Origin of the sequence: Streptomyces sp. NPDC090119, assembly GCF_044747085.1 — a bacterium.
GTDB lineage: Bacteria > Actinomycetota > Actinomycetes > Streptomycetales > Streptomycetaceae > Streptomyces.
The window spans coordinates 269,679-382,674 of sequence record NZ_JBIVDK010000007.1; the positions used below are offsets into that span (position 1 = coordinate 269,679).

Sequence of the window (112,996 nt, forward strand, 5' to 3'; positions counted from 1 at the left end):
CGGGACCACCGGTCGCCGAGTCGTCGTCGGCCGCGTCGTACAGCGCCTGCACCACCAGGGTGGTGGCCTCCTCCTCGGTCAGGTCGCCGCGGAACAGCTTCTTCATCGCACCGCGCGCGAACACCGAGCCCGAGCCGGTCGCCGCGAAGTTGTGCTCCTCGCTACGGCCGCCCGTCACGTCGTACGAGAAGATGCGGCCCTTCTCGCGGTCCAGGTCGTACCCCGCGAACAGCGGCACCACGGCCAGGCCCTGCATGGCCATGCCGAGGTTGGAGCGGATCATCGTCGACAGGCGGTTCGCCTTGCCCTCCAGGGACAGCTGGGCGCCCTCGACCTTCTCGAAGTGCTCCAGCTCCAGCTGGAAGAGCTTCACCATCTCCACGGCCAGACCCGCCGTGCCGGCGATGCCGACCGCGGAGTACTCGTCCGTCGGGAACACCTTCTCGATGTCCCGCTGCGCGATGACGTTGCCCATGGTGGCGCGGCGGTCACCGGCGAGCACCACACCACCGGGGAAGGTGACGGCCACGATCGTCGTCCCGTGCGGGGCCTCGATCACACCCTGCACCGGCGGCAGCGTCCGCTTGCCCGGCAGCAGCTCCGGCTGGTGGTCCGACAGGAAGTCCATGAAGGAGGACGACCCAGGCGTCAGGAAGGCAGCTGGTAGACGCCCGGTGCTACGAGTGTTGGCTTCCACGCGTTTCCTTCCACGTATGCAGCAGCCCGCCTTATGGCATCGGGCCGATCCCTCAACTGCCCCAGCGCGGCATTGCAGCTGAAGCACAGTACGCCTCGGACCCTACCCGTCTCATGGCAGTGATCCACATGTGCGGGCGGAGCAGAAAGACAGATGCAGCAGACACCGCCCTGCGAGGCGATCAGGGCGTCCCGCTCGGACTCGCTGAGGCCGTAATTGCGCTTGAGGTGGTCCTGCCGACCGTAGGCCGCCCGGCAGGCTCGGCATCGGGTGGACAGGCCGTCCGAAGCGCTCGCGTTGCGATGCCATTCGCTGTGCGGCTTGACCTCGCCGCACGCCCGGCAGAGCTTGTGCCCGGACGGCACGTCCACGCTCTCCCGGACCGACTTCCCCATGGCCTCACGGCGGCGCCGGTAATGCGAGGCACTGTATTTCGCCACGCATTCCCGGCAGTACGGCTGGAGGCCGTCGCCTCGGTTCCGGTCCCGCGCGAACGCCGCGGGAGCCAGCTCCCGCTCGCACTTCCCGCAGCGTTTCGCGGTCGATCCCTCAGCCACCCGATTCCCCCGCACCCTTCACTTCGAAGGCGACTTCGCCAACCGGCCTTTACTCGCCGCCTTTTTGCACGAAGGAGCGCACGAAATCCTCGGCGTTTTCCTCGAGTACGTCATCGATTTCGTCCAGTACCGAGTCGACGTCGTCGGTCAGTTTTTCCTGTCGTTCCTTGAGGTCTTCGGAGCCCTGTGCTTCCTGGGTCTGCTCCTCGACCTCTTCGGTGGAGCGTGTGGCCTTCTGCTGGCCGCCGCCGGTGTCCTTGGTCGCCATAACCCTCACCCCGCTCAGTTCGCCGTTCGCTGATGATCAGACCCTACAAGCCGGGTCCGACATCGGCCCCGTAGTTCCAGGAACGTACGGGGGCCATCTCGATGATTCCCTGACGCCGGGATTTCCACCCTGCGAAGGGAGCCGAATCAATGCCCCGGGCCGGGGTTTCAATTGCCGGAGAGCACCCTGACCAGCTCGTCGGCGGTCCGGCACCGGTCCAGCAGCTCCTTGACGTGATTTCGCGTTCCGCGAAGCGGTTCCAGGGTTGGCACCCGCTGGAGCGAATCGCGGCCGGGGAGGTCGAAGATGACCGAGTCCCAGGAGGCCGCGGCCACGTCGTCCGCGTACTGCTCCAGGCACCGGCCGCGGAAGTAGGCCCGGGTGTCCTCCGGCGGCTTGGTACGCGCCCGCTCGACCTCCGCCTCGTCCAGCAGCCGCTTCATGCGGCCCTTGGCGACCAGGCGGTTGTAGAGGCCCTTCTCGGGGCGTACGTCGGCGTACTGGAGGTCGACCAGGTGCAGCCGGGGCGCGTCCCAGTCGAGGTCGTCGCGGCGGCGGTAGCCCTCCATGAGCTGCCGTTTGGCGACCCAGTCGAGTTCGGCGGCCAGACTCATGGGGTCGCTCTCCAGCCGGGTGAGGGTGTCCTCCCAGCGGACGAGGACGTCCTTGGTCTGGTCGTCGGCGTCGGCGCCGTAGCGCTCCTCGACGTATTTGCGGGCCAGCTCGAAGTACTCCATCTGGAGTTGCACGGCGGTGAGCGTGCGCCCGCTGCGCAGCGTGACGAGGTGCTGGAGGGAGGGGTCGTGGGAGACCTGGTGGAGGGTGCGGACGGGCTGGTCGACCGCGAGGTCCACCGCGATGAAGTTGTCCTCGATCATGGAGAGGACCAGTGCGGTGGTGCCCAGCTTGAGGTAGGTGGAGATCTCCGAGAGGTTGGCGTCGCCGATGATCACGTGCAGGCGGCGGTACTTCTCGGCGTCCGCGTGGGGTTCGTCGCGGGTGTTGATGATGGGCCGTTTGAGGGTGGTCTCCAGGCCCACCTCGACCTCGAAGTAGTCGGCGCGCTGGCTGAGCTGGAAGCCGTGTTCGTGGCCGTCCTGCCCGATGCCGACGCGGCCGGCGCCCGCGAAGACCTGGCGGGAGACGAAGAAGGGCGTCAGGTGGCGCACGATGTCCGAGAAGGCGGTCTCCCGCTTCATCAGGTAGTTCTCGTGCGTGCCGTAGGAGGCGCCCTTGTTGTCGGTGTTGTTCTTGTAGAGGTGGATGGGCTGGGCGCCGGGCAGCGCGGCGGCGCGTTCGGCGGCCTCGGCCATGATGCGTTCGCCCGCCTTGTCCCAGAGGACGGCGTCGCGCGGGTTGGTGACCTCGGGGGCGCTGTATTCGGGGTGGGCGTGGTCGACGTAGAGCCGGGCGCCGTTGGTGAGGATGACGTTGGCGAGGCCGATGTCCTCGTCGGTGAGCTGGCTGGAGTCGGCGGCCTCCCGGGTGAGGTCGAAGCCTCGCGCGTCGCGCAGCGGGTTCTCCTCCTCGAAGTCCCAGCGGGCCCGGCGGGCCCGGTGCATCGCCGCCGCGTAGGCGTTGACGATCTGGGACGAGGTGAGCATGGCATTGGCGTTGGGGTGGCCGGGGACGGAGATGCCGTACTCCGTCTCGATGCCCATTACTCGCCGTACGGTCATGCGGCCCTCCTTGCCCGGCGGCACCCTCTGTCTTGGGTGTCGCTCGCGTACCGCTGGCGCTCCGGTGCGTGTGCGGTGCCCGTCCCCGCACTGCGCGACTCGGCGGTAGGAATGAGCCTAGAACGCCTTTGCACTGGTGGGGAGATCATTTGCGTCATTGACTGCTCCGGTCGTGGCCTGAAAAGCGAGCGGCTGCGGATGCCCGAGGCGGGCATCCGCAGCCGCTCGGCCTTTTACAGGTACTGACCGGTGTTCGCCACCGTGTCGATGGACCGTCCGGTGTCCGCGCCCTGCTTTCCGGTGATGAGGGTGCGGATGTAGACGATCCGCTCGCCCTTCTTTCCGGAGATCCGGGCCCAGTCGTCGGGGTTGGTGGTGTTGGGCAGGTCCTCGTTCTCCTTGAACTCGTCCACGCACGCCTGGAGGAGGTGGGAGACGCGGAGGCCCTTCTGGCTCTTGTCGAGGAAGTCCTTGATCGCCATCTTCTTGGCGCGGCCCACGATGTTCTCGATCATGGCGCCGGAGTTGAAGTCCTTGAAGTAGAGGACTTCCTTGTCGCCGTTGGCGTAGGTGACTTCCAGGAAGCGGTTGTCCTCGGATTCGGCGTACATCTGCTCGACCGCCGTCTGGATCATGCTCTGGACGGTGATCTCCTTGTCGCCGCCGTGCTCGCCGAGGTCGTCGGAGTGCAGCGGGAGGCGCTCGGTGAGGTACTTGCCGAAGATGTCCTTGGCCGCTTCGGCATCCGGACGCTCGATCTTGATCTTCACGTCGAGTCGGCCGGGCCGCAGGATGGCGGGGTCGATCATGTCCTCGCGGTTGGAGGCGCCGATGACGACCACGTTCTGCAGGCCCTCGACGCCGTCGATCTCGGCGAGGAGCTGGGGGACGATGGTGTTCTCCACGTCCGAGCTGACGCCGGAGCCGCGGGTGCGGAAGAGGGATTCCATCTCGTCGAAGAAGACGATGACGGGGGTGCCTTCGCTGGCCTTCTCCCGGGCACGCTGGAAGACGAGGCGGATCTGCCGCTCGGTCTCGCCGACGTACTTGTTGAGCAGTTCGGGGCCCTTGATGTTGAGGAAGAAGCTCTTGCCCGATGCCTGTCCGGTCACTTCGGCGACCTTCTTGGCGAGCGAGTTGGCGACGGCCTTGGCGATCAGGGTCTTACCGCATCCGGGAGGTCCGTAGAGGAGGACGCCCTTGGGCGGGCGCAGCTCGTGCTCCTTGAAGAGGTCGGGGTAGAGGTAAGGGAGCTCGACGGCGTCGCGGATGGCCTCGATCTGGCCGCCGAGTCCGCCGATCTGTTCGTAGCCGATGTCGGGGACTTCTTCGAGGACGAGTTCTTCGACCTCGCTCTTGGGCACGACTTCGTAGACGTAGCCGGAGCGGGGTTCGAGGAGGAGGGCGTCGCCGGGGCGGATGGTGACGCCCCGGAGCGGTTCGGCGAGCCGGACCACGCGTTCCTCGTCGGTGTGTCCCAGTACTAGGGCTCGTTCGCCGTCCTCGAGGATCTCCTTGAGGGTGACGATGTCGCCGACGCTCTCGTAGTCCATGGCCTCGACCACGTTGAGCGCCTCGTTGAGCATGACTTCCTGGCCGCGCCTGAGGGTGTCGAGTTCGACGCTCGGGCTGACGTTGACGCGGAGCTTGCGGCCGCCGGTGAAGATGTCGGCGGTGCCGTCCTCGTTGGCCTGCAGGAAGGCTCCGAAGCCGGCCGGCGGCTGGGCGAGCCGGTCGACTTCCTCCTTGAGGGCCACGATCTGGTCGCGGGCTTCGCGGAGTGTGTTGGCCAGGCGCTCGTTCTGTGCGGAGACGCCGGCCAGGTTGGTCTGAAGCTCGACGATCCGCTCCTCGAGAATCCTCGTGTGCCGCGGAGAGTCGGCGAGCTTGCGGCGCAGGACGGCGATCTCCTGCTCAAGATAGGCGATCTGCCCGGCAGGGTCGTCGGACCCTCGTCCCGAGCGGATGCCGCGGTTGATGTCGTCGTCGTGGGCTGCCACGGTCCTCACCTCCTCCAAGGGGAGCTGGACGCTTCCAGACCCTACCTGGGTGGGTGTCGATTGAAACCCCTAGATCAAAAAGACTGTCAAGGTGTGTCGTCGGTCACCCGGTGCGCTCCCTCTCGCACGGAGGGGATACCCACTGAACGTGATGCGGAAGCCGCTTGTTCCGGGTCGGCCGCTGTCAAGACCCTTCAGGAGTGGCCGGAGTTGTCCTGGGCGGGGTGGTGGGGCGCGTCGAGGGGGGTCGTGGGGGTTCATGGGGTTGTCACACTGAGTGACGACGCGGTCCGTTGGGTGTCATGTCCGGGGCGGCCGGATGTCGTCGTTCCGGAGCAGGCTCCCCGCCTGGTCGCGCAGGGCGGGAGTGCGGGCGGCGGAGGTAGGGTCGTGATGTTAGACAGCCGCCGGGCGCATCCGCCCGGCGAATCCAGGTCAGGAGAGATGAGCGTGCAGCAGGAGGCCCCGGACGGCGAGGCGCTGGAGGTCTGGATCGACCAGGACCTGTGTACCGGTGACGGGATCTGCGCCCAGTACGCGCCGGAGGTGTTCGAGCTGGACATCGACGGGCTGGCCTATGTGAAGGACGCGGACGACGAGCTGCTCCAGGGTGTGGGCGCGACGACGCCGGTGCCGTTGCCGCTGCTCGCGGACGTGGTGGACTCGGCGAAGGAGTGTCCGGGGGCGTGCATCCATGTACGCCGCGTTTCGGACAGGGTCGAGGTGTTCGGGCCCGAGGCGGACTGAGGGCCGCCCGGCACGGTTTTCCCGAGGGCGCGCGCATGTGGTGGCATGCGGGCGCCCTCGTGCGTTTCGGCCCGGAGGCGCGCGAGGGGTTCAGACGCCTCGGGTGTCGCCGGGGGTGGAGCGCAGGAAGGCGTGGCCGTTCCAGTGCCAGGCGGCGGGTTTCCTGACGTCGGGGCAGCAGCTGGGTACGTCGTCGGTGGAGTAGCCGAGCAGAGTGGCCGTCACGGTCCGGGCGGTCAGGTGGAGGTCGGTGACGGTGAGGCGGTCGGCGGGCTGGACGAGGGTGGCGACGACGCGTGGCCTGCCGTCGGCGAGGTCGCGGGTGAGGACGTAGAGGGCGTCGGGCGGGGTGCCCATGGCGGCGTCGCAGTGGACGGCGGCGACGGTTTCGGGTCTGCCGTCGCCGTCGAGGTCGCCGGTGGCCTGGTGGGCGACGACGGCTTTGACGGGGCCGCAGTCCAGGGGGAAGGCGACGCCGGTGGTGCCGGGCGGGGTGGTGGCGGTGGGCGCGGGGGCGGGCCTGGCCTCGGTGGCGGTGGTCGGCTGGGCCGCGGTGGCCGGGCCGGGCTGTACGAGGGAGGTCAGTGCGATCACGCCGGCGACCGCGGTGGCCGTGGCGACCCAGTGGATGGGCCGGGTGTCCGTGCGGGCGAGCTCCGGGACGGCGGATTGCTGCACTAGGAGGGTCTCCTGTGGGGCTGTGCCGGTGAAGGGGTGGCCAGCATGGTGTCACACGTCACGGTGGGTGGGAACGGCGGGGCGGGTGCGGATCGGACGCGGGCGGGGGGGGTGCCGGGTCGGGGGTAATGCGAGGGCGCCGTGCCCGAGTTCCCGCGAGTGGTGGGGAACTGGGGCACGGCGCCCTCGTGTTGTGCCGGGTGGGTGCGGGTCAGCGGCCCGCGCCGCCGTCGGCGTTGGGTCCGGCGTAGTCGTCGCCGTAGGCGCCCTTGGCGGGGCGGCGGCGGCGCATGGGGGGTTCGACGCCGTCGGCGAGGCGACGGGCGGTGAGGAGGAAGCCGGTGTGGCCGATCATGCGGTGATCGGGGCGGACGGCGAGGCCCTCGATGTGCCAGTTGCGGATCATGCTTTCCCAGGCGGTCGGCTCGTTGAAGCAGCCGATCTCGCGGATGGACTCGACGGTCCGGGCGAGCTGGGTGGTGGTGGCGACGTAGGCGCAGAGGATGCCGCCGGGGACGAGGGCCTTGGAGACGGCCTCGAGGCATTCCCAGGGGGCGAGCATGTCGAGGATGACGCGGTCGACGTCGGTGTCGGACAGGTTGTCCTGGAGGTCGCCGACGGTGAGCTGCCAGGCGGGGTGTTCGCCGCCGAAGTAGCGCTCGACGTTCTGCTTGGCGATCTCGGCGAAGTCCTCGCGGCGCTCGTAGGAGTGCAGCATGCCCTGGTCGCCGATGGCGCGGAGCAGGAAGCTGCTGAGGGAGCCGGAGCCCACGCCCGCTTCGACGACGCGGGCGCCGGGGAAGATGTCGGCGAAGGCCAGGATCTGCCCCGCGTCCTTGGGGTAGACCACGGCGGCGCCGCGGGGCATGGACAGGACGTAGTCGGGGAGCAGGGGGCGCAGCGCGAGGTAGGCCACGTTGCCGGTGGTGCGGACAACGCTGCCCTCGGGAGCACCGATCAGTTCGTCGTGCGGGAAGGAGCCCTTGTGGGTGTGGAAGTTCTTCCCGGCTTCGAGCGTGAACGTGTAGTGGCGGCCCTTGGGGTCGGTCAGCTGAACCTGGTCCCCGACCTTGAAGGGCCCGCGCCTGCGGGCGGCACCGGTCGGTTCGGACATGTGACCAGCTTACCGGCAGCCGCGGGGGGTGCGGACCATGGTCCGGGTGCGGTCAGGAGGGGCGGGCCATGGCCTTGACGAAGGCGCGTTCGACGTCGGCGGCGGAGAGGACGCCGTAGATCTCGCCGGTGTTCTCGATCACGAGGTACTCGGTGGCGGGGGTGGCGCGGAGGGTGTCGAGGAGTTCCTCGCCGGAGAGCTCGGCGGAGACGCGCATGCCGTCGGTGAGGTCCTGGGCGAGTTCGCTGACGGCGACCCAGGGTCGGCGGTGTTCGGGGACTCCGACGATGGCGGCTTCGCGGACGAGGGAGAGGGGGGTGCCGTCGGTGTCGACGACGACGAGGGCGCGGGCTCCGGCGGCGTTGGCGCGGCGCAGGCCCTCGGAGAGGGGGGTGTCGCTCTGTACGGGGACGGCGCGGCGGGTGAGGGTGCGGGCGCGGAGGTCGGGGAGGTGTTCGCGCAGGCGGGCCATGCGGAGGCTGTTTCCGGCGCCGGTCCAGATGATGGCGGCGAGGATGGCGGCGAGCAGGGCGTCGGTGACGGTGTCCATGCCGCTGAGGTCCTGGTCGCCGCCGAAGGTGCCGGACTGGTTGAGCAGGGGCAGTCCGATGAGGACGGAGACGGCGAGGGCGCGGCCGACCCAGGCGGCGGCGACGGTGCCGGTCATGGGTTTGCCGGTGATCTTCCAGACGACGGCGCGGAGCATGCGGCCGCCGTCGAGGGGGAGGCCGGGCAGCAGGTTGAAGATGGCGACGATGAGGTTGGAGATCATCAGTCCGGCGAGGAGGACGCCGGGGACGGTGCCGGGCTGGACGGGTTTGAGGGCGAGGTAGAAGAGTCCGGCGAGGACGAGGGAGAGCAGGGGGCCGACGAAGGCGAGGACGAATTCGCGGCCGGGTGTCTCGGCTTCCTTCTCGATCTCGGAGACGCCGCCGAAGAACTGGAGCTGGATGCGGCGGACGGGGAGTTTGAAGCGGAGCGCGGCGATGACGTGGGCGAGTTCGTGGACGAGTACGGAGGCGTAGAAGACGACCGCGAAGAAGAGGGAGACGAGGTAGCGCAGGGCGCCGAGTTCGGGCAGGACGCGGTCGAGCTGGCCGCCGAAGACCCAGGTGATGAGGGCGGCGACGAGGAACCAGCTGGGGGCGACGTAGACGGGTACGCCGAAGGGGCGGCCCATGAGGATGCCGCCGCCGGGTTCCTTGGGGCGCTCGGGGGGCGGGTCGGTGCGGGCGATCCCGGCGTGGGCGAGGGAGCGGTGTTCGTGCTCGTGCCCGGCGTGGTCGGCGGTGTCGCCGGGTTCGGGCCGTTCGGGCTTGCCCTTGTCGTGTTCGGGGTCGTGTTCCGGGTTCGGGGTCGGAGGCACTGGGGGGTGCTCGGCCGGGTGGTTCTCGTCCGGCCGCGGCTGCCCGTTCCCGCCGCTCACGTCCACGGTGTCCCCTCGTTCGAAGCGTCTTCCGCGCGTGGCCGGGCGGAAGGGTCTCGGGTCGATGGTATGCGGCCGGGGTGGCGCGGTCCGCTCCGGCACCCTGGTGTTCCCGGGGCGGGGGGTGCGCGGGCTGGGTCGCTGTCGGTGCCGGGCCGTATGGTCTGGGGTCATGGAGAGCAGTGGTGCGGACAGGGGCCCTGAGGGCGTTTGCGGTGGCGAGGGCGGCGCGGAGGGTGTCGCGCGGGTCGTCGTGGCGCCGTCGTCGCTGTCTCCGTCGCGGGCGAGTGATTTCATGCGGTGTCCGTTGTTGTACCGGTTCCGGGTGATCGACCGGCTGCCGGAGAAGCCGAGTGAGGCGGCGACGCGGGGCACGCTGGTGCACGCGGTGCTTGAGCGGTTGTTCGACGTGCCGGCGGCGGAGCGTACGGCGCCGTGGGCGAAGTCGTTGATCCCGGCGCAGTGGGACCGGTTGCGGGAGAGCCGTCCGGAGGTCTCGGAGCTGTTCGAGGGTGATCCGGAGGGTGAGCGGCTGGCGCGCTGGCTGGGTGAGGCGGAGCGGCTGGTGGAGCGCTGGTTCGCGCTGGAGGACCCGACGCGGCTGGAGCCCGCGGAGCGTGAGCTGTTCGTGGAGACGGAGCTGGATTCGGGGCTGCGGCTGCGCGGGATCATCGACCGGGTGGATGTGGCGCCGACGGGTGAGGTGCGCATCGTCGACTACAAGACGGGCAAGGCGCCGCGGCCGGAGTACGCGGAGGACGCGCTGTTCCAGATGAAGTTCTACGCGCTGGTGGTGTGGCGGCTGAAGCGGGTGGTGCCGAGGCGGTTGCAGCTGGTGTATCTCGGCAGTGGGGATGTGCTGACGTACGACCCGGTGCCCGCGGATCTGGAGCGGGTGGAGCGGAAGCTGCTGGCGTTGTGGGCGGCGATCCGGGAGGCGACGGAGTCGGGGGTGTGGCGGCCGCGGCCGACGAAGCTGTGCGGCTGGTGCGATCACCAGGCGGTGTGTCCGGAGTTCGGGGGTACTCCCCCGCCGTATCCGCTCGGTGTGAGGGCGGCGGAGTCCGGTGCGGAGGATGTGGGCAGAATGGGGCCGGTCTAGCGAAGGAGTTGTCACGTGGCCATCCGTGTCCTTTTGGTCGATGACCAGCCGCTGTTGCGCACCGGGTTCCGGATGATCCTGGAGGCGGAGGCGGGCATCGCGGTCGTCGGTGAGGCCGGTGACGGTCTGCAGGCGCTCGATCAGGTGCGTGCGCTGCAGCCGGATGTGGTGCTGATGGACATCCGGATGCCCCGGATGGACGGGGTGGAGGCGACCCGGCAGATCACGGGTCCGGAGCGGGACGGTCCGGCGAAGGTGCTGGTGCTGACGACGTTCGATCTGGACGAGTACGTGGTGGAGGCGCTGCGGGCGGGGGCGAGCGGTTTTCTGCTGAAGGACGCTCCGGCGGACGAGCTGGTGCAGGCGATCCGGGTGGTGGCGGCGGGTGAGGCGATGCTGGCGCCGAGCATCACGCGTCGCCTGCTGGACAAGTACGCGACGCATCTGCCGTCGGGTGAGGAGCCCGCGCCGAGCACGCTGCACACGCTGACGGACCGTGAGGTGGAGGTGCTGAAGCTGGTGGCGCGGGGGTTGTCGAACGCGGAGATCGCGGCGGATCTGTTCGTGAGCGAGACGACGGTGAAGACGCATGTGGGGCATGTGCTGACGAAGCTGGGCCTGAGGGACCGGGTGCAGGCGGCGGTGTACGCGTACGAGAGTGGTCTGGTGCGGCCGGGCGCGCAGTAGCCGGTACGACTGAGGGCGCCCCTTCCTGGTGGGAGGGGCGCCCTCGGTGTTTTCGCGGGGGGGTCAGCTCTTGCTGAGTTCCCAGAAGCGGAACACGGTGGAGGCGTCGAGGCAGTACTCGAGGCCGTAGACCCCGTCCCGGACGACGGCGTACTGCTTGGCCTGCCAGACGGGCAGGATGGGCAGTTCGTCGGCGACGATGTCCTGGACCTGGGCGAAGTCCTTGTCGGTGGCGGCGCGGTCGCTCTGGGCGGCGGTGGCCGGGAGCAGGGTGCCGGTCAGGCGGCTGTTGTCGTAGCCGTTGGACAGGACGTTGCCCTTGCCGAAGAAGGGGGCGGTGAAGTTGTCGGCGTCGGGGTAGTCGGGCACCCAGCCCTTGACGTAGACGCCGTACTTGCCCGCGGCGATGTCCTTCTCGTACTGGCCGAAGTCGACGGACTTGACGTCGGCGTCGAAGAGGCCGCTGGCGTTGAGCTGTGCGGCGACGGCGCGGAGTTCGGCGTCGGTGGCGGGGCCGTAGCGGGCGGGGGTGGACCAGAGGGTGAGCTTGACCTTGCCGGTGATGCCGTCGGCGCGCAGGGCCTGGGCGGCCTTGGCCCGAGAGGGGCGGGCGCCGTAGGTGTCGAAGAAGGCGGTGTTGTGGCCGATGATGCCGGCCGGGATGATCGAGTACAGCGGGGTGGCGGTGCCCTGGTAGACGTTGTGGATGAGGGCGTCGCGGTCGAGCAGGTGGGCGATGGCCTTGCGGACGCCGAGCTTTCCGGCGACGGGGTCCTTCATGTTGAAGACGAGGTGCTGGACCTCGGCGCTGCTGCCCTCGATGACGTCGATGCCCTTGGTGCCTTCCTGGGCGTCGATGCCGGTGATGTCGGTGGCGCTCAGGCCGCGGTAGGCGATGTCGACGTCGCCGCCGAGGAGGGCCTTCTTCAGGGCCTTCTGGTCGCCGTGGAAGAACTTGAGGGTGACGCCGGAGTTCTTGATGTCGGCGGTGCCCCGGTAGTGGGAGTTGACCGAGAAGACGGCCTGGCCCTTGTCGAAGGAGTCGAGCGTGTAGGGGCCGGAGCCGATGGCCTTGTGGTCGGTGCGCAGGGCACCGGCGTCGTACTGGCGGTGGTCGACGATGGAGCCCGCACCGGAGGCGATCTTGCTGGGGAAGGTCGCGTCGGGGGCGTTGAGGTGGAAGACGACGGTCTTCTCGTCGGGCGTCTCGATCTGCTCCAGCGTCGGGAACATGACAGCCGGACCGGCGGCGTCGTTGATCTTCAGCAGGCGGTCGAAGGAGAACTTGACGTCCTCGGAGGTGAGGGAGTCGCCGTTGCTGAACTTCAGATCGGGCTTCAGCTCGCACTTGAAGACGGTGGCCCGCGCGTCACCGAACGCGCAGGACTTCGCCAGTTCCGGTTCCGGCTGGGTGCCGCCGTTGGGGAAGCTGAGGAGCGACTGGAAGACGTTGTTGAACAGCAGCCAGGAGCCGGGGTCGTAGCCGGATGCCGGGTCGGTGGCCAGGACGTCGTCGGACATCCCCATCACCATGGCCTGGCCGGTGCCCTTGGCATCGTCGGTGCCGGAGCCGCAGCCGGTCAACAGGCCGCAGGCCAGCCCCGCCACCACGGGCAGGACCGGCCACTGGTTGCGCATGTTCACAGCAGTGCCTTGTCGTCGGTTCGTGGCCCGGAGCCGCCAGCGCGGCTCCGGGTACGGGAGACGTCAGCCGCTCACACCGCGGCCGAGCTCCCACAGCTGAAGCGTCGAGGAGGAGTTCAGGGCGTACGAGGTGCCCGTGATGTCGTCCCGTGCGGCGACGTACTGCTTGCCCTGCCACAGCGGCAGTACGGGGACGTCCTCGGCGACGGTGTCCTGGATGTCGGTGAGGCTCTTGGCGGCGTCGAGGCGGTCCGCCTCACGGCGGGACTCGGGGATCAGCGTCCGCTCGATGTCGCTGTTGCGGTACGGCGAACCGAGGAAGTTGTCCTTGTCGAGGAACGGCGCCAGGAAGTTGTCGGCGTCGGGGAAGTCGGGGAACCAGCCCATGCCGTAGACGTCGTACTGGCCCTTCTGCTCCGCGGGGCGGAAGGTGGCCCAGGGGTGGCCCTGGATGGTGACGTCGAAGAGACCGCTGTCGTTGAGCTGCTTCTGGAGGACCTCGAACTCCTGCTTGGTGGCGGAGCCGTAGTGGTCGGTGGTGTAGTGCAGCGTCACCTTGAGCGGGGCGGTGACGCCGGCCTTGGCCAGCAACAGCTTGGCCTTGGCGGCGCTCGGGTCCCCGTACTTGTTGAAGAACGAGTTGGAGTGGCCGGTCAGGGTGGCGGGCACCAGGGAGTAGAGCGGCTCGGCCTGGGTGCCGTAGACCTTGGAGACCAGCTCGCCGCGGTTGATGACCTGGGCCATGGCCTGACGGACGGCCTTGTCCTTGACGGTCGGCGAGGAGGTGTTGAAGGCGAGGTAGCGGATCTCGAGACCCGGCATGTCGACGAGGTCGGCGTTCGCGTCGGAGCCGCCGTCGAGCTTCTGGATCTGACCCGGCGACATGGTGCGGCTCATGACGTCGATGTCGCCGCGGTCCAGGGCGGTGCCCATCGCGTCGGCGTCGTCGAAGGAGCGGATCTCCACCTTGTCGTTGTTCAGCTCGGAACTGCCCTTGTACGAGGGGTTCTTGGTGAACGTGGCGCTGGTCATGGCGTCGCCCTTGACCTGTGCCTTGAAGGTGTACGGGCCGGAGCCGTCGACCTCGAAGCCGTCGCGCAGCTTGCCCTTGGCGTAAACCTTGGGGTTGACGATGCCCGCGACCGGGGTGGACAGCTTGAAGGGGAAGGTGGCGTCGGCCGTCTTCAGGTGGAAGATGACCTCGCGGTCGCCCTGCGTCTCGACGGTGTCGACGGTGTTGAGCAGGGCGGCGACACCGCTGTCGGCCTGGAGCTTGATGGCGCGGTCGATGGAGAACTTCACATCGGCGGCGGTGACGGGGTCGCCGGAGGCGAACTTCAGGCCGCTGCGCAGCTTGCAGGCGAAGCGCTCGTTGCCGGTGTCGGTGAAGCTGCAGCTCTCGGCGGCCTCCGGGACGGGGTTGCCCTCGCCCTTGGGCTGGGTCATCAGCGTCTGCACGGTCTGACGCAGGATGTTCCAGGTGCCGACGTCGTACGCGTAGGCGGGGTCGAGGGGCGCGGGGGCGTCACTCGTGGCCGTGAACCGGTCCGTGGTGCCGACGACGATGGGGTCGCCGTTCTTGGCCCCACTGTCGGTTCCGCCGCACGCGGCGAGAACCGGCGTGAGGAGGCCGGCCACTGCCGGCAGCACCAGAGTCTTGCGGTTCATGCGGGACTTTCTCCAGAGCTGTTCGATTCCGTGAACCCGGCAGGCGGGGTGACGCGGCGGATCACGGGGGTTGGTGCGATGTTGTCGCGTCGACATTAGTCCGCGCCCGCGGGGCGGTTCGCGGCCGCCCGAGTTGAGGGTTCATCACGCAGTGAAACCGGGTGTGGACGCACCGAAAAACCGACAGTGGCAGGTTTCGTACAACGGTCCATCAATCAGGACACAAGGGCTGGCGCGCCCCGCACCCGACGGGGATTTCTGCACACGGGGGCAGCCTTGTCGAGGCCACCGGGAGTGGCGAACGTCACAGTGTCAACTGCGGTCCGGTATACCGGAATTCAACCGGTCCGGCGGTTCGGAATTCTCTCCGGGGGCGCCGCTGGAAGGAATTGCGCCCCTGGTCACCATTGTTTTCGCACGCTGGGTGAACGGCTAGTGCGTGAGCGTCATCAGACCGCGCAGAAAAGACAGGTCGACCTGTTCCAGCGAGGGTACGACGGTGCGTCGTTCGGCGGGGACGATGGAGGCGATGGAGGGGACGGCGACCACATGGCAGCCCGCGGCCTCGGCGGCGGCGACTCCGGTGGCGGTGTCCTCGATGACGGCGCACCGGGCCGGGTCGGCGCCGAGTCCGGCGGCGGCGAGGAGGTAGGGGTCGGGGTGCGGCTTGGTGCGGGAGACCTCGTCGCCGCCGATGGAGAGGGTGAAGTGGTGCGGGCCGAGGGTGGCCAGCACGCGGTCGATGATGCGCCGGTGGGAGGCGGAGACCAGGGCGGTGGGGATGGAGTGCTCGTGGAGTTCGGCGAGCAGCCGGGCGGCGCCGGGCATCAGCGGGAGGTGGCTGCCGATGCGGGCCTCGAAGCCGTCGTTGAGGAGGACGGAGAGTTCGGCGAGGGTGATGGCGGCGCCGGTGGCCTCGATGAGGAACCCGGCGCTGCGGGTCATGGGGCCGCCGACGACGACGTGCCGCCAGGACTCGTCGAGGGCGTGGCCGAGGGCGGCGAACACCTCGACCTCGACGTCCCACCAGAAGCCCTCGGTGTCCACCAGGGTGCCGTCCATGTCGAGGAGGACCGCTTGAAGGGCGGAGCCTTCGGCCGTTCGGGTTCCGAGCGCGGGGACCGTGCTGGTCATCCGGGCGCACCTCCTTGAGGGACGATCAGGCCGGTTCCCGGAGAGGGAACCGGCCTGCGGTGGACCGACCAGCATACGTCGCCCGCGCACGATGCGCCTGTCGTGTGCGCGTGTCCGCCGATCGGCCTGGTCAGCGCGGTCAGCGGGCGTTGAAGTACTTCGCCTCGGGGTGGTGGATGACGATGGCGTCGGTGGACTGCTCGGGGTGGAGCTGGAACTCCTCGGAGAGGTGGACGCCGATCCGCTCGGGCTGGAGCAGGTCGGCGATCTTGGCGCGGTCCTCCAGGTTGGGGCAGGCGCCGTAGCCGAGGGAGAAGCGGGCACCCCGGTACTTCAGGGCGAACATGTCCTCGATGTCGGCGGGGTCCTCCCCGGCGAAGCCGAGTTCGGCGCGGACCCGGGCGTGCCAGTACTCGGCGAGGGCTTCGGCCAACTGGACGGAGAGGCCGTGCAGTTCGAGGTAGTCGCGGTAGGCGTTGGCCTCGAAGAGCTTGGCGGTCTCCTCGCCGATGCGGGAGCCGACGGTGACGACCTGGAGGCCGACCACGTCCCGCTCGCCGGACTCCTCCGGGCGGAAGTAGTCGGCGAGGCAGAGGCGGCGGCCGCGGCGCTGGCGGGGGAAGGTGAAGCGGGTCCGTTCGTTGCCGTCCTCGTCCAGGATGATCAGGTCGTCGTCCTTGGAGACGCAGGGGAAGTAGCCGTGGACGACGGCGGCTTCCAGCAGGTTGTCGGTCTGGAGGCGGTCGAGGAGGCCGCGCAGCCGGGGGCGGCCCTCGGTCTCGGCGAGTTCCTCGTAGGTGGGGCCGTCGCCGGTGCGGGCCTGCTTCAGCCCCCACTGGCCCTTGAAGAGGGCGCCCTCGTCCAGCCAGGAGGCGTACTCCTTGAGCTGGATGCCCTTGACGACACGGGTGCCCCAGAAGGGCGGGGCGGGCACCGGGTTGTCGGTGCGCACGTCGGAGCGGACGCTGCCCTCCTGCACGGGCTCCTCGGGGAGGTCGGCGGCGGGGGTGGCGCGGACGCGGCGCTGCTTGAGTTCGGGGAGCTGGACGCCGGGGCGGCCGCGCTTGACGCCGATGAGGGCGTCCATCAGGCGCAGGCCCTCGAAGGCGTCGCGGGCGTAGCGGACCTCGCCGTCGTAGATCTCGTGGAGGTCCTGTTCGACGTAGGCGCGGGTGAGGGCGGCGCCGCCGAGGATGACCGGGTAGTCGGCTGCCAGGCCGCGCTGGTTCAGCTCCTCCAGGTTCTCCTTCATGATCACGGTGGACTTGACGAGGAGGCCGGACATGCCGATGACGTCGGCGCGGTGTTCCTCGGCGGCGTCCAGGATCGCGGAGACGGGCTGCTTGATGCCGAGGTTGACGACGTTGTAGCCGTTGTTGGACAGGATGATGTCGACGAGGTTCTTGCCGATGTCGTGGACGTCGCCGCGCACGGTGGCGAGCACGATGGTGCCCTTGCCCTCGGCGTCGGACTTCTCCATGTGGGGTTCCAGGTGCGCGACGGCCGTCTTCATGACCTCGGCGGACTGGAGCACGAACGGCAGCTGCATCTGGCCGGAGCCGAAGAGCTCACCGACGGTCTTCATGCCGTCGAGGAGGGTCTCGTTGACGATGTCGAGGGCGGGGCGGTCCTGGAGGGCTTCGTCCAGGTCGGCCTCCAGGCCGTTGCGCTCGCCGTCGATGACGCGCCGCTTGAGGCGTTCGTCCAGGGGCAGCGCGGCGAGTTCCTCGGCCTTTCCGGCGCGCAGGGACTTGGCGGTGGCGCCCTCGAAGAGCGCCATCAGCTTCTGCAGCGGGTCGTAGCCCTCGGCGCGGCGGTCGTGGATCAGGTCCAGGGCGGTCTGGACCTCTTCCTCGCTGAAGCGGGCGATGGGGAGGATCTTGGAGGCGTGCACGATGGCCGAGTCCAGGCCGGCCTTGACGCATTCGTCGAGGAAGACGGAGTTCAGCAGGATGCGGGCGGCCGGGTTGAGGCCGAAGGAGATGTTGGACAGGCCCAGGGTGGTCTGGACGTCCGGGTGGCGGCGCTTCAGCTCGCGGATGGCCTCGATGGTGGCGACGCCGTCCCCGCGGGACTCCTCCTGACCGGTGCAGATGGTGAAGGTCAGGGTGTCGATGAGGATGTCCTCCTCGCGGATGCCCCAGTTCCCGGTGAGGTCGTCGATGAGCCGTTCGGCGATCTCGACCTTCTTCTCGGGGGTGCGGGCCTGGCCCTCCTCGTCGATGGTGAGCGCGATCAGGGCGGCGCCGTGCTCCTGGGCGAGGCGGGTGACCTTGGCGAAGCGGGAGTCGGGGCCGTCGCCGTCCTCGTAGTTCACCGAGTTGATCACCGCGCGGCCGCCGAGCTTCTCCAGCCCGGCCTGGATGACGTCGACCTCGGTGGAGTCGAGCACGATCGGCAGGGTGGAGGCGGTGGCGAGGCGGCCGGCTAGTTCGGCCATGTCGCTGACGCCGTCGCGGCCGACGTAGTCCACGCACAGGTCGAGCAGGTGGGCGCCCTCGCGGATCTGCTCGCGGGCCAGCTCCACGCAGTCGTCCCAGCGGGCCTCCAGCATGGCCTCGCGGAACTTCTTGGAGCCGTTGGCGTTGGTGCGCTCGCCGATGGCGAGGTAGGAGGTGTCCTGGCGGAACGGGACGGACTGGTAGAGGGAGGCGGCGCCCGCCTCGGGGCGGGGCTGCCGCTCGGCCGGGGTGAGGTCGCGGACGCGCTCGACGACCTGGCGCAGATGCTCGGGGGTGGTGCCGCAGCAGCCGCCGACCAGGGAGAGGCCGTACTCGTGGACGAAGGTCTCCTGGGCGTCGGCCAGCTCGGGGGCGGTCAGCGGGTAGTGCGCGCCGTTCTTGCCGAGGACGGGGAGGCCCGCGTTGGGCATGCAGGCCAGCGGGATGCGGGCGTTGCGGGCGAGGTGGCGCAGGTGCTCGCTCATCTCGGCGGGGCCGGTGGCGCAGTTCAGGCCGATCATGTCGATGCCGAGGGGTTCCAGCGCGGTGAGCGCGGCGCCGATCTCGGAGCCGAGCAGCATGGTGCCGGTGGTCTCGACGGTCACGGAGACGATGACGGGCAGGTCGAGGCCGAGGGCGTCCAGGCCGCGCCGGGCGCCGAGGACGGCGGCCTTGGTCTGCAGCAGGTCCTGGGTGGTCTCGATCAGCAGCGCGTCGGCGCCGCCGGCGACCAGTCCCTCGGCGTTGCGCTGGTAGGCGTCGCGCAGGGTGGTGTACGGGGCGTGGCCGAGGGTGGGCAGCTTGGTGCCGGGGCCCATGGAGCCGAGCACCCAGCGGGGGCGGCCGTCGCGGGCGGTGAAGGCGTCGGCGGCCTCGCGGGCGACGCGGGCGCCGGACTCGGAGAGTTCGTGGACGCGCTCGGGGATGTCGTACTCGCCGAGCGCGGAGTGGTTGGCGCCGAAGGTGTTGGTCTCGACGCAGTCGACGCCGACCTCGAAGTACGCCTCGTGGACGGAGCGCACGATGTCGGGCCGGGTGAGGTTGAGGATCTCGTTGCAGCCCTCGAGCTGCTGGAAGTCGTCGAGGCTCGGTTCCTGGGCCTGGAGCATGGTGCCCATGGCTCCGTCGGCGACCACCACACGGGTGGCGAGTGCCTGACGGAGCGCGGACGCACGGGTCCGGCTGTCGGCGGAAGGGGACGTCGGCGACGAGGCCATGAAGGGGCTCCCTTGGATGCGACGGCTGTCGGCTATGCGCCTGGCCAGGACGGACCTGGCGTGGGGCACGGCGCCAGAGTAACCGCCAGTGGGCTTGGATGGGCACAGGCGTCCACGACACGGACGCGGATGGCGGAGTCCGGCCGGTCGGGTGCCGTGGCCGGAATCCGACGGGTGTTCCGGCGCGGCCCTGTTCGTTGGCGGGAGATCGGCATGGACAGGTAATGTTCGGCATTGCCGAACGCACGTGGGATGGCTCGGCGGTGGCCGATGCGGACGGAGGCAGGACGTCGATGGCACGGAACATCCAGTCGCTCGAACGGGCGGCCGCGATGCTGCGTCTGCTCGCGGGCGGCGAACGGCGGCTCGGCCTCTCCGACATCGCCTCGTCGCTGGGCCTGGCCAAGGGCACCGCGCACGGCATCCTGCGCACCCTGCAGCACGAGGGTTTCGTGGAGCAGGACGAGGCGTCGGGCCGCTATCAGCTGGGCGCGGAACTGCTGCGGCTGGGCACCACGTACCTGGACGTGCACGAGCTGCGCGCGCGGGCGCTGGTGTGGACCGACGACCTGGCCCGCTCCAGCGGGGAGAGCGTGTACCTCGGGGTGCTGCACCAGCAGGGCGTGCTGATCGTGCACCACGTCTTCCGCCCGGACGACAGCCGTCAGGTGCTGGAGATCGGGGCGATGCAGCCCCTGCACTCCACGGCGCTCGGCAAGGTGCTCTCCGCCTACGACCCGGTGGCGCACAGCGAGGCGCTGGACTCCTCCCGCAAGGCCTTCACCGACCGTACGGTGTGCGCGCCGGAGGACTTCGAACAGGTCCTGGACCTCACCCGGGCGCGCGGCTACGCGGCCGACCTGGAGGAGACCTGGGAGGGCGTGGCGTCGATCGCCGCGCCGATCCACGACCGGCGCCGGATGCCGGTGGGCGCGGTGGGGATCGCGGGCGCGGTCGAGCGGCTGTGCCGGGACGGCGAGCCGCGTCCGGAGCTGGTCGCGGCGGTGCGGGACTGCGCCCGCGCGGTGTCCCGGGACCTGGGCGCGGCCCGCTTCTGAGCACACCCTTGTCCGGCGGGCGGGTCTGCTGTGCCCCCGTCCGTAACGATCCTGCCTTCTGTGCTTTTTTTCGCCCTCGGAACCCTTGACGCGTGCGCGAGCCGAAAGCGAGACTCCCGTCCATCGGTCGGCATTGTCGAACACCTATCGGTATTACGCGTTAGGGTGGGGCAGCGCCAAGGGCCGGGTTTCCCTGGACCAATGACAAAGGAGTCGCGGGTGTCCAGCTCCGACATCTTCATCGGCGAGACCATAGGTACCGCCGTACTCATCCTGCTCGGTGGCGGTGTGTGTGCCGCCGTGACGCTGAAGGCGTCCAAGGCGCGCGGCGCCGGATGGCTGGCCATCGCCTTCGGGTGGGGTTTCGCCGTTCTGACGGCCGTCTACACCTCGGCGCCCCTCTCCGGCGCGCATCTCAACCCGGCCGTGACCCTCGCGCTGGCGATCAAGGACCACGACTACAGCACGCTGCCCGCCTACTGGGGCGGCCAGTTGCTGGGCGCGATGATCGGCGCGACGCTGGTCTGGGTGGCCTATCTGGGCCAGTTCCACGCGCACCTCACCGACCGGGAGATCGTCGGCGGGCCCGGCGCGCAGGACACGGCCAAGGCGGTCGAGGCCCAGGAGGCGGCCGCAGGCCCGGTGCTGGGCATCTTCTCCACCGGCCCGGAGATCCGGAACGCGGTGCAGAACCTTCTCACCGAGATCATCGGCACGATCGTGCTGGTGCTGGCGGTCCTCACGCAGGGCCTGAACAACGAGGGCAACGGTCTGGGCCCGGTGGGCGCGCTGATCACGGCCCTGGTGGTCGTCTCGATCGGTCTGTCGCTCGGCGGTCCGACGGGGTACGCGATCAACCCGGCCCGTGACCTGGGGCCGCGCATCGTGCACGCCCTGCTGCCGCTGCCCAACAAGGGCGGCTCCGACTGGGGCTACGCATGGGTGCCGGTCGTCGGTCCACTGATCGGCGGCGCGATCGCTGCGGGCATCTACAACGTCGCTTTTGCTTGATGAGTAACGATTTGCGCCAAAAGCACCGATCATTCGAGTAAGCGCCGTACACACCGCCACCCTCACCTCGGATCTCCCAGGAGCACACAGTGACCGACGCCCACACCGCAGGCCCGTTCATCGCCGCGATCGACCAGGGCACGACCTCCTCGCGCTGCATCGTCTTCGACCGGGACGGCCGCATCGTCTCCGTCGACCAGAAGGAGCACGAGCAGATCTTCCCCAAGCCGGGCTGGGTCGAACACGACGCGAACGAGATCTGGACGAACGTCCAGGAGGTCGTCGCCTCCGCCATCGACAAGGCAGGCATCACCCGCGACGACATCAAGGCCATCGGCATCACCAACCAGCGCGAGACGACCGTGCTGTGGGACAAGAACACCGGTGAGCCCGTCCACAACGCCATCGTCTGGCAGGACACCCGTACCGACGCCCTCTGCCGCGAGCTGGGCCGCAACGTCGGCCAGGACCGCTTCCGCCGCGAGACCGGTCTGCCGCTGGCGTCCTACTTCGCCGGACCCAAGGCCCGCTGGCTGCTGGACAACGTCGAGGGGCTGCGGGAGCGCGCCGAGGCCGGGGACATCCTCTTCGGCACCATGGACAGCTGGGTCATCTGGAACCTGACCGGCGGTGTCGACGGCGGCAAGCACGTCACCGACGTCACCAACGCCTCGCGCACCATGCTGATGAACCTGCACACCATGCAGTGGGACAAGAAGATCTGCGAGTCCATCGGTGTGCCCCCGCAGATGCTCCCCGAGATCCGCTCCTCCGCCGAGGTCTACGGCGACATCACCGGCGGCAGCCTCGGCGAACTGCTCGGCGGCATCCCCGTCGCCTCCGCGCTCGGCGACCAGCAGGCGGCCCTGTTCGGCCAGACCTGCTTCTCCGAGGGCGAGACCAAGTCGACCTACGGCACCGGCACCTTCATGGTGATGAACACCGGCGAGCAGATCATCAACTCGTACGCCGGTCTGCTGACCACGGTCGGCTACAAGATCGGGGACCAGCCGACGGTCTACGCCCTGGAGGGCTCGATCGCCGTCACCGGCTCGCTGGTGCAGTGGATGCGCGACCAGATGGGCCTGATCTCCACCGCCGCCGAGATCGAGACGCTCGCCCTCTCGGTCGAGGACAACGGCGGCGCCTACTTCGTACCGGCCTTCTCCGGCCTGTTCGCCCCGCACTGGCGCTCCGACGCGCGCGGTGTGATCGCGGGCCTGACCCGGTACGTCACCAAGGCGCACCTCGCGCGCGCCGTCCTGGAGGCCACCGCCTGGCAGACGCGGGAGATCGCGGACGCCATGACCAAGGACTCCGGGGTCGAGCTGACCACCCTCAAGGTGGACGGCGGCATGACCGCGAACAACCTGCTGATGCAGCAGCTCGCGGACGTGCTGGACGCCCCCGTGGTCCGACCGATGGTCGCCGAGACCACCTGTCTCGGTGCCGCCTACGCCGCCGGTCTCGCCGTCGGCTTCTGGTCCAACACCGACGAGCTGCGCGCCAACTGGCGCCGGGCCGCCGAGTGGACCCCCCGCATGGACGCGGAGACCCGCGACCGTGAGTACAAGAGCTGGCTCAAGGCCGTCGAGCGGACCATGGGCTGGCTCGAGGACGAGAGCTGACCGGGCCGGCGCAGCCGCCAGGTCCGGCTCCGACGAGGAGTTAGTACCCGACATGACCAGTCCCACCACCCTGCAGTCCGTACCTGCCCTCGGCGCGCACCCGGCCTCCGGCTCCCTCCCGAGCCGGGCCGAGACCAGGGAGCAGCTCGCCCGGGCGTCGTACGACCTTCTTGTCATCGGCGGCGGCATCCTGGGCATCTCCACCGCCTGGCACGCCGCGCAGTCCGGGCTCAGGGTGGCGCTGGTCGACGCCGGTGACTTCGCCGGTGCCACCTCCTCCGCCTCGTCCAAGCTGCTCCACGGCGGCTTGCGCTACCTGCAGACCGGCGCGGTGAAGCTGGTGGCGGAGAACCACTTCGAACGGCGTGCGGTCTCCCGCCAGGTGGCCCCCCACCTGGCGAACCCGCTCACCTTCTACCTCCCGGTGTACAAGGGCGGCCCGCACGGCGCGGCCAAGCTCGGCGCGGGCGTCTTCGCCTACTCCGCGCTGTCCGCGTTCGGCGACGGCGTGGGGCATCTGCTCTCGCCGTCGAAGGCCGCGCAGGACGTGCCCGAGCTGCGCACCGACAACCTGAAGGCCGTGGCCGTGTACGGCGACGACCAGATGAACGACGCCCGCATGGCGCTGATGACGGTCCGCGCTGCCGTCGAAGCGGGCGCGGTCGTCCTCAACCACGCCGAGGTCACCGGGCTGCGCACCACGCGCGGCCGGGTCACCGGCGCCGAGCTGAAGGACCGGCTGACCGGCGAGGAGTTCGGCGTGAACGCCCGCCTGGTGCTGAACGCGACCGGTCCCTGGGTGGACCACCTGCGCCGGATGGAGGACCCGCACGCGGCCCCCTCGATCCGGCTGTCCAAGGGCGCGCACCTGGTCCTGAAGCGCACCGCCCCCTGGAAGGCGGCGCTGGCCACCCCGATCGACAAGTACCGCATCACGTTCGCCCTGCCCTGGGAGGACATGCTGCTGCTCGGCACCACCGACGAGGTGTACGAGGGTGACCCGGCCGATGTGTCCGTGACCGAGGCGGACATCTCCCAGATCCTGGACGAGGCCGCGTTCTCCGTCCGGGACCAGCAGCTCCAGCGGGATCTCATCACCTACTCCTTCGCCGGGCTGCGGGTGCTGCCGGGTGGTCCCGGCGACACCTCGAAGGCCAAGCGGGAGACGGTGGTCACCGAGGGTCCGGGCGGGATGCTGTCGGTGGCGGGCGGCAAGTGGACGACGTTCCGGCACATCGGGCGGACCGTGCTGAAGAAGCTGGAGGAGCTGCCGGGACGGCCGCTCGGCGACGACTTCGAGCCGGTCTCCGAGCTGCCCAAGCGGCTGCCGCTGCCCGGTGTCGCCAACCCGCGCGCGGTCGAGCACCGGCTGCTGGTGGACCATCCGGCGCCCGGCCCGCGCATGGGCGCCGACACCGCCCGCCATCTGGCCACCCACTACGGCTCGCTCGCCTTCGACATCGCCCGGCTGGCCAACGAGCACCCCGAGCTGGCCGAGCGGGTGCACCCCGACGCCCCGGAGATCTGGGCACAGGTCGTCTGGGCCCGCGACCAGGAGTGGGCCGAGACGGCGGACGACGTACTGCGCCGCCGCACCACACTCACCATCCGCGGCCTGGCCACGGACGAGATACGCGCGCAGGTGCGTGAGGTGCTCGACAAGAAGCGGTAGCGACAGGCAGTAGCCACCGGCAGTGGCAGGCGTGCTCAGGGGCGGTTCCGGATCGACGGGACCGCCCCGCACGCGTATGCGCACTTCCATCCGCCCCCGAACACTTCCGCGCGCTCCCTCGAACGTGTTTCAAAGCGTGCGTTTACCACCCACTCTCCGGCTAAAACGGATCTTTCAGACAGCGATGGAACCGGCGACGGCGGAGTGGGGCGAGGCCCAGGTGCGGGGAGCGGTCATATGCGAGGCGGTTGGCACACTCCGCGGGCGCGGCGGCGTCTCGGTTTCGCCGCGTGCGGCGCGGCGCTCGCCGCGCTCGCCGCGGTCCTGCGGTTCTGGTGGCTGGACGCGGCGGTCGCGGGCGTCCTGATCTCGGCGATCGGCGCGTTCGTGTCGGTGGTGGCCCTGGTGGCCGACATCCTGCGCGGCGACGGGGACCCGCCGCTCCGGTCGGCGGCCGAGGACCGGTGCCGGGCCGCGGACGCGCTGGCCGAGGCCGTCCGGGACCAGTGGGCGGCGGAGGCCCGGTTCCGGCGGCTGCGGGACCCGTTGCCGATCGAGGTGGGCTGGGCACCGGCCGACCGGCGGCTGGCGGACCATCCGGAGAACATCCGCCGCGCCCAGCCGCTGCCCGCTCCGCGTGACGCGGTGGTGGAGCACGTACCGGACTCCGCCGCGCTGCCGTCCGGCCGTCGCCTGGTGGTGCTGGGCGGCCCGGGGTCCGGCAAGAGCGTGCTGGCCCTGCGATTCGTACTCGGCCGGCTGGCCGTCCGCCCCTCGGGCGGGCCGGTCCCGGTGATCGTCCCGCTGGCCGGGTGGGACCCCTGGCGTACGGGGCTGCGCGACTGGCTAGCCGAGCGGCTGGCCGCCGACTATCCCCCGCTGTCCGCCCCCGACGGGCAGCGCACCCTGGCCCGCGCCCTGCTGGACTCGGGCCTGGTCATGCCGGTCCTGGACGGCTTCGACGAACTGGCCCGCCCCGGCTGGGCGGAGGCCGTACGCCGGGTCAACGCCGAGCTGGACGACGATCTGCCGCTGCTGCTCACCAGCCGCGAGGAGGCGTGGGCGACGGCGGTGGCCGAGGGCGACGTGCTCACCGCGGCCGAGGTGATCGAGCTGCGGCCGCTGGACCTGGCGCAGGCCGGGTCCCACCTGGAACGCACCGCCCGCCCCCGGCCCACGGCGGACGGCGAACGGGCCACGGTATGGACGCCCGTGCTGCGGGAGCTGGCCGAGCGGCCCGGGTCGGCTCCGGCGCGGGCGCTCACCACTCCCCTGATGGTCTCGCTGGCCCGTGCCGTCTACGGCGACACCTCCGGCGACCCCTCGGAGCTGCTGGACACCGGGCGCTTCCCGACGGTGGCCTCGGTCGAGGAGCATCTGCTCGGGGCGTTCGTCCCGGCCGCGTTCGCCGCTTCCGGGCCGCGGGCCACCGCGGACGCGGAGCGCAGGCTCACCGTGCTGGCGCGGGCGTTGCAGCACCGCGACACGGGGCGGCTGGCGTGGTGGGAGCTGGAGTCGATGCTGCCCGCCGCGCTGCGGGTGTACACGCCGGGGCTGCTGGCGCTGGCGGTGCAGGCGCTGCTGGTGCTCCCGGTGATGGTGGCGCGGGTGGTGAGCGGGCAGGCGCGGACGGAGGACGTCGTCTCGGTGGGGGCGACGCTGTTCGGCCAGACGCTGGGGTTCGCGTTCGGCGCCGCCTGTCTGCTGCCGCGTGACGGGGGGCTGCCGAGCAGACGGTTCATCCTGCGGCAGACGCTGCTGACCGCGCTGGTGAGCGGCCTGTTGTGGGCGGCGTTCGCCTGCACCGACGATCTCCGGTTCGGCTTCCGCTACGGCACGCTGACCGACGGCTGGATGCCGGACCTGCTGGGCGGCTGCCTGTTCTCGCTGCTGTTCACCCTGTTCTTCGGCATCGCGGGGCTCCCCCGGCGCCCGGTGCCGCTCAGCCTGCCGTGGAGCGGTGCGGCGGGCCGGGCGGTGGCCCGCGTGCTGGGGGCGGGGCTGCTGGTGGGCGGGGCGGGTTCGGCGGGGTCGGTGCTGCTGGACTCCTCGCGCGATCCGTGGACCGCGCTGATCGGCACCACCTGCATGGCGGCGGGCACGTCGCTGCTGGTGAGCGGCACCCACCGGCAGGACGGCCAGCATCCGCACCGCGCGGGCCGGATCAGCCGGCGTTTCGCGGCCGGTGCGGTACGGGGCACCGCGGCTGCCCTGCTGATCGGGATCACCGCGTGCACGGCCGCAGGGCTGGCGGCGGTCGGGGTGACGGTGCTGAAGTCCGGCGGTACGGAGGACCTGGCGGGCCGCCGCATCGACGGCTGGCGGTTCGCCGAACGGGACGGGGTGCGCACGGCGGTCACCTCGCGGCCGCTGCACGGCAGCATGCTGATCCCCGGCGACGGCGCCCGGCCCATCGCCTACCCCGGCGACGGCGAGCCGCCCGACTGCACGATCCCGCTGCTGAAGGACCGCAAGTGCCGGCCCTTCACGTCCCGGCGGACGGTGTTCGAGTCGCGGGAGGGCGTCGTCGTGGTGCGGCTGGCGCTCACCGGCGGCACGGCGGGCGCGGACGGCCCGGCGGGCGCGGACGGCCCGGCGACGGTGGCGTATCCGGCGAATCTGCGGTCCGTGCTGCCCGCGCCCGCCCGTGGCTGGCTCACCCGGGGTCCGGCGACGGGGCTGCTGGCGCGGTGTCTGCCGCCGTTCGTGGCCAGTGGCGTGCTGATCGGGCTGGTGGGCGGGTGTGTGTGCGGGGTGTACCGGGCGCTGAGCGTGCCGTCGGACATCATGCGGGCGACCGGCCCCGGTTCGTCGCTGCGGACGGACCGGACGGCGTCGTTCACGCGGGCCGGGGTGGTGGCGCTGCTGGTGGCGCTGGTGTGTGTGCCGGTGATGGTGCTGCCCGGTGACTGGGGCGGGCTCGCGCATGTCGGGACCCGGCTGTGGCTGCCGCTGGGCGCGGCGGCGCTGGCGCTGAGCGCGTGGGGGCGGTTCGCGGTGGCCCGGGTGTGGCTGGCGGCGACCGGGCGGCTGCCGTGGCGGCTGATGGCGTTCCTGGAGGACGCCCACCGGCGGGGTGTGCTGCGCAGGTCGGGCGCGTGCTTCGAGTTCCGGCATCTGCGGCTCCAGTCCCACCTGGCGGGCGGCGCGGCCGGGGTGCGGGGCCAGGGCGGGCCGGTGGACGGTGCCTGGGAGCGGGCTCCGCTGCGGGGTGTTCCGGGCCGGGGTTCGGGGCAGTGATCCGTTCAGCCCCTATCGAGGGGGCTGCGGAGGCTCCCGTCGGACGCCGTAAGGTTGGGTGGTCAGGCGAGAGCACGTCGGAAGGAGGCACTGGGTGATCGAGCTGGAGGGTGTTCCCGAGCTGATCGACCCAGTCATGGTGGCCGCGTTCGAGGGCTGGAACGATGCCGGTGACGCCGCCTCCACGGCGGTCGCGCATCTGGAACGCGAGTGGAAGGGCCAGGTGTTCGCGGCGCTGGACGCCGAGGACTACTACGACTTCCAGGTGAACCGCCCCACGGTCTTCATGGAGGGCGGCGTACGCAAGATCACCTGGCCGACGACCCGGCTGTCGGTGGTCCGCGTCGGCGGGGACAAGCCCCGTGACCTGGTGCTGGTGCGCGGTATCGAGCCGTCGATGCGCTGGCGCTCGTTCTGCAACGAACTGCTGGGCTTCGCCCATGAGCTGGGCGTGGAGCTGGTGGTGATCCTGGGCGCGCTGCTCGGCGACACCCCGCACACGCGTCCGGTACCGGTCAGCGGGGTCACCTCGGACGCCGACCTGGCCCGCCGGATGAACCTGGAGGAGACCAAGTACGAGGGCCCGACGGGCATCGTCGGCGTGCTCCAGGAGGCGTGCACGCACGCCGGTGTCCCGACGGTGTCGCTGTGGGCGGCGGTGCCGCACTACGTCTCCCAGCCGCCCAACCCCAAGGCCACGCTGGCGCTGCTGAACCGTCTCGAGGACCTGCTCGACCTGCGGATGCCGCAGGGCGAGCTGCCCGAGGACGCGCGTGCCTGGCAGACGGGCGTGGACCAGCTGGCCTCGGAGGACAGCGAGGTCGCGGAGTACGTGCAGACGCTGGAGGAGGCCCGCGACACCGCCGAGCTGCCGGAGGCGTCCGGCGAGGCCATCGCGCGGGAGTTCGAGCGGTATCTGCGGCGCCGGGACGTGGGCGGCCCGGGCGGCCACGCCACGGCAGACGGCTCGGACAGCGGGCCCTACCGCCGGGACACGCCGAGCGGCCGTACCCGCCCGCCCAAGCCCCAGAAGCCGGAGGCGCCGGGCGTCTCCGACGGGGACGAGGCGGACGGCTCGGAGGACTGAGCGAGCTGAGAGAAGTGGGGCGGTACCCGGCCGGGTACCGCCCCACTTCGTGTGTCAGGTCAGAGCGCCACGCCGAGCAGCGCGTCGACGGTGCGGCTGACCACGCCGGGGGCGCCGATGTCGGTGCCGCCCTCGCTCTCCTGGCGGGCCGCCCAGCGGTCCACGGCGGCGAGCGCGGCGGGCGCGTCCAGGTCGTTCGCGAGCGCCTCGCGGACCTCTTCCACCAGCGCGTCGGCGGACGGGCCGTCCGGCCGGGAGACGGCCGCGCGCCAGCGGCCGAGCCGGTCCACGGCGTCCTGGAGCACCTGGTCGGTCCACTCCCAGTCGGAGCGGTAGTGCCGGGAGTGCAGGGCGAGCCGGATGGCGGCCGGGTCGACGCCGTCGCGGCGCAGCGCGGAGACGAAGACGAGGTTGCCCTTCGACTTGGACATCTTCTCGCCGTCCAGGCCGACCATGCCCGCGTGGACGTACGCCTTGGCCATGGGGAACTCGCCGGTGAGCACCTGGGCGTGGGAGGCGCCCATCTCGTGGTGCGGGAAGGCGAGGTCGGAGCCGCCGCCCTGGACGTCGAAGGTCATGCCGAGGTGGTCCAGGGCGATGGCGACGCACTCGATGTGCCAGCCGGGGCGGCCCCGGCCGAGCGTGCCGCCGTCCCAGCTGGGCTCGCCCTCGCGGGCCGCCAGCCAGAGCATCGGGTCGAGCGGGTTCTTCTTGCCGGGCCGGTCCGGGTCGCCGCCGCGCTCGGCGGACAGCACGCGCATGGCGGCCGCGTCCAGGTGGGAGACCTGGCCGAAGTGCGGGTCGGCGTCGACGGAGAAGTAGATGTCGCCGTCCAGGTCGTAGGCCGCGCCGAGTTCCCGGAGCCGTTCCACGAGCGGGACGATGCCGGGTATGGCCTCGACGGCGCCTATGTAGTGCTGGGGCGGCAGCATCCTGAGGGCGGTCATGTCCTCGCGGAACAGGGTGGTCTCCTGCTCGGCGAGCGCGGTCCAGTCGACGCCGTCGCGGGTCGCGCGCTCCAGCAGCGGGTCGTCGACGTCGGTGACGTTCTGGACGTAGTGGACCTGCCGCTTGGTGTCGAGCCACACGCGCTGGACGAGGTCGAACGCGTTGTAGGTCGCCGCGTGACCCATGTGGGTCGCGTCGTACGGCGTGATGCCGCAGACGTAGATCCGGGCGACGGGACCGGGATCGAGGGTGACCGGACCGTCGGTCGCGGTGTCGTGAATCCTCAGGTCGCGGCCCTGACCAGGCAGGGCGGGGACCTCGGAAGCGGGCCAGGCATGCATGTACATGAGCGTAACCGGCCATGAGCTGGGGCTACGAACCGGATCGGGCCGGAGGCCGCCGGATGGCCGGATGGGCGCTCTTGCGGCCACCCGGCTCGCTGTGCCTGCCGGGGTCAGACCGGGGGCCAGGGGATGGCGGGCCAGTCGCCGGTGGGTTCGGGGTGGCGGCCGGTGGCGAGGAGGTCGTCGACGCGGGCACGGGTGGCGTCGATCTCGGCCGGGGTGAGCAGCGGGGCCAGCTTCGCGGCCAGGGGGCCGTCGAAGGCTTCACGGAGGCTGCCCAGGACCGTGACGGCGTCCTCGGTGAGGGGTTCGCCCGCCCAGCCCCACAGCAGGGTGCGCAGCTTGTTCTCGGCGTTGAAGGAGACGCCGTGGTCGATGCCGTAGAGGCGCCCGGCGGCGGTGGGCAGGAGGTGGCCGCCCTTGCGGTCGGCGTTGTTGATCACGGCGTCGAGGACGGCGAGGCGGCGCAGCCGTTCGTCGTCGGCGTGCACGAGCAGCGCGGTCTGTCCCTCGCCGACCTCGGCGAGGCCGATGGCCTTCCAGCCGGGCCCGGCCTCCTCGCCCTCGGCGAGCGCGAGGAGTTCGGCGTCGGTGCTCACCTCGATCCAGAGCTGGCACATGCCCTCGCCGAAGGGGCCGTCGCGCAGCACGGTCGGCGGGATCAGGCCCCATCCGGTCGCCTCGGACACCTCGTAGGCGGCGACCTCGCGGCCGGCCAGGGTGCCGTCGGGGAAGTCCCACAGCGGGCGCTCCCCGGCGACGGGCTTGTAGATACAGGTGGCCTCCTGGCCGTCGAGGGCGACGGTGCAGAAGAGGGCGGCGTTGGAGGCGTCCCGGATGCGGCCGCGTACGGTCAGCTCGCCGTGGGCGAGCAGTTCGGCGGCGTCCGCGTCGGTCCCCGTCCCGGCGGCGCTCACGCTCCCCGGCGGTATCCGTTCTGGCGCGGACATACGTGTCCTTCCGGGTCGAGCGGGAGGCTGCACAGCGGGCACGGCGGCCGCCCGGCGTTGACGACGTCGAGGGCACGCTTGGCGAAGGCCCTGGCCTGCGCGCCGGTCAGGCGGACCCGCAGCATCGGGGGGCCGTTCTCCTCGTCCTGGAGGAGGCGTTCCTCGGCCTCGGCCAGGTCCTCGGCGGTCTCGGCGTCCAGCTCCACCAGGGCCTGGGCCTCGACGACCATGCGCTGTTCCTCGCCGTCCCAGGCCAGGGCCATGGTGCCGACGCGGAACTCCTCCTCGACGGGACTCTCCAGCGGGGCGGTGTCGGCGATCTCGACGGGGGCGACGGCGGGCACCGCGGCGTTTCCGCCGCTGCGGCGTACGACCTCGTCAAGAAGTTCGTCCATGCGTTCGGCGAGCGCGGCGACCTGGGCCTTCTCCAGGGCCACGCTGGTCGCCCGCGGGCCCGCGGTGGCCTGGAGGAAGAACGTACGGCGTCCGGGCAGCCCGACCGTGCCGGCCACGAAGCGGTCCGGCGGGTCGTAGAGGAACACCTGACGGGACACGTCCTGTCTCCATGGGTTCGGGATCGTTCGAGCGGTTCAAGCGGTCGGTGCGGGAGTGCGGACACGCCGCGCGGCCGACCGCCTCACCCTACTGCGGGCGGCGATCACGGTGCGCCCGCACCGCCCCCGACCGGTGCGTCGTCGTCCGGGGGCGTCTCGCGGGGGGCGAGGGAGGCGAGGTCGCCGGTCTCGCCGAGGCGGACGAGGTAGGGCCGCAGCCGGGTGTAGCGGATGGCGGTGACGGAGCAGGGCTCCACGGAGACGCGCTGGAAGAGGTCGAGGTGGAGTCCGAGGGCGTCGGCGACGATCGACTTGATGATGTCGCCGTGGGAGCACATCAGGTAGACGGCGTCGGCGCCGTGCTCGCTCTCCACGCGCGCGTTCCAGTCGCGTACGGCGGAGACGGCGCGGGCCTGCATGTCGCGCATGGACTCGCCGCCCGGGAAGGCGGCGGCGGAGGGGTGGCTCTGGACGACCTCCATCAGGGGTTCGTCCTTCAGCTCGGCGAGCTTGCGGCCCGACCAGTCGCCGTAGTGGCACTCCCCGATCCGGTCGTCGGTGTGCGGGCGCAAGCCGGGGCGGGCGTCCAGCAGGGGCCGTACGGTCTCCTGGCAGCGCTGCAGGGGGCTGAGGACGATCTCGCTCAGGGGCAGGCCGTCGAGGCGGGCGGGAAGCGCGGCGGCCTGCTCGGTGCCGCGTTCGTCGAGGGCGACGCCGGGTGTCCAGCCGGCGAGGAGCCCCGCGGTGTTGGCGGTGGAGCGGCCGTGCCTAACGAGGATCAGGGTGGGCATGCGGCCCAGCGTAGACCGGCGCCGCCGGGTGGTGATCCGGGGCGCACAATCATGGGGCCCCGAGTGCGTGCGGGGCGGGACAACGGGAGAATGCACTCCGTGATCTTCGACTGTGCCATCTACCGGGACGGGCATCGGACCGATTCGTCCGACGACCCCGCGAAAGCCCTGCGGGAGGCGCGTGCGGCGGACGACGCGTTCGTGTGGATCGCGCTGCACGATCCGACCGCGGACGAGTTCGAGCAGGTCCGCAGGGTGTTCGGCCTGCACCCGCTGGCGGTCGAGGACGCCCTGAAGGCCCACCAGCGCCCGAAGCTGGAGGTGTACGACGACTCGCTGTTCGTGGTGCTGAAGCCGGTGTTCTACGAGTCCTCGCGCGACACGGTGACCACGGGCGAGGTCATGCTCTTCCTCGGTGACTCGTTCGTGGTGACGGTGCGGCACGGCGAGTCCTCCCCGCTGCCGGAGGTGCGGCGGCGTCTGGAGGCGGACCCGGACAAGCTGCGGCACGGGCCGACCTCGGTGCTGTACGCGGTCGCGGACGCCACGGTGGACGAGTACCTGGAGGTGGCGACGGAGCTGGCCACGGACCTGGACGAGCTGGAGGCGGAGGTGTTCTCCCCGTCCGACGCGGGTTCCCGGGGCACCGCGTCCAAGATCTACCTGTTCAAGCGGCAGGTGCTGGAGTTCCGGCGGGCGACGGGGCCGCTGACGGTGCCGATGACCCGGCTGTCGGGGATGGGGTCGTCCGCGACCGAGGTGCCGTTCGTGGACGCGTCGGCGCGGCCGTTCTTCCGGGACGTCAACGACCATCTGACCCGCGTCAACGAGTCGGTGGAGGGCCTGGACCGGCTGGTGTCCGACATCCTGTCCGCGCATCTGGCGCAGATGGGCGTGCGGCAGAACGACGACATGCGCAAGATCTCGTCCTGGGCGGCGATGGCCGCGATCCCGACGCTGATAGCGGGCATCTACGGCATGAACTTCGAACACATGCCGGAGCTGCGCTGGGTGTGGGGCTACCCCACGGTGGTCGCGGTGATGGTGGCGCTGGAGGTCGTGCTGTACCGGAACTTCAAGCGGCGCGGCTGGCTGTGACTCACACCGGTTCGGTGGCCCGGGGGGCGGGGCCGCCGAGCGCGTCGCGCCGTTCGGGCATCTCCAGGGTGACCATGCGACGCCAGCCGAAGGCCCGTTCCCACGCGTACAGGGCGTGGATACCGGCGGCCAGGAGCGCGTTCCTGGCGCGGGACCAGCGCAGGAGGCGGCCCATGTGGGCCATGACGCCGAGGCTGACGTCCCGGTAGATCCGGATCTCGGCGAGCGCGCTCTCGCGCAGGACGCGCTGGATGAGGCGGCCGTGGCCCTGGTAGGCGAGGCGCAGGAGTTCCTCGTGGCAGTAGGCGAGGTGGTTGTCCTCGTCGTGGGAGATCATCCGCACGGCGCGGCCCACGTCGGGGTGGTCGCCGAAGTGCTTGAGGAGCATCCGCATCTGCTCGGAGGCCCGCTGTTCGGTGACGCGGCTGTGGGCGAGGTAGACGACGATGTCGCGCTCGGTCAGCGGCCGGTCGGCCTTGAGCTTGTCGTGGGGCAGGCCGATGCCGCGCCGTTCGAGGAGCATCGTGTAGTCGGTGTCGGGTGGCACCTCGACGGGCTTCAGGCCGCGTCTGCGCAGCAGGGCCTCGAAGAGGCGGCCGTGCTTGTCCTCGTCGGCGCCGTGCCGGGCGATCCTGGGCGCGAGAGCGCGCGCGGCCTCCGGGACCAGGGCGGCGATCCTGCCGTTCTCCCAGCCGCCCTGGGACTCGCCGCCCGCGGCGATGGAGCAGAAGAGCCGGAAGGACGCGTCGTCGTCGAGGATCTCCTGGAACAGGCTCTTGGCCGAAAGCATCGCGGGCCCCTCTCTGCACGTCTCCGCAGAGAAGTAGTCAAGTGTGGGTCAAGGGGGCGCGCAACAGGAGGTCGGCCGCGCTGGGCCGAAAGGGGGACGGGCGGGGGCGTAACCCCGTCCGTCCCGGCGCGTTGTTCCTCGTGACGGCCGTGGCGGGGAAGACTCCCCGAGCCCCCACCACGGCCGCGGACCTCTCCCCCGGGTCCCCCGGGCTCCCGTCAGGCGAGACCGGCGCGCTCCAGGGCCTCGGCGCCGCCGCGCAGGGCGGCGAGCCGCTCCTCCAGCGTGAAACCGGCCGGGGCGAGCGTGAGGGTGGTGACACCGGCCGCCGCGTACGCCTTCATGCGGTCGGCGATGCGGTCGACGGAGCCGAGCAGGGTCGTCTTGTCGATGAGGTCGTGCGGGATGGCGGCCGCGGCGCCGTCCTTGTCACCGGCGAGGTACTTGTCCTGGATCTCGGCGGCCTCCTTCTCGTACCCCATGCGCTGGGCGAGCCGGTTGTAGAAGTTCTGCTTGCGGCTGCCCATGCCGCCCACGTAGAGCGCGGTGTAGGGGCGGAAGGTGTCGGCGAGCCGGGTCACGTCCGCGTCCTCGCCGAGGGCGAGCGGCACGGTGGGGCAGATGTCGAAGCCCTCGAGGGTCTTGCCCGCCTTCTCCCGGCCCGCGCGCAGGTGGGCGACGGCGGTGTCCTCCAGGTGCTCGGCGGAGGGGAAGATCAGCAGGGCGCCGTCGGCGATCTCGCCGGTCTGCTCCAGGTTCTTGGGGCCGATGGCGGCGATGTAGAGCGGGATGTGCTCGCGCTGCGGGTGCACGGTCAGCTTGAGCGGCTTGCCGGGGCCGTCGGGCAGCGGCAGCGTCCAGTGCTCGCCCTCGTACGACAGGCGGTCGCGGGTCATCGCCTTGCGGACGATGTCCACGTACTCACGGGTGCGGGTGAGCGGCTTGTCGAACTTGACGCCGTACCAGCCCTCGGAGACCTGCGGGCCGGAGACGCCGAGGCCGAGGCGGAAGCGGCCGCCGGAGAGGGAGTCGAGCGTCGCCGCGGTCATCGCCGTCATGGCGGGCTGGCGGGCCGGGATCTGGAAGATCGCCGAGCCGACGTCGATGCGCTCCGTCTGCGCGGCGACCCAGCTGAGCACCGTGGCCGCGTCGGAGCCGTACGCCTCGGCGGCCCAGCAGACGCTGTAACCGAGGCGGTCGGCCTCCTGCGCCACCGCGAGGTTGTCCCCGTCCATCCCGGCGCCCCAGTAGCCGAGGTTGATCCCGAGCTGCATGACCGATCCCCTTACTCGCAAGTAACGTATCTGCGGCCGACCTTAGCGACCGTTTCCCGCGCGGCCCACCCCGCCCGCGGTGTTTCCGGGGTGTCGTGCCGGGGTCTCGTGGCCGGGTTCCGTTGTCCACAGGCAACCCACGGCAGCAGCTCTGGCCAGTAATCTCGCGCACATGGAGCAGAGGCATCTCGGCCGTACCGGCCTGCGCGTGTCCCGGATCGGACTCGGCACCCTCACCTGGGGCCGGGACACCGAGGAGCACGACGCCGCGGACATGCTGAAGGCGTTCTGGGAAGCGGGCGGCACCCTGGTCGACACGGCGGACGTGTACGGCGACGGGGCGGCCGAGTATCTGCTCGGGCAGTTGACGGACTCCCTGGTGCCCCGCGAGGACCTGGTGATCTCCACCAAGGCGGGCAGCGTGCCCGATCCCGAGCGCCCGGCCGACGGTTCCCGGGGGCATCTGCTCGCCGCCCTGGACGCCTCGCTGGAGCGGCTGGGCACCGACCATGTCGACCTGTGGCACATCCACTGCCACGACCCCGACACCCCGCTGGAGGAGACGCTCCAGGCACTGGACCTGGCCGTGAGCAGCGGGCGCGCGCGCTACGCGGGGGTGTCCAACTTCTGCGGCTGGCAGCTCGCCAAGGCCGCCACCTGGCAGCTGGCCGCGCCCGGTGTCCGTACCCGGCTGGCCGGGACCCAGCTCGAGTACTCCCTGCTCCAGCGGGGCGCCGAGCGCGAGGTGCTGCCCGCCGCGCTGGACCTGGGGATCGGCCTGCTGCCCTCTTCCCCGCTGGGCCGGGGGGTGCTGACGGGGAAGTACCGGAGTGGTGTGCCGTCCGACTCGCGCGGCGCCTCCGAGCACATGGCGCCCTTCGTGGAGCCGTACCTGGACGACACCGCGAGCCGGATCGTGGACGCGGTGACCACGGCCGCCGACGGGCTCGCCGTCACTCCGCTCCAGGTGGCGCTGGCCTGGGTCCGGGACCGGCCCGGGGTGACCGCGCCCGTCGTGGGCGCGCGTAACGCGCGGCAGCTCGCGGCGGCGTTGTCGGTGGAGGCGCTTAGTCTTCCTGACGAGATCTGCCGGGCGCTGGACGATGTCTCGGCGCCCGTGCACCGCTATCCCGATCACGACTGGAGCACCCTGTGACCACGGAGCATTCGCCTGCCGGCGACACGGAGGGGGCCGCCTCCGGCGAGGCGGCGGAGGTCGAGCCCGGGGCCGATGCCGGGCGCGCACCGTCCGCCGATGTCCCGGAGGGCACGGTCGGCGGGGCGGACGTACCCGTGGGCGGCGCGGAGCCCGGTGACAGCCGGGACGCTGCCGGTGCGTCGGCCGACGCGTCCCGGGACGCGCTGCCCGACGGTGGGGCGGACGCGGACGCGGGTGACGTGGAGAGCGGTGACCGGGCTTCGTCCGTGGAGGGCTCGGGCCAGGAGGCCGGGAGCGCCGGGGCGCCGGAACCCGCCGAAGGCGCTGCCGCGCCCTCCGAGGCCGAGGCCGAGTTGGCCGCTCAGCGGGTCGAGCGGGAGCGGATCGCCCGGCGCAGGGCGGAGCGGCAGGGGCCCGTCGCGAGTGGCGGCAAGCTGAGCGGGACGGCGGCCGATCTGCTGGCCGCCGTACGGGCGGTGGAGAGCGGGGAGAAGCCGGTCGCCCCCGCGTTCGTGGAGCCCGCTCCGGCGCCGCGCCGCCCCGCGCCCGAGCCCGAGCGGCGTCCGCAGCCCGTGCGGGCGGCACCCGCACCCGACGCGGAGGCCGTCGACGCCGTACGCGCGGTGCTCACCGAGGGCGGTGCGCCGGAGACGCTGGCACCCCAGGTGGCCGCGGCGCTGGGTGACGACGCGGAGGACACGCTGCGCGCCGATCCCTGGCAGCTGCTGCGGGTCGCGGGCGTCCGGCCGGAGCAGGCGGACGGTTTCGCGCGGGCCCTGCTGGGCGCGGAGTGCCGTCCGGACGACGAGCGGCGCGGGCGCGCGCTGACGGTGTGGCTGCTGGAGCAGGCCGCGCTGGCCGGGCACACCGCGCTGGACCTCCCGGCGCTCACCGAGGCCCTCGGGCAGCGGGCGGTGCCGGACCCGGACGAGGCCGTGCAGAGCGCGCTCGCCGAGGGTGACGCCCTGGTCTTCCAGGACGCCCTGGAGGAGCCCGGAGCCCGGTCCGCCGCCCCTGCGGGGGAGGACGACGAGGAGGCGACGGAGGTCCCGGTCCGTGTCCTGGCCGGTCTCGAGCGGTACGCGCTCGCCGAGGAGAGCCTCGCGGACGCGCTGGCCCGGCTGGTCAACTCGGTGCCCAAGGAGACCGAGGAGCCCTGGGAGGCGGCCGTGGCCGCGCTGTCCAGGGGCGCGGCCGACCTGGCCCGCCAGGTCGCCGGGCACGGCCTGGTGCTGCACACCGGCGGCGAGGCGGCCCGCGCCGAACCCGCCGCGCTGCTCGGCGCCGCCCGCGCGGCGGGTCTGCGCGCGTTCGCGGTCTGCCACACCCCCGACGGCGCCCGCCGCTTCGCCGCGCAGCTGGGCGAGGAGCCCGGCGCGGGCGCGGTGGGCACGGTCGCGGGCCTGCTGTCCGGCGCGTCGGGCCCCGGCCGGGACGCGGAGGGCGCGCTCGCCCTCGATCTGCTGATCGTGCTGGACGCGCCCCAGCTGGACGTGGAGGGCGCCGCGATGCTGGCCGAGTCGCTGCCGGACGGGGCCCGCCTCGTCCTCAGCGGTGACCCGGCGGTGCTGTGGTCGGCCGGTCCCGGCCGGGTCTTCGCCGACCTGCTCGCCGTGCCCGCCTGTCCGCAGGTCGCCTCCCGGGTGCCCGATCCCGGCCCGCTCGGCGAGCTGGTCTCGGGCATCGGGGTGGGCGAGCTGAGCCAGGTCGAGGCGCCCGGCAAGGAGATCGTGATCGTCCCGGTGCGGGACGCGGGCGAGGCGGTGCACCGTACGGCGCAGCTGGTGGCGGACTCGGTGCCACGCGCGTTCGGGGTCCCGCCGGAGGAGACGGTGGTGATCACTCCGGGGCACGGGGGCGCCGCGGGCACCCGTGCGCTCAACACGGTTCTGAAGGAGCGGCTGAATCCCGGCCCCGGCCGGTTCGGCGGCTTCGACCCCGGCGACCGGATCGTGCACTCCCCCGCGCCGGGCCGTTCGGTGCCGGGCCGGGTGGTGGGTGCGGACGCGGAGGGGCTGCGTCTGGAGTGCGCGGGCGTGCCCGTGGTGGTGCCCAGGGAGCTGGTGGAGAGCCGGGTGCGGCACGGCTGGGCGCTGACCGCGCACCAGGCGGTGGGCGGCCGCTGGGCCGCCGCCGTGGTGGTGCTGCCGGGTGACGCGGCGGACGTGCTGACCCGGCCGTGGGTGTACACCGCGTTCGGCCGGGCGGAACGGCATCTGTCCGTGGTGCACGGGGTGGAGCAGGCGCTGCCGCAGGCGGTGGCGGAACGGGTGGCCAAGCCGCGCACGACCCGGCTGCGGACGCTGCTGCGGGTGCAGCTCCCTCCGGCGGGCTGAGCCCGGAAACACGGCGGTGCCCGTACCGGAACGTTCCGGTACGGGCACCGCCGTTCGCTCACCGATCGCGGTCGAGCGGCTCCAGATCGTCGTCGGACGCCTTCAGGGTCTGGTGCGGCTCGGCAGACTCGTCGGGGTCGTCGCTGTCGTCCCGGTCGAAGACCGCGCTGACGTCGAAGCGGCAGATCACCTGCTGCGGGTCGGCCTCCTCGAAGGGGGCCTCCAGCCATTCGCCGGGCTCGGCCGCCTCCTCCGCCGCGGAGACCCAGAGCGTGGAGTCGCCCTCCGCGAGACCGAACTCACGGTGCCGGGACGCGATCTCGTCCGGCTCGAACTCGCCGAACAGGATGCCGAGCGCGCCGGGAACCGTGCTCGCGGTGTCGTCGTCGGTGAGGGCGTCCTCGAACTCCGCGGCCTCCACCCGCTGGGCCTGGGCCAGCAGCCGCTGGGGTTCCGCCACGGTGTAGTCGCGGCGGATCAGGACGCTGACGGCATGCGGGTCCTCGGGGCCCGCGTACGGCGGCAGCGAGTCGTCGGCGCCGGGGATCTCGAAGGGGGTGACCTCGTCGTAGCGGTCGTAGAGCAGCTCGTCGTACACCTCGCCGGCCGCCGCAAGCTGATTGAACGCCTCGTGGACGGCCGGGTCGTCGTCACCCGTCCTGCGTTCGACGGCCGCCAGGTGGCGGTCGAGCGCGGTCTTGACCGCCTCGGCGGCGGCGCGTACCTCGGCAGCGGTGGGCTGCGCAGCATCAGACATAGTGCAGACGCTATCCGTACCGGGCACCAGCCCGCACAATAGATGCGATGCCGGAATACGAATTTGTCGACGTGTACGTCCCGCGCGGGGTGTCCCGCAACGAGGCGACGCGTCTCCTCACGGACCATGCCGAGTACGGACACTGGGAGTTGGACCGACTGAGCCTGATGCGCGATGGCAGCCGCAGGGTGCGGTTGCGCCGCCGGATCATCCGCCAGGTGCGTGCCACGTGGTGAGGACGGGCGAGCGGAAAGACTGATCGGAGCGGGCCCCGCCGGGACACGGCAGGGGCCCGCTCCGTCTTTCGGGTCACCCCGGGGATGTCTTTCCGGGTCACCCCGGGGATCAGGCCGCGTTCCGGGCCTTGCGGTACAGCACCGCGCCCGCGAGGATCGCGCCCGCCCCGGCCGACAGGGCGAGGCCCAGCGGCAGGTCATCACCGGTGTGGGCGAGCGTGCCGCCTCCGGCGTGGCTGCCGGGCCCCCGGCGGACCACCTGAGCGGCCCCCTGCGGGTGGCTGCCGCCGGCGGAGGGGGTGGTGGGGGTGCTGGGTGCGGTGGGGGTGCTCGGGGTGTGGGGCGGGGTCGGGGTGCCGGGGCTGCCCGGCTGGGTCGGGGTGCCGGGAGTGCCGGGGTTGCTCGGCTGACCGGGGTTGCCCGGAGTGCCGGGGTTTCCCGGGGTGCCCGGTGTACCGGGGCTTTCGGGGGTGCCCGGAGTACCGGGGTTCCCGGGGGTGCCCGGACTTCCGGGGGTGCCCGGATTCCCGGGCTGGCCGGGGTTCCCGGGGTGACCGGGGTGGTGTCCGTGGTGTCCGGGCGGGCATGAGTCCCCGCCGTGACCGGGATGCCCAGGCATACCGGGGTGAGCCGGATGCCCCGGCGTACCGGGGTTCCCCGGGTGACCCGGCGTCCCCGGACTCCCAGGCTGACCCGGACTCCCAGGCTGGCCCGGATTCCCAGGCTGACCCGGATTTCCAGGCGTCCCCGGCGGATTGTGCTGGCCGCGGCCCTGGCCGCCGTTCCCGCACTGGTTGCCCCCGGCCGGATTCCCCAAGCCGATGACATCGACGCTGTTGCCGCACAGGTTGACCGGGATGTCGACCGGTACCTGGACGGTGTTGCCGGAGCCGACGCCCGGTGAGTCGGTGGTGCGTCCACCGGCGTGCGCGCCCCCTGGACCGCCCCCCGCACCACCCCGCGCGCCGTTGCCGCAGGCGTTGCCCACGGACGGGTTGAGCAGTCCGACGACGTCGACGGTGTTGCCGCAGGCGTTCACCGGTACGTGGACCGGGGCCTGCACGGTGTTGCCGGACAGTACGCCGGGCGAGCGGGCGGCGGAGCCTGCCGCGCCCGAGTCGGCGTGTGCGTATCCACTGGCGGCGGCGATCACTCCGGTCGCGGCCGCCATGGTCATCAGGCCCTTACGGGTGCCCTGTCGCATGTGCTGATCCCCCCTGGGATTTCCCTGCTTCGACTGGTCGCGAAAACCGGTCGGCCCCGGAGCGCATGACGCGCGCTCCGGGGCCGACGGTTCGCTGAGAACGCCCCTCGAACAGCTGACGTCAGTCGTTGACGCAGGTGTTGCCGAAGGCGGGGTTCAGGAGCCCGATCACGTTGACCGTGTTGCCGCAGACGTTCACCGGGACGTGCACCGGCACCTGCACGACGTTGCCGGACAGCACACCGGGCGAACCGACGGCGGCGCCGCTGGCACCCGCGTCGGCGGCGGCCATGCCCGCGCCCGCGAGAACGAGTCCACCGGTGGCAACCGCGGCAGCGACGACCTTCTTGATCATTATTCCTCCTAGTTGGAAACACGGCCCCAAGGTGCGGGGTCACATCACGGGTAACGAGGAGGAAGTAATCGGGCTACGAGCTTATCGGCGCATTCACTCTTCTCAGTCGATCTCGTACGCCTGCCTGATTACCCCTGGCCGGGGGCGTCAGGAGGCGTCGATGAACCGGTCGAGCACCCGCACGCCGAACTGGAGCCCGTCCACCGGGACCCGCTCGTCGACGCCGTGGAACATCCCGGCGAAGTCCAGCTCCGGCGGCAGCTTGAGCGGCGCGAAGCCGAAGCCCCGGATGCCGAGGTCGTCGAACGACTTGGCGTCCGTACCGCCGGAGAGCATGTACGGCACCGCGCGCGCGATCGGGTCCTCGGCCAGCAGCGCGGACTGCATGGCCTCCACGAGGGCGCCGTCGAAGCTGGTCTCGACGGCCTTGTCCGCGTGGACGTCCGAGCGGCGCACGTTCGGGCCGAGCAGCCGGTCGAGGTCGGTGAGGAACTCCTCCTCGTGGCCCGGCAGGAAGCGGCCGTCGATGTGCGCGGTGGCCTCGCCGGGGATGACGTTGACCTTGTAACCGGCGTTCAGCTGGGTGGGGTTGGCGGTGTTGCTGAGGGTGGCGCCGATGAGCTTGGCGATGCCGCCGAGCCTGGCGAGCGTCGACTCCATGTCCTCGGGGTCGAGTTCGGTGCCGAGCGCGTCGCCGAGTTCGTCCAGGAAGGCGCGGGTGGTCTTGGTGACCCGTACCGGGAACTTGTGGCGGCCGACGCGGGCGACCGCCTCGGACAGCTCGGTGATGGCGTTGTCGCGGTGGATCATCGAGCCGTGCCCGGCGGTACCGGCCACGGTCAGCTTCATCCAGTGCATGCCCTTCTCGGCCGTCTGGATCAGGTAGAGCCTGCGCTGCTCGTTCACCGTGAAGGAGAAGCCGCCGACCTCGCTGATGGCCTCGGTGACGCCCTCGAACAGCTCGGGGTGGTTGTCGACCAGGTACCGGGCGCCGTAGGTGCCGCCCGCCTCCTCGTCGGCGAGGAAGGCGACGACGATGTCGCGCGGCGGCTTGCGCCCGCTGCGCAGCCGGTCGCGGACGACCGCGAGGGTCATCGCGTCCATGTCCTTCATGTCGACGGCACCGCGCCCCCACACGCACCCGTCGGCGACCTCGCCGGAGAAGGGGTCGTGGGTCCAGTCCTCCGCGTTGGCCGGTACGACGTCCAGGTGGCCGTGGATCAGCAGGGCCGGCCGGGACGGGTCCTCGCCCTGGATGCGGGCGACGGTGGAGGCGCGCCCCGGGTGCGACTCGAAGATCTTCGGCTCGAGCCCGACCTCGGCGAGCTTCCCGGCGACGTACTCGGCGGCGGCGCGCTCGCCGGGGCCGGAGTGGTCGCCGTAGTTGCTGGTGTCGAACCGGATCAGCTCGCGGCAGAGGTCCACGACCTCGTTCTCACCGGTGACGCCCTTGGCCGTGTCCGTCTCAGTCACGCTGCTTCCTCCCGCTGTCACTGCTGGTGGGTCACCCCCATCCTCCCCCTGCCCGGCCCGTCCGCGTCCACCCCGCCACAGCCCGTTCACACAGCGGGGGCCTGGGCCGGGGGGTGATCGGACACCCCCGAAAGCCTGGTAATGTTTCCTTCGTCGCCGCGGGGAACACCCCGCACGACAGACACCTTGTCCGGGTGGCGGAATGGCAGACGCGCTAGCTTGAGGTGCTAGTGCCCTTTATCGGGCGTGGGGGTTCAAGTCCCCCCTCGGACACCAGTGAGAGACCCCGCTTCGTGCGGGGTCTTCTGCTTTTCCGGACTCCGTGCGCGGTCCGGCACAATGACTCGCATGGCCCGTCGCACCTCCCGTAACGCCCGTCCCGCCAGCTGCCCTTGCGGGCTGTCGAGCTCCTACGCCGACTGCTGCGGTCGGTTCCACTCGGGGGCCGTCGCCGCGCCGAGTGCCGAGGCGCTGATGCGGTCGCGGTACAGCGCGTTCGTCGTGGGGGACGTCGACTATCTGGTGCGGACCTGGCATCCGCGGACGCGGCCCGAACAGCTCGACCTCGATCCGGGGATGCGGTGGACCGGGCTGGAGATCCTCGAGACCGGGGGCGGTTCCGCCTTCCACTCCACGGGGACCGTGACGTTCCGGGCCTCGTACCAGGGGGGTTCGCTGCATGAGCGGAGTCGGTTCGAGCGGGTGGACGGGGCTTGGGTGTACGTCGATGGGGAGTTCCTCGACTGAACCCGGCCTTATGGCACCAGGATGTCCAGTTCCTGGAGTGCACCCACCGTGATCTCGCGGGTCAGTTCCTCCGCGCGGACGCTGTCGCCCGCGCGGACCGCCTCGGCGACCCGGACGTGCAGGGTGACGGCGGGCGGGTCGGGGTCGGCGAACATCACGTCGTGCTGGGTGCGGCCCGCGAGGACCTCGGCGACGACGTCCCCGAGGCGGGCGAACATCTCGTTGCCGGAGGCCGTGAGGATGATCCGGTGGAAGGCGATGTCATGGATCAGGTACTGGTCCAGCTTGTGGCCGCGTGAGTTGGCGACCATGCCGAGCGCGCACTCGGTGAGTTCGGCGCACTGCTCGGCGGTGGCGTTGCGAGCGGTGAGCCCGGCCGCGATGGGTTCGATCGCGGAGCGCAGCACGGTCAGTGAGCGCAGCTGGTGCGGGCGGTCGGCGCCCGCGAGGCGCCAGCGGATGACCTGCGGATCGTAGACGTTCCACTCGTGCTTGGGGCGGACCGTGACGCCGACGCGGCGGCGGGAGGCGACCAGGTGCATGGACTCCAGTACGCGGACGGCCTCGCGCATGACGGAGCGGGACACGTCGAACCGCTGCGCCAGTTCGTCGGTGCGCAGCACGCTGCCCGGCGGGTACTCGCCCGCCGTGATCGCGGGGCCGAGGGTGTCCAGTACGCGGCCGTGCAGCCCCCGGCCCGGTGTGCTCATGCACTCAGCGTACGGCCTGGATCACAGCCATAAAAAGTCAGACTTATATGTCACAGGCACTTGAATTTGTCGTACCTAATGGGTTTCAGTGTGGCGACGCCGGAGTACGGCGTCGATGTCGAAGAAGACAGCGAGGCAGTCATGCGCACCCCCCAGGTCGTCGTCGTGATGGGCGTCGCCGGGACGGGCAAGACCACGATCGGTCCCTTGCTCGCCGCCCGGCTGGGCGTCCCGTACGCCGAGGGCGACGACTTCCACCCGCAGGCCAACATCGACAAGATGTCGGCGGGGACGCCGCTCGAGGACGCCGACCGGTGGCCGTGGCTCGATGCCATCGGGCGCTGGGCGCACGGCCGGGCCGGGCTCGGCGGGGTGGTGAGCAGCTCCGCGCTGAAGCGGTCGTACCGCGACCGGCTGCGGGCCGAGGCTCCCGGTGCGGTGTTCGTGCACCTGACCGGCAGCCGTGAGCTGATCGAGGGCCGGATGTCCCAGCGGCAGGGCCACTTCATGCCGACCGCGCTGCTGGACTCGCAGTTCGCCACGCTCCAGTCCCTGGAGGCCGACGAGGCGGGTGTCGCCGTCGACGTCAGCGGGTCCCCCGAGGAGATCACCGAGCGGGCGGCCGAGGCTCTGGCCGCGTTCGCCGCCGCCTCCGCGTAGTCCCCTCCGCAGTACCAGTACCGCAGTACCGCAGTACCCCTTTGTCACCCCTTTTCTTCACCCCCTCATGTCCACCGAATCCCCGTAACCGCAAGGGAATCCCGTGACCAGACTCAGCGTCGAGATGCTGGCAGCGGACACCGTCCAGCCGATCACCTCGGCCGGCCACGCCCAGCTGGGCATAGCCGTCCTGGCGGGCATCGCCGTCATCGTTTTTCTCATCACCAAGTTCAAGCTCCACGCCTTCCTGGCCCTGACCATCGGTTCGCTGGTGCTGGGCGCGGCGGCCGGTGCTCCGCTCGACAAGGCGATCGTGAGCTTCACGACCGGCCTGGGCAGCACGGTCGCCGGTGTCGGTGTGCTGATCGCGCTGGGCGCGATCCTCGGCAAGCTGCTCGCCGACTCCGGCGGCGCGGACCAGATCGTCGACACGATCCTCGCCAAGGCGGGCGGCCGTGCGATGCCGTGGGCCATGGTGCTCATCGCGTCCGTGATCGGTCTGCCGCTGTTCTTCGAGGTCGGCATCGTGCTGCTGATCCCCGTCGTGCTGATGGTCGCCCGGCGCGGCAACTACTCCCTGATGCGCATCGGCATCCCGGCGCTGGCCGGTCTGTCCGTGATGCACGGTCTGATCCCGCCGCACCCCGGCCCGCTGGTCGCGATCGACGCGGTCAAGGCCAACCTGGGTGTGACGCTGGCGCTCGGCATCGTGGTCGCCATCCCGACCGTGATCATCGCCGGTCCGCTGTTCTCGAAGGTCGCCGCCCGCTGGGTGGACGTACCGGCGCCCGAGCGGATGATCCCGGAGCGCGCCTCGGAGAGCCTGGAGCGTCGTCCGGGCTTCGGCGCCACGCTGGCCACGGTGCTGCTGCCGGTGGTGCTGATGCTGGCGAAGGCCCTGGTGGACATCGTCGTCGACGACCCGGCCAACCTGACCCAGCGGGTCTTCGACGTGGTCGGCTCCCCGCTGATCGCGCTGCTCGCCGCGGTGATCGTCGGCTTCTTCACGCTGGGCCGCCCGGCGGGCTTCACCAAGGGCCGTCTGCAGCAGACCGTCGAGAAGGGCCTGATGCCGATCGCGGGCATCCTGCTGATCGTCGGCGCGGGCGGTGGCTTCAAGCAGACGCTGATCGACTGCGGGGTGGGCCAGATGATCCTGGACATCTCCAAGGACTGGTCGATCCCGGCGCTGCTGCTGGCGTGGCTGATCGCGGTGGCGATCCGGCTGGCGACCGGTTCGGCGACGGTGGCGACGGTCTCGGCGGCCGGTCTGGTCGCACCGCTCGCGGCCGACATGTCGACCACGCACGCCGCGCTGCTGGTGCTGGCCATCGGTGCCGGTTCGCTCTTCTTCAGCCATGTCAACGACGCCGGTTTCTGGCTGGTGAAGGAGTACTTCGGGCTGAGCGTGGGCCAGACGGTGAAGACCTGGTCGCTGATGGAGACCATCATCTCGGTGGTCGCCGGTGGTCTGGTCCTGCTGTTGTCACTGGTCATCTAGGAGCGGCACGGCGATGACGGCTCACCCTCTCTTCGACATCAGCGGCCGTACGGCCCTGGTCACCGGTTCCAGCCGGGGCATCGGTCTCGCCCTGGCCCGTGGTCTCGCCGAGGCGGGCTGCACCGTGGTCCTCAACGGACGTGACGGTGACCGCCTCGCGCGGGCCGCGGCGGAACTGCCCGGCGACCGGGTCCACACGGCGGTGTTCGACGTGACCGACGGCCCCTCGGTGGCCGCCGGGATCGCCGAGGTCGAGGAGCGGGTGGGCCCGCTCGACATCCTGGTCAACAACGCGGGGATGCAACTGCGGGCGCCGCTGCTGGAGTTCACCGACTCCGACTGGCACCGCATCCTCGACACCAATCTCACCAGCGCCTTCCTCACCGGCCGCGAGGCCGCCCGCCGGATGACCGAGCGTGGGCGCGGCAAGATCGTGAACGTGTGCTCGCTGCAGAGCGAGGTGGTACGCCCCGGCATCGCGCCGTACGCGGCGACCAAGGGTGCGCTGAAGATGCTCACCAAGGGCATGTGCGCGGACTGGGGTCCGCGGGGTGTGCAGGTCAACGGGCTGGGGCCCGGTTACATCGAGACCGAGCTGACCCGGCCGCTGGTCGAGGACGCCGAGTTCAGCGCGTGGGTGCGGGGGCGGACCCCGGCCGGGCGCTGGGGGCGTACCGAGGACCTGGTCGGCGGGCTGCTGTTCCTGGTCTCCCCCGCCGCCGACTTCGTCACCGGTCAGGTGCTCTACGTCGACGGCGGCATGACGAGCGTGCTCTGAGCACGCGGAGTCACGGGCGCCACAGCGGGTGTTCCCGCTCCGCCCACTCCCGGCTCACGGTGCCGGTGCGCAGTCCCCGCCGTGCCTCCGGGTCGCCCAGCGCCTTGCCGACGTGTCCGACGAGGACCACGCCGATGGTAAGGGCCAGCCAGTCGTGCACGAAGGTGGCCGAGGTGCGCCACAGCAGCGGGGTGAGGTGGGTGAACCACATCATCAGGCCGGTGCCGAGCATCACCAGGACGGCTCCGGCGATCCAGGCCGTGTAGATCTTCTGCCCCGCGTTGAACTTGCCCGCGGGGCGTGCCGAGTGGCGCCGGTCCCGGTGCAGGGCGGCGCGCAGCCAGTGCCGGTCGTGCGGGCCGAACCGGTTGAGCGCGCCGAGGTCGGCGCGGAACGCGCGGGAGACCAGCCCCAGCAGCACCGGCGCGGGCAGGGCGAGTCCGGCCCATTCGTGGACCCGTACGACGAGTTCGCGGCGGCCGACGAGGACGGCGAGCTGGGGCACGTAGAGGCAGGCGGCCGTCGCCACGCAGACGGCCATGAGGGCGGCGCTCGTGCGGTGCACCCAGCGTTCTGCGGGGGTGAAGCGGTGGACGCGGGCGCTGGTGGGTGCCGGGGTGTCAGCTCGTAGGGTCATCGGTCCGTCCGTTCGAGCGGCCGACCCAGGCGTCGACGTCGTAGCCGAGTCTCTCCCAGTAGCCGGGCTGCACATGGTCGCTGACCGTGATGCCGGAGAGCCATTTGGCGGACTTGTAGAAGTACATGGGGGCGACGTAGAGGCGGACGGGGCCGCCGTGGTCGTGGCCGATGTCCTTGCCCTGCATGCGCAGCGCGACCAGGACGTCGGGGCGGCGGGCCTGGTCGAGGGTGAGGCTCTCGGTGTAGGTGCCGTCGAAGCAGGTGAAGCGGATGGCCCGGGCGGTGGGGCGGACGCCGGCCGCGTCCAGCAGGGTGCTCAGGCGGACGCCCTCGAAGGGGGTTCCGGGTACGCGCCAGCCGGTGACGCACTGGACGTCCCTGGTCAGGCGGGTGCGGGGCAGGGCGCGCAGGTCGGCGAGGGTGTAGGCGCGGGGGTGGTCCACCAGGCCGTCGACGGTGAGCCGGTAGTCGGCGGGGCCCTTGTGCGGGACGGAGGCGGCGACGGAGTAGTAGCGGAAGCCGCCGCCGTTGGGGAGGAGGCCGCTGAGGCCGGTGGGGTCCTGGCCGGAGAGGGCGCCGAGCGCGCTCTCCGCGCCGCGTTGCAGCCAGGGCGCGGTGGCGACGCCGAGCGCGCCCAGGCCGAGGGTGCCGAGGAACAGGCGGCGGCCGATGGGCTTGCCCTGCGCGTCGGGGTCGGGGGTGTGCCGGTCCGGGTCGGGGGTCACGTCGTCATTCGAGCACGAGTGGGGGCGGTGGGGCCAGTGTCGCCGGGGATCAGCCGATGGCCAGGGCATGGGTGCGGGCCTGGTGGAAGGCGGCCCAGGGGTCCTGGCCGGTGTAGGACCAGGGGGCGCGGGTGGCGTGCGGGCCGATGCGGTGGAAGAGGGCCGCGGCCTCTGCGGGGCGGCCCGCGGCGGACATGGCGAAGGCCAGGTGGTTGAGGTCGATGTGGCGTCTGGGGTGTTCGTCGTGCTCCCACTCCAGCCACCAGTCGAAGGCGGCGTGCAGCACCCGGCGGGCGCGGGGGCCGGTCCAGTGGGCGCAGGGGGCGGGGCCGGGGACGGCGGGGGCGAGTCCGGCGGCGGCGAGGACGCGGTGGCGTTCGGCGTACGCGACGACCGGGAGGACGGCCAGCGGGGAGTCGGCGGGGGCCTCGGCGGCGGCGCGCTCGGCCGCGTCGTACGCCTCGTGGGACTCGGGGCCGCCGGGCGGGCGTTCGGCGAGTCCGGCGATGAGCAGGTGGTGGCCGTGGTGGTGCTCGGGGTGGCGGGCGCGCAGTTCCTTGAAGACGGCCGTCGGCTCGGGTCCGGGGCCGTGGGCGCGGGCCAGCAGGAGCAGGCCGAGCCAGGGGGTGGGGTCGGCGGGGGCCAGTTCGGCGGCGGTGTGGCAGGAGGCGCGGGCGTGGCCGGGGTCCTCCTGGCCACGCAGGGCGCGGTGGACCAGGGCCAGCGCGAGCAGGGTGGCCGCGTCGGCGGAGCCGGGTTCGGCGAGCAGCCACTGCCCGGCGGCGGTGTGGGCGCCGGGTTCGGCGGCGAGCGCGGTGACGCGGTGGCCCCGGCGGTCCCAGTCGTCGCCGGTGTGGAGCAGCAGGGAGCGGGCGGACTGCCAACGTCCCCGGGCCAGGGCGGCGCGCGCGGCGAGGAGTTCGGCGTCGCCGAGGGCGGCGTCGAAGGTGCCGGTGTGCTCGGGGGTGGTGCCGCCGGGCGGCTCCGAGGGGGCCCGGTCTGTGACGGGCGGGGGCGGGGTCAGGGGCACCGCAGGACTTCCTGTTTTTCGGGCTGCCATCGGCCGATCACTCACAGCAAACTCCCCGCCTCGGTTTGCGTCAAGCGGAATCAGGGTGTTGCTCGGTTCAACCACCGCGGCAGCAGGGCTACTTGGGGCACGGGTGCCCTGGTCGGGGCCGGTTAGGCCGATTCGGGGGCGCCGGGTGTGGCGTACGCCATGGCGCCGGGCGGCGGGGGGACGGAACATGACCGGACGGTTCCCCCGAAACGTGCCCGCTTCCGGGCACTCTCCACAGTCCCGCCCGTCCGGGGCGCTACAGTCGGCCACTACGCAATCGTGGCCCGGCCGATGATCGAGGTACGCAGCGTGTCCGTTCTGGTTCTCCTCCTCGCCGTGAGTGCCGCGGCGTGCCTGGGGTTCGGGTTCGTGCTTCAGCAGAACGTGGCGCGGAACGCGCCCCCGAGCGACTTCCTGTCCTTCCGGCTGCTGCTGGACCTGATGCGGGTGCCGCGCTGGCTGGGCGGTACGGCGCTGATGGTGGCGGGCATGGCGCTGGGCGCGGTGGCGCTCGGCAATGGCGAGATCTCGCTGGTGGAGCCGCTGCTCGCGACGAACCTGCTGTTCGCGCTCGCCCTGTCCCGCCGTCAGACCGGCCAGCGGCTGGGCAGGCAGGGCTGGACCGGTCTGGTGCTGCTGGCGGGCGGGGTGAGTACGTTCATCCTGGCGGGCCGCCCGCGCGGCGGCACCGCGGTCACCGATCCGGTGCGGCACTGGCTGATCCTCGGCGTGATGGTCGGGGTGGCGCTGGCGCTGGCCTGCTGGGCGAAACGCTCACGCGTCTCCTGGAGCCCGGTGCTGCTGGCGACGGCCGCCGGGCTTCTCTACGGCGTGCAGGACGCGCTGACCCGGGTGAGCGGCATCCGCTTCCGGGAGGGCGGCTTCACGGAGCTGTTCACCGGCGGGCATCCCTACGCGGTGCTGGCGCTCGGGGTGACCGGGCTGCTGCTGGTGCAGAGCGCGTTCGAGGCGGCACCCTTGCGCATGTCGCTGCCCGCGCTGACGGCGGCCCAGCCGCTCGCGGGCATCCTGTGCGGGGTGGGTTTCCTCGGCGACCGGCTGCACACCGACACCGGGGCGCTGGCCTGGGAGGCGGCGGGACTCGCGGCGGTCGTCGCGGGCATCGTGCTGCTGGGGCTGCACCCGGCGATGCCGTGCGGCACGGCCGAGGAGCGGCCGGTGCGGGATCTCCAGCGGAACTGAGCCGCCCACGCCCGGGGCTGCTTGGATGGCGGGATGAACCCCGCCGACGAGATGAACCCCGCGGACGAGACGAACCCGGCCGCCGAGACGAACCCCGCCGACGAGATCCTCGACATCGTGGACGAGCACGACCGTGTCGTCCGCCAGGCCCCGCGCGGCGTGGCGTACGCCGAGGGGCTGCGCCACCGCTGTGTCTTCATCCAGGTCCGTGACGCCGAGGGCCGCCTCTTCGTGCACCGGCGCACCGCGACCAAGCTGGTCTTCCCCGCGCTGTACGACCTGTTCGTGGGCGGTGTGGTGGGCGCGGGCGAGTCCTACGACGAGGCGGCGCTGCGCGAGGCGGAGGAGGAGCTGGGGGTGAGCGGGCTGCCGGAGCCGACGTTCCTCTTCAAGTTCCTCTACGAGGACGAGGCGGGACACGGCTGGTGGTCGGCGGTGTACGAGGTGCGCTGCGAGCTTCCGGTACGGCCGCAGGTGGAGGAGGTGCAGTGGCACGCCTTCCTCACCGACGAGGAGGTCGCGGCGCGGCTGGCCGAGTGGGAGTGGGTCCCGGACGGGCTGGCCGCGCACGAGCGGCTGAGGGGGTTCCGAGCGGCGGGGTGAGACGCCGGTAGGGTCCGTCGGGTGAGCGAATTCGTGCGGAACGCCCGGCTCTGGTTCGCGCCCGAGCGGGTGCGGGACGAGGGCACCACCCCGGACTACCGGTTCTCGCTGGCCAACGAGCGGACCTTCCTGGCCTGGCTGCGGACCGCGCTGGCGTTGATCGGCGGCGGTTTCGCGGTGGACCAGTTCCTGCCGCACCTGCGCTGGGCGTGGCGGGTGGGGCTGGCGCTGGCGCTGCTGGGCGGCGGGGTGCTGTGCGCGCTGCGGGCGGTGCACCACTGGGTGCGCTGCGAGCAGGCGATGCGGCGGGGCGAGGATCTGCCGGTGTCCCGGTTCCCGGCGGTACTGAGCCTGCTGGTGGCGGTGGTGGCCGTGGCGATGGTCGTGGTGGTGCTGGCCGGATGGGCGGGATGACGGGCGCGGCGACCGCTCCGGCCGCGGACCCGGGGCTCCAGCCGCAGCGCACCCGGCTGGCGTGGCGGCGTACGACCCTGTCGGGCACGGTGACCGCGGTGCTGGCGATGCGGTCGGCGGTGCGTGCGGCCAGTCCGCTGACCGGGGCGCTGCTGGTCCTGCTGTGCTGCGCGTGCTGGCTGGCCTTCCTCGCCCTGGCCCATCTGCGCATCCGGACCCTGGCGGCGAGCCCGGTACCGCCCACGCTCACCCCACGCCTGGCGTGGGCGGCGACGGGGTGCGCGGTGGCGCTGGCGGTGTGCGCGGCGGTGCTGCTGGCCTAGCGGTGCACTGCCGGCCCTAGTCGTCCTCGGGCCTGCTCACCGTCACGACGATCTTGCCGCGGGTGCGGCCCTCCTGGCTGAGCTGCTGGGCCTCGGCGGTCCGCTCCAGCGGGAACGTCTTGTCGACGTGGACGGAGACGGCGCCCTGGTCGGCCAGTTGGCCGAGCTTGGCGAGGTCCGCGGCGTCGGGGCGGACGAACCAGTAGCGGCCGCCGTACTCGGTGACGTCCGGGTCGGCGATCGAGGCGAGTCGGCCGCCGGGGGCGAGGAGCTGGGCGGAGACCTTCAGGGTCTCGCCGCCGACGGTGTCGAAGACCGCGTCCACGCCCTCGGGCGCGATGCCGCGTACGCGTTCGGCCAGGCCCTCGCCGTAGCTGACGGGTTCGCCGCCGAGGCCGCGCACGAAGGCGTGGTTGCGTTCACTGGCGGTGCCGATGACGCGGGCGCCGAGGTGGGCGGCGATCTGCACGCCGAGGGAGCCGACGCCCCCCGCCGCCGCGTGGATGAGCACCGTCTCGCCGCGCCTGACGTTCAGGATCTGGACGAGGACCTGGTAGGCGGTCAGGCCCGCCAGCGGCAGTCCGGCCGCCTCCTCGAAGGAGAGCGCGGCGGGCTTGCGGGCCAGGGTGCGCACGGGGGCGGCGATGTACTCGGCGAAGGTGCCGAGCGAGAGCAGGTCCTCGCGGACGTACCCCATCACCTCGTCCCCTGCCGCGTACTCGACGACGGAGGCGCCGGGGCGGACCACGACGCCGCTGACGTCCCAGCCGGTGACGACGGGGAAGACGGTGTTGAGGATCGGGTCGAGATAGCCCTCGCGGCACTTCCAGTCGACCGGGTTGACCGCGGCCGCGCGCACCCGGACCAGCACCTGGTCGGGGCCGACCTTCGGCTCGGGCTGCTCGCCGTACTCCAGCACCTCGGGGCCGCCGTAGCGGCGGTAGCTGATGGCCTTCATGATCTGGACCTTCCAGGGTGTTCACCCGCCACGCAACCCCGGTGTCACGATATGGGCGTTTCGCGGGGCCCGTACGTAGCTCGTCCGCCGTAACTCCGTGGAACACACTGGACGGCATACCGACCGGTCGGCATCATGAGACGGGTTCCTGTTCACCCGTTCGTAGGAGAGACGTATGAGCGCCGATCACCCGCCCGGACTCGATCTCGACCGGCTGCGCGCGTTGCTCGACCGTGATCACCCCGGTCTGGCGACCGGCCCGCTGACCGGCAGGCTGATCGAGGGCGGACGGTCGAACCTCACCTACGCCGTCACCGACGGCACCTCCCGCTGGGTCGTCCGGCGCCCGCCGCTGGGCCACGTCCTGGCCACCGCGCACGACATGCGGCGCGAGCACCGGGTGATCAGCGCCCTGCACCCCACCCGGGTGCCGGTGCCCCGGCCGGTGCTGCTGTGCGAGGACGACGAGGTGCTGGGCGCGCCCTTCTACGTGATGGAGTTCGTCGAGGGCACCCCGTACCGCACGGTGGACCAGCTCGCGCCGCTCGGCCCGGAGCGCACCCGGAACGCGGTGCTGTCGCTGGTGGACACCCTCGTCGAGCTGCACGCGGTGGACCCCGCCGAGGTGGGCCTCGCGGACTTCGGCCGCCCCGAGGGCTTCCTCGACCGCCAGCTGCGCCGCTGGGGCAAGCAGCTCGATGCCTCCCGCAACCGCGAACTGGCGGGTGTGGACGAGCTGCACGCGGCCCTCGGCCGCTCGCTGCCCACCTCCCCGGCCCCGACCGTGGTGCACGGCGACTACCGCCTGGACAACGTGCTGATCGGCGAGGGCGACCGCATCGAGGCGATCCTCGACTGGGAGATGTCCACCCTGGGCGACCCGCTGACCGACCTGGGCCTGCTGGTGATGTACAGCCAGCCGCTCGGCATGACCCACTCCCCCGTCTCCACCACCGCCGAGGCCCCCGGCCACCCGACGCCCGCCGAGCTGATCGAGCGGTACGCGGAGCGCTCCGGGCGCGATGTCTCGGACGTCAACTGGTACACGGCGTTCGCCTGGTTCAAGCTCGCCGTGATCCTGGAGGGCATCCACTACCGGTACACCCTCGGCCAGACGGTCGGGCGCGGCTTCGACCGCATCGGGGACCTGGTGCCCGTCTTCATCGACCACGGACTGACCACCCTTCAGGAAGGCTGAGCACAGATGGACTTCGCGTACGACGCGCGCACCGAGGAACTCCGGACCCGGCTGCTGGCCTTCATGGACGAGCACGTGTACCCGGCCGAGAAGACCGCCGAGGAGCAGCGCGCGCTGCTGGACTCCCCCTGGGACACCCCGCCGGTGGTGGACGAGCTGAAGGCCGAGGCGCGGCGGCAGGGCCTGTGGAACCTCTTCCTGCCCGACGCCGAGTACGGTGCCGGGCTGACCAACCTCCAGTACGCGCCGCTGGCCGAGATCACCGGCCGGTCCCCGCAGCTGGCGCCGACCGCGCTGAACTGCGCGGCGCCGGACACGGGGAACATGGAGGTGCTGGCGCAGTTCGGCACCGACGAGCAGAAGAAGCAGTGGCTGGAGCCGCTGCTGGCCGGGGAGATCCGGTCGGCGTTCGCCATGACGGAGCCGGAGGTGGCCTCCTCGGACGCCACCAACATCACCACGCACATCGACCGCGATGGCGACGAGTACGTCATCACGGGCCGCAAGTGGTACATCTCCGGGGCGATGAACCCGGACTGCAAGATCTTCATCGTGATGGGCAAGACCGACCCGGACGGCGCGGACCCGCGCCGTCAGCAGTCGATGGTGCTGGTGCCGCGGGACACGCCCGGTGTGACCGTGAAGCGGGCCATGCAGGTCTTCGGGTACGAGGACCACTCGCACGGCGGGCACGCGGAGGTCGTCTTCGACCACGCGCGCGTGCCGGTGGCCAACCTGGTCGGCGAGGAGGGCGGCGGCTTCGCCATCGCGCAGGCCCGGCTGGGTCCGGGGCGCATCCACCACTGCATGCGGCTGATCGGCATGGCCGAGCGGGCCATCGAGCTGATGTGTCGGCGGGCGGTGTCGCGTACCGCGTTCGGCAAGCCGCTGGCGCAGCAGGGCGTGGTGCAGAACTGGATCGCGGACGCACGGGTGACGGTGGAGCAGCTCCGGCTGCTGGTGCTGAAGACGGCCTGGCTGATGGACACCGTCGGCAACCGGGGCGCGCACACCGAGATCCAGGCCATCAAGATCGCGACTCCGCGTGCGGTGGTGGAGATCCTGGACCGGGCGATCCAGCTGCACGGCGCGGGCGGGGTGAGCCAGGACTTCCCGCTGGCCGACCTGTACGCGGGCGCCCGCACTCTGATGCTGGCGGACGGTCCGGACGAGGTGCACCAGCGCTCGCTGGCCCGGCGTGAGCTGAAGAAGTACCTGTAGCGAAGTCGCTGTCGTAAGGGGCGCCTGCCGTTGCGGGCGCCCCTTACGCGTGGTCCTTATGGGCGCAGGGCGCGCAGGAGGAGGTCGGCGAGGTGGTCGGCGACCTGCTGCGGGGTGAGCGGGCCCTTGGGGCGGTACCAGGTGGACAGGTGGTGGACCGAGCCGAAGTGGTAGTCCACGACGAGGTCGGCCGGGGTGGCGGTGGAGAACACGCCCTCGCGCTGGCCCTCCTCGATGAGCGCGCGGAACCGTTCGTGGTAGCGGCGGCGCTCGGCGCGGACCTGCTTGTTCTTCTCCGGGCTGAGGTGGTGCATCGAGCGGAAGAAGATCATCGCGTCGTCGAGGTTGTCGATGGTGGTGACGACGACGTCGGCGGCCGCGTCCCGTACCCGCTTCTCCACCGGCTCGTCGGCGTCCGCGAAGGCGTCCAGCCGGTCCTGCTGGAGGCGCAGCACGCGCGCGTAGACCTCGTGCAGGAGGTCGTCCTTGGAGCCGAAGTAGTGGTAGAGGGCGCCCTTGGTGACTCCGGCGGCCTCGACGATCTCCTGCACCGAGGTGCGGTCGTAGCCCTGGTCGGCGAAGAGGCGGGTCGCGGCGTCCAGCAGCCGCCGCGGGACGGGTGTGGTGTCTCCGTCCGTGGTCCTGGGCACTGCCGCCACCTGCCTTTCCGTCGGGTCCGCCGACTGTCGTCACTGGCGCGGGAACGGTCTCCCGCCGGAGGATCTTCCCATCCCGCGGCGGGGCCCGGTCAGCGGGAGTCCTCCCAGGCGCGCTGGAGCCGGTTCATCCCGCCGAGCCATTTGTCCGGGAGGGCGGCGCGGGCCTGGTAGTACTCGGCCACCTCGGGGTGCGGCAGGATCAGGAAGCGGTCCTCGGCCATGCCCGCGAACAGGGCGTCGGCGACCTCGGCCGGTTCGATGGCGGTCGGCTGGAGCACCAGGTCGCCCGCGCTGCCGGTGGCGGCCAGCATGTCGGTGCGCACGCCCTGCGGACAGATGGCGTGCACCTTGACGCCCCGGTGGCGGTAGGTGAGGGACAGCCACTCGGCGAAGGCCAGCGCGCCGTGCTTGGTGACGCTGTAGGAGGGCGCTCCGATCATGGTGAGCAGTCCGGCGGCGGAGACGGTGGAGACGAACCGGCCGCCGCCGTTCTCCAGCCAGTCGGGGAGCAGTTCGTGGGCGGCGCGGACGTGGGCCATCACGTTGACGTCCCAGGACACCGCCCAGGAGCGCTCGTCCAGCGGGGCGCCGGGCGTGCCGTCCTCGAAGGCGACGCCCGCGTTGGCGCAGTACACGTCGATGGTGCCGCCGAGTGCCGCGCGGGCCTCGGCGACGATGCCGGAGGCGTCGCCGGGCACGGCGGTGGCGCCGATCTCCTCGGCCACCGCCTTGGCCTTGTCTGCGTCGAGGTCGTTGACGACGACCCGGGCGCCCTCGGCGGCGAACCGGCGGGCGAGGGCGGCGCCGATCCCTCCGCCCGCTCCGGTGACGACGACTCCGGCGTCCTGCACGGCTTCCACCAGCGGCCTCCTTCGCGCTACGGCTCTGCGCGGCGGTACGGCCGCCGCGGCGCCAGACTAACCAGTCGGTATGCCGGAGGGAAGGGGAATCCCCGTCGGTCCCGGTCCGGCGCGTTCCCTGGCGGGCCGCCAGGCGCTAGCGTCCGCGTGGTCATGGCACCCGCCGCGCTCACGGAGGTCCTCGTATGACGCTGTCCAGACGGAGCCTGCTCGCCACCACCGGCACGGCCGCGGTCGGGGCCGCGGTCCCGGCCCCCGCCTCGGACGACGGTGCGGGACACCGGGTGCGCACCGGGTTCGAGCGGCTGGCCGCCGACGGCTACGCCCCGCTGTCCGGCCGGAAGGTCGGCATCGTGACCAACCCGACCGGGATCACCCGCGACGTCCGGCACATCGTGGACGTGATGCACGGCGACGACCGGGTGCGGCTGACCGCCGTCTTCGGCCCCGAGCACGGCTTCCGGGGCACCGCCCAGGCGGGCGGTTCGGAGGGGCGGTACGACGACCCGGCGACCGGGCTGCCGGTGTACGACACGTATCTGAAGAGCGGCCAGGCGCTCGCCGACGTGTTCACCGCCTCCGGGGTGGACACGGTGGTCTTCGACATCCAGGACGCGGGTGCCCGCTTCTACACGTACATCTGGACGCTGTACGACTGCATGGAGGCGGCGGCGCTCGCGGGCAAGCGGTTCGTGGTGCTGGACCGGCCGAACCCGGTGACCGGACGGGCGGCCCTGGGGCCGGTGCTGCATCAGGAGTTCGCCACGTTCGTCGGGCGGCGGCCGATCGCGCAGGCGCACGGGATGACGGTGGCGGAGCTGGCCCGGCTGTTCAACGGGGAGTTCCTGGAGAAGCCGGTGCCGCTGGAGACGGTGACCATGACCGGCTGGCGGCGCGCGATGTTCTTCGACGACTGCGGGTTGCCCTGGGTGCCGCCGAGCCCGAACATGCCGACCCCGGACACCGCCCTGGTGTACTCCGGGACCGGTCTGTTCGAGGGCACCAACCTCTCCGAGGGCCGGGGCACCACCCGCCCCTTCGAACTCCTCGGCGCGGAGGGCATCGACGGCCGCTGGGCGGCGGAGGCGAACCGGGCGGGGCTGCCGGGGGTGCGGTTCCGGGAGGCGTACTTCGCGCCGACGTTCTCCAAGTTCCAGGGGAAGGCGGTCGGCGGGGTGCAGCTCCATGTGCACGATCCCGCGGCCTTCGACCCGGCGCTGACCGGGGTGACGCTGCTGGTGTCGGCGCGGCGGGTGTGGGACGGGTTCGCCTGGCGGCCGGACAACTGGATCGACAAGCTGACCGGTTCGGAGCAGGTGCGCACGATGATCGACGCCGGGGCCGGGGCGGAGGAGGTCGCGGCGGCCTGGCACGGGGAGCTGGCGGCGTTCCGCCGGACGCGGGCCAAGTACCTGATGTACCGCTGAGAAGCGGCGGCCCCCGTACGGGAGCCGCCGCTCAGCGGCCGTCAGCGGTGCGAGGTGTACTCCACGACCTGCTGGTAGGTCGGCCGGTTCTGCCAGCTGATGTTGCCGTGCTTGATGCCGCCCAGGGCGCGCTGCTGGATCGAGTCGGCGCACCACTGGTCCCCGGCCGAGCACAGGTCGTCGCCCGGATAGACCTGGGCGGCGGTGAGCCCGGCGGCCTGCTTCAGCGTGCCGAGCAGGGCGTCCCGGCAGGCGGAGAGGCTGCCGTCGCCGCAGTACTTGCGGGAGAGCCCGCCCTGTACCGGCTCACCGAGCACCGCCCGTATGTCCTTGTCGACATAGCTCCACCAGCCGTACTGGAAGGAGCTTCCGGCGTGTGAACCGGTCGGGCCGTGTCCGGCGGAGGGTGCCTCGTCCACGGGGAGGTTGGCGGTGAAGGCGCCGTACAGGTCGCTGCCCAGGCCGGGTTCGAACTCGGCCTTCACCAGCAGCGGCCACCAGGCGTCCAGGACGCGGATCGCGTCGGAGTCGGCGTACTTCTTCGAACCCGCCGACGTCTCGGTGCGCCTGGCCCCCGCGTTCAGCCAGGTCTGGAGCTTGGTCACCGCGGCCGCTGCCGTCGGGTCGCTCACGGGGGCGGAGTTGACGACCTTCAGCAGCCCCGGCAGCACGTCCTCGGCGCGCAGGTCGGCCAGGGCCGCGTCCGCCATGGCCTGCACCAGCTTGGTCCGGGTGACCCCGCCCTGCGCGACCAGCTTGCTCACCCGGTCGTCGAGGAGATCGCCCCGGTGCACCGAGCCCTCGCCCCAGGGCGCGGCGGTGTACGCCTCGGCCTGCTTGTTGTTCCAGGAGATGTAGTAGTCCTGGTCGATGGAGTTCGGGTGCGTGCTGGCCGGGGTGTAGTCGGCGGTGTTGGCGGCCGGGTCCCAGTTGCGCCACTCGTAGGCGGGCTGCGCCCACACCGGGAACTCGGCGTCGACCCCGCTGGCGCGGACCGGGTTGTCGCCGCTGTTGTAGTACGCGGTGTGCGCGGAGTCGGCGTAGAACCAGTTGAAGGTGAAGTTGATGTGCTGGGCAGCCTTCTGGAAGTCCTCGGGGCCCTTCACATAGCCGGGGTCGTTGAGCAGCTGGAAGCCGATGATGGAGTCGGCCTCATGCAGGTAGGAGGAGCGCAGGGTGGTGTAGGCGACCTTCTTGCCGCCGACGGTCGCCCGGTACTGCACGGGCCCGTACTTGGTCCGCCACACGCGCATGGCGTACGAACCGGCGGCGGTGCCGTCGGCCACGGTGGGCTTCCAGGCGTTCTTCCGCTCGACCTGCTCCATCGCGGTGCAGGTGCCCCGGTAGAGGTAGTGATGGTCGTCCTGGCACAGCTCGACGGCGTAGGTGTCGATGATGTCCTGGCCGGAGGTGGTGGCGCTCCAGGAGTAGTCCTGGCCGCGGCCGAGTTCGACGTACATGCTCAGGCCCGCGAAGGAGGCGCCGCGGGCGCTGATGCCGGGGCCCTGGATCTCCTGCAGCATCAGGAGCTGCGGGGCGAAGTAGCCGGTCTGCGGGCCGAAGACGGCGACCGGGTGGCCGCTCGCGGTGTGCTTGCCGCTGACCACCAGCGCGTTGGACATGCCGCGCCGGGCGGAGCTGAGCGCGTCCTTGGCGACAGCGGTGGCGGATTTCTTCGCGCTCGCGGTGCCCGCGCTGCCGGTGCGGTCGTAGACCAGCGGTTCCTGGGTGACCGAGCCCGCGTCCGGCAGGGCCCGGCCCTGGGGGCTGTCGGGGCGGGTGGCGTAGGGGAACTTCTGGCCGTCGTGGAGGGTGAGGACGGCCTCGGGGTCGTTGCGCTCACGGAAGGACTCCCAGACGCGGGTGCCCTCCTCGACGCCGTACTTGGACTGGGCGGCGATCAGGGAGAGGGCGTTGTTGACCTCGCCGCCCCCGCCGGAGCCGAACAGGGTGCCGACGACCGAGGCGAGCGCCACCAGGTCGGTGACCTTGAAGTGGTCGATGGTACCCGCGTTGGTGATGGAGTCCTTGTGGCCGGTGAGGACGTACTCGCCGGGGAAGTAACGGCCGCTGTCGGAGGCGTCGATGTAGGCGTTGATGCCGTCCAGGTAGGCGGTGACGTCGGCGAGGGCCTGCTGTCCGCGCTCGCCGTTGCGGGCCACGGCGCCGTCGATCTGCGCCTGGAGGTCGGCCTCGGTGTAGGGGGCCTGGCGGTAGAACTCCTGCTCCAGGCCCTGGTTGGCGGGGGCGCCCCCGGCGAAGCCGGTCAACTGGCCCCGGCCCACGTGCCGGAACACGTCCATCAGCCAGAGCCGGTCCTGTCCCGCCGCGTACCCGGCGCCGAACTCGGTGCCGTAGCGGGTGGTGCCGGTGATGTGGGGCACCCCGGTCTTCTTGTCCCGGACGATCGTGACGTCGCTGCGCCCGGCGGGCTTCTCGGTGGAGGCGACCTGGCCGGCGGGGACGCCGAAGGAGGCGTCGTTGAAAAAGTTGTTGATCTTCGCGTCGGTCAGGCCGGGGTGTCCGGTGGCGAGATTCGCATAGGGGCCGAGCTGGTCCTCGGCGTGCGCGGGCTGGGTGCCGAAAGCCTGGTTGAGCAGGATCTGCGCCAGGGTGGCATTGCCGTTCTCACCCGGCGGAAGGATGTCCGAACACTGGCCGGAACAGTAGTCGTTCGTCGCGGTGGGAGCGCTGGTGGCGGCCGCCGCCTGACCGATCGGTGAAAGACAACCCGCGATCAGGACGCATATCGAGGCCGTCTTCAGGAACCCGGAGAGTGTGCGAGGAGTTCTGAGTCTGTCGGACAACACGTTGTGTGGGGTACGCCGTGGCATGGCTGCTCCTCCCGACGGGGATGGGCCGGACGTTACCGCCGGTATCCCCGCGAACGAAGATGAACATGCGTCAAGTTCGGCGGCCACTCGGGCCGGTGCCCGGCGGTCAACACGGAGCGCGTTATGGGAGGGCATCGGAAATCGGATGGAGCCGGATCGGCCCGCGACACGTCTATCCGGCGACGTCGCGCGACAGCCGTACGGCGACGCCGAGGTGACCGAAGAGCGGACACAGGTGTGACGGAGGTGCAGGGCGATGGCCGGATTCCGAAGTCTGGCGAGACAGGTGCGCGATCCGCGATGCGATCTGGCGCTGCGGCGCTACTCGCTGCGCAAGTGCCTGGAGCGGTTCGCTCCTTACGGGCACCGGGCGACCTGGGACCATCTGTGCGGGCGGGCCGGTTTCGGCCCGGAGGACCGCTCCCCCGACCCGGCGCGGCTCGTGGCCGCACTGGTGGAGCTGGAGCAGGCCCGCGCGGTGTGGCTCACCTACGAGGCCGATTTCGCGGAACGCCGGAAGAAGGAGAAGCACGACGGCCTGCGCAGGCCGGGCAGTGTCGACGACTGGCACCGGATGACCTGGGGCGGCTTCGGTGTCGCCTGGTGCGACGACCCGCGGCTGCACCCCCGTGAGCCGCTGGCCGACGTACTGCACCGGCTGATCAGCGCCTTGGAGCGGGACCCGGGGTCGGTGTGCCCGGTGTGCGACGGCGAGCGGCTGGTGTGGCGGTACGGCCTGGACCACGCGCCGTCCGCCGGGCCGGTGTGCGCGGACTGCGGCATCCTGGTGCCGCGTCCGGTGCTCACCGACGACGCGCTGGCGTCGGCGCGACGGGAGCGGCTGCTGATGTCGGCCTGACCGGGTGCGGCACCATGGTCCGGTGCAGGTCTGTCTGAACGGGAGCAGAGCGGCGGCGGACGGGGCTCAAGTCCCGCTGACGCCGGATGAGTTGGAGCGGTCGGCGGCGGAGGCGGTCGCCGCCGGGGCCACGGAGACGCATGTGCATCCCCGGACGCCGTGCGGGCGGGAGTCCCTGTCCGCACGGGTTGTCGGGCCCGTGGTGGAGGCGCTGCGCGCGCGGGCCGGGGTGCCGGTCGGGGTGACCACCGGCGCCTGGGCCGAGCCTGATCCGGCCGAGCGGCTGGAACGGGTGCGCTCCTGGTCGGTGCTGCCCGACTTCGCCTCGGTCAACTGGCATGAGCCGGGCGCCGAGGAGCTGGCCGGGCTGCTGCTGGCGCGGGGCGTCGGCGTGGAGGCGGGCATCTGGTCCGGCACCGGGAGCGCGGCACGCTTCGCGCTCTCGCCGCTGGGGCCGCGCGTGCTGCGGGTGCTGGCGGAGGTGACGGACACCGACCCGACGACCGCCGAGGTGTCCGCGCACGCTCTGCTGGCCGAGCTGGGCGCGGCGCACGGCCGTCCCGTCCTGCTGCACGGCGAGGACGGCGGCGCGTGGCCGGTGCTGCGGCTGGCCGGACGGCTGGGGCTGGCGACCCGCGTCGGGCTGGAGGACACGCTGTTCCTCCCCGATGGTGAACGCGCGCCGTCCAACGCCGCGTTGGTGGCGGCGGGGCTGGTGGAGCACGGGGCTCAGCGGACCCAGTAGGGGTCGCTCCAGCGGGCGTCGTACGGCAGCGCGAGGAGGGCCGCGCGGTCGGCGAGGTCGGCCAGGCCCCGGGGGCGGAGGCGGGCCGGTGCCTGCTCGCCCAGCCAGGTCTGGAGTTCGGTGAGCGTGGCGGCGGAGGGCTCCCACAGGAAGCCCGGCCGGCGGTCCAGCATCAGGTCGTCCAGCCATTGCTGCACGCAGGCGGCGAGATGGGCGTCCGCCTCGGGACCGGGCGCCCAGTCGGCCAGCGGGCCGGTGACTCCGCCGAGGATCGCGCAGGCGGTCTCGAACAGGTCCGGGATCGGGTAGGGCGGCTCGGCGGTGGTGAGCGCAGCCCGCCACCAGGCGCGTACGAACGTCTCGACCGCCGTCGCCTGCCCGCCGGGCCACGACCGCCAGTCCGCCACGCTCAGCCCGTGCGGCGCGTACCCGGCGTCCGCCAGGGTGCCGTCGGCCATGGCGTGCGCGCACTGCGGCAGCAGGCGGCGCATCGCGGCTTCGTGGTCGGTGAAGTGGTGTGCGCCCTTGTACAGGAAGCGGCTCACCAGTTCGGCGGGCACATGTGAGCCGGGTGTGCGCAGGTACGCGGCGTCCTCGGCGGGGCAGCAGTAGCGGGCGCAGCCGAACTCGCCCGGACTGGCCTCGCCGTTGAAGACCACGTCGATCTCCGCGAGCGCGGCGGTGAGTTCAGGAGTGCGCACGGGGCTCCCGTTCCTCCCGCATCAGCCGGGACCCGGCACCCCGCTCGCCGAAGACGTCGTCCGGGTTGGACAGGACGCAGGTGGCCAGGGAGAGGCAGCCGCAGCCGATGCAGTCGGTGAGGTGGTCGCGCAGCCGGTTGAGCTGTCTGATCCGGTCGTCCAGCTCCGAGCGCCACGCCTCGGAGAGCCGGGCCCAGTCCGCGCGGGTCGGGGTGCGTTCCTCGGGCAGCTCCGCCAGGGCCTCGCGGATGGTGGCGAGCGGGATGCCGACCCGCTGGGCGGCGCGTACGAAGGCGACCCGGCGCAGGGTGTCGCGGGTGTAGCGGCGCTGGTTGCCCGTGGTGCGGCGGCTGCTGATCAGGCCCTTGGACTCGTAGAAGTGCAGGGCGGAGACGGCGGCGCCGCTGCGCGCGGACAACTGGCCTACGGTCAGCTCGTGGATCTTCTCGGGAAGCTGGGGCACCGTCCCGAGCCTACCGACCCGCCGGGCCGGGCGAGCCGTTGACAGGGGCGGTGGGCCCGACCATGCTAAGCAGTTGCTTAGACCGACGAAGCGAGAGGCCGGGATCATGGCAGAACCGAGGACCTTCCACTCCCCCGACGAGCTGAAGGCGGCCGTGGGCGAGCAGCTGGGCCACACCGACTGGCTGGAGGTCGACCAGAAGCGGATCGACCTGTTCGCGGAGGCCACGGGCGACCACCAGTGGATTCACGTGGACCCGGAGAAGGCGGCCGCGGGCCCGTTCGGCACCACGATCGCGCACGGCTACCTCACCCTCTCCCTGCTTCCCCTGTTCGGGCCGCAGCTCATCGCGGTCGAGGGCGTGAAGATGGGCGTCAACTACGGCACCAACAAGGTCCGCTTCCCCGCTCCGGTGCCGGTCGGTTCCCGGCTGCGCTCCACCGCGGTGATCACGAACGTGGAGGACGTGCCGGGCGGGGTCCAGGTGTCGGTCGCCTTCACCGTGGAGCGCGAGGGCGGCGACAAGCCGGTGTGCGTGGCGGAGTCGGTGTCCCGGTACTACTTCTGATCCCGGTGTGCGGGCGTCGGGGTCAGTGGGCCCCGACCATCCGCAGCACGAGGCCCGCGTACAGCTCGCCGACCTGTTCGGGGGTGCGCGGGCCGTCCACGTTGAACCAGCGGGCCACGTCGATGCAGAGCGACAGGATGGCGAGGGTGGTGCCCTGCACGTCGGGCACGTCGAACTCGCCTGCCGCCACCCCGTCCTCGATGATCCCGCGCACCTCGGCGTCCACCTGGCGGCGCAGCGCGACGATCTCGGCGCGGGCGTCGGGGCCGAGCGCGTCCAGCTCGTACTGCACGACGCGTGCGGTGGTGCGGCGCCCGGCGTGCCAGCGGACGAAGGAGCTGACACCGTCCGCGAGCCGCTCGGCGGCCGTGCCGTCGCCCCGCGCGGCGGTGCGCAGGATGTCGAGCGCCTTGTCGTGGCCGATGCGGCTGATCCGGTGGAGCAGCTCTTCCTTGGTCTTGTAGTGGATGTAGAGCGCGGCCGGGCTCATCCCGGCCCGGCCCGCGATGTCGCGGGTGGTGGTGGCGTGGTAGCCGCGCTCGGCGAAGGCGTCCACGGCGGCGACGAGCAGCCGCCGGGCCGCGTCCGGGGTGACCTCGGCCCACGCGTCGGCCTCGCCGACGACCGTCTCCTCCGCCGCACTCATCGCTCGCCCCTCTTCGGATGACAGGAGCACCACCATACCGCCGAAGGTGAGCGCTCGCTTAGTGAGACTTCTGCCGGGGGTCGGGGGTCTTGCGGTACGGGTCGTGGGCGGTGAGGAGTTCCTCCATGCGGGCCTGGTCGACTCTGCTGACGATCTCCCCGGCCTCCTGTCTGTCCCGGATCACCTTGGCGAGGGTGAAGGCGGAGGTGACGAGGTAGAGGACGGCGATGGCGAGGAAGCCGCGCACCCAGGCGTTGGCGTCCAGCCGGTAGATGCCGATCGCGGTGGCCGTCATGGCGACGGCGAAGGAGGCGACGGCCTGGCCGTAGAAGGCGGCCGTGCTCTGCTGCTTGACGGGTGTTTCGCTCATGGCACGAGTCTCGGCGGACGCGGCGCGCGCCACATCCGCCGAGGTACTCAGTACCCGTACTCAGAAAGCGGAGACGCCGGTGAGCGCGCGACCGATGAGCAGTTTCTGGATCTGGCTGGTGCCCTCGTACAGGGTCATCACGCGGGCGTCGCGGAGCAGCTTGCCGACCGGGTACTCGTCGATGTAGCCGTAACCCCCGAACACCTGGAGGGCGTTGGAGGCGGCGCGCACGGCGGCCTCGGAGGCGAACAGCTTGGCCTTGGAGGACTCGGTGGCGAACGGCTCGCCCCGGTCGACCAGGTCGGCCACCCGCCAGGTCAGCAGCCGGGCGGCGTCCACGTCCACGGCGATGTCGCTGATCAGCTCCTGCACCAGCTGGTGCTTGGCGATGGAGGTGCCGAACTGCTCGCGCTCACCGGCGTATCGCACGGCCGCGTCCAGGGCGGCCTGGGCTATGCCGACGCAGCCCGCGGCGACCGACATCCGGCCCTTGGCGAGCGCGGACATGGCGACGGAGAAGCCCTTGCCCTCGGCGCCGACCATCGCGGACGCGGGCACCCGCACGTCCTCCAGCACCAGTTCGGCGGTGGCCTGGCCGCGCAGGCCGAGTTTGCCGTGGATGGTGCGGCGGGTGAGGCCGGGCGTGTCGGTGGGGACGAGGAAGGCGGAGACGCCCTTGTGGCCGGGGGCGTCGGTGGAGCGGGCGAAGAGCAGGACGACGTCGGCCCAGGTGCCGTTGGTGATGAACATCTTGGTGCCGCTCAGCACGTAGTCGTCGCCGTCGCGTACGGCCCTGGTGCTGAGGTTGCCCGCGTCGGAGCCGGTGCCGGGCTCGGTGAGGCCGAAGCAGCCGATCAGCTCGCCGGAGGTCAGTCCGGGCAGCCACCGCCGCTTCTGCTCCTCGTTCCCCCAGGCCGCGATGGACTTGGCGACCAGACCGAGGGAGACGGAGACGATGCCGCGCACGGAGGAGTCGCCGCGCCCCAGCTCCTCGGTGACCAGGCAGTACGCGAGATGGTCGCCGCCGGAGCCGCCGTACTCCTCGTCGATGGTCAGGCCCAGGAAGCCGACCTCGCCGAGCTTCTTGACGATGCCCCGGTCGACCTCCTCGGCGCGGTCCCAGGCGGTGACATGGGGGGCGATCTCGCGCTCCACGAAGTCACGGGCCAGTCGTCGTACGGCCGCCTGTTCCTCGCTCAGGCCCAGGTTCACCACGCGATCACCCCACACGGCCTCGACGGGAACCCGTAAGGCCCTTGAAAGACGTACATTTAAATTAGCAGTGCTAGTTTCTGCTCGCAGCCCTACTATGTGCGCCATGGCCCGACCGCGCAAGCCCCTGCTCAGCACCGACCGGATCGTGCGGACGGCACAAGCCCTCGTGGACGCGGAGGGCCTGCAGGCCGTCTCCACCCGGCGGCTCGCCGCCGAACTCGGGGTCAGCGGGCCCTCGCTCTACAACCACTTCCGCACCAAGGACGAGATCCTGGAGGCGGTCGCGGACGCGGTGAGCGCGCAGGTGGATCTGTCGATGTTCGAGGACGGCCGGGACTGGCGGACCGCGCTGCACGACTGGGCCGTCTCCTACCGGTCCGCGCTGCGCGACCACCCCAACATCGTCCCGGTGCTCGCCCGCGGCCCCGGCCGCCGCCCGGCCGGACTGCGGCTGGCCGACGCGGTGTACGGGGGGATGGTCGACGCGGGCTGGTCCCCGGCGCAGGCCACCTCGATCGGCGCGCTGATGCGGTACTTCGTCATGGGCTCCGCGCTCAGCTCCTTCGCGGGCGGCTTCGTCGACGACGCGAGCGCCTACGACCCCGCCGACTATCCCCACCTCGGGCAGGCCCACCTCCTCGCCGAACAGCAGGAGAAGATCGACGAGCGCGCCTTCGAGGTGGGGCTCGCGGCGCTGCTGGCCGGGCTGGCAGCGCAGTACGGGCAGCCGGACCCGGGAGCCCGCGCATAATTCGGCGGGCGCCGAAGTGTCCGTGCCGCATGCTGGGCACATGACCGCCAGCGAACCGTGCGCCGCCGCCCTCGCCTCGCTCGCCGCGCTGCTCGCCGACGAGACGCGGGCCGGGTGCCTGCTGGCCCTGCTGGACGGGCGCGCGTGGACCGCCGGGGAACTCGCCCGGCACGTCCGGGTCGCGCCCTCGACACTCACCGAGCACCTGAACCGGCTGGTCGCGGGCGGTCTGCTGGTGACGGAACGCCAGGGGCGGCACCGCTACGTCCGGCTGGCCGACCCGCGCACCGCGCAGCTCGTCGAGGATCTGGCGGCGCATCTGCCGCAGGACGTGGTGGTCCACGTCCCGCGCACGCTGCGGGAGGTCCGTACCCAGTCCGCGTTGGCGCGCGGGCGCACCTGCTACGACCATCTCGCCGGGCGGCTGGGGATGGCGGTCACCGACGCGCTGACCTCGCGCGGGCTGCTGCGCCAGGACACCGGGTTCGCGCTGACCGACGAGGGGCTCGCCTGGTTCGGCGTCGCGGGCATCGCCGTCGACCGGTCCACCCGGCGCCCGCTGGCCCGTTCCTGCCTGGACTGGACGGAGCGGCGCCCGCATCTCGGGGGTGCGGCGGGCGCGGCGCTGTGCCGACACGCGCTGGACACCGGGTGGTGCGTCCGCGTGGGGTCGGGGCGCGCGGTGCGGGTGACGGCCGCCGGGGAGCGTGCGCTGGCGGAACTGCTGGGCATCGACGGGCGGGCGCTGGTCTGACGCCTTTCGTGCCTTCCACGTTTTCACCGATCCGATCCGAGGAGTCCGATGGACCTCAGTCCGCGTCATCGTCTGCTGCCCGCGGCCGCCGCCGTGGTCGCCGTGCTGCTGTGGGCGTCCGCCTTCGTGGTGATCCGTACCGCCGGTGAGGCCTATTCGCCGGGCGCGCTGGCGCTCGGGCGGCTGCTGGCGGGCGGTCTCACCCTGGCCGCGCTGTGCGCGATACGGCGCGAGGGCCTGCCGCCACGCGGGGCCTGGCCGGGCATCCTGGTGTCCGGGGTGCTGTGGTTCGGCTTCTACATGGTCGCCCTGAACTGGGGCGAGCAGCGGGTGGACGCGGGCACGGCGGCCCTGGTGGTGAACGTGGGCCCGCTGCTGATCGCCCTGTTCGCCGCCCGGTTCCTGGGCGACCCGATGCCGCCCCGGCTGCTGGCAGGCATGGCGGTGTCCTTCACGGGCGCGGTGATCGTGGGTCTGTCGATGTCGGCCGGGGGCGGCGGTTCGTCGGTGCTCGGGGTGGTGGCGTGCCTGCTCGCGGCGGTCGCGTACGCGGCCGGGGTGGTCGCGCAGAAGCCCGCGGTGGCCCGCGCGAGCGCCCTCCAGGTGACGACGTTCGGCTGTCTGATCGGCGCGGTCGCCTGCCTGCCGTTCGCCGGGCAGCTGATCTCGGAGGCGTCCCACGCCCCGCTGTCGGCCACCCTCGGCATGGTGTACCTCGGCGTGTTCCCGACCGCGCTGGCCTTCACCGCCTGGGCCTACGCGCTGGCCCGCACCAGCGCCGCCAAACTGGGTGCGACGACGTACGCCGTGCCCGCGCTGGTGGTGCTGATGTCGTGGCTGGCGCTGGGCGAGGTGCCGGGGCCGGTCATGCTCGGCGGCGGTGTGCTGTGCCTGGCGGGCGTGGCGGTGGCCCGCTCGCGGGGCCGTACGGCGCCCACCCAGGTGGCGGACACCGCGCCGAGCCCCGACCGGGTGTCCTGAGCCCCGACCGGGTGTGCTGGGCTACTGGAACACCACCAGCGCCCGGCCGCCCCGACCGGCGAGCATGTCGTCGAAGGCGGCCGGGATGTCCTTCAGGGTGATGTGCTCGGTGACCAGCGCCGAGAGGTCGAGCCGGCCCTCCCGGACGTGCCCGGCGATGACCGGGAGGTCGCGGGCGGGGTCGGAGTCGCCGTAGACGCAGCCGGTCAGGGTGCGGCCCCAGTGGAAGATCTCCAGGGCATTGAAGGTGACCTGCTCGTCCTTGCCGCCGATACCGACGACCGTGGTGCGGCCGCCCCGGCGGGTGGACTCCCAGGCGGCGCGGATGCTCCGCGCCCGGCCCGCGCACTCCACGGCGACGTCGACGCCCTGCTTGCCGGTGAGGGCGCGGATCGCACGCGGGGTCTGCTCGTCGGCGAGGACGAAGTCGGTGGCGCCGCAGGCGCGGGCCAGCTCCTCCTTGTGCGGGGTGACGTCGACGGCGATGATCCGGGACGCGCCCGCGATCCGGGCCGCCTGGAGGGTGGCGAGCCCGACCCCGCCGACCCCGAACACGGCGACCGTCTCGCCGGGCTGGACCCGTGCCGAGTGGTGGACGGCGCCGTACCCGGTGAGGACGGCGCAGCCGAGCAGGGCCGCGTCGATGAGCGGCACCCCCTCGGGCAGCGGCAGCGCGCAGGCGGCCGGTACGACGGTCTCCTCGGCGAACGCGCCGACGTTGAGGCCGGGATGGAGTTCGGTGCCGTCGGCGGTTTGAGCGTGGACGCGGGCGGCGCCGTCCAGCGCGTGCCCGCACAGCCAGACCTCGCCCCGCGCACAGGCCGGGCAACCACCGCAGGCGGGCGCCCAGTTGAGGACGACGGGCACACCGGGTACGAGCCCGGCGACCCCCTCGCCCACGGCGGTCACGGTGCCCGCGCCCTCGTGGCCGAGGACGGCCGGGACCGGCACCCGCATGGTGCCGTTGGACAGGGACAGGTCGGAGTGGCAGACCCCGGCGGCGGCCAGGTGCACCCGCACCTGGCCGGGCCCGGGCTCGGGCAGTTCGATACCGGTGATCTCCAGCGGTGCCCCGACGGCGGGCAGGACGGCGGCTCGTACGGTCATCGCGCGCGGTCTCCTCGGAAGCTGGGCCGACGTGGTCCGAAGGTACCCGGCGGGCCGGTGCTCGCCGGGCGGGGACCACGCACCAAACTAGCGGCGTTAGTTTTCCGGCGCCAGGGCTGCCTGGACGCTCGCGAGGCTGAGCCGCACCGGGATTCCGTTGAGGACGGCGTTGCCGGACAGGGGATCGAGGAGGGTGCCGTCGAGGAGCTGGTTGACGTTGACGCCGGGTTCGCGTCCGGCGTGGTTCTGCCGGGTGCCGGGGCGGTCGTGGCCCCAGCCGTGCGGGAGGCTCACCACACCGGGGCGGATGGCGTCGGTGACCTCGGCGGGCGCGGTCACCTCTCCCCCGGCGCCCTTGATCCGTACCGGTTCGCCGTCGAGGACGCCCAGGCGTTCGGCGTCCTGGGGATGGAGGTGCAGGGTGCAGCGGTTGGTGCCGCCGGTGAGGGCGGGGACGTTGTGCAGCCAGCTGTTGTTGGAGCGCAGATGGCGGCGGCCGACGAGGACGAGCCCGGTGGGCCGCTCGCGCAGGGCCTCGCGCAGCCGGGGCAGGTCGGCGGCGATGGGGGCGGGCAGCAGCTCGACCTTGCCGCTGGGCGTCTTCAGCGGCTGGGGCAGGCGGGAGCGGAGCGGGCCGAGGTCGATGCCGTGCGGGTGGTCGAGCAGCCGGGCGAGGGTGAGGCCGTCGGGGCGGGCGCCGAAGCCGTCGCCGTAGGGGCCGAGGCGCAGCATCAGGTCGAGTCGGCGTTCGGGGCCGTCGGTGCCGGTGAGCTGTGCGGCCAGTTCCCGCGCGTCCCGGCCGTGGACCGGGGAGTGGGGGTCCTGCACGGCGGTGCCGAGGGTCTGGTCGATCACCATGGCGTCGACGGTGGACGGGTCGGCGCCGTGCCTGCCGCTCGCGGCGAGGATCAACCGGGCGAGTATCTCGGTCTCGGCCATCCGGCCGGGCTCCAGCGGCACGGCGGGCCTGCTGTAGCGGACCTGGTTGCGCACCGCCAGGGTGTTGAAGGCGAAGTCGTGGTGCGGGCTCTGCGCGGGCGGCGGCGGGGGCAGCACGACATGGGCGTGCCGGGAGGTCTCGTTGAGGTAGGGGTCGACGCTGACCATGAAGTCCAGGGAGTCCAGGGCCTTGTCGAGCCGGTTCCCGTCGGGCGCGGAGAGCACCGGGTTGGCGGCGATCACGATCAGGGCGCGTACGGGTTCGCCCTCGGGGGTGGCGGTGTCGATCTCCTCGGCCAGCGCGGAGAGCGGCAGCTCTCCCTTCGCCTCGGGGTGTCGTCGTACGCGGGAGTGCCAGCGGCCGAGGGCGAAGCCCCGGCCGGGGCCCGCCGGGCGGGGGGTGCGGTCGGTGGCGGCCTGGGGGAAGAGGGCACCGCCGGGCCGGTCCAGGTTGCCGGTGAGGGTGTTGAGGACGTCGACCAGCCAGCTCGCCAGGGTGCCGTGCGGGACGGTGCAGCTGCCGATGCGGGCGTAGACGGCGGCGGTGGGGGCGGCGGCGAGTTCGCGGGCGAGGGCGCGGATGGTGTCCGGGTCGACGTCACAGGCTCCGGCGACGGAGTCGGGGGTGAAGTCCGCGAGCGCTGCGCGGAGTTCGGGCAGTCCGTCGACGTGGGGTGCGAGGTCCCCGAGGTCGACGAGCCCCTCCTCGAACAGCACGGTGGTCATCGCGGCGAGGAGCAGGGCGTCGGCGCCGGGGCGGATGGCGAGGTGCCGGTCGGCGAGCTTGGCGGTGCGGGTGCGGCGGGGGTCCACGACGGTGAGGCGTCCGCCGCGCGCCTTCAGCGCCTTCAGCTTGCCGGGGAAGTCGGGCGCCGTGCACAGACTCCCGTTGGACTCCAGGGGGTTGGCGCCGATCAGCAGGAGGTGGTCGGTGTGGTCGAGGTCGGGCACCGGGATGGCGTTGGCGTCACCGAAGAGCAGGCCGCTGGAGACGTGCTTGGGCATCTGGTCGACGGTGGAGGCGGTGAACAGGGAGCGGGTGCGGACCGCGCCGAGCAGGACCATCGGGTAGAGGCCACCGGCCACGGTGTGCACGTTGGGGTTGCCGAGGACCACGCCGAGGGCGTCGGCGCCGTACCGCTCCACGACCGGCCGCAGGCCGCGCGCGACCGCGTCGAACGCCTCCTCCCAACTGGCCTCGCGCAGCTCGCCGTTCTCCCGGATCAGCGGGGTGCGCAGCCGGTCGGGGTCGGCGTCCAGCGCGCCGAAGGAGGCGCCCTTGGGGCAGATGAAGCCCTTGCTGAACACGTCGTCGCGATCACCGCGGGAGGCGGTGACGCGGGTGCCCTCGATGGTGAGGGTCAGCCCGCAGGTGGCCTCGCACAGGGGGCAGATACGCAGGGCGGTGCGGGGCACGGGTCCTCCCGGAGGGTCGGCGGCACTGCCGGACGGGCCGGCGGGGGCTCGGCCCTACCGACCCCGGCGAGCATACCGACCGGTAGGCATGGTGGGGAGCCCCTGTGGTGGGTTCAGTCCAGTACGCGGCCCAGGTAGGCCCGCAGGAGTTCCCGGGTCTCCCGGATGATCGCCGGGTCGCCGTCCGGGTCGGTGCGGAAGGCGAGCTGGATGAGGGTGTCGGCGCTCTCCACGGCCACCAGCAGGACGCGGCGCAGATCGTCGTCGGGGGTGCGGCCGAGATAGCCGGCGAGGAGGTCGGCCAGCCGGTCGGCGACGCGGGTGTTGGGCGCGGCGCTGCGGGTGCCGACCGGTATCTGGTTGCCGAAGTCCACGAGGGCGAAGCCGGGCGCGGTGCGCTTCATGCCGAGGTACTCGTCAAGGACGACGTCCATTGCGGCCCGCCAGTCGTCGGGCGGCGCCTTGGTCAGCCGTGCGGTGACGTGCTCGACGTAGTGGCGCAGGTTGCGCTGGGCGAGGGCGTCAGCCATCTCGCGCTTGTTGCCGAAGAAGCGGTACACCGAGCCGATGGGCACGTCGGCGCGTTCGGCGACCGCGCGGGTGGTCAGGGCGTCGTAGCCGACCTCGTCCAGGAGGGCGGCACAGGCGTCGAGGATGCGGGTCAGCCGTTCGGCGCTGCGCCGCTGAACGGGGGCGCGGCGGAGCGATGTCACATGGGGCACGGCCACATGATGCCTGCCCACGGGATGTCGGAGAAGGCCGGGAGGCGTCCCACATCCCACCAGGCGGCTGGTTCCGGCGATCCGCCCGGGTGAAGGGCGTGTTCACCTCTTGCGCACACCCCTCGGTATTCCTACGGTGCTGCATAGGAATCAGGACGCAAGGGAGCGATCATGACCGATGGGGGTACCTCCCGCGCGAGCGGGTTCGAGCGTGGCGGAGCGCGGAAGACCGCCGAGGGGCTGGCATACCTGACCGGCTTCGGCAACGAACACGCCTCGGAGGCGGTGCCCGGCGCCCTGCCCGAGGGCCGCAACTCACCGCAGCGCGCACCGCTCGGCCTGTACGCGGAGCAGCTCAGCGGTACGGCGTTCACCGAGCCCCGCGCGCACAACCGCCGCTCCTGGCTGTACCGCGTCCGCCCCTCGGCCGCGCACCCCGCCTTCACCCGCACCGCCAACGGCGCGATCCGCACCGCCCCCTTCACCGAGACCGTGCCCGACCCGAACCGGCTGCGCTGGAGCCCGCTGCCCGACCCGCTGCCGGGCACCGACTTCCTGGCGGGCCTGTGGACGCTGGGCGGCAACGGCGACGCGACCCAGCGCAGCGGCATGGCCGTGCACCTCTATCACGCCAACTCCTCGATGGAGCGCGTCTTCTCGGACGCCGACGGAGAGCTGCTGATCGTCCCCGAGCGGGGCGGGCTGCTGCTGCACACCGAGTTCGGGCGCCTCCATGTGGAGCCCGCCCATGTGGCGCTCATCCCCCGTGGGGTCCGGTTCCGTGTGGAGCTGCTGGACGACTCGGCGCGGGGCTATGTGTGCGAGAACTATGGGGCGGCCTTCCGCCTGCCCGACCTGGGCCCCATCGGCGCCAACGGCCTGGCCAACGCGCGTGACTTCCGGGCGCCGGTCGCGGCGTACGAGGACATCGAGGGGCCGGTGGAGGTGGTCAACAAGTTCTGCGGCAACCTCTGGACGGCGACCTATGACCACTCCCCGCTCGATGTGGTCGCCTGGCACGGCAACTATGTGCCGTACACCTATGACCTGCGCCGGTTCAATGTGATCGGCACCATCTCCTACGACCACCCCGACCCGTCCATCTTCACCGTCCTGACGTCCCCCTCGGACACTCCGGGCCTGGCGGGCGCGGACTTCGTGGTGTTCGCACCGCGCTGGCTGGTCGGCGAGGACACCTTCCGCCCGCCGTACTTCCACCGGAACGTGATGAGCGAGTACATGGGCCTGATCGACGGCGCCTACGACGCGAAGGCCGAAGGGTTCGTGCCCGGCGGCGGCTCGCTGCACAACATGATGTCGGCGCACGGCCCGGACCGGGAGACCTTCGACCGGGCGAGCGCGGCCGAGCTGCGCCCGCAGCGGATCGACGACGGGCTGGCCTTCATGTTCGAGACCCGCTGGCCGATCACCCTCACCCCGGACGCGGCCCACGCGGACCACCTCCAGCGGAACTACGACGACGTGTGGCGGGGACTGGAGCCGCACTTCCGTACGTCGTGACAACTCCCATGCGTGACTGTTCCGTTGCGCCGGACGAGTCATGACGGGTACGGATAGCCGCGTGACCTCTTTCGCCCCGGACTCGATCGTCCTGAACCGCAAGCTGCCGCTCTGGTACCAGGTGTCGCAGTCGCTGCGGGCCTCCATCCTGGGCCGCTCCCCCGAGGACCCGCTGCGGCTGCCCACCGAGGAGCGGCTGGCGGGGCACTACGGGGTGAGCGTGCTGACGATGCGGCAGGCGCTGAAGGAGCTGGAGGACGAGGGGCTGATCAGCAGGCACCGGCGGCGCGGCACCTTCATCGAGCCGGGGGCGCGGCGCGGGGCGCCGGTCAGGCTGCTGGGGTCGGTGGACGCGATCGTGGCCCAGCAGTCCGGGATGACGGCCGAACTGCTGGAGGAGGCACGGGTGCCGGTGCCGTCCATGTGGGCGGACCACTTCCCGGACCTCGCCGAGGTGGCGGTCTACCACCGGCTGCGCGGGGACGCGAAGACGGGCGAGCCGACCAACCACGCCGTCAACCATGTGCGCCCGGAGCTGGCCGACCGGATCGACCCGGCCGATCTGGCCCGCTGGCCGATGACGAAGGTGCTGCGGGACATGGTGGGCGCCGACATCAGCCGGATCACCGACACGGTGGAGGCCCGGCTCGCCGACCCGGAGACCGCCCGCCTGCTGGAGGTGCCGCTGCTGAGCCCGATCCTGCACTACACGGGCGTCACCTACGACTCGGCGGGCCGGGTGCTGGACGTGGCCGTCATCCACTACCGGGGCGACCGTTTCTCCTTCACCGTCACCCTGGAGGCGACCTGAGTGCCGCCCGCACCCACGCCCCCGTTCCGGTACCCCGGCCGGGCCGAGGCCGTAGCATTCCGGGCGTGACGTACGAGGACGCGCCGCCGCTGGCGGACCTCATGCCGTGGTCCGTCGCACCGCTGCGGCTGGGCCGCGCCTGGCCGACGGCGCCCGACCCGGCTTCCCTGAAGGCCCGCTGGGCGGCGCTGCTGGCGGCCGAGGGGGCGGAGCGGGAGGCGCTGTTCGAGCCGACCCGGTCGCGTACGCCGAGGTCCGCGGTGGCCCAGCTCCCCGGCCGGCGGACCGGTACCGAGCGGCTGGCGCGGGCCTCGGGGCCGTGCCCGGAGCCGGTACGGGTGCTCGCGGCGCCGTTCGACGAGCGCTGGCTGATCCCGGACCACCGGCTGATCGACACCGCCCGCCCGGAGCTGTGGCGGGTGGCGGACGAACGGCAGGTGTTCGTGGTGGAGTCGGGCACCGGGGTGCTGACCACCTCGCTGCTGCCGACCCTCGCGGCGGGCCGCGTCCGCCCGCTGTACCGGCGCCCCGGCGGCGCCGAACCCAACCTGGCGCCGGGCCTGTTGGACGAGCTGGCCATGCGGCTCGGCTCCCGGCCCACGGCGGCGGACGTACTGGCGTGGATGGTGGCCGCCGTCCGCGAGGACCTGACCGTCCCCCTCACCGGGGACCCCGAGGCATGGGCGCGGGGTGTGAAGTCGGGGCGGCGCGCGCTGTGGCTGACGCGCCGGGACGGGGAGCGCCCCAAGCTGCCCGGCGGCCGCCGCCCGTACGTGCGTGCGCCGTTGCCCCCGAACCCGCGCGTCCTGCGCTACGACGCCGACGACGAGAGCCTCTACCTGGACGAGGGCCGTGTCTCCCCCGTCCCGCGCGCGGCCTGGGAGCACGAGGTGGCCGGGGTCCGCACGCTGGAAGCCTGGTTCACGGCCCGCACGACCCCCGGCGCCCCCGGCACCCTGGCCGCGATCGGCCCCCGCACCTGGCCCCAGAGCTGGACCTCGGAGCTGCTGGAGCTGATCACGGTGCTGACCCTTCTCACCGAACTCCCCGGCCTGGGCCCGATCCCGGAGCCGGTCACGGCAACCGCCCTCCGCACGGCCGGAGTTCTCCCGCCCGCACCTCCCACCCGTCGTCCCGCCTCGGTCCTGGACCACCAGGAGGAGGGTCCGGAGGGTCAGTTCGCCCTGCTCTAGGGCGCAACAGGCCCTAGCGTGGTCACCGGTCGCCGGGAGATCATCGCGGGCATGGATCTGCTGCCGCCGCCCCTGGAGGGCGTCACCGTCGTCGCCGTCGAACAGGCCGTGTCCGCGCCCTTCGCCACCCGGCAACTGGCCGATCTGGGCGCCCGGGTGATCAAGGTGGAGCGGGTCGACGGCGGTGACTTCGCCCGCGGCTACGACACCGCCGCCGAGGGCCTCGCCTCGCACTTCGTGTGGTGCAACCGGGGCAAGGAGTCCATCGCGCTGGACCTGAAGGACCCGCGCGGCCTGGACGTCGTACGGCGGCTGATCGCGGACGCGGACGTGTTCGTGCAGAACCTCGCGCACGGGGCGGCGGCCCGGCTGGGCCTGGACGCGGCGACCCTGTGCGCGGCGGACCCGAGGCTGATCGCCGTGGACATCTCGGGGTACGGCGGCTCGGGGCCGTACGCGGACAAACGGGCGTACGACATGCTCGTGCAGTGCGAGGCGGGGCTGGTGTCGGTCACGGGAACACCCGAACGCCCGGTGAAGGCGGGCATCCCGGCGGCGGACATCGCGGCGGCCATGTACGCCTTCTCCGGGGTGCTGGCCGCGCTGGTGCGGCGCGGCACCACCGGGCGGGGCGGGCCGGTGGAGGTGTCGATGCTGGAGGCGCTCGCGGAGTGGATGGGGCATCCGCTGCATCACACGATGCACGGGGGCGAACCTCCGGCGCGCACCGGCCTGGCGCACGCCGTGATCGTCCCCTACGACGCCTACGCGACGGCGGACGGCGGGCGGGTGCTGCTCTCGGTGCAGAACGACCGGGAATGGCGGAGGCTGGCCGAACAGGTACTGGACAAGCCGGAGTTGGCGCACGACCCGCTGTACGCGACGAACGCGGCGCGGGTCGCCGGACGGGAGCGTACGGACGCCCTGGTCGCGGGGGCGCTGGGCGCGCTGGGCGCGGACGAGGCGCTGGCGCGGCTGGAGGCGGCGGGGATCGCCTGCGCGCGGATCAGGGACCTGGCCGAGCTGGCGGAGCATCCGCAGCTCGCCGCGCGGGAGCGGTGGCGGCGGGTGGGTTCACCGGTGGGGCCGCTGCGCGCGCTGCTGCCGCCCATCACCCTCCCGGGCGGGGAGGAGTCGCGGCTGGGGGACGTACCGGCGCTCGGCCGGCACACCGACGCGCTGCTCCGTGCCGTGGGGATGACGGACGACGAGATCGCGGCGTTGCGCCGGGACGGTGTGGCGGCCTGAGCGCGGGACTGCGGGGCGGGGCGCCGGTTCACTCGGGGCCGAGCCGGAACCGGGCGGGACTCCGGGGAGTCCGCTCGGTACGGCTCAGTGGCTGCCGAAGAGCGACCGGCGCAGTCGGCGCAGGGGCGCGAAGAGAGAGACCCGGCTGACGCGAACACGCCGGTCGCTGCGCTGACGCACGGTGTCCCGCGCGGTCAGTTCACGCATCAGCGACGTCGCCTCGACCGTCTCCCGCTGCGGTATGGCGGGTCCGCCGAGCACCGCGAGGTGCCGGTCCAGTCGCCTGCTGGTCGCACCGCTTCCGCAGGTGATCGCAGGAACCCTGGCCCTGCTGCGCATTGCTATCTGCTCCATGTCACTCCCCACCCGTACGAATCCACCCGGCCCACGGGCAGAGTAACCCTATCGTCCCGGTAGGGCATGCGTGTATCTCGGCCACGGGATTCACCTTCCCCACAAGGCGGTTGATCATCCCTATTTGACTACTCTCCGAATCCGACTGATTTCAGGGTGAGTTGGACAACGGGCTGGCCAGTGGGGTGCGTCGAGCCGCCGTTCGGCTCGACGGTCACGGCGAGTGACGCCGAGGGTTTGTCGAGGCCCTTGGCGACCAAGGGCGTGTCGCCCGTGAGAAGCCCGAGGGAGCGGGGCCCGGCGCCGGGGCGGGTGAGCCAGAGCTGATGCACCCGGCCGCCCGGAGGGGTGCCGTATCCGCTCAGGGTGACGATGGCGCGGCCCTCCGACGGGGAGGCGATCACCGCGAGGCCGCGGCCGCGCGCGTCCGTTCCGCCGGTCGTCCGGGCGTCGGGGGCGGCGAGAACGTGGGCGATGTCACGTGCCCGCGCCTGCTCGGCGGCGAGCCGTTCCCCGGTGCGGTGCGCCTGCACCCCGAAGAGCGCGGCGACGACCAGGGCGGCCGCGGCGGTCACGGTGGCGAACGGGGCGAACAGCGGGCGTCGTCCCGCGCGCCGGTTGCGGCCGGGCGGTGGCTGGACTCCCCAGACGTGCGGGGGCAGTTGGGCGGCCCGCTGCCGTCCGGCGGGCCGGGGCGCCGGGTCCTGCGGGGTGACGCGGGCGGCGGCCAGTACGCGTTCGCGCAGGGCCGCCGGGGCGGGGGCCGCGGTGGACCAGGCCAGCCGGGCGGCGTCCTCGGACAGTTCACGGACGTCGGCCGTGCAGCGGCCGCAGCCCGCGAGGTGCTTCTCGAAGCGGCGCCGCTCGCCGGGTTCGAGGGCGTCCAGCGCGTAGGGAGCGGCCAGCGAGTGCGGGTCCTCGCGGCGGGTCAGCCGGGTGAAGAGACTCACGCGGCACCTCCGAGGCAGCCGCGCAGCCGGGTGAGGCCGTCGCGCATCCGGGTCTTGACGGTGCCGAGCGGCAGGGACAGCCGTTCGGCGACCTCGCGGTAGGTGTAGCCGTCGTAGTAGGCGAGGGTGACGGACTGGCGCTGGAGGTCGGTCAGCCGTTTCAGGCAGCGGCGCACCCACTCCCGTTCGAGTCCGGCCTCGACCTCCTCGGTGACGTGGTCGAAGGCGGGCTCCCCGGCGCGCAGGGCCTCGCGCTGCTCGCGTTCACCGGCCGCGCGGGCGCTGCGCACCCGGTCGACGGCACGGCGGTGGGCGAGGGTGAGTATCCAGGACAGGCCGCTGCCCCGCGCGGGGTCGAACCGGCCTGCGGAGCGCCAGAGTTCGAGCAGCACCTCCTGGACGACCTCCTCGGACTGGGCGGGGTCGCGCACGACCCGCCGGACCAGTCCGAACACCGGCCCGGACACCAGCGCGTACAGCTCCTCGAACGCCTGGTGGTCGCCGCCCGCCACGCGCACCAGCAAAAGTTCGGCCCCCTCACCCCGGCCGCCGTGGCCGCACCCGGCCCTGCCTGTGACCCCTCGCATCCGCACGAACGCACACCTCCGGCGGTTGATACGGATCGGCGGGCCGAAAACGCGGGTCCAAGAAAGGAAAAAGAAAGTTCCTCTCCGGCCAATCCACAGCCGTCGATCGCTCCGTATACCCGTCCGTCAAGCAAGTCGGATTCGAGGACGGACGGCATGACTCTCTTCGCCAGAAGCGGCACGGCACGACAGGGCCTGGTCCCACTCATCTGCGGCGCGCTGGCCGCCGGTGGGCTCGCGGCCGCCGGTGTCGCCACGCTGGAGCCGGGGGCGGCCTCCGCCTCCTCCCACCGGGAGGCCCCGCTGATCTCGGGCACCCCGCAGTACGACAACACCGATCTGTACGCGTTCGTCAGCCCCGACAAGCCGGACACGACGACGATCGTGGCCGACTGGATACCGTTCGAGGAACCGGCGGGCGGCCCGAACTTCTACACCTTCGCCGACGACGCGCAGTACGACCTGCACATCGACAGCGACGGCGACGCCCAGGACGACCTCCTCTTCCGCTACACCTTCAAGACGCGGACGAAGAACGGGAAGACGTTCCTGTACAACACCGGGCCCGTCACCAGCCTGGACGACCCCGACCTCAACATCACCCAGACCTACGACCTCGAACTGGTCCGCCTGAAGCACGGCCACGCGATGTCCCGGACCAAGGTGGCGGACGACGTGCCGGTGGCGCCGTCCAACGTGGGCAAGGCGTCCATGCCGGACTACGGCAAGCTGCGTTCGCAGGCCGTCTACAAGACCGCGGGCGGCGCGGCGACCTTCGCCGGACAGGCGGACGACCCGTTCTTCCTGGACCTGCGCGTCTTCGACCTGCTGTACGGCGGCAACCTCAGCGAGGTCGGCCGGGACACCCTCAAGGGCTACAACGTCAACACGATCGCCCTCCAGGTCCCCAACGACCTGATCCGGCAGTCGGCGGGCCAGCCGGTCGTCGGCATCTGGTCCACCACCCAGCGCCGCAACGCCCAGGGCTACTACAGCCAGGTCTCCCGTCTCGGCAATCCGCTGGTCAACGAGGTGGTCAACCCGCAGGCGGACAAGGACCGGTTCAACGCGTCCCGGCCCTCGCACGACGCCCAGTTCCTGAAGAACGTCACCAACCCCGAGCTGCCGAAGCTCATCGAGGGCATCTACAAGATCGACGCCCCCGCCGAGCCGCGCAATGACCTGGTCGATGTCTTCCTCAAGGGCGTCAAGGGCCTCAACCAGCCCCCGAACGTGCGCCCTTCGGAGCAGCTGCGGCTGAACACCTCGATCAAGCCGACCATGCACCCCAAGCGGCTCGGCGTGCTGGACGGCGACAACGCGGGGTTCCCCAACGGCCGTCGGCTCACCGACGACGTGATCGACGAGGCCCTCCAGGTCGTCGAAGGTGAACTCCTCGGCTCGAAGAACGACCTGGGTGACGCGGTCGACGCGAACGACAAGAAGTTCGAGAAGTCCTTCCCCTACGTCGCCCAGCCCACGGAGGGTTCGCGCGGCGCGCTGGCCAAGGGCACGACCGCGGGCGCCGACGTGAAGAGCCAGCTCGGTGACGCGCTCAGCCCGGCCTCGGCGGCGGGCGGCACGGACGACACCACGCTGATCGCCGGCTCGGCGGCGGCGGGCGCGGCCGGAATCCTGCTGCTCGGCACCGTCGTCGGCTGGTGGCGCCGCCGGATGCGGCGCGCGTACTGACCCTCCCCCCTCAAGCGACCGGCACGGCCCGTACCCCTTCCCCCACGGCGGGCCGCGCCGGTCTTCCCCACCACCATCAGGCGAACCAGGAGAGGGCGATGGGCCCGCGTACGAGTAGTGACGAGCAGACCGACGGCACACCGGGCGGTGGCGTCCGGAGCCGCCGGACGGCGTCGCGGGTGGTTTCGGCCGCCCTGCTGGCCGTCGCCCTGACCGGCGGCGCGGTCGCGTTCGGGGCCGCGCGGGACGGCGGGCGGGTGGCTCCGGCGCCCGCCTCCGCCGCCATGGACCCCGGCGCGCTGGCGGGCGCCGACCCGGACGCGGCCGTCACCGCGCTCCAGACCCACCTGAAGGCGCAGCCCAAGGACCACGACAGCTGGGCCACCCTCGGCCTCGCCTATGTGGAACAGGCACGCACCAAGGGCGACCCGGCCCGGTACCCGCAGGCGCAGGCCGCCCTGAAGCGTTCCCTCGCCCTCGCCCCCGGCAACGACAGGGCGCTGGCCGGACGGGCGGCCCTCGCCGCGGCCCGGCACGACTTCACGGGCGCCCTCACCGACGCGGACCGCGTCCTGAAGCGCGACCCCTACGACGAACGCGCCCTGTGCTCCCGCATCGACGCCTTGGTCGAGCTGGGCCGCTACCCCGAGGCGGCACGGGCGGCCGACACCGCCGACGCGCGCAGGCCGGGCATCCCCGTCTTCACCCGGTACGCCTACGTCCACGAGCTGCGCGGCGACGTCACCACGGCCCGGCGCGTCCTGCAGCAGGCGCTGACCGGCGCGACCTCCCCCGGGGACATCGCCTACGTGGCCACCCAGCTCGGCCAACTCGCCTGGAACCAGGGCGACTACCCGACCGCCCTCACCCAGTACGCCCGCGCCCTGGCCGCCGACGACACCTACCTCCCCGCACTGGAGGGCCGGGCCCGCGCCCAGGCGGCGAGCGGCCGACAGGACAGTGCGATCAAGGGACTCGAAACACTGGTCGCCCGCGCCCCGCTGCCCGGCCCACTGGTCGCGCTCGGGGAGCTGTACGAGGCCCGCGGCAGCACCGGCGACCGGGAGAAGGCGCACGCGCAGTACACCCTGGTCCAGGCGTGGATCGCGCTGGCCCGCGCCAACGGTGTCGATGCCGACCTCGACACCGCGCTCGCCGCCGCCGACCACGGGGACAAGGGGGCCGCCCTGCGCGCCGCCCGCGCCGAGTGGGCCCGCAGGCACACCGTCCACACGGCGGACGCCCTCGCCTGGGCGCTGCACGTCAACGGCCACGACGCGGAAGCCCTGGCGCACGCCCGCGAGGCCACCGCCACCGGCTACCGCAACGCCTCCTTCCTCTATCACCGGGGCGTCATCGAACTCGCCACCGGCCACGCGAAGGAGGGCCGGACCTCGCTGGCGGCGGCGCTGAAACTGAACCCCGGCTTCTCGCCGTTGGGCGCCGCGAAGGCCCGCGAGGCGCTGAAGGAGCAGGGGGCACAGAAGGCATTGGAGGCGGCCGAGTGAGGCTCCACCGTTCCCTCGCCGTCCTCGTGGGCGCCTGCGCCGTACTGCTCGGCGCCGCCCCGGTGGCGGACGCGCATCCCCTGGGCAACTTCACCGTCAACCGGTACGACGGCCTGGTCGCCGCCCCTGGGCAGCTCCGCGTCACCCATGTGGAGGACCTGGCGGAGATCCCGGCGACGCAGGCCAAACCGGAGCTGGAGCGGCTCGGCACCGCCCGGTGGGCGGAGCTGCGCTGTGCCGAGGCGGCTCGGGGCAGTGAGCTCACCGTGGACGGGCGCCGGGTCACGCTCACCGTCTCGGCCGCGCGGGCCGAGCTGCGGCCCGGCCAGGCCGGACTGGACACCCTGCGCCTGGAGTGCGCGGAGTCGGCCCCGCTGCCCAAGGGCGCGACGGTGAGCGTCGGCTTCCACAGCGCGGGGGTGTCCTCCGGGCCGGGGTGGCGGGAGATCACGGCGCGGGGCGACCGGATGACGCTGAGCCGGTCCGACGTGCCGCGGAAGTCGGTCTCGCGGGAACTCACCACCTACCCGGCCGACTTGCTGTCCTCCCCCGCCGACACCTCGGCCGCCCGGCTCACCCTGCGACCGGGCGGGACCGCTCTGTCCGCGGAACGGGACGCGCCGGGCGCCTCGGTGCTACCGAGGGGCGCCGACCGCTGGACCCAGGCCCTGAACGACCTGGTCGCCCGCCGCGACCTCACCCTCGGCTTCGCCGCGCTCGCGCTGCTCATCGCGGTCGCCCTCGGCGCGGCCCACGCGCTCGCGCCGGGGCACGGCAAGACCCTGATGGCCGCCGCGGCGGCGGCACGCGGCGGGCGGGCCCGGCTGCGGGACGTCCTCCCGCTGGCCGCCTCGGTCACCGTCACCCACACCCTCGGCGTGGTCGCCCTGGGACTGCTCGTCACGGCCGGTTCCGCCGCCACCCCCTCGGTGGTGGCCTGGCTGGGCGTGGCCAGCGGCGCCCTGGTCCTCGGCGCGGGCGCGAACCTCGTACGCCGGGCCTGGCGGGTGCGGGCGGCCGAGGTGGCGCACACGCACGAGCACGAGCACGTCGGGGAGTCCGGGGCAGGGCACACCGGAGCGGTGGCGGTGGAGACGCGGGCGTTGGCGCTGGTGGGGGGCGGCCACGGGGACGGGGCACATGTGCACGCGGCCCATGGCGCCTCCCCACATGTGGCGAGCCCACATGGCGAGGCTCTACATAGCGAGGCCCCACATGGTGAGTCCTCACATGGCGAGTCCTCACGTGTGCCCGACCACCACCACCCGCGCCCCCACCCACACAGCCACCCCCACGACGCCGATCACACCCACGGCGGCCACACCCACGGCGGCCACACCCACGACCACCCCCACGGTCACGATCACAGTCACGAGCACCCCCACGCTCAACCCCACCCCCACAAACACCCCCTCGTCCACACCCACGGCGGCCACACCCACTCCCACCCCATCGCCCCCACCCTGAAGGGCACGATCCTGCTCGGCTTCGCGGGCGGTCTCGTCCCAAGCCCCTCCGCCGTGGTCGTCCTGGTGGGCGCGGCGGCGCTAGGGCAGGCGTGGTTCGGCCTGCTGCTGGTCGTGGCGTACGGCGCCGGCCTCGCCCTGACGCTGACGGCGGCAGGTTTCGCCGTGGTCCGGCTCGGCTCGATGGCCGGGCGGCTGCTTGACCGTAGCCCCGGACGACCCGCCCACCCCCTGGCCGCCCTGCTCCGCCGCACGATCCCGCTGGCTTCGGCGCTGGCCGTGCTGGTCCTGGGCGCCGGATTGATGCTCAAGGGGGTCGCAACCGCACTCGGCTGAGCTACTTTGTTCAGGAATCGCGCGACTTGCCATGGGGGGCGCCCGTGTCCGAAGAGCAGGGACGCGATCGGTTGATCGCGGGCCGCTACCGTCTGCTGTCCCCGCTCGGCGAGGGCGGCATGGGCACGGTGTGGCGCGCGTACGACGAGGTGTTGCACCGAGAGGTGGCCGTCAAGGAGGTACGCGCCCCCGCCGGGCTGCCCGCCGGGGACGTGGAGCGGATGTACGCCCGTCTGGAGCGCGAGGCGTGGGCGGCAGCGCGGGTCGCCCACCCCAACGTGGTCACGGTGTACGACGTGGCGATGGAGGGCGGCCGCCCCTGGATCGTGATGGAGCTGGTGCGCGGCCGCTCGCTGGCCGACGTCCTGGAGACGACCGGCCCGCTGTCCGTAACGGAGACCGCCCGCGTCGGCGCGGAGGTGCTGGGCGCGCTGCGTGCCGCGCACGACGTCGGCGTACTGCACCGGGACGTGAAGCCGGCGAACGTGCTGCTGTCCGACGACGGCCGGGTGGTGCTGACCGACTTCGGGATCGCCTCGGTCGAGGGCAGTTCGGCGCTGACCATGGCCGGAGAGGTGATCGGCTCGCCCGAGTTCCTCTCCCCGGAACGGGCGCTCGGCCGGACCCCCGGCCCGGAGTCGGACCTGTGGTCGCTGGGCGTGCTGCTGTACGCGGCGGTGGAGGGCGGCTCCCCGTTCCGCCACGACACCCCGCTGTCCACCCTGCGTGCCGTGGTGGACGAACCGCTCCCGCCGCCGCGCCTCGCGGGCCCCCTCACCCCGGTCATCGAGGGTCTGCTCCGCAAGGACCCTGAGGAGCGGCTGCCCGCCGAACGGGCCGCGCACGACCTGCGGTTGATCGCGGCCGGGGGCACCCCCGCGACCCGCGTCCAGTACGTCCCGCCGCCCCCGCCGACCGTCCTGCTGCCGGAGGGCGAACCCGACCCGGGCCCGCCGGTGCGCGAGCGTCGCGCGGGCGTCGTCCTGGTCGTCGGCGTGCTCGCCCTGGCCCTGGCGCTGGCCGGGCTGACGTACACCCTGCTGAACCGGGACGACGGCGACCGCAACGAGGGCGGGGGCACCCCGAGCGCGACCGTGACGACGACCGATGAGCCCCGCTCCCCCACGCCGACCAGCCACGAGCCGTCGCCGTCGACATCCAGCAGCAGTGCCCCGCCGAGCAGCAGTGCGCCCGCGCAGTCGGTGAAGGTGTCGCTGAGCGGAACGCACACGGAGTACGAGGGGAGTTGTCCGCCGCCGGAGGCCCAGTCGCCGGTGTTCACCGCGACGTTCACCGTGGGCAGGCTGCCCGCCGAGGTGCGCTACCGGTGGAAGCTGAAGCGCGGCTCGTTCGAGGGCGAGGAGTGGCGCACGCTGGCGTTCCCGGAGGGCGGCGGGCGGACGAAGCAGGCGCGGGTGACGGTGCGGACGAAGGACGAGGACGGCACGTCGGAGAACGCGATCAGCGTGGAGGTGCGCGAGCCGGAGCGGGCCACGTCCGACGAGGTGCCGTTCACCGTGACGTGTGACAAGGCGACGGAGACCCCGTCGGACGGGGCCTCCGCTTCATCCTCGGTCACACCCTGAATTTCCTTCGTACGAGTGAGTCCTGTGCGGCTCGCTTTGACGGGCTCACCCTGGTGGACCGTGTGGGTACGAGGTGGTTCAGGCGGCGTTGGTGAGCACGGGGAGGTAGCCGCCGGACTGTCCGGCCGCGGTCGGGTGGTACGACTCGCCGATGTTGGTCCAGTTGACGCTGTGCAGCCAGGAGTTGCTGGAGCAGATCTCGTGGCCGGTGAAGGTGGTGCGGACGTCGCCGAAGACGAAGCCGTGGGCCTGGGCCCGCTTCTGGATGGCGCTGTTCATGTAGTCGGAGGCGCTGTTGATGGCGGAGCGCTTGGTCTCGGAGAGACCGAGGCAGCTCTGGCCGAGGAGGTAGAAGCGCGGGTAGCCGATGACGACCACACGGGCGGAGGGGGACCTGGCGCTGATCGCGTTGTACACGGCGTCGAGCTTGCCGGGCAGCGTGGAGTCGATGTAGGCGCGGGCGGTGTTGATCCGGGACAGACAGGTGCTGTCGGACTGGATGACGCAGGTGGTCATGACGTCGGCGAAGCCCGCGTCGTTGCCCCCGATGGTGATGGACACCAGGCCGGTGGCTGAGTTGAGCGAGCCGAGCTGGTTGGCGAGGACGTCGTCCGTGCGGGCGCCCGAGCAGGCGTTGAAGGCGAAGGAGGACGGGCCGTGCGCGGCGTTCCAGAGGTAGGGGTACGCCTTGGTGCTGCGGTCGCAGTCACCGCTGGAGCTGATGTAGCTGCCTGACCCGACCCCGGAGGAGTAGGAGTCACCGAGCGCCACATAGCCGCCGCCGGCGGCCTGCGACGATCCGGCACCGGCGAGGGTGAAGCCGGTGGCGAGGAGGAGTGAAGCCACGTATGCCGCAATTCGGGTACGTCTCATGGAACCTCCCTTTAGCAGGATCTCTGCCACAACTTTGGTACCAGCTACGCGCGTTGACGGGAAGTGTCCATGCCAAAACTATTTCGGTTCTCAACCATGATCAGCCGATGGCGCTGACGTCTCGCCACATAGCACAAGCCACAGGCGAGTTCAGGAATAATCCCCCGGAAGAGTTACAGAGACAGGGGTCGTCTTGACGGCCTCGGAGCGGCTGCGCCACATTGAAGCCCGGCATCCGGCGCGTCGGGGGGCAAAGTCGGCCCATGCGGTCCTCAACTGGCAACAGATGCAAGGCAGACGGCGAAAGCAGCGAGCGGGCGGGACCGGGGAGGGACCTGTCACCGCTGCTCGCCGGAGCCGCGACCGGCACCGCCGTGTGCGGCGCGCTGCTCGCGCTCATGGACTCCGGCTCACCGCTGCGCGGACCGTGCGCGCTGTTCTTCCTGCTCGCCGCTCCCGCCCTGGCGATCGCCCTGGCGCTTGGCGGGCTGGACCCGTTCGGCCGGCTGATCACCGCGCTCGCGGGGGCGGTCGCGCTCGACATGCTGGTCGCCCAGGCCATGTTGACCGTGCATCGCTGGTCGGTGCCCGGCGGGATCGTCGCCGTGACCGTCCTCAGCCTGCTGATCCTCGTCGCCAACGGCGTACGGCAGCGGACGGGTTCGCGGGGGCGGACACCGGAGGGGAGTAAAACAGGCCAAAGTTTCGTAACGGCCAAACCAACTGATTCGTGAGACCACGTCCAGGTCTTGCGATTCTGCTTCTATCGTCAATACCGTCGTACATCTCACCCACATCGGTCCGTCGCCCACGGTTCAGGGGAGGGCTCGGAGCCGTGACGTACCGGGGTGAGGCGCGGTAGGGGGGTGCCGTGCTCGGTGACCGCACCAGGTGACCGGGCCGTGCCGCGCGACCGGAGGTCCTCGAACTCTCGGGGGCCCGGTCAGCTTTGCCAGCTCGTCTTTCCGGCCCGGAGCGCTGTTCGCCGTGCCGCGACCAAGGGCGAGAACCCCCCTTTCGAACCGGACACACAGCCGGGCCGCCCGGGGGCGGGCGGTCCACCGGACGAGAGGGACCACAGTCATGAGTTCTGTTCTGCGCACGCCGGGTCCGGACCAGGAGCCGCTGCTCTCGGCCCACTACCGGCCCATCTCCTCGCATCTGGCGATCACTCCGCCGGTGAGCGTGGTGATCCCCGCCATGAACGAGGCGGAGAACCTGCCGTACGTCTTCAAGACGCTGCCGGACTGGATTCACGAAGTGGTCCTGGTCGACGGCGACTCCACCGATGACACGGTGGAGGTGGCCCGTGCGCTGTGGCCGGACGTGAAGGTCGTCGCGCAGCGCGGCAAGGGCAAGGGGGACGCCCTGATCAGCGGGTTCGAGGCGGCCTCCGGCGACATCATCGTGATGGTCGACGCGGACGGCTCGGCCGACGGCGAGGAGATCGTCTCCTATGTCTCCGCGCTGGTCTCCGGCGCCGACTTCGCCAAGGGCTCCCGGTTCGCCAACGGCGGCGGCACCGACGACATGACCTTCATCCGCAAGCTGGGCAACTGGGCGCTGTGCACGGTCGTGAACCGTAAGTTCGGCGCCCGCTACACCGACCTCTGCTACGGCTACAACGCCTTCTGGCGGCACTGCCTGGACAAGATCGACCTGGACTGCACCGGCTTCGAGGTCGAGACGCTGATGAACATCAGAGTGGTCAAGGCCGGGCTGAAGGTGCAGGAGATCCCCAGCCACGAGTACCTCCGTATCCACGGCACCAGCAATCTGCGTGCCGTGCGGGACGGGCTGCGGGTCCTCAGAGTCATCCTCCAGGAGCGCTCCAACCGCCGTGCGCTGCGCCGGGAACGCCGCTCGCCGCTGACCAACTCCCGCCGGGGAGCGTCGTCTTGACCGCTCCGGCCATTTCCGTCGTGATCTGCGTGTATACCGAGGACCGCTGGGCGGACATCCTCGCGGCGGTCGACTCGGTGCGCGCCCAGTCCCACCCCGCGCTGGAGACGCTGCTGGTGGTGGACCACAACACCGCCCTGCTGGACCGGCTGGCCGCCGAGTTCAAGGAACCGGACGGCCCAGTGCGGGTGTTGGCCAACGCCGGTCCGCGGGGCCTGTCCGCGGGCCGTAACACCGGGGTCGCCGCGTCGCAGGGCGAGGTGATCGCCTTCCTCGACGACGACGCCGTGGCCGAGCGGGACTGGCTGCGCCACTTCGCCGAGGGGTACGCCGACCCGCGCGTCCTGGCGGTCGGCGGCCGGACCGAGCCCGTGTGGGCGTCGGGGCGGCGGCCGGTCTGGTTCCCGGAGGAGTTCGACTGGGTGGTGGGGTGCACGTACCGGGGGCTGCCGCCCGGCCGGGTCCGGGTGCGCAACGTGCTGGGCGGCAACGCCTCCTTCCGGCGGGCCGCGTTCGAGGTGGCGGGCGGGTTCGCCACCGGTATCGGCCGGGACGGCGACCGGCGCCCGCTGGGCTGCGAGGAGACGGAGCTGTGCATCCGCCTCAGCCGGGCCCGGCCCGACGCCGTCCTCCTCATCGACGACCGTGCGGTGATCCACCACCGGGTGCCCGAGGTCCGCGAACGCTTCGCCTACTTCCGCACCCGTACCTACGCCGAGGGCCTGTCCAAGGCGCTGGTGGCGCGGAGTGTGGGTGCGGCGAAGGGGCTGGAGTCCGAACGCCGTTACACCACACGGGTGTTGCCCGCCGGAATCGCGCGCGGGGTGCGTGACGCCCTGTTCGCCCGGCCGGGCGGCGCGGGGCGCGCGGGCGCGATCGTCGCGGGGGTGCTCACCGCGGCCGGTGGCTATGCCGTCGGCAGCGTGCGCGCCCGGCGCGGCGGGGCCCGGTTCGCGGTGCCGTCGATGGGGACTTCGGTGGAGCCGTCGGTGGAGGGAGCCGGATGACCGGGACGGCCGTACCGATCCTCATGTACCACGCGGTGGCGGCCGCGCCCAACGACGCGACCCGTGTCCTGTCGGTCGCACCGGAGGCGTTCGCGGAGCAGATGGCGCTCATCGGCGACCTGGGCCTGACCCCGATCACCACCGCGACGCTCGCCGCCCATTGGCGCTACCGGCGCCCGCTGCCCGCCCGGCCGGTGCTGATCACCTTCGACGACGGCTACGAGGGCGTCCACCGGCACGCCCTGCCGGTGCTCGCCAAGCACGGTTTCCCGGCGACCCTGTTCGCCTCCACCGGCTGGATCAGGGGCCCCTACGACACCGGGGGCGGTCTGGACGCCATGCTCGACTGGCCCCAGGTACGCGAACTCGCTGACAACGGTGTGGAGATCGGCGGCCACAGCCACAGCCATCCGCAGCTCGACCAGCTGGACGACGCCGCGCTCGCCGCCGAGCTGGAGCACAGCACCGGCATCCTCACCGACGAACTGGGCGCGCGCCCGGTGTCGTTCGCCTACCCCTACGGTTACTCCAGTCGCCGGGTCCGTGCGGCCGTGCGGGCGGCGGGGTACACCCAGGCGCTGGCGGTCGGCAACGCGCTGGCCCGGCGCGGGCAGGGCCCGTACGCGCTCAGACGGGTCACCGTGCGGCGGGCCACGGGGGTGGACGACTTCGAGCGGCTGCTCCAAGGCCGGTCCGTCGCACGGGACTTCGCCAGGGATCGGGCGCTGACCAAGGGATACGCACTCGTGCGAAGAGCACGCCAGGTCTGCCGGAAGGCCATTCGCTCCTGTGTCTGACACGACCACCGCCCAAGAGGCCGCCCCGGCCGTCGCCGCGCCGGGGCGCCGCCCGCGACTGCCCGTGCTGGGGCGGGCGTTCGGCGGCAACCCGCTGTTCCGCAACGCCTACGCGCTGATGCTGAACACCGGCATCTCCGCCGTCCTCGGTCTCGGCTTCTGGCTGGCGGCGGCACGCTACTACTCGGAGTCGGCGGTCGGGCAGGGCTCGGCCGCCATCGCCGCGATGAAGTTCCTCGCGGGGCTGACCGCGGTGACGCTGACCGGAGCGCTGGCCCGTTTCATCCCGGTCGCGGGACGCGCCACCGCCCGGCTCATCTTCCGCACGTACGCCGGAAGTTCGCTGGTGGTGGCGGTGGCGGCGGGGGTGTTCCTGCTGACGCTGGACGTGTGGGGGCCGTCGTACCGGTTCCTGCACGGGCCGGTGGGCGGGCTCGGGTTCGTCGCGGCGGTCGTCGCCTGGAACGTGCTCACGCTCCAGGACGGGGTACTGACCGGGCTGCGCAGTGCGCCGTGGGTGCCGGTGGGCAACACCGTGTTCTCGGCGGTGAAGCTGGGGCTGCTGGTGGCGTTCGCGGTGGCGATCCCGGCCGCCGGGGTCTTCGTGTCCTGGGTCGCGGCCATCGCCACCTCGGTGATCCCGCTGGGCTGGCTGGTGTTCCGGCGGCTGGTGCCTCGGCACACGGCGGCGACCGAGGGGCGGGCGCATCCGCCGACGCTGCGGGAGATCGGCCGGTTCCTGGCCGGCGACTACACCGGCTCGCTGTTCTCGCTCGGGGTGGTCTACCTCGTCCCGGTGATCATCGCGTCGCAGGTCAGCGCCGAGGACAACGCGTACTTCTACATCACCACCACCATCGGCGGCACCACCAACCTGCTCGCCATCAACATGGGCGCCTCGCTCACGGTGGAGGGCTCGCACGACCCGGCGCGGCTGGCTGCGAACACCCGGGCGGCGCTGAAGCGGATGGCCCGGATCATGCTGCCGGTCGCGAGCATCCTCTTCGTCGGCGCCCCGTGGATTCTCGGCGTGTTCGGCGCCGGGTACGCGGACGCGGCGACCCCGCTGCTGCGCTGGTTCGCGGTCGGCGCGGTACTGCGGGTGGTGATGGAGACCTACTTCGCGGTGCTCCGGGCGCAGAGCCGGACCGCCGGACTGGCCTGGTTGCAGGGGCTGTTGTGCGCGCTGGTGCTGGGTCTGACGCTGCTGCTCCTGCCCCGGATGGGGCTGACCGGCGCGGGGGTCGCGGAGATCTCCAGCCTGGCGGTGATCGTGGCGATCGCATCGCCGCGGCTGTGGCGTGTCATCCGGCCCGGCCCCGTGACCGCGTCCCCGGACGGTGATCTGGCCGACCTGGGCCCCGGTGAGGCGTCCCCGGCCGGGAGCACGTGGCGGGCGCCCTCCTGGGCGGCGGACACGGAAGAGGAGGCAGGGAAAGTGGAGTCGGTGGACGCGCCCGTCGAAGTGGTCGCGCCGGAAGAGGGGTTGAGGGAGCGGGAGCCCGTCCCGGAGGACACTCCCCCGCGCCGCCGCTCCCTGGCGCCGACGCGGACCGGTGTGCTCCTCGGCTGCCTGCTGATCGCGGCGCTGGTGTTGTACTGGGTGCCCGCGCTGCGCCTGACCGACGCCGCGCTGGACGGTATGGGCGGCCTCGGCCTGGTCTCGGTGCTGCCCCTGCCGACGCTGGTCGGCGCCGGGCTGCTGGTCACGGTGTTCGCCGCGCTGCTCTGGCTGCGCCGGGAGCACCGGGCGCTGCTGCTGCTCACCCTGGTGGCGACGGTGGTGTCGCTGCACGCGCTGCCCGCCGTGATCGAGAGCGCGCCCCGGTTCCCCACGGCGTGGCAGCACCTGGGCTTCCTCGACTACATCGACCGCACCGGGTCGACCGTGCCCGATCTGGACGCCCGCTGGAGCTGGCCGGGCTTCTTCGCGGTGCTCGCGTTCGCCGCGAAGGCGTGCGGGGTGTCGGACCTCACCGAGGTGATCCGCTGGTGGCCGACCGCCATCCAACTCGCTTACCTGGCGCCGATGTTCTTGCTGACCCGGTCCTTGCGGGCGAGCTGGCGGGCCCGGTGGACCGGGGTGTGGCTGTTCGCGTTGAGCGGCTGGGTCGGGCAGGACTACTTCTCCCCGCAGGGCTTCACCTATCTGCTGTATCTGGTGTTCGTGGCGGTCCTGTTGGTGTGGTTCCGGGCCCCGCACATGATCTGGTCCCGGTTCCGGCCCGGTGAGGCCGAGGTGGAGCCCACCGACCGGCGCCAACGGGTCGTGTTGCTGCTGGTGTTGATCGGCCTGTTCCTGGCCTGTGTCCCGGCCCACCAGCTCACCCCGTTCGTGATGCTCGGGGTGCTCGCGGCCCTGGTGCTGCTCGGCCGGTGCGAACTGCGCGGTCTGCCGCTGCTGTTCGCGGTGGTGGTGGCGGTGTGGGTCGGTTTCATGGCGGAGCCGTACTGGTCGGGGCACTTCGACGAGCTGTTCGGCGGCCTCGGCGGGGTCGGCGGCAATGTCTCGACCTCGGTCTCCGGCCGTATCGCGGGCGGGAGTTCGACCCACAAGCTGGTGCTGTACACCCGGGTACTGCTGGCCGGTTCGGTGCTGGCGCTGGCCTGCTGGGGTTGGTGGCGGCGGCGCGGGCACGGCTACCGCGAACGCTCCCTGCCGGTCCTGGCGTTCGTGCCGTTCCTCGGCTTCGGCATGCAGTCGTACGGCGGTGAGATGGCGCTGCGTGTCTTCATGTTCGCGCTGCCGGGCGCGGCCCTGCTGGGGGCGCTCGCGCTGTTCCCGCGTACCGGTGCGAAGGAACAGCGAAGGGGCCGGGCGAGCCTGGCCGCGCTGCTGGCGGGGCTGCTGCTGATCGGCGGTTTCCTGGTGGCCCGCTGGGGCAACGAGCCGTTCGAGCGGACCCGGCCCGGCGAGGTCGCGGCGATGGACTGGGTGTACGCCCATGACAAGCCGACGGTACGGCTGCTGTGGCTGACCACCGACACGGTCAACGACGTGACTCCGGCGCTGGCGTGGGGTGCGCGGGACATGGAGCGGGTGAGCTATGTGCCGACGCTCGCGCCGACCGACCCGGTGCTGGTGTCCGGGCTGGTCAAGGCGCTCAAGGACGCGGGCCCGAACTCGTATCTGATCGTCAACGAGAGCCAGGTCCGCTATCTGGAGCTGGACGCGGGCTATCCGGCGGCCTGGGAGTCCCGGCTGACCCGCACGCTGGACGGTCGGGCGGAGCTGTCCAAGGTCCTGGTGAACGAGGACGCGACCGTGTACGCGTTGCGCGGGAGCCAGGCGGCGCCGGTGCCGGAGCCGGACCCGGGTCCGATCGGGCCGCAGGTCACCTGGACGCCGTGGTCGGTGGTGGGTGGGCTGGCCGCCGCCGTGCTGATCCTGTTGCTGGCCGCGCGGGAGGTGGTGCGGGTGGCGGCCCGGCCGAGCGTGGGCGGGCTGCGCCGGGTGCAGGGCGGGTTCTGGTTCGCGCTGCCGTTGCTGGCGGTGGTGCTGGCCTCGCTGGTGCAGCGGTTCCTGACGATGAGCTGAGGCGGGTGAGGTGGCTCAGCGGTCGAGCCACCTCACCTCGTAGCCGCGCATCTCGAGTTGCCTGCCGTCGACGCGGGCGCTGACCTGGCGGTCCAGTGTGTTCACCACCAGGACGGTGTCCCGGCTCGCCAGCACACGGAGGCCGGGCACGGTGGAGACCTTCTCGTACCGGGTGCCGGGCGGGAACGCCTGGCCGAAGCGGGAGACGAGGTCGTACATGGGCAGCGTGCGGCCGCCGTCGGTGTCACCGGTCGGGGTCCACAGGCAGCCGGGGCACGCGGAGCCGCTCTTCTTCTCCGGATTCCAGTAGAAGCCGGATTCGGCGCCGCCCTCGGCCATGGAGATCAGCCCGGTGGCGTGCACGGCGATCCGGCGCTCCTCGGACCAGCCCTCGCGGCGGTCCTGGGAGTCGGCGGGTTCCACGTAGTACTCGGCCCACCACAGCGGGAGGTCGTGCGTGCGTTCGCGCACCCAGTCGCCGACGGCGGTGAACTTGGCGGTGGCGGCGAACGCGTCGGGCAGCAGCTCGTCGTCGTTGGTGTAGCTGGAGCCGTCGACCACGACGAAGTCGGCGCCGGTCTTGTGGGCGTTCCAGTAGTCGAACGCGTCCAGTACCCGCTGGTCCATGGCGCCCCAGGGGCCGCGGACCCGGGCGGAGGCGTGGTCGGCGCGGGGGTCGACGCTGTCCATGGGCAGGTAGGGGCCGCCGACGAGGTTGTCCGGGTCGGCCTTCTTCAGGGCCGCGCGGACCAGGTTGTACAGCTTGGTGTAGCCCTCGTGGTCCCAGCGGCCCTTCGCCTCGTTCCAGAACCCCTTGAACTCGTTCCAGACCACGAAGTGCCGTACGTCGGGGTAGCGGCGGGCGACGGTGGCGGCGAGGTCGGCGAAGTCCTGGTAGTGCGCCGGGTCGGGGGCCCGCTCCAGCGAGTCCTGGCTCCAGTCGGTGGTGCCGACGCCGGACCGGCCGCCCTTCATCCAGTCCGGGGCGCAGCACAGGGTGAGGACGGGGGTGCCGCCGGAGGCCCGGATGAAGTCGATGCGGCGGTCCAGGGCGCCGAAGTCGTAGTGGCCCTTGACCGGTTCGGGGTTGTCGGCGCCCCAGCCCATGAGGGCCTGGTCCTGCGGCAGCCCGCCGTCGCCCTTGAGCAGCCGCGCCACCCGGTCGCTGCCGCCGCCCTGGTCGGCGCTGTACTGGGTGTGGGTGAACCCCCAGCCCACCGAGGGGCGGACGGGTCCGGCCGGGGCGGCGGGCGTGCCGTGCACCTTGTCGCCGTCACGGGAGGTGCCGCTTATGTCGGCGCCGCGGCCGGGGAGCGTGTTCAGCAGGGTCACCAGCAGGGCCAGCGCGGTCACGGCCACGCCGAGCAGGGCGGTGAGCCGCCACCTCTGTGCCCCCGTGTACCACCGATGACGTCCCATCGGCTTCACAGTAACGGCGGAATCCCGGCGTCGGGCGCGAGTTGGGAACACCTGGGGACAAGCGGCGGAATTGCCGTGCGCGCGGTACGCCGGTGCCCGATCATGTCGGCATGTCCCAGAACCCGCGGAACCCGCACGACGCGCTGCCGATCCGGCTGAACGTCGACGACTCCGACTCGCCCTCCGACGTCGTCGACGCGCTGTTCCTGGGCCGCTTCGCCACGGGTGAGCAGCCGTTCGCGCACGCGGCCAACATCGACCGGGTCCGCTCCGAGGCGACCCTGCTGCCCGACGGCGCCCGGGTGCTGCGGGTGGCCCGGGACGAGGACCGCAGCGCGACCCTCGCGGAGGGTGACGGCTGGACCCTGCTGGTCTCCCGCTGGAACCGGGGCGCGGACGTCACGGTGACCGCGACCACCGCCGAGCTGGCCAAGGACGTCCTGGGCCGGGCCACCGAGGGCGCGGCCGACGAGCCCGCGCCGCAGCCGGACGACGTCACGATGGGGTTCTGGTACGTCTCGCCCCGGCGCGGCCCGCACCGCACCACCCGGCAGATCGCGGCGGGCACCTGGGAGGAGGTGCGGGCCAACTACACGGCGCCGGTGGCGCAGGCGATGGACCGCCTGATGAAGACGACACCGGAGGACATCGCGGGCCGCCTCCTGCTGCTGCACGGCCCGCCGGGCACCGGCAAGACCTCCGCGCTGCGCACGCTGGCCCGGTCCTGGCGCGAGTGGTGCCAGGTGGACTGCGTACTGGACCCGGAGCGGCTCTTCTCCGACGTGGGCTATCTGATGGACATCGCCATCGGCGAGGAGGACGGCACGGGCAAGGCCCGCTGGCGGCTGCTCCTGCTGGAGGACTGCGACGAGCTGATCCGCGGCGAGGCCCGGCACACCGCGGGCCAGGCGCTGTCCCGGCTGCTGAACCTGACCGACGGGCTGCTCGGCCAGGGCCGCAACGTCCTGGTGGGGGTCACCACCAACGAGGACCTGGAGCGGCTGCACCCGGCCGTGGTCCGGCCCGGCCGCTGTCTGGCCCGGATCGAGGTGGGTCCGCTGACCCGCCCGGAGGCGGTGACCTGGCTCGGTGACCAGGCCGCGGAGCACGAGAGCGAGCTGGGCCGGGACGGCTCGACGCTGGCCGAGCTGTACGCGCTGCGCAGGGGCACGGCACCGACCTCGGTGCCGGGGGCGCGGGACGGGGCGGACGCGGGGCTGTACCTGTAGCACGTGTCGGGCCCGCCCCCGGATGTTTTCATGGGGGGTATGACCCTGTTCGTCGGTACGTCGGGGTGGCAGTACAAGAGCTGGCGGGGCGTGTTCTACCCGGCGGGCGTGCCGGTGCGGCTGTGGCTGGAGGAGTACGCGAAGCGGTTCGCCACGGTGGAGCTGAACAACGCGTTCTACCGGCTGCCGTCCCGCGAGAACTTCGAGGCGTGGCGGGAGCGGCTGCCCGAGGGCTTCGTGGTGGCGGTGAAGGCGAGCCGCTATCTGACCCACATCAAGCGGCTGCGGGACCCCGAGGAGCCGGTGCACCGGCTGATGAGCCACGCCGAGGGGCTGGGCGCCGACCTGGGCCCGGTGCTGCTCCAGCTCCCACCGACCCTGCGCGCGGACCCGCCGCTGCTGGACGCGTGCCTGGCCTGCTTCCCGGCGGGTACGCGGGTCGCGGTCGAACCGCGCCACGACTCCTGGTGGACGCCGGAGACCCGCGAGGTGCTCCAGGCCCGGAAGGCGGCCCTGTGCTGGGCGGACCAGCTGGGCCGCCCGGCCGGTCCGCTGTGGCGCACCGCCGACTGGGGTTACGTCCGCTTCCACCGGGGCCGCGCCAAGCCGTGGCCGCGCTACGGCATCCAGGCGCTGGAGTCCTGGGTGGAGCGCGTCGCCACCACCTGGCCGGACGGGCAGGACGTGTACGCCTACTTCAACAACGATCCCCGGGGCGCGGCGGTGAAGGACGCGGCGGAGTTCGCGGGCCTGGCGCGGCGGGCCGGGCTGGAGGTGACGCGGACGCCGGAGCCGTGGGCGCGGCGGTGAGCGCGGTCGCTCAGTCGGTGCCGTAGGCGGCGCGCAGCGCGTCGCGGACGGTGGCCAGCGCCTCGTCGTGGTCGAGGCCGAGGCGCCGGGCCCGGTCGGCGTACGCCTGCGCGGCCGTGCTCGCCTCGCGGGTGGCGGCGGGACCGGCGGCGGCCACGAAGGTGCCGTTGCGCCCCCTGGTCTCGATCACGCCGTCCGTCTCCAGGGCCCGGTACGCCTTGGCGACGGTGTTCACGGCGAGGCCGAGGGACTCCGCGAGTCCGCGTACGGTGGGCAGCCGGTACCCGGTCGGGAGGGCGCCCGACCGCGCCTGCTCGGAGATCTGCGCCCGGACCTGCTCGTACGGCGGCGCGCTGTCATCGATGTGGATCTTCAGGCTCACAGGCTGATTCTCCCGCACCGGGCGGAAAATGAGAGGCACTCCGGCGAGGCCGCCCGTACGGTGCGTGCACATGACCGTACTCGTGCGCGATCTGCGTCCCGACGTACCGGCCGACACCGAGGGTTTCACCGAGGTGCGACGGCTGGCGCTGCCCTACATCCTGTTCACCCCCGCATCGGTGCGCCATGTGCTCACCCGGAGCCACCCGGACGCGAGGTTCCGCTCGCTGGTCGCGGAGGAGGACGGCGAGGTGATCGGCACGGCGCAGGTGGCGCTGGCGCACGACAGCACGGAGCCGGGGCAGGCGTATCTCAATGTCCATGTCCGCCCGGACCGGACCGGCCGGGGTGCGGGGCGGCTGCTGGTGGCCGCCGCCGAGGAGTATCTCGGCTCGCTGGGCGCCACCCGGCTGTACTCCTGGGTGCTGGACGAGCCCGCGAGCGTGCGGTTCGCCGAACGGCACGGCTACCGGCCCGGCCGCCCGGCCCGCTTCCTCCGTCTCGACCTGGCGAACGTCGTCCTCCCGCCGCTGCCGGACACCCCGCCCGGCGTGGAGCTGCGCACGGCCGCCGACTTCGCGGCGGACCCGCGTCCGCTGTTCGAGTTGGACGCCGAGGCCGTGGGCGACGAGCCCGGCGAGGTCACGCTGGCCTACTCGGACTATGAGGCGTGGCTGGAGGAGACCTGGAAGCATCCGCTGCTCGACCTGGACCTGACGATGGTCGCGGTCACCGACGGCCGCCCGGTCGCCTTCAGCGTGGCCTACACCGACGGCGGCACCCGCTACTTCACCGCGATGACCGGAACCTCCCGTGCCTACCGGGGCCGGGGCCTGGCCAAGCTCGCCAAGCTGCATTCGCTGTACCGGGCCCGCGCGGCCGGGTGCACCGAGGCGTTCACCGGGAACGACGCGGGCAACGGCCCGATGATCGCCATCAACAAGTGGCTCGGCTACGAGTTCTGCGCCACGGAGGTACGCCATGTCCGCGAACTCGGCTGATTCCTCGGGACAGTTGGAGATCGTCCTCGTCAAAGCGGGCCGCACCAAGATCCGTTACCCGGCCGCCATGCTGACGGACGACGGCACGCGTGTCTCCGTACGCGCCCCCTGGGCGGGCGAGGGCGTGCGGGACTTCGGCTTCGTCCGCTTCGAGCCCGGCGACGTGTTCACCGAGCACTACTGGCGGGACCGCTGGTACGCGGTGAAGGAGGTCCGCACACAGGACGGCACCCTGAAGGGCTGGTACTGCGACATCACCCGCCCCGCCGTCCGGTCCGGCACCGAACTCGTCGTGGAGGACCTCGACCTGGACCTGTGGGTCTCCGGCGACGGCAGGACCGTACTCCGGCTGGACGAGGACGAGTTCACCGCGAGCGGCCTGCCGGAACGCGACCCGGAGGCGGCGGCCGCCGCCCGGTCCGCGCTGGACGAACTGGAGAACCTGGCCCACGCGGACGGCCTGACAGCCCTGCTCTGAGCCTCACACCTCGGCCACCACCGCGTACCGCTCGTCGCTGACGGACTTGCCCCACAGCAGCGGGTCGTCGGACAGCGGCTCCACGCGTATCCGCCCGGCGAGGGGTGCCAGCATTCCGGTGAGCCGGTCGACGGGCACTCCGGCCCGGGTGACGGTCCCCCAGACGCCCTCGACCAGCACGAACCGTCCGCCGGGGCGCAGCAGGGTGCGCCAGTGCCGCAGCACCTCGGCGGGATCGGGCAGCGTCCACAGCACATGCCGGACGAGGATCACGTCGTAACCCTGTGCCACCACCGGTGGGACGGCCGCGTCCCCGCGCAGTACGCGCGCGTCCCGCCCGGCGAGCTTGGCGCGGGCCCGTTCGACCATGGCCGGGGAGGCGTCGACGCCCGTCACCCGGTGCCCCTGCTCGGCGGCGAGCAGCGCGAGACTCCCGGTGCCGCACCCGAGGTCGAGCACGTCCGAGGGCTGTCCGGGCAGCCATCCCCGGAGTCTCTCGGCCCACGCGGCCCGTATCTCGGGCGCGCGCAGTCCGTGATCCGGTTCGTCGTCGAAGACGGGGGCCTGGGCGTCCCAGTCCACGTCCGTTCCGGCGGTCCACTCACTCGCGTCGCTCATACCGCAAGCGTGCCATCCGGCACGGACAATGAGGTTCCGTCAGCGGTTCAGCGGCTTGCGATAGTGGAGGCGGTCGTAGGGCCCGTCGACGCGACGGTCCACCAGTTCGTAGCCGTAGCGGGGGTAGATCCGCTGGTTCTCCCACATCAGGGCGTTGGTGTAGAGCCGGATCTCGGGGAGGCCCAGCGCACGGGCGCGCGCCTCGACGAAGCGCAGCAGCCGGCGGCCGACGCCCCGGCCGTGGGCGTCGGGGTGGACGGCGATGCTGTCGAGGAGGAGATGGCCGGGGTGGGCGCGGACGACCACGAGCCCGGCGATCCCGAGTCCGGCGATCCCGAGTCCGGCGCCGGGCTCCTCCGTGACGAAGACACACCCCGCTTCGATGTCGGCCATGTGGTCCGCCTCCATGGGCTGGGGCACCACACCGATGCGCGCGATGTAGGGGCGGTAGGCGGCGTCGGTGACCGCGCGCACGGCGGGCACGTCGGCGGCCGTGGCGGCGCGGACCGGGGCTTCGGGGTGATCGTCCATACCGGGCACGGTAGCGACCTGAGCCCAGTCTGAGCACGGCCTTAAGCCGACCATAAAGATCGCCTCATGGGGCTCGGAGCAGGCGAATCCGCCGCCGTACGGGGCTAGTTTCTGACCGTCCCCCCACGGGACCAGCCCCCTTCCGGCAGTCGGCCGGCCGTACCGTTCCGAGGAGTTCCGATGCCCTTCGCCACGCCCTCGACCCCGCGCGGGCGGCGCATGCCCCGGCTGCGGGCCGCCGCCACCGCGGCCGCGCTCGGCCTGGCGCCGCTGACCCTGACCGTGCTGGCCGCCGCCCCCGCCTCCGCGCGCGGTTCGATGGGTGACCCGGTCAGCCGGGTGGCGCAGTGTTTCGCGGAGGGCCCGGAGTCCCCGAAGTCGGCGGCCTGCCAGGCGGCGGTGGCGGCGGGCGGCACCCAGGCGCTGTACGACTGGAACGGTATCCGGATCGGTGACGCGGGCGGCCGTCACCAGGAGCTGATCCCCGACGGCAAGCTGTGCAGCGCCGGGAACGACGAGTTCAAGGGCCTCGACCTGGCCCGCGCCGACTGGCCCGCGACCGCGGTGCACAGCGGCCCGTACACCTTCAAGTACCGGGTGACCGCCCCGCACAAGGGCACCTTCGAGGTCTACGCGACCAAGCCCGGCCACGACCCGGCGAAGCCCCTGGCCTGGTCCGACCTGGACCTGGCGCACCCGGTGGCGAAGTCCACGGACCCGGTCGCCACGGATGGTTTCTACACGTTCTCCGGCACGCTCCCCGACCGTACGGGCAGGCAGCTGCTGTACGCGGTGTGGCAGCGCTCGGACAGCCCGGAGGCGTTCTACTCCTGCTCGGACGTCGACTTCGGCGGAACCAAGGAAGCCACGGCCACCACGGTGAAGTCGGCCCCAGCCCCCGCCTCCGCCGCCCCCACTCCGACGCCCACCGTCTCCGCCCCCTCGGAGCGGCAGATCGCGGCCGGTGCCGACCGCTCCACGGTGGAGCACCACGGCCACGGCGACGACGACCCGAGCACCTCGGCGGAACCGGTGAGTACTGCCCCCAACACCCCTCAGCCAGCAGGCACTTCGGTGCCCCTGGCCGAGACGGGCACCCCCACCGGCACCTCCTACGCGGCCATCGGCGGCGCCGCCGCCCTGGCCCTCGGTTCAGCCGCGCTGTTCCTCTCGGTGCGCCAGCGCGCGACGGGCCGTAACTCGCGCTGAGACACCCCTCGAACGCGGGGCCCTGCCGGGCGGCTCAGGCCGGGCAGGGCCCCGAGCCACGTCAGCTGAAGGCGGACGCGCAGGACGTGGTCGTGGCGTGGGACGGGTCGAGCGCGTTGGCCACCTCGTGGTAGGCGATGCGGTCGAAGATGCCGATCGCGACGTGTTCGGACAGGTCGAGCGGGCACAGGTCCTGGAGGAGGACGTTGCGGACGTCGGAGCCGGTCAGGTACTGGGTGCGCCAGGGGGTGACGACCTCGTCGTACTTGGTGGCGATGACGGTGTAGTGGACTCCGGGGACGGTGTCGCCGCCCGCGTTGAGCTTGGTCAGGAAGGCCGAGTCGGTGATCTGGTCGGCGAGGGCGGGCGTACTGGCCTTGATCAGGTTCTCGGCGCCGGGGAAGTACGGCAGCAGGTTGGTGAGTCCGTTCAGGTCGGTGCCGTGGTTGCTGGGGGCGATGCCGACGAGCGCGTTGACCTTGGCGGACCCGCCGAGGAACTTCAGGTAGTACCGGGGCATCATGCCGCCCTGGGAGTGGCCGACGAGGTCGGCCTTGGTGGCTCCGGTGGCGGTGAGCACCTTGTCGACGAAGGCGGAGAGCTGCTCGGCCGACTTGTCGATGGGGCCGAGGCCGTAGAAGACGGGGACGCCGGGGAGCTGCCCGTAGTCGAGGGAGAAGACGCAGTAGCCGCGCTCCTTGAGGTACGGAGCGAGCGACACCCAGTTGGTGACGGAGTTGCCGAGCGTGCCGTGGACGAGGACGACGGGACGCGGGTGGGTGGCGGAGGGCTTGCAGGAGTAGTCGTTCCAGCCACTGCTGGGAGCGGCGTGGGCGGTGGCGGCGGGAACGGTGGCGAGCGCGGCGGCCAGGACCAGCGCGGCGAGCGGTCTGAGCGCTCGCTTCCAGGGCAGCATCGTGTGATCTCCTTGCGGCTCAAGGGAGAAGGTGCACGGCCTAACCCTGTGATCCGGATCACGGGATGCTGTTCACTCGTCAAGTTACGGACGAGTAGTGCAACTGTGAAGTTACGCGTCGGTAAAAAGTTCCATCAGCCCTCAGAAGCCCCCGCACACTGAGGAACCGTCACCTTGCCGTCCAATCCCACCAGAAACTCCCGCAACTCGCGTAACTCAGGCCGCGAGCGTCCCGGGCATCACCGCGCGGGGCCCGAACTTGGCGCGCGCCAGGTCGGCGACCTCCTCGATCCGGCGGACCTTCTCGTCCACGGGGTCGAAGGTGAGCTGATGCGCGGCCTCCCCGGCCGGGGTCAGCCCCTCGGCCCGCAGGGCGAGCGCCCGCACCCGCGCCCGCTGGAGCCCGAGCGCCTCGTACATGCCGTACGCCGCCCGGGTGAGGTCGGCCGAGTGCGCGGTCGGCTCGGCGAGGGTGCGCCCACGCACCGTGGTGGAGCGGTCGGCGTAGCGCACGGTGAGCGTCAGGGAACGGCAGACGTGCTCCATCTCCCGCAGCCGCGAACCCAGTTCCTCGGCATCGGCCAGCAGCGCCCGCCGATGCCGGCCGGGGTCCAGCTCGTCCACGCCGAAGGACCGTTCGGCGGCCACCGACCGGGAGACGGCGTTCGGCACGACCCGCCCCCGGTCGACCCCGCCCGCCCGCTCCCGCACGTCACGGGCGACCTTGGCCCCGACCAGCCGCTGAAGCGTGGCGGGCGGCGCGACGGCGACCCGCCCGAGGGTGTCCAGCCCGTACTCGCACAGGGTCCGGGCGGTCGCCGCGCCGACACCGGGCAACGCGACCACGGGCAGCCCGGCGAGGAACTCGGCGACGGCACCGGGACCCTCGGGAACGGCGCACACCCTTCCCGGCCGGGCGTCCCGCAGCGCCATCCGGGCCAGCATCGGCCCCGGCCCGGCCCCCACCACGCAGTCGACCCCGTACCGGGCGAGCGCCCGTACCCGGATCAGCGCGGCCAGCTCGACCGGCCCCCGCCCGAAGTACCGCTCGGCCCCCCGCAGGTCGACCAGCGCCCCGTCGGGCGGCAGCCCCTCCACCACCGGGCTGAACTCCTCCAGCAGTCCGAGCAGTTGAGACAGCTCCAGCTCGCCGTCGCCCTCGCCCGGCCGACGGAAACGCACACAGAGGATGGTCATCCCGCACTCCCCGGACTCTGATGCCACAACTTCCGCATGGCGGACGGCGCCTGCTCGGACACCTCCTGACCGGCGGGCCGCAGATCGGCCCAGGGATGCATCTGGAACCCGGTGGACATCCGAATCCGCCGCCCCACCCCGTCCGCCCCGCCCTCCCCCTCCGGAACAGGCTCCGCCAGCCGCGCCGCCACCTTCTCCAGCCCGCCCTCGGCCCGGAGTTCGGCGAGTTCGGCGAGGTTCCAGGCGACCGACCCGACCACGCTCAGACTGCGCGGCCCCCGCCGCTGCACCACTCCCCGCACCAGCAGCAGCCACGAGTGGAAGACGGTGTGGGCGCACGCGTCGTGCGAGTCGTCGAAGAAGGCGAGGTCGACCAGCCCGGTGCCGTCGTCCAGCGTGCTGAAGATGACCCGCCTGCCGGACCGGATGGGCGGCGTCTGGGTGGCCGCCTTGGCCCCCGCGACCAGCACGGTCTCCCCGTGCCGGGCCTCCCGCAGCCGCCGCGCCGACACCACGCCCAACTCCTCCAGAAAGCCCTGATGGTCGTCCATCAGATGACGGGAGACATCCATGGACAGCACACCCAGCTCGGCACTGAGCCGCTCGGCGTCCGACAGGTCGGGCAGCCCGGCGGCAGCGGTCCGCCGCCCGCCTCCCAGCGCAAGCTGATCCCCACGCCCACCCCGAGCCCCCCGGTGCAGCTCGGCCAGGTGCAACTGAAGATCACGCCGGTTGGCGCCGAAGGCGTCCAGCGCCCCGACCTGGGCCAGCCGTTGCGCCAGCGGCCGCCCCGGCCGCGCTCGCTCCCAGAAGTCCAGCAGGGACGCGTACGGCTGCCCCTCGGCGATCCGGGCGGCCTCCGCCGCACTGATTCCGTGCACATCGGCGAGGGCGAGCCGCACTCCCCACACCCCCGAACCAGACACCAGTTCGATTCGATGATCGACGCCCGACACATTCACGTCCAACGGCAGCACCGGCACCCCGAGCCGCCGCGCATCCGCCAGGAGCAACCGCTTGGGATACATACCAGGATCATGCGTGAGCAGCCCGGCATAAAAAGCAGCCGGGTAATGCGCCTTGAGCCACGCAGACTGATAAGTGGGCACAGCAAAAGCAACAGCATGCGCCTTGCAGAACCCATAGGACCCGAAAGCCTCCACGATCTCCCAGGTCCGCCGAATGGTCTCGGCGTCGTACCCCTTCTCCTCGGCCCGCTGAGCGAACCACACCCGCACCCGCCCCTGAGCCTCGGAATCGGAGAGCAGCCGCCGCACGGCATCGGCCTCTCCCCGCCCACACCCGGTCATGACCGCCAAAATATCAATGACCTGCTCATGAAAAACCACCACACCATAGGTATCCCGCAACGCCAGCTCAAGATCCGGATGCGGATACCGCACAGGCGCCCGCCCATGCCGAGCCTCGATGAAAGGCCGCACCATGTCAGCGGCGACCGGACCGGGCCGGAACAACGAGATATCAACAACCAGATCCCCGAAACAATCAGGCTGCAGCCTCCCTACCAGATCCCGCTGGCCGGGCGACTCGATCTGAAAACACCCGAGCGTCTCGGTGGACCGAATGAGCCGATAGGTATCGGCATCCCCCTCCGGCAAGGCATCCAGATCGACCCGCTCCCCGGAAGCCCGCTCCACCTCGGCGACGGCATGCGCCATGGCCGACTGCATCCGCACCCCGAGCACATCCAGCTTCAGCAGCCCGAGCTCCTCCACGTCCTCCTTGTCGAACTGCGACATGGGCAGCCCCTCCCCACTGGTCGGCATCACCGGAGTACGCCGAAGCAGCGAGGAGTCGGACAGCAGAACCCCACAAGGATGCATGGCGACCCCACGAGGCAACGCATCCAGCGCCTCCACCAGCTCCCACAACACCCCGTACCGCTCCTGCTCCCCCGCGAGCCCCTTCAACTCGGGCAACTCGGCAAGCGCGACACGGGCATCCCGAGCCCGAACATGCGGAAAAGCTTTAGCCAGCCGATCAATCTCAGCCGGGTCCATCGACAGAGCGGCCCCCACATCCCGAATGGCATGCCGCACCCGATAGGTCTCCGGCATGGCAACGGTAGCGACCCGCTCCCCACCGAACCGCCCGATGATGGCCCGATAAACCTCGATACGCCGAGCAGACTCCACATCCACATCGATATCAGGAAGAGCGACCCGCTCCCGCGACAAGAACCTCTCCATGAGCAACCCATGAGCCACCGGATCGGCATGAGCGATCCCCAGCAGATGATTCACCAGAGACCCGGCACCCGACCCCCGCGCGGCAACCCGAATCCCCATCCCCTTTACATCATCGACAACCTGGGCAACGGTCAAAAAATAAGACGCGTACCCGTGATAGCCGACAATCTCCAACTCCTCATGCATCCGCTCCCAGTACTCCCGCCGCCCGGAATACCCAAGACGCACCATCCCCGCCACAGCCCGGGAAGCAAGCGCCCGCTGAGCCCCCCGTCGCCCGGCCCCCACGAGCCGCCCCTCAGGAAACCGCACACTCCCGATCCCCAGATCATCCTCAGGATCGACAACACACTCCCCGGCGACAGAAAGAGTCTCGGCGACCAACCGCACCGCGACCCCCCGCCGGTACCCGGCAGCCTCCACCACCCGCTCGGCGACCCCGAGCATTTCCTCAGGCCCCTTGAGCCACGCCTCACCGGAGTCGAGCCCCTTCCGGGGATCGATGGGCACAAGCCGCCGAGCGGCATCCAGTACATCGGCGACCCGCCCCTGCCCGGAATCGGCGTACCGCACAGCGTTGCTGAGAACGGGCCGCACCCCCTGCTCCACGGCGAACCCAAGACTCCGAGCGGCAAGCCGCAAGGACCCCGTCCCGGTCCCCCCGACCCCATGCCACACAACCTCAACCCGCAAGGCATCCCCGAAAACCTCCCGCCAGGGCCCCAGCAACCGGGCAGCCCGATCCCCACGCCCCGCGGCAAGAGCCCGCCCCACATCGGAGTCGGGCCCGAGCAGCACGACCACCCCTTCCCCTCGAAGCTCCCCCCAGGGCAGCAGGGGACCGCCGCCCCCCGCATGAGCAGCGGTGACCATCCGGCAGAGCTCGGCCCACCCCAGAGCACCGTCCCGGGCCAGAAAGGTCACCCGAGGAGCCGACTCGTCGACGAAGGCACCTCCACGCACCGGAGCGGGCCGCCGCACCCCACCAGAGCCACCCTCACCCGCAAGACCAACCCCGAGATCAACCCCGAAGACCGGCCGCACCCCACTCCCCGCACAAGCCTTGGCGAACCGAACAGCCCCGGCAAGGGTGTCCCGATCGGTAAGGGCCAGCACATCCATGCCCCGCTCGGAGGCACGCCCGGCCAGCCGCTCCGGATGCGAGGCCCCGTAGCGCAGGGAGAACCCGGAGACGACCCGCAGATGAGCGAACGCCACTCCAGCACCTCCCAGCTCAATCGAACACCCGTTCCCTTCCCACCATACCCCCACTACCGAACACACGTACGACAAGAGCGACCACCCCCCTCACCTGCGAAAACGGCGAGGAAGCCCCAGGCCGGGTCGGCCGAACACGGCGGAGAGGGGACGTGCCGGGGGGGGTGTCCGCCCGCAGCGGCCGGCGAAACACCAACCCGAACGACCAAAGAGACAAAAGTCGCCGGACCGAGGACGGACACCCCCCGGCGCGGCCCCGCCCCCGACACAACCGGCCACACCCGACACCCGGCGGCAGACGCAAAAGGGCCCCCGCCCTCCCGAAGGAGAAGCGGGGGCCCGAAGCCGAACCTCAACCGATCTGAGTCCCGGTGGCGGACAGCGCCTCGGTCACCGGCTGGAAGAACGTCTCCCCACCGGCGGAGCAGTCCCCACTGCCCCCCGAGGTCAGGCCGACGGCACTGCTCCCGGAGAACAGTGACCCACCACTGTCCCCGGGCTCAGCGCACACATCGGTCTGGATCAGCCCGCTCACGGTCCCCTCGGAGTAGTTCACGGTCGCGTTGAGCCCCGTGACGGTCCCGTCGTGCACCTGAGTGGTCGACCCGCTACGAGTGACCTTCATCCCCACAGTGGCTTCGGCGGCCCCCGAGATCGCCTGAGCAGACCCGTTGTAGAGATTGACCTCGCTGGGGTGCGAGACCCCGTCGACGTACTTCACGAGCCCGTAGTCGTTCCCGGGAAAGCTGGAATCCTCGTTCGACCCGATGGCATTCCCGGCCGAGTCGGTCCAGCTGGAGATCGAAGCGGTGCAGTGCCCCGCGGTGAGGAAGTACGGCGCCCCGCCCTTGGTCACGTTGAACCCGAGCGAACACCGCCCACCCGACCCGTTGATGGCGTCACCACCGGAGACGAAGGGCTTGAACTCCCCGGTGGACCGCTTCAGTTCGGTAGTGCCCCCGAGCCCGGAGACGACCTTCCCCAACTTGGCGTACTGAGCAGCGGACACGGTCTTGTCCGCGGTGACGACGACCTTGTTGGACACCGGATCGGTAGCCCACGAGGTACCGGGAATCGTCGCGTCCCGCTTGAGCGTGGACCGCGCCCCGTCGAGCACGGCGAGCGAGTGGGAGACGATTCTGGCCTTGGCGCCGGCCGCCTGGACGGTATCGGCGTCGGAGGCGTTGAGCACGTTGACGACGAGGCTCTTGGCCTGGGCGTCGTAGTAGCTGCCCGCGCTGTCGGAGCCGAGGTCGGCGAGCAGCGTGGAGGCGAGCTTTCCGGCCGCGGGAGCGGACAGAACGCGCGCGTCGGGGGCGGAACCGGAGTTCACGGGTTCGCTGGCGTTCGCAGTCTGGAAGGTGACACCCGCTCCGACCAGTGCGAGAACACCCGCTCCGGCGATCGCGGCCCGGCGTGCGGGTATGCGTCGATGCTTCAACTCACGTCCTCCTGTGGGGGGTCGATCCGCAGGTTGTGGGGACCTGACGGACCGGAAGGCTGGTTGACGAGCGCCCACTCTTCCGAAGGTCACAGCGGGCACACAAGACCGACTTCAGGCCGGACTCTCGAACAACCTCCCCAGCTTGACCGAGGACAGTCACTGCAGGAAATTCGCAGCGCAAACACGAAACGCCAAAACCCGACCACCCCAAAGCAACAACATCAGGTGTCTGAAAACAGCCCCTCCCAAAACACCCGAAACCCGAAGCCCCACACCCCCTGCACAGACCCCCCACACAGTCACCCACCCTCCCCGGCACCGACACCCCCGCCGAACCCCACGACAAAAACCGGCACCCCCACCGAACCGCGCAGCAAAAAGCGGACCCCCGCACGCGACTTCACCGCGTACGAGGGCCCGCTCGAACCGACCCGTCAGGGAGACGGCCCGTCAGGGAACCTCAGGAACCCCGGGCAACCTAGGGAAGCGTCACCCCGTAGTAGCTCAACGCCTCGGTGACGGGCTGGAAGAACGTCGTCCCACCGGAGGAGCAGTTGCCGCTGCCCCCGGAGGTGAGCCCGTACGCGACACTGCCCCCGTACAGCGGACCACCACTGTCACCGCCCTCGGCGCACACGGTGGTCTGGATGAGCCCGGAGACGACGTCCCCGCTGCCGTAGTTGACGGTGGCGTTCAGCGCGGTGACCCGCCCGCTGTGGGTACCGGTCGTGGACCCGCGCCGGGTCACGGTGGTCCCGACGGCCGGGGTGGCCGCGCTGCTGATGGTCTGGCTGCCGACAGCGCTCGGGTGCGCGACGGACGAGTTGGTGTAGCGCACCAGCGCGAAGTCGTTGCCGGGGAAGCTGTACCCGACGTTGGTGCCGAGCACCGTGGTCTTGGCGGAGTTGCTGTACCAGGTGGAGGCGACCTCACCGCAGTGCCCGGCGGTCAGGAAGTAGTACGTGCTGCCGCTGCGGACGTTGAAGCCGAGCGAGCAGCGGTAGGAGCCGCCGTAGATGGCGTCGCCGCCGGTGATCAGCTTGTTGAACTTGCCGGCCGTGCGCTTGATGGTGAGCGCGTCGGCCCCGGCCTGCTTCTTGATCTTGGCGATCTCGGCCTGGGACACCGTGCTGTCGACGGTGACGAGGACGCGGTTGGTCTTGCTGTCGACGGCCCAGGCGGTGCCGGGGACGTCGGCCTGGCGGACGGAGTCGCTCGCCTTGGTGAGCTGACCGGCGCTGAACGTGTGGGCGTCGCTGGCGTTCGCGGTGGGGGCGGCGAAGGCCGCGACGGCGAGGAGGCCGCTGACGGCCGCCGTGAGCTGGGTACGTCTGGCGATACGGCCTCGGGGAGTGGTGCGCTTGATCCTCACGTGTCGTTCCCTCCTGGGGAATTCGGGGGCCCGCGTGGGGTCGGGGCCCGTGAGGCGCAGCCAGCGGCAGGTCGATCGGACGTGCATGCCCCTGACAAGCGCTGAGGGGGAGTATTCGGCCGACCGACCGGTCGGCACAAGGGTGCCTTTCGGCCGTACACGGCTCAACGATCAGACGACCCGCGCACCCTGACGTTCCCTCAAGTCACAAAAGCCGACAATCTCCCCACAAGCCCCACCTCGGGCGTCCCGGAGACCCCATCCGTCACCCGGACACACCACACATCACCCATCCGCCGCGACAAATCATATTTCACTCACAGTCAGCAGCCGTATGAGTCGCCGCCCTTGGGGCACAAGGGCTCTCGACGGATCGATCGTGCACCAGTACCGTCACAAACCCCCCGCGCGGCGTCTATCCACTTGGCGCGCCGTCCGCATCATGGATGACCATAGGTACGCGAAGAACGAGCAAGACCGCTGTGAGAGGAGGCGTCCATGGGATCGGTACGCAAGGCGAGTGCGTGGCTCGGCCTCGTCGACGACAACGAAGACGAGCGTTACTACGACGACGACTACTCCGAGGGCACGGAGTCCGCCGACGCCTGGGTCACCGACCCGCGGGTGAAGGTGGCCGCGGACACGGCCGAGGACAAGGGCCGCCGGATCGGCACGGTCACCCCGGACAGCTTCCGGGACGCCCGCGCCATCGGCGAACTGTTCCGGGACGGTGTCCCGGTCATCATGAACCTCACGGCGATGGAGGGCACCGACGCCAAGCGCGTGGTCGACTTCGCGGCCGGACTCACCTTCGGGCTGCGGGGGACCATCGAGCGGGTGGCGACGCGGGTCTTCCTGCTGACGCCCGCCCACACCGAGATCATCAGCGGTGAACCGGCGGGCCGCCGGGAGGACGGCTTCTTCAACCAGAGCTGAGGCGGGGCCGCTCACCGGCCCCGCCCCCAGGGGGCTCACCGGAAGGCGTCGAGCCCGGTGAGCGCCTTGCCCAGCACCAGCTGGTGCATCTCGACGGTGCCCTCGTAGGTGAGCACCGACTCGAGGTTGGTCGCGTGCCGCATCACGGGGTATTCGAGGGAGATCCCGTTGGCACCGAGGATCGTCCGCGCCGTCCGGCAGATCTCGATGGCCTCGCGGACGTTGTTCAGCTTGCCGAAACTGATCTGCTCGGGCCGCAGCCGCCCGGCGTCCATGCGGCGCCCCAGATGATGGGCGAGCAGGATTCCCTTGTGCAGCTCGACCGCCATGTCGGCGAGCTTGGCCTGGGTGAGCTGGAAGCCCCCGATGGGCCGCCCGAACTGCTCCCGCGTCCGCGCGTAGTCGAGGGCGGCCTCGAAGCTGCTGCGGGCGGCGCCCATCGAGCCCCAGACGATGCCGTACCGGGCGTGCGAGAGACAGCCGAGCGGTCCGCGCAGCCCGGTGACCTCCGGCAGCACCGCGTCGGCGGGCAGCCGTACGTCGTCCAGCACGAGTTCGCTGGTGACCGAGGCCCGCAGCGACCACTTGTGCTTGATCTCCGGCGCCGAGAAGCCGGGGCTGTCCGTGGGGACGACGAAACCCCGGATGCCGTCCTCGGTACGCGCCCAGACCACCGCGACCCCGGCGACGGAACCGTTGGTGATCCACATCTTGCGCCCGCTGAGCACCCAGTCGTCGCCGTCCCGCTTGGCGAACGTACGCATGCCCGCCGGGTCGGAGCCGTGGTCGGGCTCGGTCAGCCCGAAGCAGCCGATCACCTCGCCGGAGGCCATGCGGGGCAGCCACTCGGTCTTCTGCTCCTCGCTGCCGTACCGGT

101 protein-coding genes and 1 tRNA gene (2 of these 102 only partly in view) are annotated in these 112,996 nt (G+C 71.8%); 50 read left to right on the forward strand and 52 right to left on the reverse strand.

Features of this window, described 5'->3' with window-relative positions; translation table 11 throughout:
* The 5 genes from prcB to arc form a co-directional block, all read right to left on the reverse strand.
* Window positions 1-697, reverse strand: the 5' portion of a protein-coding gene (gene prcB / locus ACIPPM_RS28440) for a proteasome subunit beta (RefSeq protein ID WP_393596400.1). 149 nt of this gene lie to the left of the window's left edge; the window shows 697 of its 846 coding nt (coding positions 1-697); it begins with the start codon at window positions 695-697; its stop codon lies off the left edge, out of view.
* Window positions 649-1,254, reverse strand: a complete 606-nt coding sequence (locus ACIPPM_RS28445; protein WP_401452881.1) for an endonuclease VII domain-containing protein — start codon at window positions 1,252-1,254, stop codon at window positions 649-651. The genes prcB and ACIPPM_RS28445 overlap by 49 nt, the downstream gene beginning before the upstream one ends.
* Before the next feature lie 49 nt (window positions 1,255-1,303).
* Window positions 1,304-1,522, reverse strand: coding sequence for a ubiquitin-like protein Pup (locus ACIPPM_RS28450; protein ID WP_030812711.1), 219 nt, complete (start codon window positions 1,520-1,522; stop codon window positions 1,304-1,306).
* Between the two features lie 167 nt (window positions 1,523-1,689).
* Window positions 1,690-3,201 (reverse strand): depupylase/deamidase Dop, encoded by a 1,512-nt coding sequence (gene dop, locus ACIPPM_RS28455; protein WP_393915901.1) that lies wholly within the window; start codon window positions 3,199-3,201, stop codon window positions 1,690-1,692.
* A gap of 233 nt (window positions 3,202-3,434) precedes the next feature.
* Entirely contained in the window at window positions 3,435-5,201 is a 1,767-nt protein-coding gene (gene arc / locus ACIPPM_RS28460) for a proteasome ATPase (protein ID WP_401452883.1), read from the reverse strand.
* 444 nt (window positions 5,202-5,645) lie between these two features.
* Here arc and ACIPPM_RS28465 point away from each other — a divergent pair, with 444 nt between their 5' ends.
* Entirely contained in the window at window positions 5,646-5,948 is a 303-nt protein-coding gene (locus ACIPPM_RS28465; RefSeq protein WP_389004767.1) for a ferredoxin, read from the forward strand.
* Between the two features lie 90 nt (window positions 5,949-6,038).
* Here the strand turns inward: ACIPPM_RS28465 and ACIPPM_RS28470 are convergent, their stop codons facing one another.
* The 3 genes from ACIPPM_RS28470 to ACIPPM_RS28480 form a co-directional block, all read right to left on the reverse strand.
* Window positions 6,039-6,626, reverse strand: coding sequence for a hypothetical protein (locus ACIPPM_RS28470; protein ID WP_401452885.1), 588 nt, complete (start codon window positions 6,624-6,626; stop codon window positions 6,039-6,041).
* Window positions 6,627-6,837: 211 nt separating this feature from the next.
* The gene (locus ACIPPM_RS28475) at window positions 6,838-7,740 is read right to left on the reverse strand and encodes a tRNA (adenine-N1)-methyltransferase (RefSeq protein WP_389004769.1); all 903 of its coding nucleotides are present in this window, start codon (window positions 7,738-7,740) and stop codon (window positions 6,838-6,840) included.
* 52 nt (window positions 7,741-7,792) lie between these two features.
* Window positions 7,793-9,340: a site-2 protease family protein gene (locus tag ACIPPM_RS28480; RefSeq protein ID WP_401452888.1), complete on the reverse strand. Its 1,548-nt coding sequence runs from the start codon at window positions 9,338-9,340 to the stop codon at window positions 7,793-7,795.
* On the opposite strand from ACIPPM_RS28480, the gene ACIPPM_RS28485 reads away from it, so the two are divergent.
* Together ACIPPM_RS28485 and ACIPPM_RS28490 are read left to right on the forward strand one after the other, a co-directional pair.
* Window positions 9,339-10,268, forward strand: a complete 930-nt coding sequence (locus ACIPPM_RS28485; protein ID WP_401452890.1) for a RecB family exonuclease — start codon at window positions 9,339-9,341, stop codon at window positions 10,266-10,268. The two genes, ACIPPM_RS28480 and ACIPPM_RS28485, sit on opposite strands and share 2 nt — an antisense overlap.
* A gap of 15 nt (window positions 10,269-10,283) precedes the next feature.
* Window positions 10,284-10,955: a response regulator gene (locus ACIPPM_RS28490; RefSeq protein ID WP_384360587.1), complete on the forward strand. Its 672-nt coding sequence runs from the start codon at window positions 10,284-10,286 to the stop codon at window positions 10,953-10,955.
* A 63-nt stretch (window positions 10,956-11,018) separates the two neighbouring features.
* Here ACIPPM_RS28490 and ACIPPM_RS28495 read toward each other — a convergent pair whose 3' ends face one another.
* From ACIPPM_RS28495 to metH, 4 genes are all read right to left on the reverse strand, one after another.
* Complete coding sequence (locus ACIPPM_RS28495) at window positions 11,019-12,599, reverse strand: ABC transporter substrate-binding protein (protein ID WP_401452892.1); 1,581 nt, start codon at window positions 12,597-12,599, stop codon at window positions 11,019-11,021.
* Between the two features lie 63 nt (window positions 12,600-12,662).
* Window positions 12,663-14,267 carry an ABC transporter substrate-binding protein gene (locus ACIPPM_RS28500; RefSeq protein ID WP_401452894.1) on the reverse strand — a complete coding sequence of 535 codons (1,605 nt, stop codon included), beginning with the start codon at window positions 14,265-14,267 and terminating at the stop codon, window positions 12,663-12,665.
* 432 nt (window positions 14,268-14,699) lie between these two features.
* Window positions 14,700-15,401: an HAD family hydrolase gene (locus tag ACIPPM_RS28505; protein WP_401452896.1), complete on the reverse strand. Its 702-nt coding sequence runs from the start codon at window positions 15,399-15,401 to the stop codon at window positions 14,700-14,702.
* A 139-nt stretch (window positions 15,402-15,540) separates the two neighbouring features.
* Window positions 15,541-19,059, reverse strand: a complete 3,519-nt coding sequence (metH, locus tag ACIPPM_RS28510) for a methionine synthase (RefSeq protein ID WP_401452898.1) — start codon at window positions 19,057-19,059, stop codon at window positions 15,541-15,543.
* 293 nt (window positions 19,060-19,352) lie between these two features.
* Here metH and ACIPPM_RS28515 point away from each other — a divergent pair, with 293 nt between their 5' ends.
* The 6 genes from ACIPPM_RS28515 (at window position 19,353) to ACIPPM_RS28540 (ending at window position 28,755) form a co-directional block, all read left to right on the forward strand.
* Window positions 19,353-20,117 carry an IclR family transcriptional regulator gene (locus ACIPPM_RS28515; protein WP_393915893.1) on the forward strand — a complete coding sequence of 255 codons (765 nt, stop codon included), beginning with the start codon at window positions 19,353-19,355 and terminating at the stop codon, window positions 20,115-20,117.
* 219 nt (window positions 20,118-20,336) lie between these two features.
* Window positions 20,337-21,128, forward strand: coding sequence for an MIP/aquaporin family protein (locus ACIPPM_RS28520; RefSeq protein ID WP_401452901.1), 792 nt, complete (start codon window positions 20,337-20,339; stop codon window positions 21,126-21,128).
* Window positions 21,129-21,217: 89 nt separating this feature from the next.
* On the forward strand, window positions 21,218-22,756 hold the full coding sequence (gene glpK, locus ACIPPM_RS28525; protein ID WP_393596388.1) for a glycerol kinase GlpK: 1,539 nt from the start codon (window positions 21,218-21,220) through the stop codon (window positions 22,754-22,756).
* Between the two features lie 52 nt (window positions 22,757-22,808).
* Window positions 22,809-24,428: an FAD-dependent oxidoreductase gene (locus ACIPPM_RS28530; RefSeq protein ID WP_401452903.1), complete on the forward strand. Its 1,620-nt coding sequence runs from the start codon at window positions 22,809-22,811 to the stop codon at window positions 24,426-24,428.
* Window positions 24,429-24,665: 237 nt separating this feature from the next.
* Window positions 24,666-27,668: a hypothetical protein gene (locus ACIPPM_RS28535; RefSeq protein WP_401452905.1), complete on the forward strand. Its 3,003-nt coding sequence runs from the start codon at window positions 24,666-24,668 to the stop codon at window positions 27,666-27,668.
* Window positions 27,669-27,762: 94 nt separating this feature from the next.
* The gene (locus ACIPPM_RS28540) at window positions 27,763-28,755 is read left to right on the forward strand and encodes a PAC2 family protein (RefSeq protein ID WP_401452907.1); all 993 of its coding nucleotides are present in this window, start codon (window positions 27,763-27,765) and stop codon (window positions 28,753-28,755) included.
* Window positions 28,756-28,814: 59 nt separating this feature from the next.
* Here ACIPPM_RS28540 and mshC read toward each other — a convergent pair whose 3' ends face one another.
* The 4 genes from mshC to ACIPPM_RS28560 form a co-directional block, all read right to left on the reverse strand.
* Window positions 28,815-30,044: a cysteine--1-D-myo-inosityl 2-amino-2-deoxy-alpha-D-glucopyranoside ligase gene (gene mshC / locus ACIPPM_RS28545; protein ID WP_401452909.1), complete on the reverse strand. Its 1,230-nt coding sequence runs from the start codon at window positions 30,042-30,044 to the stop codon at window positions 28,815-28,817.
* A 113-nt stretch (window positions 30,045-30,157) separates the two neighbouring features.
* Complete coding sequence (locus ACIPPM_RS28550) at window positions 30,158-30,997, reverse strand: SCO1664 family protein (protein WP_401452911.1); 840 nt, start codon at window positions 30,995-30,997, stop codon at window positions 30,158-30,160.
* A complete protein-coding gene (locus tag ACIPPM_RS28555) occupies window positions 30,961-31,551 on the reverse strand; it encodes a DUF3090 domain-containing protein (protein ID WP_389004784.1) in 591 nt (196 codons plus the stop codon). Before ACIPPM_RS28555 ends, ACIPPM_RS28550 begins: the two co-directional genes overlap by 37 nt.
* Before the next feature lie 104 nt (window positions 31,552-31,655).
* Complete coding sequence (locus ACIPPM_RS28560; protein WP_393596382.1) at window positions 31,656-32,342, reverse strand: histidine phosphatase family protein; 687 nt, start codon at window positions 32,340-32,342, stop codon at window positions 31,656-31,658.
* Between the two features lie 99 nt (window positions 32,343-32,441).
* Between ACIPPM_RS28560 and corA the strand changes: the two genes are divergently transcribed.
* Window positions 32,442-33,440: a magnesium/cobalt transporter CorA gene (gene corA / locus ACIPPM_RS28565; protein WP_401452914.1), complete on the forward strand. Its 999-nt coding sequence runs from the start codon at window positions 32,442-32,444 to the stop codon at window positions 33,438-33,440.
* A gap of 1 nt (window position 33,441) precedes the next feature.
* On the opposite strand, the gene ACIPPM_RS28570 is transcribed toward corA, so the two are convergent.
* Both ACIPPM_RS28570 and ACIPPM_RS28575 read right to left on the reverse strand, forming a co-directional pair.
* A complete protein-coding gene (locus ACIPPM_RS28570) occupies window positions 33,442-34,230 on the reverse strand; it encodes a ferritin-like domain-containing protein (RefSeq protein ID WP_401452916.1) in 789 nt (262 codons plus the stop codon).
* A 218-nt stretch (window positions 34,231-34,448) separates the two neighbouring features.
* Window positions 34,449-35,504 (reverse strand): LLM class F420-dependent oxidoreductase, encoded by a 1,056-nt coding sequence (locus tag ACIPPM_RS28575; protein ID WP_401452918.1) that lies wholly within the window; start codon window positions 35,502-35,504, stop codon window positions 34,449-34,451.
* A gap of 172 nt (window positions 35,505-35,676) precedes the next feature.
* Here ACIPPM_RS28575 and ACIPPM_RS28580 point away from each other — a divergent pair, with 172 nt between their 5' ends.
* Together ACIPPM_RS28580 and ACIPPM_RS28585 are read left to right on the forward strand one after the other, a co-directional pair.
* Window positions 35,677-36,660, forward strand: a complete 984-nt coding sequence (locus ACIPPM_RS28580; RefSeq protein ID WP_401452920.1) for an aldo/keto reductase — start codon at window positions 35,677-35,679, stop codon at window positions 36,658-36,660.
* Entirely contained in the window at window positions 36,657-38,999 is a 2,343-nt protein-coding gene (locus tag ACIPPM_RS28585) for a helix-hairpin-helix domain-containing protein (RefSeq protein ID WP_401452922.1), read from the forward strand. Before ACIPPM_RS28580 ends, ACIPPM_RS28585 begins: the two co-directional genes overlap by 4 nt.
* 58 nt (window positions 39,000-39,057) lie before the next feature.
* Here the strand turns inward: ACIPPM_RS28585 and ACIPPM_RS28590 are convergent, their stop codons facing one another.
* Window positions 39,058-39,756: a hypothetical protein gene (locus tag ACIPPM_RS28590; protein ID WP_401452924.1), complete on the reverse strand. Its 699-nt coding sequence runs from the start codon at window positions 39,754-39,756 to the stop codon at window positions 39,058-39,060.
* Between the two features lie 47 nt (window positions 39,757-39,803).
* Between ACIPPM_RS28590 and ACIPPM_RS28595 the strand changes: the two genes are divergently transcribed.
* On the forward strand, window positions 39,804-39,992 hold the full coding sequence (locus ACIPPM_RS28595) for a DUF5703 family protein (protein WP_093505037.1): 189 nt from the start codon (window positions 39,804-39,806) through the stop codon (window positions 39,990-39,992).
* A 109-nt stretch (window positions 39,993-40,101) separates the two neighbouring features.
* Here the strand turns inward: ACIPPM_RS28595 and ACIPPM_RS28600 are convergent, their stop codons facing one another.
* The 3 genes from ACIPPM_RS28600 to ACIPPM_RS28610 form a co-directional block, all read right to left on the reverse strand.
* Window positions 40,102-41,196 carry a chaplin family protein gene (locus ACIPPM_RS28600; RefSeq protein ID WP_401452926.1) on the reverse strand — a complete coding sequence of 365 codons (1,095 nt, stop codon included), beginning with the start codon at window positions 41,194-41,196 and terminating at the stop codon, window positions 40,102-40,104.
* A gap of 121 nt (window positions 41,197-41,317) precedes the next feature.
* The gene (chpH, locus tag ACIPPM_RS28605) at window positions 41,318-41,551 is read right to left on the reverse strand and encodes a chaplin ChpH (RefSeq protein WP_030812634.1); all 234 of its coding nucleotides are present in this window, start codon (window positions 41,549-41,551) and stop codon (window positions 41,318-41,320) included.
* A gap of 147 nt (window positions 41,552-41,698) precedes the next feature.
* On the reverse strand, window positions 41,699-43,024 hold the full coding sequence (locus tag ACIPPM_RS28610; RefSeq protein ID WP_401452929.1) for a M20/M25/M40 family metallo-hydrolase: 1,326 nt from the start codon (window positions 43,022-43,024) through the stop codon (window positions 41,699-41,701).
* A gap of 188 nt (window positions 43,025-43,212) precedes the next feature.
* On the opposite strand from ACIPPM_RS28610, the gene ACIPPM_RS28615 reads away from it, so the two are divergent.
* Both ACIPPM_RS28615 and ACIPPM_RS28620 read left to right on the forward strand, forming a co-directional pair.
* Window positions 43,213-43,300: transfer RNA gene (locus ACIPPM_RS28615), tRNA-Leu, on the forward strand.
* A gap of 72 nt (window positions 43,301-43,372) precedes the next feature.
* The gene (locus ACIPPM_RS28620; RefSeq protein ID WP_401452931.1) at window positions 43,373-43,771 is read left to right on the forward strand and encodes a YchJ family protein; all 399 of its coding nucleotides are present in this window, start codon (window positions 43,373-43,375) and stop codon (window positions 43,769-43,771) included.
* 8 nt (window positions 43,772-43,779) lie between these two features.
* On the opposite strand, the gene ACIPPM_RS28625 is transcribed toward ACIPPM_RS28620, so the two are convergent.
* Window positions 43,780-44,481: a FadR/GntR family transcriptional regulator gene (locus ACIPPM_RS28625; protein ID WP_389004795.1), complete on the reverse strand. Its 702-nt coding sequence runs from the start codon at window positions 44,479-44,481 to the stop codon at window positions 43,780-43,782.
* Window positions 44,482-44,622: 141 nt separating this feature from the next.
* Between ACIPPM_RS28625 and ACIPPM_RS28630 the strand changes: the two genes are divergently transcribed.
* The 3 genes from ACIPPM_RS28630 to ACIPPM_RS28640 all read left to right on the forward strand — a co-directional run bounded on the left by ACIPPM_RS28630 (window position 44,623) and on the right by ACIPPM_RS28640 (window position 47,420).
* A complete protein-coding gene (locus ACIPPM_RS28630) occupies window positions 44,623-45,141 on the forward strand; it encodes a gluconokinase (protein ID WP_401452933.1) in 519 nt (172 codons plus the stop codon).
* A gap of 103 nt (window positions 45,142-45,244) precedes the next feature.
* Complete coding sequence (locus ACIPPM_RS28635) at window positions 45,245-46,642, forward strand: GntP family permease (protein WP_393596370.1); 1,398 nt, start codon at window positions 45,245-45,247, stop codon at window positions 46,640-46,642.
* A 13-nt stretch (window positions 46,643-46,655) separates the two neighbouring features.
* Window positions 46,656-47,420, forward strand: coding sequence for an SDR family oxidoreductase (locus ACIPPM_RS28640; RefSeq protein WP_161189321.1), 765 nt, complete (start codon window positions 46,656-46,658; stop codon window positions 47,418-47,420).
* Window positions 47,421-47,430: 10 nt separating this feature from the next.
* On the opposite strand, the gene ACIPPM_RS28645 is transcribed toward ACIPPM_RS28640, so the two are convergent.
* Genes ACIPPM_RS28645 through ACIPPM_RS28655 form a run of 3 tightly spaced genes read right to left on the reverse strand, consistent with a single transcriptional unit; the run spans window position 47,431 to window position 49,808 of the window.
* Complete coding sequence (locus tag ACIPPM_RS28645) at window positions 47,431-48,057, reverse strand: cytochrome b/b6 domain-containing protein (protein WP_401452936.1); 627 nt, start codon at window positions 48,055-48,057, stop codon at window positions 47,431-47,433.
* Window positions 48,041-48,784 (reverse strand): molybdopterin-dependent oxidoreductase, encoded by a 744-nt coding sequence (locus tag ACIPPM_RS28650; RefSeq protein WP_401452938.1) that lies wholly within the window; start codon window positions 48,782-48,784, stop codon window positions 48,041-48,043. The genes ACIPPM_RS28645 and ACIPPM_RS28650 overlap by 17 nt, the downstream gene beginning before the upstream one ends.
* Before the next feature lie 49 nt (window positions 48,785-48,833).
* A complete protein-coding gene (locus tag ACIPPM_RS28655) occupies window positions 48,834-49,808 on the reverse strand; it encodes a hypothetical protein (protein ID WP_401453118.1) in 975 nt (324 codons plus the stop codon).
* A 345-nt stretch (window positions 49,809-50,153) separates the two neighbouring features.
* Between ACIPPM_RS28655 and ACIPPM_RS28660 the strand changes: the two genes are divergently transcribed.
* From ACIPPM_RS28660 to ACIPPM_RS28675, 4 genes are read left to right on the forward strand one after another with little or no spacing between them, the layout of a single operon-like run.
* Window positions 50,154-51,047, forward strand: coding sequence for a DMT family transporter (locus ACIPPM_RS28660; RefSeq protein ID WP_401452940.1), 894 nt, complete (start codon window positions 50,154-50,156; stop codon window positions 51,045-51,047).
* 51 nt (window positions 51,048-51,098) lie between these two features.
* Window positions 51,099-51,650 carry an NUDIX hydrolase gene (locus ACIPPM_RS28665; protein WP_401453120.1) on the forward strand — a complete coding sequence of 184 codons (552 nt, stop codon included), beginning with the start codon at window positions 51,099-51,101 and terminating at the stop codon, window positions 51,648-51,650.
* 21 nt (window positions 51,651-51,671) lie between these two features.
* Window positions 51,672-52,064 (forward strand): YidH family protein, encoded by a 393-nt coding sequence (locus ACIPPM_RS28670; RefSeq protein WP_217462872.1) that lies wholly within the window; start codon window positions 51,672-51,674, stop codon window positions 52,062-52,064.
* Window positions 52,061-52,387, forward strand: coding sequence for a DUF202 domain-containing protein (locus tag ACIPPM_RS28675; RefSeq protein WP_401453122.1), 327 nt, complete (start codon window positions 52,061-52,063; stop codon window positions 52,385-52,387). The genes ACIPPM_RS28670 and ACIPPM_RS28675 overlap by 4 nt, the downstream gene beginning before the upstream one ends.
* Window positions 52,388-52,403: 16 nt before the next feature.
* Here ACIPPM_RS28675 and ACIPPM_RS28680 read toward each other — a convergent pair whose 3' ends face one another.
* On the reverse strand, window positions 52,404-53,345 hold the full coding sequence (locus ACIPPM_RS28680; RefSeq protein WP_401452942.1) for an NADP-dependent oxidoreductase: 942 nt from the start codon (window positions 53,343-53,345) through the stop codon (window positions 52,404-52,406).
* 175 nt (window positions 53,346-53,520) lie between these two features.
* Between ACIPPM_RS28680 and ACIPPM_RS28685 the strand changes: the two genes are divergently transcribed.
* Together ACIPPM_RS28685 and ACIPPM_RS28690 are read left to right on the forward strand one after the other, a co-directional pair.
* Window positions 53,521-54,543 carry a phosphotransferase family protein gene (locus tag ACIPPM_RS28685; RefSeq protein WP_401452944.1) on the forward strand — a complete coding sequence of 341 codons (1,023 nt, stop codon included), beginning with the start codon at window positions 53,521-53,523 and terminating at the stop codon, window positions 54,541-54,543.
* 6 nt (window positions 54,544-54,549) lie between these two features.
* Entirely contained in the window at window positions 54,550-55,764 is a 1,215-nt protein-coding gene (locus ACIPPM_RS28690) for an acyl-CoA dehydrogenase (RefSeq protein WP_401452946.1), read from the forward strand.
* Window positions 55,765-55,820: 56 nt separating this feature from the next.
* On the opposite strand, the gene ACIPPM_RS28695 is transcribed toward ACIPPM_RS28690, so the two are convergent.
* Together ACIPPM_RS28695 and ACIPPM_RS28700 are read right to left on the reverse strand one after the other, a co-directional pair.
* Complete coding sequence (locus tag ACIPPM_RS28695; protein WP_393596362.1) at window positions 55,821-56,414, reverse strand: TetR/AcrR family transcriptional regulator; 594 nt, start codon at window positions 56,412-56,414, stop codon at window positions 55,821-55,823.
* A gap of 98 nt (window positions 56,415-56,512) precedes the next feature.
* Window positions 56,513-57,286 (reverse strand): SDR family oxidoreductase, encoded by a 774-nt coding sequence (locus tag ACIPPM_RS28700; protein WP_401453124.1) that lies wholly within the window; start codon window positions 57,284-57,286, stop codon window positions 56,513-56,515.
* 182 nt (window positions 57,287-57,468) lie between these two features.
* On the opposite strand from ACIPPM_RS28700, the gene ACIPPM_RS28705 reads away from it, so the two are divergent.
* Entirely contained in the window at window positions 57,469-58,710 is a 1,242-nt protein-coding gene (locus tag ACIPPM_RS28705; RefSeq protein ID WP_401452948.1) for an exo-beta-N-acetylmuramidase NamZ domain-containing protein, read from the forward strand.
* A gap of 41 nt (window positions 58,711-58,751) precedes the next feature.
* Here ACIPPM_RS28705 and ACIPPM_RS28710 read toward each other — a convergent pair whose 3' ends face one another.
* A complete protein-coding gene (locus ACIPPM_RS28710; RefSeq protein ID WP_401452950.1) occupies window positions 58,752-61,544 on the reverse strand; it encodes a penicillin acylase family protein in 2,793 nt (930 codons plus the stop codon).
* A gap of 256 nt (window positions 61,545-61,800) precedes the next feature.
* Between ACIPPM_RS28710 and ACIPPM_RS28715 the strand changes: the two genes are divergently transcribed.
* Entirely contained in the window at window positions 61,801-62,403 is a 603-nt protein-coding gene (locus ACIPPM_RS28715) for a hypothetical protein (protein WP_401452952.1), read from the forward strand.
* Between the two features lie 22 nt (window positions 62,404-62,425).
* The gene (locus ACIPPM_RS28720; protein ID WP_401452954.1) at window positions 62,426-63,148 is read left to right on the forward strand and encodes a 3-keto-5-aminohexanoate cleavage protein; all 723 of its coding nucleotides are present in this window, start codon (window positions 62,426-62,428) and stop codon (window positions 63,146-63,148) included.
* On the opposite strand, the gene ACIPPM_RS28725 is transcribed toward ACIPPM_RS28720, so the two are convergent.
* Window positions 63,133-63,849, reverse strand: a complete 717-nt coding sequence (locus ACIPPM_RS28725; protein WP_401452956.1) for a hypothetical protein — start codon at window positions 63,847-63,849, stop codon at window positions 63,133-63,135. The two genes, ACIPPM_RS28720 and ACIPPM_RS28725, sit on opposite strands and share 16 nt — an antisense overlap.
* The gene (gene soxR, locus ACIPPM_RS28730) at window positions 63,836-64,312 is read right to left on the reverse strand and encodes a redox-sensitive transcriptional activator SoxR (protein ID WP_401452958.1); all 477 of its coding nucleotides are present in this window, start codon (window positions 64,310-64,312) and stop codon (window positions 63,836-63,838) included. The genes ACIPPM_RS28725 and soxR overlap by 14 nt, the downstream gene beginning before the upstream one ends.
* A 106-nt stretch (window positions 64,313-64,418) precedes the next feature.
* Here soxR and ACIPPM_RS28735 point away from each other — a divergent pair, with 106 nt between their 5' ends.
* A complete protein-coding gene (locus ACIPPM_RS28735) occupies window positions 64,419-64,880 on the forward strand; it encodes a MaoC family dehydratase (protein ID WP_389004812.1) in 462 nt (153 codons plus the stop codon).
* A 22-nt stretch (window positions 64,881-64,902) separates the two neighbouring features.
* Here the strand turns inward: ACIPPM_RS28735 and ACIPPM_RS28740 are convergent, their stop codons facing one another.
* Genes ACIPPM_RS28740 through ACIPPM_RS28750 form a run of 3 tightly spaced genes read right to left on the reverse strand, consistent with a single transcriptional unit; the run spans window position 64,903 to window position 67,108 of the window.
* Window positions 64,903-65,526 (reverse strand): TetR/AcrR family transcriptional regulator, encoded by a 624-nt coding sequence (locus tag ACIPPM_RS28740; protein ID WP_401452960.1) that lies wholly within the window; start codon window positions 65,524-65,526, stop codon window positions 64,903-64,905.
* A gap of 58 nt (window positions 65,527-65,584) precedes the next feature.
* Window positions 65,585-65,896: a YiaA/YiaB family inner membrane protein gene (locus ACIPPM_RS28745; protein ID WP_393606649.1), complete on the reverse strand. Its 312-nt coding sequence runs from the start codon at window positions 65,894-65,896 to the stop codon at window positions 65,585-65,587.
* Between the two features lie 60 nt (window positions 65,897-65,956).
* Window positions 65,957-67,108 carry an acyl-CoA dehydrogenase family protein gene (locus ACIPPM_RS28750; RefSeq protein WP_401453126.1) on the reverse strand — a complete coding sequence of 384 codons (1,152 nt, stop codon included), beginning with the start codon at window positions 67,106-67,108 and terminating at the stop codon, window positions 65,957-65,959.
* A 106-nt stretch (window positions 67,109-67,214) separates the two neighbouring features.
* On the opposite strand from ACIPPM_RS28750, the gene ACIPPM_RS28755 reads away from it, so the two are divergent.
* From ACIPPM_RS28755 to ACIPPM_RS28765, 3 genes are read left to right on the forward strand one after another with little or no spacing between them, the layout of a single operon-like run.
* Window positions 67,215-67,862 carry a TetR/AcrR family transcriptional regulator gene (locus ACIPPM_RS28755; protein WP_401452962.1) on the forward strand — a complete coding sequence of 216 codons (648 nt, stop codon included), beginning with the start codon at window positions 67,215-67,217 and terminating at the stop codon, window positions 67,860-67,862.
* A 40-nt stretch (window positions 67,863-67,902) separates the two neighbouring features.
* Window positions 67,903-68,616, forward strand: coding sequence for an ArsR/SmtB family transcription factor (locus ACIPPM_RS28760; RefSeq protein ID WP_401452964.1), 714 nt, complete (start codon window positions 67,903-67,905; stop codon window positions 68,614-68,616).
* A gap of 48 nt (window positions 68,617-68,664) precedes the next feature.
* A complete protein-coding gene (locus ACIPPM_RS28765; protein WP_401452966.1) occupies window positions 68,665-69,597 on the forward strand; it encodes a DMT family transporter in 933 nt (310 codons plus the stop codon).
* A 21-nt stretch (window positions 69,598-69,618) separates the two neighbouring features.
* Here ACIPPM_RS28765 and ACIPPM_RS28770 read toward each other — a convergent pair whose 3' ends face one another.
* The 3 genes from ACIPPM_RS28770 to ACIPPM_RS28780 all read right to left on the reverse strand — a co-directional run bounded on the left by ACIPPM_RS28770 (window position 69,619) and on the right by ACIPPM_RS28780 (window position 73,787).
* Window positions 69,619-70,704, reverse strand: coding sequence for a Zn-dependent alcohol dehydrogenase (locus tag ACIPPM_RS28770; protein WP_401452968.1), 1,086 nt, complete (start codon window positions 70,702-70,704; stop codon window positions 69,619-69,621).
* Between the two features lie 96 nt (window positions 70,705-70,800).
* Entirely contained in the window at window positions 70,801-73,059 is a 2,259-nt protein-coding gene (locus ACIPPM_RS28775; protein ID WP_401452970.1) for a molybdopterin oxidoreductase family protein, read from the reverse strand.
* A 113-nt stretch (window positions 73,060-73,172) separates the two neighbouring features.
* Window positions 73,173-73,787 carry a TetR family transcriptional regulator gene (locus tag ACIPPM_RS28780; RefSeq protein ID WP_401453128.1) on the reverse strand — a complete coding sequence of 205 codons (615 nt, stop codon included), beginning with the start codon at window positions 73,785-73,787 and terminating at the stop codon, window positions 73,173-73,175.
* Window positions 73,788-73,952: 165 nt separating this feature from the next.
* On the opposite strand from ACIPPM_RS28780, the gene hmgA reads away from it, so the two are divergent.
* From hmgA to ACIPPM_RS28800, 4 genes are all read left to right on the forward strand, one after another.
* Window positions 73,953-75,302: a homogentisate 1,2-dioxygenase gene (hmgA, locus tag ACIPPM_RS28785; protein ID WP_401452972.1), complete on the forward strand. Its 1,350-nt coding sequence runs from the start codon at window positions 73,953-73,955 to the stop codon at window positions 75,300-75,302.
* A gap of 61 nt (window positions 75,303-75,363) precedes the next feature.
* A complete protein-coding gene (locus tag ACIPPM_RS28790) occupies window positions 75,364-76,113 on the forward strand; it encodes a GntR family transcriptional regulator (protein WP_401452974.1) in 750 nt (249 codons plus the stop codon).
* 56 nt (window positions 76,114-76,169) lie between these two features.
* Window positions 76,170-77,306, forward strand: a complete 1,137-nt coding sequence (locus ACIPPM_RS28795) for a type ISP restriction/modification enzyme (protein ID WP_401453130.1) — start codon at window positions 76,170-76,172, stop codon at window positions 77,304-77,306.
* Window positions 77,307-77,357: 51 nt separating this feature from the next.
* A complete protein-coding gene (locus ACIPPM_RS28800; RefSeq protein ID WP_401452976.1) occupies window positions 77,358-78,554 on the forward strand; it encodes a CaiB/BaiF CoA transferase family protein in 1,197 nt (398 codons plus the stop codon).
* Between the two features lie 84 nt (window positions 78,555-78,638).
* Here ACIPPM_RS28800 and ACIPPM_RS28805 read toward each other — a convergent pair whose 3' ends face one another.
* The 3 genes from ACIPPM_RS28805 to ACIPPM_RS28815 all read right to left on the reverse strand — a co-directional run bounded on the left by ACIPPM_RS28805 (window position 78,639) and on the right by ACIPPM_RS28815 (window position 80,445).
* A complete protein-coding gene (locus tag ACIPPM_RS28805) occupies window positions 78,639-78,908 on the reverse strand; it encodes a hypothetical protein (protein WP_030812513.1) in 270 nt (89 codons plus the stop codon).
* A gap of 128 nt (window positions 78,909-79,036) precedes the next feature.
* Window positions 79,037-79,858, reverse strand: coding sequence for an anti-sigma factor domain-containing protein (locus tag ACIPPM_RS28810; protein ID WP_401452979.1), 822 nt, complete (start codon window positions 79,856-79,858; stop codon window positions 79,037-79,039).
* On the reverse strand, window positions 79,855-80,445 hold the full coding sequence (locus tag ACIPPM_RS28815) for a sigma-70 family RNA polymerase sigma factor (protein ID WP_401452981.1): 591 nt from the start codon (window positions 80,443-80,445) through the stop codon (window positions 79,855-79,857). The genes ACIPPM_RS28810 and ACIPPM_RS28815 overlap by 4 nt, the downstream gene beginning before the upstream one ends.
* 156 nt (window positions 80,446-80,601) lie before the next feature.
* Between ACIPPM_RS28815 and ACIPPM_RS28820 the strand changes: the two genes are divergently transcribed.
* From ACIPPM_RS28820 to ACIPPM_RS28835, 4 genes are all read left to right on the forward strand, one after another.
* Window positions 80,602-82,137, forward strand: coding sequence for a DUF4331 domain-containing protein (locus ACIPPM_RS28820; protein ID WP_401452983.1), 1,536 nt, complete (start codon window positions 80,602-80,604; stop codon window positions 82,135-82,137).
* Between the two features lie 98 nt (window positions 82,138-82,235).
* Window positions 82,236-83,645 (forward strand): tetratricopeptide repeat protein, encoded by a 1,410-nt coding sequence (locus ACIPPM_RS28825; protein ID WP_401452985.1) that lies wholly within the window; start codon window positions 82,236-82,238, stop codon window positions 83,643-83,645.
* Window positions 83,642-85,447 carry a nickel transporter gene (locus tag ACIPPM_RS28830; protein ID WP_401452987.1) on the forward strand — a complete coding sequence of 602 codons (1,806 nt, stop codon included), beginning with the start codon at window positions 83,642-83,644 and terminating at the stop codon, window positions 85,445-85,447. Before ACIPPM_RS28825 ends, ACIPPM_RS28830 begins: the two co-directional genes overlap by 4 nt.
* Window positions 85,448-85,491: 44 nt before the next feature.
* On the forward strand, window positions 85,492-87,033 hold the full coding sequence (locus tag ACIPPM_RS28835; protein WP_401452989.1) for a serine/threonine-protein kinase: 1,542 nt from the start codon (window positions 85,492-85,494) through the stop codon (window positions 87,031-87,033).
* A 78-nt stretch (window positions 87,034-87,111) separates the two neighbouring features.
* On the opposite strand, the gene ACIPPM_RS28840 is transcribed toward ACIPPM_RS28835, so the two are convergent.
* On the reverse strand, window positions 87,112-87,906 hold the full coding sequence (locus tag ACIPPM_RS28840; RefSeq protein WP_401452991.1) for an SGNH/GDSL hydrolase family protein: 795 nt from the start codon (window positions 87,904-87,906) through the stop codon (window positions 87,112-87,114).
* Between the two features lie 263 nt (window positions 87,907-88,169).
* Here ACIPPM_RS28840 and ACIPPM_RS28845 point away from each other — a divergent pair, with 263 nt between their 5' ends.
* The 5 genes from ACIPPM_RS28845 (at window position 88,170) to ACIPPM_RS28865 (ending at window position 95,150) form a co-directional block, all read left to right on the forward strand.
* Window positions 88,170-88,640: a hypothetical protein gene (locus tag ACIPPM_RS28845; RefSeq protein WP_401452993.1), complete on the forward strand. Its 471-nt coding sequence runs from the start codon at window positions 88,170-88,172 to the stop codon at window positions 88,638-88,640.
* A 349-nt stretch (window positions 88,641-88,989) separates the two neighbouring features.
* Complete coding sequence (locus ACIPPM_RS28850; protein ID WP_401452995.1) at window positions 88,990-89,808, forward strand: glycosyltransferase family 2 protein; 819 nt, start codon at window positions 88,990-88,992, stop codon at window positions 89,806-89,808.
* Window positions 89,805-90,815, forward strand: a complete 1,011-nt coding sequence (locus ACIPPM_RS28855; RefSeq protein ID WP_401452997.1) for a glycosyltransferase family 2 protein — start codon at window positions 89,805-89,807, stop codon at window positions 90,813-90,815. The genes ACIPPM_RS28850 and ACIPPM_RS28855 overlap by 4 nt, the downstream gene beginning before the upstream one ends.
* Window positions 90,812-91,612: a polysaccharide deacetylase family protein gene (locus ACIPPM_RS28860; protein ID WP_401452999.1), complete on the forward strand. Its 801-nt coding sequence runs from the start codon at window positions 90,812-90,814 to the stop codon at window positions 91,610-91,612. Before ACIPPM_RS28855 ends, ACIPPM_RS28860 begins: the two co-directional genes overlap by 4 nt.
* Window positions 91,605-95,150, forward strand: a complete 3,546-nt coding sequence (locus tag ACIPPM_RS28865) for a lipopolysaccharide biosynthesis protein (RefSeq protein ID WP_401453001.1) — start codon at window positions 91,605-91,607, stop codon at window positions 95,148-95,150. The genes ACIPPM_RS28860 and ACIPPM_RS28865 overlap by 8 nt, the downstream gene beginning before the upstream one ends.
* Window positions 95,151-95,165: 15 nt before the next feature.
* Here ACIPPM_RS28865 and ACIPPM_RS28870 read toward each other — a convergent pair whose 3' ends face one another.
* Entirely contained in the window at window positions 95,166-96,569 is a 1,404-nt protein-coding gene (locus tag ACIPPM_RS28870; protein WP_401453003.1) for a xylan 1,4-beta-xylosidase, read from the reverse strand.
* 110 nt (window positions 96,570-96,679) lie between these two features.
* Between ACIPPM_RS28870 and ACIPPM_RS28875 the strand changes: the two genes are divergently transcribed.
* A complete protein-coding gene (locus tag ACIPPM_RS28875; protein WP_401453005.1) occupies window positions 96,680-97,798 on the forward strand; it encodes a DUF5925 domain-containing protein in 1,119 nt (372 codons plus the stop codon).
* 39 nt (window positions 97,799-97,837) lie between these two features.
* The gene (locus ACIPPM_RS28880; protein ID WP_401453007.1) at window positions 97,838-98,608 is read left to right on the forward strand and encodes a DUF72 domain-containing protein; all 771 of its coding nucleotides are present in this window, start codon (window positions 97,838-97,840) and stop codon (window positions 98,606-98,608) included.
* Between the two features lie 10 nt (window positions 98,609-98,618).
* Here the strand turns inward: ACIPPM_RS28880 and ACIPPM_RS28885 are convergent, their stop codons facing one another.
* Window positions 98,619-98,990 (reverse strand): GntR family transcriptional regulator, encoded by a 372-nt coding sequence (locus ACIPPM_RS28885; protein ID WP_401453009.1) that lies wholly within the window; start codon window positions 98,988-98,990, stop codon window positions 98,619-98,621.
* 70 nt (window positions 98,991-99,060) lie between these two features.
* On the opposite strand from ACIPPM_RS28885, the gene ACIPPM_RS28890 reads away from it, so the two are divergent.
* Window positions 99,061-99,990: a GNAT family N-acetyltransferase gene (locus tag ACIPPM_RS28890; RefSeq protein WP_401453011.1), complete on the forward strand. Its 930-nt coding sequence runs from the start codon at window positions 99,061-99,063 to the stop codon at window positions 99,988-99,990.
* Window positions 99,971-100,468 carry a DUF402 domain-containing protein gene (locus ACIPPM_RS28895; RefSeq protein ID WP_401453013.1) on the forward strand — a complete coding sequence of 166 codons (498 nt, stop codon included), beginning with the start codon at window positions 99,971-99,973 and terminating at the stop codon, window positions 100,466-100,468. The genes ACIPPM_RS28890 and ACIPPM_RS28895 overlap by 20 nt, the downstream gene beginning before the upstream one ends.
* Before the next feature lie 3 nt (window positions 100,469-100,471).
* Here the strand turns inward: ACIPPM_RS28895 and ACIPPM_RS28900 are convergent, their stop codons facing one another.
* Both ACIPPM_RS28900 and ACIPPM_RS28905 read right to left on the reverse strand, forming a co-directional pair.
* Window positions 100,472-101,086 carry a class I SAM-dependent methyltransferase gene (locus ACIPPM_RS28900; RefSeq protein WP_401453015.1) on the reverse strand — a complete coding sequence of 205 codons (615 nt, stop codon included), beginning with the start codon at window positions 101,084-101,086 and terminating at the stop codon, window positions 100,472-100,474.
* A 39-nt stretch (window positions 101,087-101,125) separates the two neighbouring features.
* A complete protein-coding gene (locus ACIPPM_RS28905; RefSeq protein WP_401453017.1) occupies window positions 101,126-101,617 on the reverse strand; it encodes a GNAT family N-acetyltransferase in 492 nt (163 codons plus the stop codon).
* A 219-nt stretch (window positions 101,618-101,836) separates the two neighbouring features.
* Between ACIPPM_RS28905 and ACIPPM_RS28910 the strand changes: the two genes are divergently transcribed.
* Window positions 101,837-102,826, forward strand: a complete 990-nt coding sequence (locus ACIPPM_RS28910) for a lytic polysaccharide monooxygenase (protein WP_401453132.1) — start codon at window positions 101,837-101,839, stop codon at window positions 102,824-102,826.
* 61 nt (window positions 102,827-102,887) lie between these two features.
* Here the strand turns inward: ACIPPM_RS28910 and ACIPPM_RS28915 are convergent, their stop codons facing one another.
* The 5 genes from ACIPPM_RS28915 to ACIPPM_RS28935 all read right to left on the reverse strand — a co-directional run bounded on the left by ACIPPM_RS28915 (window position 102,888) and on the right by ACIPPM_RS28935 (window position 111,183).
* Window positions 102,888-103,742 carry an esterase/lipase family protein gene (locus tag ACIPPM_RS28915; protein WP_401453019.1) on the reverse strand — a complete coding sequence of 285 codons (855 nt, stop codon included), beginning with the start codon at window positions 103,740-103,742 and terminating at the stop codon, window positions 102,888-102,890.
* A 216-nt stretch (window positions 103,743-103,958) separates the two neighbouring features.
* Complete coding sequence (locus ACIPPM_RS28920) at window positions 103,959-104,939, reverse strand: hypothetical protein (protein WP_401453021.1); 981 nt, start codon at window positions 104,937-104,939, stop codon at window positions 103,959-103,961.
* The gene (locus tag ACIPPM_RS28925; RefSeq protein WP_401453023.1) at window positions 104,936-108,367 is read right to left on the reverse strand and encodes a DNA polymerase III subunit alpha; all 3,432 of its coding nucleotides are present in this window, start codon (window positions 108,365-108,367) and stop codon (window positions 104,936-104,938) included. The genes ACIPPM_RS28920 and ACIPPM_RS28925 overlap by 4 nt, the downstream gene beginning before the upstream one ends.
* Window positions 108,368-108,719: 352 nt before the next feature.
* Window positions 108,720-109,808: a S1 family peptidase gene (locus tag ACIPPM_RS28930; RefSeq protein ID WP_401453025.1), complete on the reverse strand. Its 1,089-nt coding sequence runs from the start codon at window positions 109,806-109,808 to the stop codon at window positions 108,720-108,722.
* 481 nt (window positions 109,809-110,289) lie between these two features.
* Window positions 110,290-111,183 (reverse strand): S1 family peptidase, encoded by an 894-nt coding sequence (locus ACIPPM_RS28935; protein ID WP_401453027.1) that lies wholly within the window; start codon window positions 111,181-111,183, stop codon window positions 110,290-110,292.
* 498 nt (window positions 111,184-111,681) lie between these two features.
* Between ACIPPM_RS28935 and ACIPPM_RS28940 the strand changes: the two genes are divergently transcribed.
* Window positions 111,682-112,119 (forward strand): cell division protein SepF, encoded by a 438-nt coding sequence (locus tag ACIPPM_RS28940; RefSeq protein WP_393596322.1) that lies wholly within the window; start codon window positions 111,682-111,684, stop codon window positions 112,117-112,119.
* A 35-nt stretch (window positions 112,120-112,154) separates the two neighbouring features.
* Here ACIPPM_RS28940 and ACIPPM_RS28945 read toward each other — a convergent pair whose 3' ends face one another.
* Window positions 112,155-112,996, reverse strand: the 3' portion of a protein-coding gene (locus tag ACIPPM_RS28945; RefSeq protein WP_401453029.1) for an acyl-CoA dehydrogenase family protein. It continues 349 nt past the right edge of the window; the window shows 842 of its 1,191 coding nt (coding positions 350-1,191); its start codon lies off the right edge, out of view; its stop codon occupies window positions 112,155-112,157.

Bases quoted from the DNA above. Each gene is read 5' to 3' on its own strand.
- ACIPPM_RS28450 (WP_030812711.1), bottom strand. From the start codon at position 1,522: ATGGCGACCAAGGACACCGGCGGCGGCCAGCAGAAGGCCACACGCTCC.
- dop (WP_393915901.1), bottom strand. From the start codon at position 3,201: ATGACCGTACGGCGAGTAATGGGCATCGAGACGGAGTACGGCATCTCC.
- ACIPPM_RS28465 (WP_389004767.1), top strand. From the start codon at position 5,646: ATGAGCGTGCAGCAGGAGGCCCCGGACGGCGAGGCGCTGGAGGTCTGG.
- ACIPPM_RS28475 (WP_389004769.1), bottom strand. From the start codon at position 7,740: ATGTCCGAACCGACCGGTGCCGCCCGCAGGCGCGGGCCCTTCAAGGTC.
- ACIPPM_RS28485 (WP_401452890.1), top strand. From the start codon at position 9,339: ATGGAGAGCAGTGGTGCGGACAGGGGCCCTGAGGGCGTTTGCGGTGGC.
- ACIPPM_RS28480 (WP_401452888.1), bottom strand. From the start codon at position 9,340: ATGACCCCAGACCATACGGCCCGGCACCGACAGCGACCCAGCCCGCGC.
- ACIPPM_RS28500 (WP_401452894.1), bottom strand. From the start codon at position 14,267: ATGAACCGCAAGACTCTGGTGCTGCCGGCAGTGGCCGGCCTCCTCACG.
- ACIPPM_RS28505 (WP_401452896.1), bottom strand. From the start codon at position 15,401: ATGACCAGCACGGTCCCCGCGCTCGGAACCCGAACGGCCGAAGGCTCC.
- metH (WP_401452898.1), bottom strand. From the start codon at position 19,059: ATGGCCTCGTCGCCGACGTCCCCTTCCGCCGACAGCCGGACCCGTGCG.
- ACIPPM_RS28515 (WP_393915893.1), top strand. From the start codon at position 19,353: ATGGCACGGAACATCCAGTCGCTCGAACGGGCGGCCGCGATGCTGCGT.
- ACIPPM_RS28530 (WP_401452903.1), top strand. From the start codon at position 22,809: ATGACCAGTCCCACCACCCTGCAGTCCGTACCTGCCCTCGGCGCGCAC.
- ACIPPM_RS28535 (WP_401452905.1), top strand. From the start codon at position 24,666: ATGCGAGGCGGTTGGCACACTCCGCGGGCGCGGCGGCGTCTCGGTTTC.
- mshC (WP_401452909.1), bottom strand. From the start codon at position 30,044: ATGCATGCCTGGCCCGCTTCCGAGGTCCCCGCCCTGCCTGGTCAGGGC.
- ACIPPM_RS28550 (WP_401452911.1), bottom strand. From the start codon at position 30,997: ATGTCCGCGCCAGAACGGATACCGCCGGGGAGCGTGAGCGCCGCCGGG.
- ACIPPM_RS28560 (WP_393596382.1), bottom strand. From the start codon at position 32,342: ATGCCCACCCTGATCCTCGTTAGGCACGGCCGCTCCACCGCCAACACC.
- ACIPPM_RS28570 (WP_401452916.1), bottom strand. From the start codon at position 34,230: ATGCTTTCGGCCAAGAGCCTGTTCCAGGAGATCCTCGACGACGACGCG.
- ACIPPM_RS28575 (WP_401452918.1), bottom strand. From the start codon at position 35,504: ATGCAGCTCGGGATCAACCTCGGCTACTGGGGCGCCGGGATGGACGGG.
- ACIPPM_RS28580 (WP_401452920.1), top strand. From the start codon at position 35,677: ATGGAGCAGAGGCATCTCGGCCGTACCGGCCTGCGCGTGTCCCGGATC.
- ACIPPM_RS28590 (WP_401452924.1), bottom strand. From the start codon at position 39,756: ATGTCTGATGCTGCGCAGCCCACCGCTGCCGAGGTACGCGCCGCCGCC.
- ACIPPM_RS28595 (WP_093505037.1), top strand. From the start codon at position 39,804: ATGCCGGAATACGAATTTGTCGACGTGTACGTCCCGCGCGGGGTGTCC.
- ACIPPM_RS28600 (WP_401452926.1), bottom strand. From the start codon at position 41,196: ATGCGACAGGGCACCCGTAAGGGCCTGATGACCATGGCGGCCGCGACC.
- chpH (WP_030812634.1), bottom strand. From the start codon at position 41,551: ATGATCAAGAAGGTCGTCGCTGCCGCGGTTGCCACCGGTGGACTCGTT.
- ACIPPM_RS28620 (WP_401452931.1), top strand. From the start codon at position 43,373: ATGGCCCGTCGCACCTCCCGTAACGCCCGTCCCGCCAGCTGCCCTTGC.
- ACIPPM_RS28625 (WP_389004795.1), bottom strand. From the start codon at position 44,481: ATGAGCACACCGGGCCGGGGGCTGCACGGCCGCGTACTGGACACCCTC.
- ACIPPM_RS28630 (WP_401452933.1), top strand. From the start codon at position 44,623: ATGCGCACCCCCCAGGTCGTCGTCGTGATGGGCGTCGCCGGGACGGGC.
- ACIPPM_RS28640 (WP_161189321.1), top strand. From the start codon at position 46,656: ATGACGGCTCACCCTCTCTTCGACATCAGCGGCCGTACGGCCCTGGTC.
- ACIPPM_RS28645 (WP_401452936.1), bottom strand. From the start codon at position 48,057: ATGACCCTACGAGCTGACACCCCGGCACCCACCAGCGCCCGCGTCCAC.
- ACIPPM_RS28665 (WP_401453120.1), top strand. From the start codon at position 51,099: ATGAACCCCGCGGACGAGACGAACCCGGCCGCCGAGACGAACCCCGCC.
- ACIPPM_RS28675 (WP_401453122.1), top strand. From the start codon at position 52,061: ATGACGGGCGCGGCGACCGCTCCGGCCGCGGACCCGGGGCTCCAGCCG.
- ACIPPM_RS28680 (WP_401452942.1), bottom strand. From the start codon at position 53,345: ATGAAGGCCATCAGCTACCGCCGCTACGGCGGCCCCGAGGTGCTGGAG.
- ACIPPM_RS28685 (WP_401452944.1), top strand. From the start codon at position 53,521: ATGAGCGCCGATCACCCGCCCGGACTCGATCTCGACCGGCTGCGCGCG.
- ACIPPM_RS28690 (WP_401452946.1), top strand. From the start codon at position 54,550: ATGGACTTCGCGTACGACGCGCGCACCGAGGAACTCCGGACCCGGCTG.
- ACIPPM_RS28705 (WP_401452948.1), top strand. From the start codon at position 57,469: ATGACGCTGTCCAGACGGAGCCTGCTCGCCACCACCGGCACGGCCGCG.
- ACIPPM_RS28710 (WP_401452950.1), bottom strand. From the start codon at position 61,544: ATGCCACGGCGTACCCCACACAACGTGTTGTCCGACAGACTCAGAACT.
- ACIPPM_RS28715 (WP_401452952.1), top strand. From the start codon at position 61,801: ATGGCCGGATTCCGAAGTCTGGCGAGACAGGTGCGCGATCCGCGATGC.
- ACIPPM_RS28735 (WP_389004812.1), top strand. From the start codon at position 64,419: ATGGCAGAACCGAGGACCTTCCACTCCCCCGACGAGCTGAAGGCGGCC.
- ACIPPM_RS28740 (WP_401452960.1), bottom strand. From the start codon at position 65,526: ATGAGTGCGGCGGAGGAGACGGTCGTCGGCGAGGCCGACGCGTGGGCC.
- ACIPPM_RS28745 (WP_393606649.1), bottom strand. From the start codon at position 65,896: ATGAGCGAAACACCCGTCAAGCAGCAGAGCACGGCCGCCTTCTACGGC.
- ACIPPM_RS28755 (WP_401452962.1), top strand. From the start codon at position 67,215: ATGGCCCGACCGCGCAAGCCCCTGCTCAGCACCGACCGGATCGTGCGG.
- ACIPPM_RS28760 (WP_401452964.1), top strand. From the start codon at position 67,903: ATGACCGCCAGCGAACCGTGCGCCGCCGCCCTCGCCTCGCTCGCCGCG.
- ACIPPM_RS28765 (WP_401452966.1), top strand. From the start codon at position 68,665: ATGGACCTCAGTCCGCGTCATCGTCTGCTGCCCGCGGCCGCCGCCGTG.
- ACIPPM_RS28770 (WP_401452968.1), bottom strand. From the start codon at position 70,704: ATGACCGTACGAGCCGCCGTCCTGCCCGCCGTCGGGGCACCGCTGGAG.
- hmgA (WP_401452972.1), top strand. From the start codon at position 73,953: ATGACCGATGGGGGTACCTCCCGCGCGAGCGGGTTCGAGCGTGGCGGA.
- ACIPPM_RS28800 (WP_401452976.1), top strand. From the start codon at position 77,358: ATGGATCTGCTGCCGCCGCCCCTGGAGGGCGTCACCGTCGTCGCCGTC.
- ACIPPM_RS28805 (WP_030812513.1), bottom strand. From the start codon at position 78,908: ATGGAGCAGATAGCAATGCGCAGCAGGGCCAGGGTTCCTGCGATCACC.
- ACIPPM_RS28815 (WP_401452981.1), bottom strand. From the start codon at position 80,445: ATGCGAGGGGTCACAGGCAGGGCCGGGTGCGGCCACGGCGGCCGGGGT.
- ACIPPM_RS28820 (WP_401452983.1), top strand. From the start codon at position 80,602: ATGACTCTCTTCGCCAGAAGCGGCACGGCACGACAGGGCCTGGTCCCA.
- ACIPPM_RS28825 (WP_401452985.1), top strand. From the start codon at position 82,236: ATGGGCCCGCGTACGAGTAGTGACGAGCAGACCGACGGCACACCGGGC.
- ACIPPM_RS28840 (WP_401452991.1), bottom strand. From the start codon at position 87,906: ATGAGACGTACCCGAATTGCGGCATACGTGGCTTCACTCCTCCTCGCC.
- ACIPPM_RS28845 (WP_401452993.1), top strand. From the start codon at position 88,170: ATGCGGTCCTCAACTGGCAACAGATGCAAGGCAGACGGCGAAAGCAGC.
- ACIPPM_RS28850 (WP_401452995.1), top strand. From the start codon at position 88,990: ATGAGTTCTGTTCTGCGCACGCCGGGTCCGGACCAGGAGCCGCTGCTC.
- ACIPPM_RS28860 (WP_401452999.1), top strand. From the start codon at position 90,812: ATGACCGGGACGGCCGTACCGATCCTCATGTACCACGCGGTGGCGGCC.
- ACIPPM_RS28870 (WP_401453003.1), bottom strand. From the start codon at position 96,569: ATGGGACGTCATCGGTGGTACACGGGGGCACAGAGGTGGCGGCTCACC.
- ACIPPM_RS28875 (WP_401453005.1), top strand. From the start codon at position 96,680: ATGTCCCAGAACCCGCGGAACCCGCACGACGCGCTGCCGATCCGGCTG.
- ACIPPM_RS28880 (WP_401453007.1), top strand. From the start codon at position 97,838: ATGACCCTGTTCGTCGGTACGTCGGGGTGGCAGTACAAGAGCTGGCGG.
- ACIPPM_RS28890 (WP_401453011.1), top strand. From the start codon at position 99,061: ATGACCGTACTCGTGCGCGATCTGCGTCCCGACGTACCGGCCGACACC.
- ACIPPM_RS28895 (WP_401453013.1), top strand. From the start codon at position 99,971: ATGTCCGCGAACTCGGCTGATTCCTCGGGACAGTTGGAGATCGTCCTC.
- ACIPPM_RS28900 (WP_401453015.1), bottom strand. From the start codon at position 101,086: ATGAGCGACGCGAGTGAGTGGACCGCCGGAACGGACGTGGACTGGGAC.
- ACIPPM_RS28905 (WP_401453017.1), bottom strand. From the start codon at position 101,617: ATGGACGATCACCCCGAAGCCCCGGTCCGCGCCGCCACGGCCGCCGAC.
- ACIPPM_RS28910 (WP_401453132.1), top strand. From the start codon at position 101,837: ATGCCCCGGCTGCGGGCCGCCGCCACCGCGGCCGCGCTCGGCCTGGCG.
- ACIPPM_RS28915 (WP_401453019.1), bottom strand. From the start codon at position 103,742: ATGCTGCCCTGGAAGCGAGCGCTCAGACCGCTCGCCGCGCTGGTCCTG.
- ACIPPM_RS28920 (WP_401453021.1), bottom strand. From the start codon at position 104,939: ATGACCATCCTCTGTGTGCGTTTCCGTCGGCCGGGCGAGGGCGACGGC.
- ACIPPM_RS28940 (WP_393596322.1), top strand. From the start codon at position 111,682: ATGGGATCGGTACGCAAGGCGAGTGCGTGGCTCGGCCTCGTCGACGAC.